This is a genomic window from Mammaliicoccus sp. Q-M61, assembly GCF_022386055.1.
GTDB classification, from domain to species: domain Bacteria; phylum Bacillota; class Bacilli; order Staphylococcales; family Staphylococcaceae; genus Mammaliicoccus; species Mammaliicoccus sciuri_A.
On the sequence record NZ_JAJNJL010000005.1, the window covers coordinates 1 to 115343 of the forward strand.

The window sequence follows — 115343 nt, forward strand, 5'->3', positions numbered from 1 at the left end:
TTTTCTGGTAAACTATTAACTTGAGCTTTATATTGTTTGGCACCTTCTTCAGTTAATGAAGACATAACAACTGTATAACCAGCAGCTTCTGGATCTTTACTATTATTATTTGGTCCTGTAGCTGAGTTAGCATAGTCTCCAGCACCTGTTTCAAACCAAACTTGTCCTGAAACTGAATTTTTTGCTTTTAAATCTACTGCTGGACTACTCAATGGACCTTGTTCATCATGGATCCATTCAGATTTGTCATTAGTCATGTAATCATTACCTGACTTAATTCCCATAAATATACCCGTACGTTGCATATTTGAACCAATTAATGGAAATTGACCTAAATTAGAATTAGTAATAGAGTCTACATATCTTCCAGGATAAAATCCGCCAGCTTGACGTATCATTGTCGCTGTAATACCATCATCAATTTCAAAATCTTCAATCCATAAGCGATATAGTTGCTTACTAGTCGCGTTATATTTATGCTCTTTTCCATTTGCGTCAGTCCAAGCCTCTCTTAAGTCAAATGCATATGCACCTGGACCTACTTGAGAACCATCTGAAGATCTTAATTTGTTAGATGTTGTAGCCATATATGTTGGTGATACAGCTCCATCTTTATCGATCCATTGTAAGTATACTTTCGTACCTTCAGGAACTGCTGTTAGTCCATTAGACATTGTTGAAGGCGTTCCTTTATCAACAATCCAAGCTCTTCCTGATAGAGTATTTGCAGCGTTAGTTGCGTCAGTTTGCGATTTGATATATCCATTCTTAATCGCATCTGCTTCGATTACTTTTGATTTATCTGTTACTGCTAATGTATTGATTAATTCATTTGAAGCAATATTTAAAGATTCTTCATCTTTTGGTGATGCCGCTCTTAATGCAGTTGCTAATGGTTTATTGTTTTTCTGCTTGTTTGCTAACGCTTTGATCAATTCATATTGTAATTCTTGTTCACTTAAATTTTTAGTATCTAAATTTAAATTACTGATTACTTCACGAGCTTGTTTATCAGAAACGTTGGCAGCTTTTTTATAATATGTAGCAGCTGTTTCTTCATCACGAACTTGTGAGATTGAATAATCGTCGTTTTTATTTGCAGTATTAGATTCTTCTGTTGATTTAGCTGATTGCGCTTTTTCTGTTGCTACTTTATTTGTAGTTTTTGGTGTTGACTCAGTTTCTGGTGCTTTCTCTTCTGTACTTACTTTTTCTGTTGTATCAGCTTCTGGTGCTTTCTCTTCTGTACTTACTTCTTCTGTTTTGTCAGTTTCTGGCGCTTTTTCTTCTGTACTTGCTTCTTCTGTTGACTCAGCTTCTGGTGCTTTCTCTTCTGTGCTTGCTTCTTCTGTTGTATCAGCTTCCGGTGCTTTCTCTTCTGTGCTTGCTTCTTCTGTTGTGTTAGCTTCCGGTGCTTTCTCTTCTGTACTTGCTTCTTCTGTTGTCTCAGCTTCTGGCGCTTTTTCTTCTGTGCTCGCTTCTTCTGTTGTCTCAGCTTCTGGTGCTGTTTCTTCTGTGCTCGCTTCTTCTGTTGAGGCAGATTCTTGAACAGAATCATCTATGTTTGCTTTATCCTTATTCACACCATCATCTTGTACAGTTGAATGACTCGCTTGTTCATCCGCTTTAGCTTCACTACCTATACCGAAAAGTAAAGCTGAACCAACTAAGATTGAAGCCGTACCAATCGTGAATTTTCTAATAGAATAATGATTTAATCTATTAGGTAAAAAATCTAATTTTTTAACTCTTTTTCTTTTCTTTTGTTCCATTTATATACCTCCAGAATTTTTTGGATATTCGATAAGTATTTCGAACATCAAGCACTTATCATGTAAAATTATACTAGCGCACTTTAAATTGTACAACATTTATTTTAAAAAGTTATTATTTACATTTATATTTTGTATAATACAACGTTTTAATTTTAAGAATATCTAAAATCTATTTTATTTTTAATATCGGTAATTATTTTTCCGACAAATTTCAAATACCAATTTACTGGCATAAAAAAGACCCTGTCATTATGTATGACAAGGTCTGATTGTATTATTTAAGTTCTTCACCGTTTGTATCGATGACATTTTTATACCAATAGAATGAGTTCTTCTTAGTACGTTTTAGCCCACATCTTAAATGTTTAATTTATTTATCTTCATTTCTACGGCGACCAAATAAGAATAATGAACCAATACCAGCGAATAAACTACCTATTAATGTTGTATTATTTAGAGTTTGCTCTCCTGTAACTGGTAAATCTTTTTCTTTATTTAACTTATTAGAATCATTTATAGCAGCAGCTTTAGCAACACCTGATCCACTACTAGTGCTTGAATCATTTGAACCCATACCCATATCTGAATCACTATCTGAATCTGAATTGCTGTCTGAGTTTGAGTCGATGTCTGAATTTGAACTCATATCAGAGTCTGAGTCGCTGTCAGAATTTGAATTCATATCAGAGTCTGAGTCGCTATCAGTGTTTGAATTGCTGTCTGAATTTGAATTCATGTCAGAGTCTGAGTTGCTATCTGAAGATGAGTTGCTATCTGAGTTTGAATCGCTGTCTGAATTTGAATTCATGTCAGAGTCTGAGTCACTATCTGAGTTTGAGTTGCTATCTATATCAGAATTGCTATCTGAATCAGAATTGCTATCTGAATTTGAATCATTATCAGAATTTGAATTCATATCAGAGTCTGAGTCGCTATCTGAGTTTGAATTGCTGTCTGAATTTGAACTCATATCAGAGTCTGAGTCGCTATCTGAGTTTGAATTGCTATCTGAATTTGAATTCGTGTCAGAGTCTGAGTTGCTATCTGAGTTTGAATTGCTATCTGAATTTGAATCGCTGTCTGAGTCTGAATTGCTGTCAGAGTTTGAGTCACTGTCTGAATTTGAGTTCATATCAGAGTCTGAGTCGCTATCTGAAGATGAGTCGCTATCTGAAGATGAGTTGCTATCTGAGTTTGAGTCACTATCTGAGCTTGAATCGCTATCTGAATTTGAGCTACTATCTGAGTCTGAGTTGCTATCTGTATCAGAGTCGCTATCTGAGTTTGAATCGCTGTCTGAATTTGAGTCACTATCTAAATCAGAGTTGCTGTCTGAGTTTGAATCATTATCTGAGTTTGAATCGCTGTCTGAATTTGAGTTCATGTCAGAGTCTGAGTTGCTATCTGTATCAGAATCACTATCAGAGCTTGAATCGCTGTCTGAATCTGAATTGCTAACTGAGTCTGAATTGCTATCTGAATTTGAATTCATGTCAGAGTCTGAGTCACTAACTGAGTCTGAGTTGCTATCTGAAGATGAGTTGCTATCTGAGTTTGAATTGTTAACTGAGTCTGAGTTGCTATCTGAGTTTGAGTCACTATCTGAATTTGAATTCATGTCAGAGTCTGAGTTGCTGTCTAAGTCTGAACTGCTATCTGAATCTGAATTCATATCAGAGTTTGAGTCGCTATCTGTGTTTGAATTGCTGTCAGAGTTTGAGTTCATATCAGAGTTTGAGTCACTATCTGAATTTGAATCGCTATCTGAATTTGAAATCATGTCAGAGTCTGAGTTGCTGTCAGTGTTTGAGTTGCTATCTGAGTTTGAGTTCATGTCTGAGTTGCTATCTGGGTTTGATTCACTATCTGATTCTGAATTGCTGTCTGAGTTTGAATCGCTATCTGAATTTGAATTCATATCAGAGTTTGAGTCACTGTCTGAATTTGAGTTCATATCAGAGTCTGAGTCACTATCTGAATTTGAATCGCTGTCAGAGTCTGAGTCGCTATCTGAGTTTGAATTGCTGTCAGAGCTTGAATTGCTGTCTGAATTTGAATCGCTATCTGAATTTGAATTCATATCAGAGTCTGAGTCGCTATCAGTGTTTGAATTGCTATCTGAATTTGAATCCCTGTCTGTATCAGAATCACTCTCTGAGTCTGAGTTGCTGTCAGTGTTTGAATCGCTATCTGAATCTGAATTTGAATTCATGTCAGAGTCTGAATCACTATCTGAGTTTGAATTACTGTCAGAGTCTGAGTCTGAATTGCTATCTGAATCAGAGTTGTTATCTGAGTTTGAATCGCTGTCTGTATCAGAGTTGCTATCTGAATCGATAATATCTTCGTCAGGTAATATAACCTCTGATACTACTCCAATATCCGCGTGATCTTCATTTACAGGAGCATAATAAGTAACAGCAGGATTTGCACGTAAGTTAAATATTTTTACATAATCAAATATTCCTGTTGATATATCTGGACCAATCGTATCCCAACTTCCAGTATTACGCGTTACCGCAATACCAGGTTGAGTATACAAGCCGTGTTCATCAAAATCTCCTGGTCTTATTAATTCTGGATGTTCTATAAACTGGTATGAAGATCCTTCACCATAGTTCTTTGAATTACCAATTGTATTCGGCCTATAATCATCCATAGATTGAGCACCATTCTCATAGCTTAAGAGAACAGCTGGTTCAAATTTTCCTCTCCACGCTAGCCTTGCATCTAAAGGTAAATATTTTGTTTTTTCAAATTGTTCTTTTGAAATATCAAATTCAACTTTGATACCAACTGGGCCAAAAACAATCGTATTAACACTAAATTGACGAACTAAATCATTAAATGTTGAACCACCTGTATAATAATACGTATCTTCACCATCTTCTTTTTCTATTTTTTTCTCAACAACTGAAAGAGGGATATTACCACTTTCTTTAAATTCTAAGTATTCTTCATACGTTGGAATATTATTATATCTCTCTTGATTCTCATCATATTCATCGAAGCTCATTATTCCTAATTCTAAATCAACATTATGAGGTTTATAACTTTCTTTCTCCCTTGTACCAATCAAAGTGAATTTTACATTTTCAGCAAATTTTGGAATTGTAATATTAAATGTACTAGCAGTTTGAATATGATCACTTGATTGAACTGGATTTAAGGAAACTATATAGTCATATATAACTCTCCCGTTTTTCTGTACTCTAGCAACACCTGGAGTTACATTGACTCCCCCTCCTCCAATTACCTTTATATTATCTGATAATACATAATTATCTGTCGCACTATAATTACTAATATAACTAACTGGTTCTGCTGCCACTCTTAATACTGGTTCTGCTACATCCTTACCTTCTGCTTCAGTTGACTCTGCTGTTTCACTCGTTTCTGGTTCTGTAGCCTCTGCTCTTTCTGGCTCTGTTGCTTCACTTGCTCCTGATTCCGTAACTTCTGCTCTTTCTGGCTCTGCTGCTTCACTTGCTTCTGGTTCTGTAACTTCTACTCTTTCTGGCTCTGCTACTTCACTTGCTCCTGATTCTGTAACTTCTGCTCTTTCTGGCTCTGCTACTTCACTTGTTTCTGAATTTTTCGGTTCCGTTACAACCTTATTTGTTTCTTCTGATAGAGACTCATTAACTTCACTGCTTATATCATTTCCATTTTCTGCTGCATAAACAGAATTGCTCACACCGAAGAATAAAAGTGTAGTTAATAAAGCTGATCCAGTTCCAAAAGATAATTTTCTAATTCCAAAAACTTGTTTCCTTTTTACATATTGCTTATTATTCATAAGTAAAACCCTTTCTTATTTTATACAAATTAACCTTCTAACTTTCCCGTGTTATACAATAGTGATTTTATTCTACCTCCTTATTTTCAAATTGTTTTTTCGAATGAATTCATAAATAAACAAATATACTAACTTACTAAAGTTATTGAAAAGTGAATATGCAATATATGTTCTATAGATGCACTTCTACTAATATATTTAATGCTTTTATAGACGTTGAATGTATAACATAGTAATAAAATAATCGTCTAAAAATTACTTTTCTAAAAAAATGTATATTTTTATAGGCTAAAAATATCTTATATACATAAAAATATCCTATTAACTTGTAAAATGATTATCAACAAATTGTTTATATTAAGTTTTTATTTACTTATGTTTTTATTCCTGTAAATTCTATATCATTAAATATTCATTATAATTATGATATAATCATTTAAAAATATTTTATCCTTACTGTTTTTATCTGATTTAAAAGAGGAGGGATTCTGAATGATTCCAAAATTCTATTATTTAGATAATCCTATGAAATACCCAAGTCGTGCTTATGATGGTTTAATCTTAGTAATATCTTTGAAGGGAAATGTAGAAATCTATATTGAGGGAAATAGTTATAATCGCAAAAATTTATATATTATAAATGAATCAGAATTGTATTATATTAATACTAATGATGTTTTGTTGTTATATTTACCTAGCTCAATTTTTAAAGAATATAATATAAATATATTTAACCAAAAGTATTCTTTATTAGAACGCGAAGAATTGATGTACGATTTATCAATTCTATTCAAAAGCTATCTAAGTAGAAATTTCCATAAAACTGAAACTACTAGACTAATTAAAAAAATTATAAATTCCATTACAAAATATAGAAGAAATATTAATTCTAATGCTAACGACACTTTTTCAAATATCACTAATTACATTACTAATCATTTAACTGATAAAATTACGCTTAAAGATTTATCTCAACAATTTTATATGTCTACAACTAGTGTTTCTACATTATTTAAGAGCAACACTAATTTAAATTATTATGAATACACTAGATCACTCAGACTTTCAAAATCTATGAAAGATATTGGAAACGGAAAAGTAAAAATCGAAAGCATTGCAAGAAAATGGGGGTATGCAAATACAACTGTTTACATAAAACATTTTAAAGAAGAATTTGGTATTACACCTAAAAAGTACAGACATATGCCTATTGAAAATAAGAAATTAAATATAGAAGGTATTAAAGAGGATTTAGCTACATTATCTAAAGTAAACTTTGATTTCCAAAAACATTTAAGTAATGTTGATATATTAATTAATGACAAAAATATTACTCAACCTGCATTTTCATTTTTTAATTTGATAGATATTGGGGAATACAATAATTTAGACCTAATTATCAATGAAGCAATCTTTACTTATAAAAATTTTAACAATTATCGACTTCCTTCATACATATATATAAGTGAAAATATAGAAAATTTTATTAACAATGATTTCCACAATATAGTATCAAGACTTAGAAAATTATTAAAAACGAAATTTTCTGTCGCTTTAAAAATTAATAGTTTAAAGTACTTTTATTTCATTTTGAAAGTGATAAAAGAATTACAAATATTAGAAGATGAACATTTGAGTACCTTCTCATTTAGCGATAGAAAAATTCTATTATTATTAGATTTAAAATATTTTTCTATTGATGATATTAAACATATTAAAAGAGATTCATACGGTAAAAGTATTCAAATTTCAATTGATATTACGGAATACTACATTAAAAATTTGGAGGTAGATTCAAGGTTGCTTCAATTGTCTCCAGATTATTTTACAATTGATTTTTTATTTTATGATGGTAAAAGAACAAAAAAACAAAATGATACTTACAATATTCTGAATAAGTCTTTACCAAAATATATTTCTAAAATTAATGCGAATAAAAATGTAATTATATTAAATTATGATAATTTATATAATGAACTCTCCATATATAATATAGGGTATTTTTTAGAAAACTCAATTTCAATTGTTAAATATATTGCTGGGGCAAGCATTCCTTTTTCAAAAGAAAAAAGTAGTATGAATCTAATATCTATTTTTGATGAAACAGAAAACAAAACACCATTTTTCTTTCTTGGTTTGATGTTATATAATTTTTCAAAAGCTAATTGTTATTATGGAGACGGATATTTAATAACTAAAAACATGTACGGTTACAATATACTTTTATACAATAGCGATGACTCAGACACTAACAATATAAGAGAATTCACTAAAAAATACTTTATTGATTTTGGTCATATTAACTCATCAAATATGATTATTACTAGCGAATTATTAAATACTAAATTTGGCAGTATAGATGGTATAATAAGTTCCAACCTCACAGAAAGAAATTGCCTTCCAAATACTTTAAAATATAAAATTAGTCAGTACAATGCTCCACTATTTAAAGTACGCAAACACAACTTTAAATTGGGACCATTTATAGCAAATGTTCCACCAAAATCGGTAATGATGATTACTATATATCATTAATATTTCTATTAGAGGAATTTACATAACCCCCTTTATTTAATGAAAAGGAATAATTTTTTAATACATTAACAAAAACAAAATAACATCTCATTTTTAACGATTAAATCATTAAAATGAGATGTTATTTTCTTTAGGTTAGGAATCATTCCTAATCTTACAAATTGTTTAATTAGTTGTATTATTTAAGTTCTTCACCGTTTGTATCGATGACATTTTTATACCAATAGAATGAGTTCTTCTTAGTACGTTTTAATGTTCCTTTTCCTGCATTATCACGATCTACGTGAATTAAACCATATCGTTTTTTCATTTCACCTGTTGTAAATGATACGATATCAATTATACCCCAAGGTGTGTATCCCATTAGTTCAACACCGTCTTCATCAACCGCTTCTATAGACGCTTGAATATGTTCTCTCAAGTAATCGATTCTTTCTTGGTCATCTATTGTACCGTCTTCTTTAAATTCATCTGTTGTACCGAAGCCATTTTCAACGATAAATAATGGTAACTGATAGCGATTGTACAACGCATTTAAAGTATATCTTAAACCAACTGGATCTATTGCCCAACCCCACTGACTGACTTTAATGTATGGATTCTCTACTGAATTTGGTAATCCACCATTCACAACATTACCATCAACACTTTGTTCTGCATCATGTTTAACGACTGTAGACATATAATAACTGAAACCGATATAATCTACCGTACCATTTTTTAAGATTTCATCGTCGCCTTCTTGCCACTTAATATCGTAACCTTTTTTCTCAAACATTTTTAATGCATAACCTGGGTAATATCCTCTTACTTGAACATCTGGGAAGAAATATCTCAAACGACTTGCAATTTCCGCTTCTAAAATATCTTTAGGGTTACATGAATATGGATAAATAGGTACGTGAGAAATCATGTTCCCAATAACAAAGTTTGGATTAATTTCTTTACCTTTTGATACAGCAAGTGCACTTGCGATTAATTCATTATGCGCAACTTGATATAGTACTTCTTCAGCATCATCTTCTTCTGTTAAAGTGACACCTGAATTCGTCCATAAGAAAATAGGATTACTTGTATCCATTTGGTTATTAATCTCGTTAAATGTCATCCAATATTTCACTTTATCTTTATAACGATTGAAGACAGTTTCAGCAAAACGCACGAAAAAGTCTACAACTTTACGATTTCTAAAACCACCATATTCTCTTGCTAAGTGTAATGGCATTTCAAAATGAGATAACGTTAATACCGGTTCAATGTTATATTTTAAAAGCTCATCAATAACATTATCATAGAACTTTAGACCTTCTTCATTAGGCTCAGTTTCATCACCATTTGGAAAAATACGTGTCCATGCGATAGATGTTCTTAAACATTTTAATCCCATTTCATTGAACAAACCAATATCTTCTTTATATCTATTATAAAAATCAATACCTTCATGGTTAGGATAGTATTTGTCAGCTTCAACCTTTTCAGTAATTTCACGTGCTTTACCATGCTCACCAGCAGTCATCACATCGTGAACACTTAACCCTTTACCACCTTGATCATATCCACCTTCAAATTGATTAGCAGCTAAAGCGCCACCCCATAAAAAGTCTTTGTTTAATTTAGCCATTTGATTACCTCCGCATATTTTGTATACACTTACATTATAATTATACCGATACAATTTGTAAAGATAGGTATATATTTAGTTGGTGTTATTAATTTAACTAGTGCTATAATATGAGTAATATCTATCATAAAGTGGGGATTAATATGCTTAAGTACGAGCTTATTGCTGAACGTATTGAGTCGCTTATCAATAATGGGCATTATGAAGCTGGGGATAAATTACCGAGTGTTGAAGTTTTAAGAAATGAATTTAACGTGAGCAAGAGTACGATTATCAACGCTCTCAAAAATCTAGAAAAAACAGGTTTAATCTATCAAGCTAGAGGCAGTGGTATCTATGTAAGAAATCCGAAAAGAGATGGATTTGTTAACTTATTTACTGCTGATGGATTTTCAGATGAATTTAAAGGACACGATGTAACGAGTAAAATCTTAAAAGTCTCGGAGATTCAACCTGAAGATGAAGTAAAACAACAATTAAAGTTAAAAGATAACGATACTGTATACCTTGTCGATCGTGTTAGATATCTTGATGGAGAAGTATTCTGTATTGAAACTTCTTATTTTAGTAAGAATGTTGTCTTATACATGAATGAAGAAATTGCCAATGGTTCAATCTTTCATTACATTGAAAATAACTTAAAAGTTAAAGTAGGATTCACTGATATATATTTCAATATTGGTAAACTAAATAAAGAAGATGCGACACACTTGGAATTAAATGAAGGTGATCCATCGTTAGAATATGAACAAATATTCTACACAAGTACAGGTATTCCTTTCGACTACTCTAAAATCATATTCCATTATGAAAATTCTAGATTCTATATACCTTCAATTAAATAATAGAACGGGACAGTCATCATGTACGATGGCTGTCCCGTTTTATTATGCCATTTCTGTTGGATTAATGGCTTGTATAAATTTAAATGTATTGTTTTCAAATTCAAATTCGAGTATGCAACAATTGGAGAATTTCACTTCTTTAACTTGTTCAAATGATAACCATAGTTGTAAAAACATATATAATGCACCGCCATGGCTTACTGCTAATATTGTATTGGCTTCGTCTGTATTCATAATTTCTGTTAAAGTTTCATTCATTCTACTTTGTAGTTCTTCACTAGACTCACCGCCATAATCAACAAAGAAGTCTCCATAAGAAGTTTCACCTGGCTTATGTGGAGGATTTAAAGTTTCACTTTCAGCTTCATAAAGTCCAAAGTTCCATTCTTTTAATCCTTTTAATCTTACATATGGTCTTTCTGGACATATAATTTCAAGTGTATCACTCGCACGTTCTTGTGTAGATGCGTATAACGACTCAAATGTTATATTCGATTCATCGAAATACTTTTTTGCCATACGCGCTTGTTCAATACCTAATTGTGTTAATGGTGAATCAGATGCACCTTGAATTTTTTTCTTCTCATTAAATAATGTTTGTCCATGTCTCATTAAGTATAATTTCTTACTCAAAATCCATCATCCCTCTTATCAAATTATCATTCATTACATTTATCCTACCATTATTAAAACTTAAGTGTAAAATAACATTTATTTTCATGAGCATTCCTATTGCTTTGCTAAAGAATTTAAGTATAATAATTATAGTTAGTTTAATTTTTATCACAGAGGAGAAATATTATTATGTCACAAGTATTATTTATTACAGCTCATCCACATGATGAAACTGTTTCTTTTTCAATGGCAACAGCTAAATCATTTATCGAAAGTTATAAAGCTTCAAACCCTAATGATGAAGTCGTTCATATCGATTTATACAATTCATACATTCCACAAATTGATGCAGATGTATTCGCTGGTTGGGGTAAATTACAATCAGGACAAGGCTTCGAAGAACTTTCAGAAGGTGAACAAGGTAAAGTACGTCGCTTAAACGAATTAAGTGATCAATTTGTTAATGCAGACAAATATGTATTCGTTACACCATTCTGGAACTTCTCATTCCCACCAGTTATGAAAGCATACTTAGATTCAGTATCAGTAGCTGGCAAAACATTCAAATATACATCTGAAGGTCCAGTTGGTTTATTACCAGATAAAAAAGCATTACACATTCAAGCACGTGGTGGATACTATAGTGAAGGACCAGCAGCTGACTTAGAAATGGGCCACCGTTACATCGGACAAATGATGAACTTCTACGGAATTACTGACTTTGACGGTTTAATTGTTGAAGGTCATAATGCTAACCCAGAAAAAGCAGAAGAAATCAAAGCAGACGCAATCGAGCGTGCAAAAGCATTAGGACAAACATTCTAATTTAATATTGTAATATTGAACCTGAGTCATCGTGCGATGACTCAGGTTTTCATTTATCGGCCTGATAACCTCATTTTCGGGTCGATATTTTTATTTATCGGCCTGATAACCTCGTTTTCGGGTCGATAAATTTTTTTATCGGCCTGGTAATCCTGTTTTCGGGTCGATAAATTTTTTTATCGGCCTGGTAATCCTGTTTTCGGGTCGATAATTTTATTTATCGGCCTGCAAATCCCGTTTTCGGGTCGATAAATTTTTTATCGGCCTGGTAATCTCGTTTTCGGGTCGATAATTTTATTTATCGGTCCGTATTTCTCGTTTCTGGACCGATAATTATTTTTATCGGTCCATATTTCTCATTTCTGGACCGGTAATTATTTTTATCGGTCCATATTTCTCGTTTCTGGACCGGTAATTATTTTTATCGGTCCGTATTTCTCGTTTCTGGACCGATAATTTTTCATATCGGTCCAGAAACTCACACATCCTCCCCAAATTTCCTTCTAATCCTAAAATATATTACATTTTATTCAAAAGTTTCGTTTATACTATATTTATTAAGGACTATTTTATGATTGGAGGCTTTTTCATAATGAAAGAGATTGTAATTTTAACGGTGAGTGATATTCATGGCTATATCTTCCCTACTGATTATCAAGAGGCTCATCAAGACTTACCTAAGGGGTTACTTAAAATTAATCAAATGATTCAAGATATCAAGCAAACTCATGAACATGTCATCGTAATGGACAATGGGGATTTTCTACAAGGTTCACCACTATGTTCATATTTGGCTTCGGAAGCTAAATCAAGTAAGCCTTTAACTGATCTATACAACCAGATTGATTTTGACTTCGGTGTTATTGGAAATCATGAATTTAACTACGGCTTACCTTACCTTTATGACGCGATTAAATCTTTAAACTACCCCGTGCTATCGGCAAATATTTTTAAAGAGCATCAACCTTTCACTGGTAATGATGTCATTTATTTAGAAAAAGATAAAACGACTTTCGGTATTATCGGCTTAACGACTCAATATATACCACATTGGGAGAAACCCGATACAATAGCTGAATTAAGTTTTCAATCTGCTGTTGAAACTGCGAAAGAACTGATACCAGAAGTGAGACGTAACGCGGACATTGTTGTCGTGTGCTATCACGGAGGATTTGAGCGTGATTTACATACTGGTGAAGAAACTGAATTACTGACTGGTGAAAATGAAGGTTATGATTTACTAACAGAATTAGAAGGTGTTGATGTATTGATAACCGGTCATCAGCATAGAGAAATTGCAGAAGTCATTAACCAAACAGCAGTCATTCAACCCGGTGGTAAAGGAGATTGTCTCGGTAAGATCACATTGAAAATTGATGAAGAAACAAACAAAGTGTTATCAGCAGATTCAGAATTACTATTTGTTAAAGACTATCAACCACAAATTTCAATTCCAGAAAATCTTACAAATTTAGAAAAAGAAATTAATGACTGGTTAGATACTGAAATCTCACAACAATCTCAAACGATGTATGTCGACGATCATTTTAAAGCAAGAATTGAGCCACACCTACTGATTAACTTTATTAATTATGCGCAAATGAAGCTTAGTGGAGCTGACATATCCGCTTCAGCCTTATTTGATAGTGGCGTTGGATTTGGACAAACTATTACGATGCGTGACGTTATAAATAATTACCCATTCCCTAATACTTTCTATGTATTAGATATTACCGGTAAAGATTTATTACTAGCCTTAGAAAGAACCGCTTCATACTTCGATATTGAACAAGGTGAACTTGTCGTGAATAAAGCTTTCATTGAACCTAAACCACAACATTATAACTATGATATGTACGCGGGTATTTCATATACATTCAATATTCAAAAACCTATTGGCAATCGTGTAGAAAATGTTTTATTTAAAGGCAAACCTATAGAATTAGACGCACATTATTCTATCGTTCTTAATAATTATAGAGCAGTTGGTGGCGGTGATTTTAACATGTATAGTGCTGATAAAATCATCAAAGATATTCAAGTTGAAGGTGCTGAAATGCTGATTGATTTCTTAGGACAACACAGTATAGAAGACGTGCCAGAAGTAATGAATTTTGAAGTTAAATATTAACTAAACCATAGAAATATGATGCATCAGACAAATCTTTAATATCCTTACAATCATTTAACAAAATTTTCTATTTTTATGTAAAAAAGCATAAGATTTTGTGGTAATATTTTTATGTAAATGGAGTCCATACAAATTATGGCATTAAATAGAAAATATATGCATATTCATATTGTAATTTTACATAATCGAAGGGTATAATTAAATTTGTATCGAGATTTTATTTATTTGTAGTGATAATACATATTTGGAGGTTTAATTAATGGACATGAAAAAAAGTTTTAGTTTTGTAACCATACTTTTGTTGGGGGCAATGATTTTACTAGCTGCATGTGGCAACGGGAAATCAAGTATTGATTCAAAATCGTCAAGTGATGGGGATAGCAAAGGGGACAGCTATAAACCTAAAGAACTTACTATTCAATTCGTTCCATCTCAAAATGCTGACACATTAGAAGCAAAAGCAAAACCGTTAGAAAAATTATTATCAAAAGAATTAGATATTCCAGTAAAAGTTTCAGTTTCTACAAATTACAACACAATCGTTGAAGCAATGAAATCTAAAAAAGTAGACGTTGGTTTCTTACCACCTACTGCTTACACATTAGCACACGATCAAAAAGCTGCTGATGTATTACTACAAGCACAACGTTATGGCGTTAACAAAGACGGATCTAATAATGACAAACTCGTTAAAAGTTATAAATCACAATTTGTTGTTAAAAAAGATTCTGGCATTAAATCTTTAAAAGACATGAAAGGTAAAAAAATTGCCTTACAAGATGTTACATCAACTGCAGGATACACTTATCCAGTAGCTGAATTATTAAAAGAAGGCATCAATCCAATTAACGACATGAAAATTACAAATGTTAAAGGACATGACCAAGCTATTATTGCATTATTAAATGGTGATGTTGATGTAGCTGTAACATTCCAAGATGCTCGTAACATTGTTAAGAAAGACCAACCAAACGTCTTCAAAGATACTGAAATCGTAGAATTAACTGAAGATATTCCAAACGATACAATTTCAGTAAGAAGCGATATGGATGACAAATTTAGAGATAAACTTAAAAAAGCTTTTAAAGATATCGCAAAAACTAAAGAAGGCCACAAAATTGTAAGTGAAGTTTATAGTCATGAAGGCTATGTTGATAGCAAAGACTCTGAATTCGATATCGTACGTGAATACGGTAAAAAAGTAAACGATAACGAAAAATAATGATGAGATTTAATATAAAAGCTCAGCTCCTATTATGAGCAGAGCTTTTATTTTTTAAGGGGGATACATATGAGTCAAATAGAATTTAAAAAAGTGAGCAAAATATATAAAAATGGTCACCAAGGCCTGAAAGATATCAATTTAAATATTGAAAAAGGCGACTTTGCAGTAATTGTAGGTTTATCAGGTGCTGGTAAATCTACCCTACTACGTTCAATCAATCGTTTACATGATATTACTGAAGGCGATATTTTAATTGATGGTAAATCCATCTCTAAAGCATCAGGTAAAGAATTATTGATGATGCGTCGCAATATAGGTATGATTTTCCAACATTTCAATTTAGTCAAACGATCATCTGTTATTAGAAACGTGTTGAGTGGTAGAGTCGGATACCACCCTACTTGGAAAATGGTACTCGGTTTATTTCCGAAAGAAGATAAGATAAAAGCACTAGAATCATTAGATAGAGTAAATATACTAGAAAAAGCATATAACCGTTCTGATGAATTATCTGGTGGTCAACAACAACGTATTTCTATTGCACGTGCTTTATGTCAAGAATCGTCTATCATCCTTGCAGACGAACCTGTCGCGTCATTAGACCCACTTACAACGAAACAAGTTATGGATGACTTAAAGCGTATTAATGAAGAATTAGGTATCACGATTATCATCAACCTGCATTTCGTAGATTTAGCAAAAGAATACGGTACTAGAATTATCGGGCTACGTGCTGGTGAATTAGTTTATGATGGACCTGCATCAGAAGCAACGGATGAAACATTTGCCGAAATTTATGGACGCCATATTAAAAATGACGAGAAGTTAGGGGTGCAGTAAATGGACTCTAACCAAGAACGCTTTGAACCTTACTTACGTCGTAAGACTTCTTTAAAAGTTGTTTTATCAATCATTATCGTCGCTATATTAGTCGTTTGGAGTTTCATGTTTACGAACTTTAGTATTGGTGATTTAATGTACGGTATTCCACAAATGGTCGAACTGTTCAAAAGTATGGTTCCACCAGATTTAAGTTATATTTCTAGTATCACTAAACCAATGTTAGATACTATTCGAATGGCAGTTGTAGGAACATTTATAGGTGGTCTCCTTTCAATTCCTATTTCAATCCTGTGTGCACGAAATGTTATTCGTTCAAGTTGGATTACTTATCCTTGTAGATTTATCTTAAATATTGTTAGAACAATCCCTGACTTATTACTTGCAGCAGTATTCGTTGCAATTTTTGGTATTGGTCAAATTCCAGGGGTACTCGCAATCATCATTTTATCTATTAGTATCATATGTAAATTGATGTATGAATCATTAGAAAGTATTGATGATGGTCCTTTAGAAGCTATGACTGCAGTTGGTGCAAATAAATTAAAATGGATTACATATGCGATAATCCCACAAGCTATTGCGCCATATATGTCTTATGTATTATACGCATTCGAAATTAACATAAGAGCAGCAGCAGTATTAGGTTTAGTTGGTGCTGGTGGTATTGGTCTGTATTATGATCAAACATTAGGTCTTTTCCAATATCCTAAGACATTAACAATCATACTTGTAACACTTGTTATTGTTGTAATCATTGACTTAGTAAGTACGAAAGTGAGGGAAAAATTAATATGACACAAACTCATTATCAGTTAAAGCCAGAAAGACAACGCAAATCCATTATTTCTCGATGGATTACAAGTATCATTCTTGTCGTATTATTAATTTGGGCTTTTGTAGGATTACCCGCTTTCGAAATCAAATCACAGTCAGGAACAATTATGAAATCTATTGTAGATGGATTATTTCATCCTGATTGGAATTATGTATATATTCCTGAAGGTGAAGACCTTCTAAGAGGTTTATTAGAAACATTTGCAATTGCTGTTATTAGTACATTTTTATCAGCCATTTTATTTATACCACTTGCATTTATTGCTGCTAAAAACATGGTTAAATTTAAACCTGTTTCTAGTATTAGTAAATTTATGTTGAGTGTTATAAGAGTGTTTCCTGAAATTGTTATGGCTATTATCTTCATTAAAGCTGTAGGTCCAGGTTCATTTTCAGGTGTACTTGCACTAGGTATTCATTCTATAGGTATGATGGGTAAATTGTTCGCTGAAGATCTAGAGAATCTAGATTTAAGCCCAACAGAATCACTCGTAGCAAGTGGCGCCAATTCGATTAAGACACTTATGTTTGCAGTAGTACCACAAATACTACCTTCATACATATCATTAGTATTATATCGATTTGAGTTAAACTTAAGATCCGCTTCAATACTCGGTTTAATCGGAGCTGGCGGTATCGGAACACCATTAATATTTGCTTTGCAAACTCGAACTTGGGATCGTGTAGGCATAATATTAATAGGTTTAGTCATAATGGTAGCAGTAGTTGATTTTATATCAGGTAGTATTAGAAAGAAACTCGTTTAATAAAGATGAAGCGACCACGGAAATTACGATTTCCGGGTCGCTATTTTATTTTATCGGCCTGCAAATACCGTTTCCGGGTCGCTATTTTTATTTATCGGCCTGGTAATCTCATTTTCGGGTCGCTATTTTTATTTATCGGTCCGTATTTCTCGTTTCTGGACCGGTAATATTTTTTATCGGTCCATATTTCTCGTTTCTGGACCGCTAATTTATTTTATCGGTCCATATTTCCCGTTTCTGGACCGCTAATTTATTTTATCGGTCCATATTTCTCGTTTCTGGACCGGTAATTATTTTTATCGGTCCATATTTCTCATTTCTGGACCGGTATTTATTTTTATCGGCCTGAAAATCCTATTTTCGGGTCGCTATTTTATTTTATCGGCCTGGAAATCCCAATCCTACCTTCTCACTTTCTGCCCACACCCACACTCCTACATCCACCCATCCCAAATATCATTATCTTTGTGACTTTTACATGGAAAGTATACAATTATATTTAAAGAATGATTCATTATTTATAAGGGGATGAACAAATGGATACTTCATTTAATACAACAAAAGAATTTGCCGAAGCTTTGGATAAAGCGGATGTGTTACATCATGTTCGTGATCGATTTTATATACAACCTAACGAAATTTACATGGATGGGAATTCTTTAGGTCTTGCTTCTAAAGATGCTGAGGCATCATTGCTCAATGCGTTAGAAGATTGGAAAAAAGAAGGTATCAAAATTTGGAATATTGAAGACAGCAAATACTATCATTATTCTAAGCACATTGCTTCAAACATGGCGCCATTAATTGGTGCGAGTCCTGAAGAAGTTGTAGTAGTTGGTAGCACGACATCCAATATACATCAAGCTATCAGTACTTTTTACGAACCGACTAAAGATAAATACAAAATATTAGTTGATGACTTAAACTTCCCTACTGACCGTTATGCAGTAGATAGTCAAGTGCGTCTAAAAGGATTAGATCCAAACGATGCAGTTAAAGTTGTTAAAAGTTCAGATGGTGTATTCATTGATGAAGATGCCATTATTGAAGCAATGACAGATGATGTTGCACTTATTCTATTACCTACCGTACTCTACCGAAGTGCCCAAGTATTAGACATGGCAAAAATAACAATGGCTGCGAAGGAACGTCAAATCTTCATTGGATGGGACTTATGTCATGCAATCGGCGCGATTGAAATTGACTTAACCCAAATTGATGCAGACTTTGCTGTATGGTGTACATATAAATATTTATCAGGTGGACCTGGTTCAACTGCTGGCTTATATATCAATAAGAAACACTTTAATCGCAGTCCTGGTACGGCCGGTTGGTTTGGGAATAAAGACGAAACACAATTCCAACTTAATCATACATTTGAACATCAACGAGATGCTTCAGGGTGGCAAGTTGGAACACCAAATATTCTATCTATGGCACCATTAGAAGGTGTACTTAATATTTTTAACGAAGTTGGTATGCATGCTATTAGAACGAAATCACTTCATATTACGTCATACTTAATGTATTTAATTGATGAAAAGTTAACTGACTATGGTTATTCAGTTGGGAACTTACGTGATGATTTTAAACGAGGTGGACATGTTTGTTTAGTGCATGATGAAGCATATAGAATCAGTTTAGCGTTGAAAGATAAAGGTGTGATTCCAGATTTTAGAGAACCGAATGTGATTCGATTAGCACCTATTGCTTTATATACATCATATGAAGAAGTCTATAAAGTCGTTGAGATTTTAGAAGAAATTGCACAAGATCATTTATACGAACAATATAGTACGAAACGTGGCCTGGTCGTATAATAAATTGCGTACTTAAGGAGTAGCTATATGTCCAAGAAACACGGAGAAATCATTCGATTTATACTTGTAGGTGGCATCAATACAGTTAATTATTACTGGATATATTTATTATTATTAAAAGTGTTCGACATTCAATATTTAGTGAGTCATATATCGAGTTTCATAATAAGCTTTATCATTTCATTTTATTTGAATTGTTATTTTGTTTATCGCGTTCAGCCTACCATCAAAAAATTCATTCAATTTCCTATTACACAAGTTGTAAATATGGGGCTACAAACATTATTATTATTTGTGTTTGTACAGTTACTTCATGTAAACGAAACTTTTGCACCATTTATCGGATTAATTTTTACAATTCCAATAACATTTATATTATCTAGATGGATTTTAGTAGATAAATAAAACGAAAAGCGCTTGTAACATAAACATGTTACAGGCGCTTTTCATTTTTTCTATAATAAGAACATAACAAAGAATGGAACGACTGCTACGACTACGATACCAACAAGAACGAGTGAAATACTGGCCATTGATTCTTCTACTTCACCTAATTCTTTTGCTGCTGCGACACCGAGTGTGTGTCCACTTGTACCTAAAGCTAATCCTCTCGCAATCGGATTTGTAATATTAAAGAGTTTCAATAATTTATTACCTAATGCCATAATAATAACGGCGTTTAAAATCACGGCTAACGATGTAAGTTCTTTAATACCTGAAATACCTTCTGAAACTGGCAATGCAATTGCAGTTGTTGCTGCTTGTGGTAACATTGATGCGATAATATCATCACCAAATTGGAATGCTTTCGCTACAATATAAATAATAACAAGTGCTGCTACTGTTCCAATCGCAATACCACCCATGATATGATGCCAATGTTTTTTAAGTACTTCACGTTTTTTGTATAAAGGAATTGCGAAACAAATTGTTGCTGGTTCTAGGAAGAAATTAATAATATCTCCACCTATTTTGTAATTTTCATATGGTATGCCTGTCGCTTTTAAAAATACAATGCCACCAACCATACTGAAAAATAATGGCGCAAACAAGAAGAATCCATTTGTTTTTTTAAATAAATAAGTACCGACTAAGAATAATATTACAGATAATCCGATACCGAAATATGGTGTATTAAGGCCTAAATGTTCCATCATGCATAATCACCTGCCACGCGTTTATTGTTAATTTCTTTCGTACGTTTAGCTGATTTTTCACTTGGTTTAATAATCATTTGTGAAAAGATACCCGTACAAACAAGTAATAAAATTGTAGAAATAATAATTAGTAATATGATAAGTATTGGACTCGTACTTAAGATGCCTAATGAGTTGATTACTGAAATACCCGCTGGAACGAATAAGAATCCGATATTATTCGTCAATGCTGTACCAACCGCTTCTACTTGTTCTAACTTGATAATACCTGTCGTTAAAGCGATAAACATTAGCACTAATCCAATAACAGATGCTGGCATTGGTATAGGCATAAAGCTTTCTATGACATGTGAAATTAATAATACAATTGATATTGTTAATACTTGATGAAAGAAGTTATTGACTTTTTTCATTTTGACAACCTCCCGAAGTAATCTCTTAAGGTTATCTTAATATGAAAATCAATTTTTAAAGCGTTTTCAATGCGAAATGCAATAATTGACCTCTAAGTTACAAAATTTATGCTCTGAAAATTATACTAACCCTATTTCTGATTTAAACGACTTCATATATGATCGACTAACTTGTAATTTGATATTCCCCGTCAACATCACTTGATACGTCGAATTAAACCAATGTTCAACCGATTGTATATGCCATTTATTAATAATACTTGCGCGATGAATACGAATAAATTTAGCGTGACTGAGCTTTTTCTCGTAGAAACTGAGTGGCTCGTTTGTCGTATATTCATTGTCAGTCGTATTAATCGTCGTAATACCTTGGTTGACTGATATCGCAATAATATCATCTACATTCAATACATAAATACGATCATCAATTTCAATAGGCAAGACTTCATCGTGATTGACAGGTTTCGGTTCAACTGATTGTTGTGTTTCGATATTCGTAATTTTATTAATCGCTTGTTCAATTCTTGCTTTCTCAAAAGGCTTCAAAATATAGTCTGTTGCTTCTAATTCAAATGCTTGTACAGCATATGTGTCATGAGCAGTCGCAAAGATAATATGCGGAACATGTTTCATTTTGTTGATTTTCTTCGCTAAATCTAAGCCACTTTCTTCCATCAAATTAATATCTAAAAATATAACATCAAATTCGTGTGACAATAGTTGTTCCAAAGTCTCTTCAACATTCTCTGCTTCTTCAATTTGACTAAATGAACCAATTTGATTCAATAAATATTTCAGTTCATTACGTGCTAATGGTTCATCATCAACAATTAACGCATGCATTACATTTCCTCCTCTCGATATTTGTGTGGAATAATCGTACATACTTTCGTTCCTTTATCACTTGAATCGAATTGTAATTCTGCATGATTTCCAAATAATCCTGTTAATCTTCTATTTAAGTTCTCTAGCGCACTTCCTGTTCCAGACTGAGAGGCAACAGTTGTCTTACCTAAAATAGCAATTTTATCTTCATGTATACCTTGCCCGTTATCTCTTACACATAGTTGAATCGATTGATGATTACGACTCACTTTTACCCAAATGCGATTGTCATCTTTTCTACTTGTAAAGGCATGTTTAATTGCATTCTCTACTAATATTTGTATAACAAAAGGTGGCACAAGTGCAGAATAATGTTCTTCGGGTATATCAAATTCAATTTTAAAATGATCGGGATATCTTGCTTGCTCTAAAGCAATATAAGCGCGTACTTGTTCTAATTCTTTTTCAATTGTAATCGTATTGTTTCTCGCACCTTGTAGATTCGAACGGAAGAAATGACTCAATTGTAATAATAATTGACGTGCTTTCTCATGATCTATTCGAACTAATGCTGAAATTGTATTAATCGAATTAAAGAAGAAATGCGGATTAACTTGAGCTTGTAACGACTTAATTTCAGCATCTTGTAATAATTTTCGTTGTGTTTCAACAGCACCAAGTTCTAACTGACTGGAGAATATTTTAGCTAAACCTTCAGCTAGTTGTTTCTCTACAAATGTTAAATCATGATGATCTGTAAAATACAACTTCAAAGTCCCTACAATATCATCATGTACATATAACGGAATAACGATCGCCGCTTCAAGAGGACAGTTCGGATGTTGACACCCTATATCTTTACTAGAATAGACTTCTTTTTGTTGACCTGTTTCAATAACTGCTTTAGATAAATCAGTAATGATGGTCTTATCCGGTGTATGATGATCACTAGCTACACCAACATGCGCCAATATATGCGTCTTATTTGTAATAGCAACGGCAGAAACTTTCATAAGATCTTTGATAACTTTTGCTGATTGATGTGCAGATGATTCTGTTAATCCTTCTTTAAAATAAGGCAATGTCTGATTGACAAGCTTTAATACATCATGCGTTTGGATCGCTCTCATTTGTTCTTCTTGTTTAACTGTCGAAATAATAATAGACATAAATATCGCAGTACCTAATCCATTAATGATAATCATTGGCAATGCTATAAGTTGAACAAGTTCCCATGCATCTGCTTTTTGAGATGAGAATATCAATATACAAATCATTTGAATAACTTCCGTAGATGCACCTACTAATGCACTTTGTTTCACGGATAAATAACTTTTTGACTTCATTGCTTGTGCACCAAAGTAACCTGCGACAAGTCCAATGACGATTGATGATATTAAATATGTATATGCATCTGCACCGCCAATATAAACTCTAAATATACCTGATAGTACACCTACGAACAGACCTACAAATGGTCCACCTATCAACCCTGAAACGCCTATTGTTAACACACGTGTATTCGCAAGTGACACTTCTGGTCCGAGATGTAAATAAATCATACTCGATACAATTTCACCATTATGAATCGCGACACCTGTAAAATTAGATAGCAATGCAAATGATGAAAATACAATAATTAATCGCCATTTTACATACCATTTTTCACGTTCACCCATCATATTTTTAAAATACGTGGTATTCATTAATATGTAGGCAACGAGTATAATTAAACCAACACGTTCTAATAATAAGACAAATAAATTTAACATATAAACACCTATCGTTTCTTTACTTTTCTATACGTTCATACCAACAAATATTTTACCATATGATTGTTAGAAATCTCGGAATAATGTTTAAATGATATAATAAGGAGAACCATGCAGAAAGGGGATAATATCATGAATTTACAAACTGCATCACCAGAGAAAATTAGAGCAAGTATAAGACAAGGCGCATTAACACGACCAACTAGTGGGATGGCTAAAGGGTATGTCCAAGCAAATGTCGTCATCTTGCCTTCTAAATATGCCTATGATTTTTTGAAATTTTGCTTTAAAAATCCGAAGACATGTCCATTACTTGATGTATCCGAAGTAGGATCGCCGTCATTTAGTAAATATGGAAAAGAAGCGGATATTAGAACAGATGTTGGATTGTACAGACTTTATAAAGATGGCAAATTCGTACAAGAATACGAGGATATTAAAGCGTTGTATACAAAAGATATGGTCAGCTTCTTGATTGGATGTAGCTTTACATTTGAACATGCTTTGCTTGAAGCGGGCATTCCAGTACGTCATATAGAAGAAAATCATAACGTGCCGATGTACATCACAAATATACCAGCTGAACCAAGTGGTACTTTTAAAGGAAACATTACAGTGAGCATGCGACCTATGACAATGTCAGAAGCAATTAAAGCTACTGAAATTACAACACATTTCAAAGAAGTACACGGTACACCAATACATATTGGAAATCCAAGTGAAATCGGTATTGGAAACATTGACCAACCTGATTTCGGTGAAGCTGTAACAATTAAAGACGGAGAAGTTCCTGTATTCTGGGGATGCGGTGTAACACCACAGTCTGTCGCATTAGATGCCAAACCAGATATCATGATTACGCACGCACCCGGACATATGTTTATAACAGATGTTAAAGATAGCGAAATGAGCTAGAATTAAAAGAGCTTTGAAAGCAGAAAGCTGAGGCAACGTTAATTGCCTCAGCTTCATTTTTGTTTCTGGACCGGTAAATTTATTTTATCGGTCCATATTTTTCATTTCTGGACCGGTAAATTTATTTTATCGGTCCATATTTTTCATTTCTGGACCGGTAATTTTATTTATCGGTCCATATTTTCTATTTCTGGACCGGTAATTTTATTTATCGGTCCATATTTTCTATTTCTGGACCGGTAATATTTTTTATCGGTCCATATTTTTCATTTCTGGACTGGTATTTATTTTTATCGTTCCAGAAATCTCGTTTCCGGGTCGCTATTTTTATTTATCGGCCTGAAAATCTCATTTCCGGGTCGCTATTTTATTTTATCGGCCTGAAAACCTCATTTTCGGGTCGCTATTTTATTTTATCGGCCTGAAAATCCCTACACTCCTATTCCCAACTTATAATTCTGTACGCAATTCCCACAATTCTGGAAAGAAGTTCTGGTCAATAACCCGTTTTAAATAATTCACACCTGAACTTCCACCTGTTCCTGTTTTAAATCCTATTATTCTTTGTACGGTCTTCATATGTCTAAATCGCCACTGACTGTATCTATCTTCTACATCTGTTAATTTCTCTAGAAGTTCATACAATTCAAAGTATGCGTCTGATTGTAAATATATTGCTTTAAACGCTTCTTTGACTGAATCATTCCGCATATAATTTTGTGTAACTTCCCTATTTAACACTTCGGAGTCTATGTTAAATCCTGCTCTATGTACTGCTTTAATTGTTTCATCATAAATACTTGGTCGTTCAAGTTGTGTTTTCAACTGCTGATATATATTTGGGTCTTTTTCATAGATTTTTAAAGCGTGTGTTGTTTTATATCCTAAGCTATATTCAATCATTCTATTTTGAAAAGATTGAAATCCTGAAGAATTCCCTAAGTCATCTCTAAATTTCAAGTAATCACTTGGAGTCATGGTTGATAATACTTCCCATACTTGAATGAGTTGTTTTTGTATATTACCTACACGAGCTAATTTTTTAAATGCTTGTTTATATTGATCAGATTTAATATCATCACTTGCAGAATTTAATTCATGAATAATTAAGTTCATCCACAGTTCTGATACTTGATGGACAATAATGAATAATTTCTCATCGTGCGCATCTGTTAATGTATGTTGTGCTGATAATACTTTATCTAAACCTAAATATTCACTATACGTCATGTCCTTCGAAAAATCTGTCTTCACACTTTCCCCTTTAAGTGATTCATCTTGAAATTCGCTCACAACTACTCCCCCTTTTTAGAAATGACCGCTCTTATTGGCGAACCGTCTGCACCTACTATATTTAAAGGTAATCCAATGAAGTTATAATAACCTTCTGATACATTTTCTAATAATAGATTTTCAATATTAATGATGTCGTATTGATTAAATGCATGATGATTGTCTAAAGTTTTAGAGTCGATATCATCTACTGATGGCACATCTATTCCGAATACTTTAATCCCTATTGAAGATAAATATTGAATGGCATCTTCCGTTAAGACAGGTACTGACTCTGGAAACACTTCAGAATGTGCTTCTGATTTAGTCTTTATCATTATAATAGTCCCTTTAATCTCATATTTCTTGAGTATTTCCTGGGTGATTAAAGTTTCATCCATAATTTCAATCAATGTTGCATCGCCAATTAAACGATTGACGTCAATTTCATGAATCTTGATACCTTCTTCATCAAAGTGATATGGCGCATCCATATGTGTGCCTATATGTGTGCTTGTTGAAATACTACCAATATTTACAGAACCCGTTTCTTCTTTAGTCGCTGAAAGTTTAAAATGAAATGGCTCATCACCTGGCCAGTGTGCAATATTGTTCGTCAATTGTTGTGTAATATCAATCCACATAATCATGCTCCTTTATTAATGTAATCGCTACCATATTACCTTTTAATTCAACTTTTGTACATTAATTTGTAATAATGAAAAAAGTAAAAGCCGAGACATATACATGTCCCAGCCTTTTTTAAAATTATACAATTAAATTGACGATTAATATTAATATCAAACCTAATACAGAAAGTACAGATTCTAGAAGTGTCCATGTTAAGAACGTTTCTTTAATTGTTAAACCAAAGTATTCTTTGAACATCCAGAATCCTGCATCGTTCACATGTGAGCAGAATATACTACCTGCACCAATCGCAAGTACGACAAGTGAAATATTCACATCTGAAGCTTGTAATAATGGTAATACAATACCTACTGAAGATATTGCTGCTACTGTCGTTGAACCAAGTGCAACTCTTAATAAAGCAGCAGCTAACCATGCTAGAAAAATTGGTGACATTTCTGTACCGTGGAATATTTCTGAAATTGTGTCACCAACGCCACCATCAATGAGGATTTGTTTAAATGTACCGCCCCCACCAATAATTAAAAGTAACATTGCTATTGGTCCAATAGCTTCTTCAAATGATTTCATAATCGTTGTCATATTCTTAGATTGTTTAATACCCATTGAATATATCGCAAATAATACAGCTAATAACATTGCTGTAACAGATGAACCAAGTAAGTACACGATAGATTCAAACCAGTTTGTTGGTTCTTGATCATGACCAGTTATAAGTTGGACTACTGTAGCAAATAACATTAAAATAACTGGGAATAATGCTGTTAATAAACTAATACCAAAGTTCGGTAATTTTTCATTACTAAAATCATTCATTTTACCTATACTTGCTGTGTTCCCTTTCTTTTCAAATGCTACAGGTGCAATAGCATATGCAAATTTAGGGAAGATACCACCTACTACAATTGCTAAAGGTACACCAATGATAAGACCATACATCAATACTTCACCAATATTGGCATTAACCGCTTCTGATATTGCTACTGGACCTGGATGTGGTGGTAAGAATCCGTGTGTAACAGCAATTGAAGTTGCCATTGGAATACCAACTTGTAAATTAGAAATTTTCATTCTTTTAGCCAACGTAAACACTAAAGGAATTAATAACACAAATGCAACTTCTAAAAATAAAGATATCCCGATAATAAATGATGCAATAATCATTGCCCAAGTTACATATTTTTTACCAAACGTATTAATCAGTGTATCTGCAATTCTTGTTGCACCACCACCGTCAGATAATAACTTACCTAAAATCGAACCTAATCCAAAAATAATCGCAATATGACCGAGTGTATCGCCCATACCTTTTTCAATGGTTTCCACAATTTTATCAAGTGGCATACCTAGAATAATACCCGTTAACATTGAAGTGATAATTAAAGCAACAAACGTATTTAATTTAAAGTACATAATAAGCGCTAATAAAATTAATACACCAATTACAACACTAACCAGTGGCCAGTACTCTCCCAACATTTAAATCCCTCTCTCTTTATATATTTAACGATTTAATTCATATACACTGCTTAAAGTTTCTTCATCTCCGACATTTCCTGGGAATATAACATAAGGTATATTTTGATATTTCGCTTCAGGACCTGTTAGCCATACTGGAACCCCTTGCGTAATTTGACCGATGACTTTTGCTTTTTCAATTTTTAATCCTTTTGTCGCAACATCGCTTGAAGTTATACCACCTTTAGCGATAATAAACTTCGGTTGTACATCTAAATTTGAAACGATTGATACTAAACTATTTGAAATAGCAGTAGAAATACTTAAATTATGTTGCAAGTTCTCAGTTCTAATAACATCTCTTGACGTATAAATGACAACATCTTCTCCGTTATCAATATATCGCTCAACGAGTTGTGTAATGTCATCAACATAAGCTTGTAAATTGGATGACGCTATTTGCGTAACGTCAAATTCTATTTCACTAATAAATGAATGGTCTAATAAATATTTCAGTTGGTCTGATGACTTTTTAACATGTGAACCAACAACAATAATGCCACCATTATCATTTTCTTTATAAGAATTTAAATTGATAATTTCTCCAGGTGTTTCACAAATTGCTTTAACAAAAGATGCCGCTGTTCTAAAGATAAAGCGTTTATCATGTTGTGCTAAAAATTCAGTCAGACAAGCTACAAAGAAATCCATATCCTCATCATTTACAGCATCTACTACGACTTGATCAAAGTCATTTAAATTTGAAAATACATCAAAAATCGTTTCTTTATCTCTTTGTCGTAAATATTCTAATGTGATGTGATAAACTTCGTCAGATTGAACTTCGCCATTACTTTTTTCGCTTATAAAGTCATTCATATGTTTAGACTTAAATCCAAATGTTGTATCTTGTGCAAATTCACTTTCAGATACTGGGATATATTGCTCGCCTTCTTTCAGGTAATGAATGCCTTCATATGTATATCTATTGCCTTCAAAGAAAGCTGGAATATAGAATACAGCATCAAAAGCTTGGTCACTAGATTCACTTAACACTTTAGGTTCTAAATAGAAATGACCTCTTAATGTAGAATCACCTCTACTAATAATTAAATAAGGAATATCCAATTTATTAGCTACTTTTTGTATGTTAGCGCTTACTTCTCCGTGTAAAGAAATCGTCTCTTCTTCATTTAACGCTCTAGAATTCGTCAAAATGTAAAACATATTATGGGATTGAAGAAAACCATCTTCAATCCATTCCTCAGTCCACTTCGTATATACAGGTAAATCTTTAACTGTTTGAGTGCCTGTAGGGTCATCATCTAGTACAATAATTTTATATTTTAAATCTGGTAAATGTTTGTTTATATCATCATGTTTAAATTCATTTATTAAATCTTTTGTTAACATCACTATCACCTACATATTATTTATTTTTTCGAAGTATTGAATGATACCTGAATGGTCATTTAAACCATTACCTTGCGCAACTTCTGATTTATAAATTTCTTTAATTTGATTAACAACTGGTAATGTTAAACCTGCTGTATCTGCTGTTGATGATACATTTTTCAAATCTTTTAAATTAATGTTTAAAGTGCCACCTGGTTTATAATCTTGTTCAATCATTTTAGGGAATTTGGCTTCCATAACTGCTGAACCTGCTAAACCATTTTTGATTGCTTCATGCATTTCTGTCAAATCAATATCAAATTTCTTAGCGAGTACAACCGCTTCTGACAATGCTGCAATATTTGTATTCACGATAATTTGATTCGCCAATTTAACAACACTACCAGAACCAACATGACCAACTCTTACAACAGATCCAGCAATTGGACGAAGCACTTCTTTAATATCTTCTAATAAATCTTCATCACAACCAACCATTACAGCTAATTCTCCTGTAATCGCAAGTGGTTCTCCTCCACTAACTGGTGCATCTACATACTGAATATCTTTTTCTTCAAGTACTTTACTAATTTCTAAAGATTCATTAGGTGTTAAAGAACTCATATCAATTACCATTTTGACATTAATTTCACTTTGGTTTAATACTGCCGTTTCACCACTGTATAAAACTGATTTAACAATAGCACCATTAGGCAACATCGTAATCATCACTTCAGCATCTCTAGCCATTTCTTCAATAGATACAACTTTCGCACCTAATGCCTCTACCTCTTTTTCAGCTTCTTTATTTAAATCATTCACTAATACTTCTTTATTAGCTTTGATTAAGTTTTTCACCATTGGCTTACCCATAATACCTAATCCAACAAATCCAATTTTCATTTTTATGCTCCTTTTCTGTAAACGTTTACAGGTATTGTATACCAAAATTTAATAAATGTATACATTTTATTTCAAATTTTTTTATAGTAAGATGAAGTTAACGAGGTGAAAACGATGGCAAATAAGGAATTATCCATATATCAAAAAATAAGAAATGACATTATAAATGGTGACTTAACGCAAAATGAAAAAATAACAGAAAGCAAACTTGCACAAAGATATAATGTTAGTAGAACACCGATAAGAGAAGCTATAAAACAACTAGAATTAGAATACTTCATAAGAGACGGTTATATTTATGTACCAACAGTAGAAGAATATCGAAATATCTTTGAGATGCGTATTTTAATAGAAACACACGCAATTAAAAAAGCGAGTATCGTATTCACACAAGACGATATCGAAGAATTAAAAAGTTACGCAACAATCGGAGACGACAAAACAGAAGAAGAAATTATACAAATCAACGATCAATTCCATCAAAAAATCATGAGCGCCACAAAAAATAGTTTTATAATAGATACGTATAGTAAATTAAAAAGTTATATATACCTATTCAGTAAAACAGTTATCAATAAAAAGCGCCCAGGTCTTATAGAAGAACATCAAAAAATAGCAGAAATGCTAGAAAAAAGACAAACCGAAGCGGCAATAGAACTCATGAAAGAACACTTATTAAACGACTTAGAATTCAGTCTATACTATTTGAAATCATAGGAAGATGTAGTGTGGGGAAGGGTAAAAGTTGGTCTAACGATCTTGTTTTCCATTCTTGAGCGTTAGAGCGACATTTTTTCATTTTTTGCGCTAGTTCTCATGCGCTAACGATCTTGTTTCGATTTCTTGAGCGTTAGAATTTCTAACGATCTTGTTTTCCACTCTTGAGCGTTAGAGCGACATTTTTTCTGTTTTTGCGCTGGCTTACGTGCGCTAACGATCTTGTTTCGGTTTCTTGATCGTTAGAATTTCTAACGATCTTGTTTTGCAGTCTTGAGCGTTAGAGCGACATTTTTTCATTTTTTGCGCTGGTTCTCATGCGCTAACGATCTTGTTTCGGTTTCTTGAGCGTTAGAATTTCTAACGATCTTGTTTTCCACTCTTGAGCGTTAGCCGGCCCAAAATCAGATACAAAACCGTTACAAAAACTATATATAATATGAAAAGCGACGCCTTTTTCGGGCGTCGCTTTATTTTTATCATGATAACTTCTCTTTTACGTAATCATAATTTCCTTCATATTTTGTGAGTTGTTTATCTTGTAGTAAATACGTTATATCAAATAGTTTATTTAAGAAATATCGATCATGTGATACGGCTATTACGGTACCTTCGTATTCTAACAGTGCTTCTTCTATTGTTTCTTTTGAATCTATATCTAAATGGTTTGTTGGTTCATCAAGTATGAGCACATTAAAGTCTTGGTTAACGATTTGAGCCCATCTTAATCTCATTTTTTCTCCACCACTTAAACTTTCCACTTTGTTAAATACATCTTCTCCATAGAACATAAATTGTGCAAGTATGTGTCTTGCTTGTCCTTCTGTCACATGCACGACATCTCTAAATGTTTCAATGACTGTTTGATTTTCTATATTTTCAAACGTATGTTGAGATAAGTAACCTATTCTTAAGTTTGAAGCGCAATGAACTTCTCCATCGTCTGGTTCTACTTGATGCATCATCATTTTTAATAATGTACTTTTCCCAGTACCGTTGTTACCGATAATGGATACGTGTTCTTTTCTTCTGATGAGTAAATCTATATCTTCGAATAATATATCTTCATACATTTTAGAAACGTTTTTGAATTCAATTACATCATTTGAGACACGCTGTCCTTCTGTTAAGTTTACATTCATTTTTTTATTTTCTAGTACTGGTTTATCTAATCTTTTAATTCTATTTAATGCTTTTTCCATACTTTTCGCACGTTTATACATTGCAGCATTTGGTGGTTTTGCTTGGCTCGCCCACAATCTTAACTGTTTAATGGAGTCTTCCATTTTTTTAATTTTCTTCTGTTGTGTTTGATATGCTTCAAATTCACGTATAATGCGTGCTTCTTTTTCTTTAACAAAATAACTATAATTACCGTGATAAATGTGCAGATGCCCTTGATCGATTTCTAATATTTGATTGACTGTTTCATCTAAGAAGTATCGATCATGCGATACGATCATAACTGCACCATTATATTGTTTAATAAAATCTGCTAGCCAATCAATTGATGAAATGTCTAGATGGTTCGTTGGCTCATCTAATAATAGTAGTTTAGGCTGTTGCAATAATATTTGTGCAAGTCCTACTTTAGTACGTTCTCCTCCAGAGAGTTTCCCCCATGTTTGATTTAATAATTGATTGATTTTCAAACCATGACTGACTCTTCTTATAAGTGCATCTCTTTCATACCCACCTATTTCTTCAAATGTTTCTTGCAATGCGCCATATTGTTTTAATAAACGTTCTAAATCATCTGCATTATTTGCCATTTCATCTTCTAAAAATTTCATTTTTTGAGAGACGTAATTGATTTCTTTAAATACTTCTGATAAACATTCATAAATTTCTTTATCTGCTTCATACTGTGGTAACTGGTTTAAATATCCAATTGAAATGTTCTTTTGCCAGCTTATTTGCCCCTCTGTCGGCACTTCAATACCAGCCATCAATTTCAATAATGTACTCTTACCTTCACCATTTCTTCCAACGAGTCCTACGCAATCTCCTTCATTCAAGTCATATTTAATATCTTCAAAGATGAGATCACCTGTGTAAGACTTCGATAGTTTAGACATATTAATAATATTCATTTTGCTTCCTCCAAAATCGGTCTATAAGGAAGCTGGTGTTAGACATTCCTTATAGCTATATTTTTCTTCAAAAAAGACATACTCCGCCAATTTTGGAAGAACATCCGCAAATTTGTTGCGTACGATTACGAAAAATCTGCAACTATGAGCTAAAAGAAACATCTAAAACACCTCCGTTCATTTAAGTTAGTTTCATTATATAGTTGTAAAAATAATAATTCAATGTCTTTATGCTATTTTAAATTCTCACCAATATTAACGGTTGTGACGTAATTATCATCTATTGTAAATATGATAAGATTGCCACCTACTAGGAATCTATATTCATCTCCGTTACTAGTTTCTTCTATAGTATAATCATTTCCGTAAGCTTTAAGAATTTGTGCTTTTGAAATGTGATGCTTTTTCACTGGGAATTTAGCACTTGCAGCATATTCTTCTTCATATTTTCCACCGAAATAGAATGTTTGATCATATGAAGTTCTATGCGTATAAATATTTCCTTCATAAGATTGTGGTTGAACAATTCTATAATTATTCATTGTAACGTTCTTATACACTAAAGCATTGATGAAAGCTGAATCTAAAATAAAACTACCGTCATGACCGGTGTATCCTTTATAAGTGTAGTAAGGTGTTGTTGCTGCTTCAACTTCATGACTGTCTTGACCAGGAAAATCTACAATGCCAAAAATTGTTCCTAAAGAAATTCCTGTTGCAATTGTTAATTTAGTTATTTTATTCATTATCATCACTCCCTTTTAGTATAATTGTACACCTTAATGTTACAACAATATTACAATGATATCAAAAATATTACACAAGAGGATTGTAGGTATATCACTAGTAATATTACTGATAATTCAGTCTATTATCGTCATAATTACGCTGAAACTTACGCGCACTAACTATAGAAGCATTATAAGAAACATTAAATTCTTGCTATGAACTTTTCATAATCAAAATATGATTGATTCATTTTACACATCTAAAATTTTACATTTTTATTCTATGATCTTATTTCTTAGTAATGAAATCGACTTTAAAATTTTATATATCTACTTTCAAAACCGTCATGAAAGGATTCTATTTCATTATATAAAATCCGACTATTTTATCATCCAATTGTATACAATCGGTAAACTTAGGTGTAATATTACAAAATATAACGAACGTAATTCATTATTACATTATTTCTTCTACATTGTAATCTTTTGTTATTTGACTGTAATTTACAAAGCCTCTATATATGTTATTGTTGTCTTGTCCCAAATTTAAGGGAAGAATTTTTAACTAACAAAGAAATTATCATCTTAAAAAAGATACTATAAATAAAAAATTTATTCGGAGGGTTTTAAAATTATGAAAAAAGCATTTTTAACTTCATCATTAGCAGTAGCAATCGGAGCAACAGGTGTTGCATCTACACAAGTAGCAGACGCAGCTGAACAGGACGTAAATAAAGAGCAATTAGCTCAATTAGCTCAATCTAATGCACCAGAACTTAATGAACATGCGATTCAAGAAGGCGCATATAACATTAACTTCACATTAGATGGTTTCGAGTATAACTTCCAATCAGATGGTCATAACTTTACTTGGGAATACCATGCAACTAATGTAGCTGACTCTGAAAGCACTCAAGCTCCTGTAGCTGAGCAACAACAACCAGTAGCTGAACAAAACGTAGCTGAACAAACTCCAGCTCCAGCAGCAAACAACACAGCTAATGAACAAGCAACTCAAGAAGCACCTCAACAAGTAGAAGCACCAAAACAAGAAACACAACAAACTACTACACAAACAACTCAAACATCTACAACTTCATCTTCAGCTTCTGAAGGTTCAAGTGTAAATGTTAATGATCACTTAAAACTTATTGCTCAACGTGAATCTGGCGGAGACTTAAAAGCTGTTAACCCAACTTCAGGTGCAGCAGGTAAATACCAATTCTTACAAAGCACTTGGGATTCAGTAGCACCATCTGAATGGGTAGGTAAATCTCCTACAGAAGCTCCAGAATCAGTACAAGATGCAGCAGCTGTTAAATTATACAACACTGCAGGCCCTTCACAATGGGTAACTGCATAATATATAAGCAGTATTAAAATTTTATTCAACACATTAATTCAACGCCCCCGGCAATAGCCAGGGGCGTTTTTTTGTATATATTTTATTTATTAAACATATTATTTACGATTTGTGCAACTTCTGGAAACTCAGTATAACCGTCTGAATCACAGAAATGCCCTTCATGTTCAACAATAACCTCTTCAGATTGAAGCTTTTCTGCTAATCGTTCACTTAAATTTCTCGGGACTAAACGGTCATTAGATGCTATGACACTCACAATGTTTGGCACTTGTTTAATAATCTTTTCAAAATCTACTTGTGTTTGATCCATGTATGTATCAATTTTATTCAAGTTAGGAATCTTTTCATAAAAACCTGCCACAAGAACAAGTCCTTTAACATTCCATTCTCCTTCAAATCTAGATAGATAATCTAATACAGTCACAACACCTAAACTATGTGCAACAATTACATTATTACCACTCGTTATATCTACTTCATCTAATAAAGTCTTATTCCAATCTTCTAACACAGGATTTGATGAATTAGGAAAGTCCAATATTTTACTATCTATATCGTCAACTTGTTCTGTTAACCATTTAAACCAATGCTTTTTACTGTTTGCAGTATAGCCATGTGCTATATATAAATGTTTATCCATATTGATCACCTATTCTATTTATTGTAAGAGCGCATTAATGATACCTATTATAATACCTCCGAATGGAAATACGAGCCACCAAAATCTTGATAAGAACTCCCAACCATTCATCGGACGATTATAATTATTTTGATTATGGTTAGGTTCATTTCGATAAGTCTCAATAATCGTGTTTTTTAAATTTTTATCCCCTTTGATTAGCTCATCTAAAGATACATCAAAGATATCGCTCATTTGCACGAGTATATCTATACCTGGATATACTTTACCGAGTTCCCATTTAGAAACACTTTGTCTTGTGACATGTAATTTGTTAGCAAGTTCTTCTTGAGACCATCCATTAATTTCTCTCTCTTCTTTAATTCTAGCTCCAATATTCATATCAACCAACTCCTTATGTTTACTATATAACGACTACTTTAAAATATCCCGATACTATACTTTGCACCCCTAGCAACTTGAAGTTGCAAACGCATGATACTAACCATTAACACCATTATATACTTTTTTTACAATACGTCAGTTATTTTAAGAGGTTACTCTGCCTTCTGTCTTATTTTCAAAAAATGCTATTAATCGTACATTCCGTAATTATAATTGTACTTTGTTATACTATATATATCATATCAATAAAGGAGCGAACAACATGACAATCCCGATAATTATTGACACAGACCCTGGAATTGATGATATTATAGCGATTTCTGCAGCACTACATAGTAAAGAATTAGATGTAAAATTAATCACAACTATTGGTGGTAATGTAGGCATTGAACGCACAACTCAAAATGCATTAGATATTGTAAGTTACTTTCATTCAAATACGCCAGTTGCTAAAGGTGTAGACAAACCACTCATCAATACACTTGAAACAGCAGAACATGTACATGGTCAAAATGGTATAGGAAATGCTCAAATCAATACCAATTTACATAATGATATTTTAGAAGAACATGCTGTTATCGTAATGAGAGATACTATCTTGAATTCTGAAGAACCTATTACACTCGTACCAATTGGACCACTAACAAATATAGGGCTGTTATTCTCACTATTTCCTGAAACTAAAAAGAACATTAAACAAATTGTATTAATGGGTGGTGCGGCAGTTGGAGGAAACGCTACGCCCGTTGCAGAATTTAATATTTTTGTAGACCCACATGCAGCAAAAATTGTCTTCGATCAAGATGTCCCAATCGTAATGTGTGGACTTGATGTAACGAGAGAAACTATGATCAATAAAGATGATTTAAATATTATTCAAACACAAGGAGACTTTGGAAACATCATTATAGATATGTTATCTTCTTACAACGATGTTAATGCCGGCGAAGAACATGAACATATCATTCATGACTTATGTACAATTTTCTACTTATTATATCCAGAAATGTTTACAACAGAGCGTGCCGATGTATCTGTCATAACAGAAGGACAAGCAGCAGGATGTACATACACTGAATTTAATGAGGAAGGTAAAGTAGAAGTATGTATGCATGCACAAAATGAACAATTCCGAGAAAAATTTGTAGACTTTATTAAAGCAATACATCAAGATCAATAACCATACTTGTTTATATAAAAAGTGAGACTGGAATATTGCATTCCAGTCTCTTTCATATGGGAAATTTGAGGGAGATGAGCTCTATGTTGCTTGTTTAGGCGGTCTTGCAACATACGAGCGTTCTATGTTGCTTGTTTGGGCAGTCTTGCAACATACGAGCGTTCTATGTTGCTTGTTTAGGTAGTCTTGCAACATACGAGCGTTCTATGTTGCTTGTTTGGTCAGTCTAGCAACATACGAGGTTCCTATCTATCTTGTTTGGTCAATCTTGCAACATACAGGCATTCTATGTTGCTTGTTTGGTCAATCTAGCAATATACGGGCGTTCTATGTTGCTTGTTTGGACAGTCTTGATAAATACGAGGCGCCTATTTATCTTGTTTGGCCAGTCTTGATAAATACGAAGCTTCTATTTATCTTGTTTGCTCAGTCTTGATAAATACAACGCTCCTATTTATCTTGTTTGCTCAGTCTTGATAAATACAACGCCTCTATTTATCTTGTTTTGTCAATTTTGATAAATACAATGCCCTGAATATTGCTAGTCGCTCCTCACTTGCAATATTCAGTCCTCCAACATTGCTTGTCGCACCTCACTTGCAATATTCAGTCCTCCAACATTGCTAGTCGCACCTCACTTGCAATATTCAGCCTCTCAACATTGCTTGTCACGCCCCACTTGCAATATTCAGCCTCCCAACATTGCTAGTCACACCTCACTTGCAATGTTCAGTCCTCCAACATTGCTAGTCGCACTCCACTTGCAATGTTCAGTCCTCCATCTACATGTTTCTGAAAATATGAAAAAGCGTTTGAGACATAATTCCTAACTCAAATTAAATAACACCTCATTTACTGATTTAATCAGTAAAAATGAAGTGTTACTTTTTTATAATCTACGTTTTTGTTCGTGCATGTTTGCCTAAGGTATGGCTCGATCTTGTAGTCTCTGGCTCATACGATTCCCTCAGACATCAGCACTTTACAAAATCGATATACATTTCCACTTTATACAAAAAATAGAACACTCTCGTATAGTGTACTTGAGTATCTCAAAAACTACATTAACGAGGTGCTTATCTAACTTAAGTAGATAATGTATATCAAACTGTAACCAAAAATTTATGAAGAATAATGTGTGGAATACTTCAAGTATAAGAAAAAATGGTAGCTCTAATAGCTACCAAAAAGATTTAAAAGAGAAATATAGTGGGAATTCAAATTTACAAATGAATTTCCACTATATTTTACTTTCTAAAATATTTAAGTCTCAATACGAAAGAATTCATAAATGGTGATTGCTAGATGTATATATATATAGGTAGTCGTTTTTCAAAAACAACAACTTGATTAATTCCCTTATTCTTTATAAACATTTTTGCAGATTCGAAATTATAAAAAATATCTTTAGCTCTATGTGCATCTGAACCTAGAGTAAACATATGACCCCCTAAACTTAAATACCTATCTACTACATAATCATATAAATCTAAATTATTGTATTTATACATACTTTTTGTATTAAGTTCTAAAGCAATGTTATTTTCGATACACACTAAAAGAATTTTATTAATAATAACATCATACTTTTTTATATTTTCTAAAGTTATATCATGTATTCTTAAGCCATAATCAAAATGAGCTAAAATATTAAAATCAGACATATCTATAACAGCTTGATATAAATGATTAAAGTAATCACAAATTATATCATTACTACTTTTTTTTATATTTTCATCCATATAATCATAATAATTATTATGATGACAACTTAATATAATAGAATCGTATTCCTTATTATAAAGGTATTCTCGAATCTTGTTTTTGTCTCCTAAAGAATAACCAACTTCAATCCCCAATAAAATATCTACTTCTTCACTAATTTCTAAACTATCTTTGATTTCTAATAATTTATTATAATTAGGAATATCATCATTAAAATTCGTCATTGGATTATTTAAATCAAAGTGATCTGTATAAATTACTTTTTTACTATATTTCAAATAATTTTCTGGTAATTCCTCACAATCATATGAAAGATAAGAATGTACATGTTGATCATATAAAATAATCTTCCACCAGCCTTTTAACTATTTACAAAGTCTGATTCACGTTTCCATAAATCGGTTTATTTTATAATAGTTTTCATTCTCTTTTAAAGTCAATTTTATTAACTCGACCAAATCAATCAGAGAGATTTCAGACATAAGTTTACGCATTCTATATTTCTTTTTTACATTCTAATAAATCTATCACTATCTCTCAAACCAAAATAATTTTCTGTTTACAACTAAGGTCGTAAAACATTATTTTTCAGTGTTCTATATTATATAGTAGTTATTTAAATCTTCTTCAAATTATAAGATACATCAAATCTTGTATAACAGCTATATTCAATAATGCAGAGAACATTTCTGTCCTAGACGCTTTATATTAAAGGCTTAATATTCACCTTTATCTTCTTTATGATAACCTCTTAAGAAGTATATGATTGCCATTACGGATAAGAATACAATACCGATAATAACAGAAACGCGTGTTTCTGAATTGAACAACATACCGATTAATACTAAGATAAAGAATCCTAATGTTAAATAGTTAGAGTATGGTGCAAACGGCATCTTGAATGGATGATCTTTAATTTCATCTGAATGATTTCTTCTAAATTGAATATGACTAAATAAAATCATAAACCAAGGAACCATACCTGGTAGTATTGATGCACTGTATACATACACAAAGATATTTTCAGAACCATCAATCACTAATGGTAATACAATATTTAAAATAACACCTACAAAAATACCAATTGAAATTGCTAATACTGCAAAGAATGGTACCCCTGTTTTCATAACTTTTGTGAAAATACGAGGCATTTGTCCTTTTTGAGCTAATGTATAAACCATACGGCTTGAACTGAATATACCTGAGTTACAACCTGACATTGCTGCTGTTATAACAACAAAGTTAATTAATCCTGCCGCAATTGTAATACCTACTTTTGCGAATGTTGCAACAAATGGACTACCTACGTTACCTAATTGATCCCATGGATAAACTGTTACAATAACGAATATTGCACCTATGTAAAAGATTAAAATACGCCAAATTACACCATTAACGGCTTTTTTAATATTTTTCTGTGGATCTTTCGTTTCACCAGCTGTAATCCCTATTAATTCAACCCCTTGATAAGAACCTACAACCATTGATAATGCAAAGAAGAAACCTACGATACCTTTAGGGAAGAATCCACCATGTTCTGTTAAGTTTCCTAAACCTATAGCATTCCCGCCATTTCCAAGTCCAAAGAAGATTAGACCGAAACCAGCTATAATCATTAAAATAATTGTTACTACTTTAATCATTGCAAACCAGAATTCAAATTCACCGAAAGCTTTAACTGACGTTAAATTTGCTGCAGCTAAAGTTACTACTACTATTACCCCTGGTATCCATGTTGGTAAATCTGGCCACCAGTATTGCATATATTGACCAACAGCGATTACTTCACTCATACCTACTACTATCCACTGGAATATGTTACTCCAAGCTGTTACATAACCAGCTACTGGATGTAAATAATCACTCGCATAGTTGGCGAATGATCCTGTAGTTGGATACAAATAAACTAATTCTCCCATTGCTCTCATTACTAAATACAAGAAAAGGCCTGCTACTAAATAAGCGAATATTGCAGATGGTCCCGACCATTTAATAGTGCTTGAAGCACCCATAAACAAACCAACACCTATTGTTCCACCAAGTGCAATCATCTGTACTTGACGTGAACTCAGACCCCTTTTTAAATGATTGTCTTCCATTCTTTCGTGTCACTCCTCATTACAAACTTTTCAGTTAAGATTTATCTATTTAATTTTATTCAAACTTCATGGGACAATTATACTATAAATAATCAGAAAATAAAGCACTACTAGAAAGCGTTTTCCTTTTTTTATAAAATTATATGTATTTTGTTCATAATATTGTAATTTATTTATAATTAATGAATAGAAATAAAGAAAACGAGACATTAATTTAATGTCTCGCTCCCAAAGTTTGTTCTATTGTAATATTTCTACCAGCACGTGATCCTATAATCATAATGATAATTGACGTAACAAGCAGTATACCAAATGACGTATTCCAACTATTTGTAGCATCGTGCAGTATACCGAATAGTAATGGACCAATCGCAGCAAATAAATACCCTACTGACTGTGACATACCTGATAATTTGGCTGCCGTTAAACCATTTTCTGTTCTTAGTCCAAAGAATGTATTAACAAGACCAAATGCTAAACCACTGGCAATACCAATCAATATAATACCTAAAAATGCCCAGTTAGGTTGTAACATTAACGTTAGTATACCTAATACAAAGAGTAACCCTGTCACAAAAGTAATCAGAACTTGGTTCTTCATTTTTTCAGCAAATATAGGTGTGACAAAAGTTAATGGAATAATGGCTAATTGAAGAATCGATAAATAAATCCCCGCTTCATTAATCGGTGTACCATGACTTAATAAAAATTCAGGTAACCAATTTATCAATGAATAAAATATCATTGATTGACCGCCCATTAATAGCGTAATTTGCCATGACAATGGTGATTTCCAAACATTTATATTTGTCGTAGTTTGAGCACTATTAACCGTTTCATGTTTGTTTAACTGGAATGACCATATAATAATACCTATAAACGTTACAATACCTATTAAACTGATTGCAATGTTGTAGTTAAAATGTTTAACAAGTGGTGCTGTCACATATGATGAAGCACTTCCGAATATATTCATCACAACTGTGTAATAACCTGTCATGATACCTATACGTAACGGGAAGTTCATTTTAATGATACCAGGTGTTAACACATTTCCAAACGCAATCCCTACACCTATTAATACCGTACCGATATATAACCAAGAGACGCCCGTAATCGCCCTTAAAGCAATACCTATAAATATTAAATTAAGTGCCCCAAAAACTGTACGTTCTAATCCAAATTTATGACTAATTTTAGCAGCGAATAGTGAAATTACTGCAAATGAAAGCAATGGAATAATTGTGATTAAACTGACAGATGTATTGGATAAATTTAAAGTTTCTTTAATTGAAGGTAATGCAATCCCTACTGAAGTTATAGGTGCTCTTAAACTTGCTCCAATTAGTAAGATACCAATAAATAATATTAAAGTTCGTTTTTTACTTCTATTTATATGATCCATCTTTTTATTATCTCCCTAAAGTGAATTTCTGTTATACTGTTCTTAACGTTCGTTATAAAGAACACATTATATTGTACAATGCGTTCGTTATAAAGTAAATAGGAGTGTTTATATTTATGAAAGATATCCATACAATTGTTGCGCATAATTTGTCACAGTACCGAACTTCGCAACAATTAAGCCTAAGCACAGTATCTAAATTGACAGGCGTTAGCAAAACAATGCTTAATCAAATTGAGAATGGACAATCTAATCCTACCATTACAACTTTATGGAAAATAGCAAATGGCTTACATTTACCTATATCCGATTTAATTTCTAACAAAGAAGATAACATTAATTGTGTGTCTAAATCAGACATTACACCTATATATAACGATAATCAATCCGTCACGATATACCCATATTTCCCATTTAATATTGATAAAAATTTTGAAATGTTTAATATGATTTTACAAAGTGGAGCTGAAATGATATCAGAAGGCCATCACAATGGATCTGAAGAGTACATTATCGTTCATAGCGGTACACTTGAAGTCGATATCAATGGCGTTAAACACATAGTTCGTAAAGATGATGCTATACGTTTTGAATCTGACGTAACACATACTTATCGTAATATAGGTGAAGATAATGTTCATTTAACAGCAACTATACAATATCAACACAATAAATAAAGGATTGGGATAAATTTTTATCCCAATCCTTTTACTTATCATTTAATATGTCATCCATTGTTCTCTGAACACTACCTGCATACATTGAACCAAACTTCACTAAGTGCACCATCAATAAGTAAAGTTCATAAAATTTAATTCTTTCATTTGCACCTTTACTTAATGGTAATGCTTCATCATAAGCTTTATAGAAGGCTTCCGTGAAACCACCAAAGACTCTTGTTGCTCCTAAATCAAATTCACGATCTCCATATAATGGAGAAGGGTCGAATAATGCTGGTTCCCCGTTTGCTAAGAACATATAATTACCTGCCCACAAGTCTCCATGTAGTAATGACGGTTTACTTTTATGTTCTGTTAAGGCTTCAATAATGACTGTACGTACTTGTTCAAATTGTTGAAGTTCGTCCTTAGACCAAAGTCCTCTTCTTACAATTTCGTCTCTTAATTGGTCTAAACGTTGCTCGACAAATATATTAATCCATGTATCTTTCCAACCATTTTCGAACGTAATATCACTACCATGATAAGGTAAATGAAATCCAAATTTACCATCTTGTTGATAATGACTATGCAATTTCGCTACCAGTTTGCCGAGTTCACTTTGACTACCTCGACGACCTTCTTCAAGATAACTTAGTATTAAATACGCATCTCCATTAATTTGACCGTAACCTTTAACAACAGGCGCTGTAACACCCGCTTCTTCAAATGCTTCTAAACCAGCAATTTCGGCAGCGTAAAAATCTTCGCTTCTATTATGTTGAACAAGTAGAAAATCCGTTCCACTCTGTCTTTCAATTCTATATGCTTCATTCACATCTCCACCACTTACTGGTATGAGCTCTTTAATATCATCTATAGGTAATTGCGATTGCCAATCTTTATTCATGACGATCCCTCCTATGTGTTATTGTATTAAAAATTATTCAAAGTTCAAAACAACAGCTATTTATTATTGTGTAACCTACTCAAAGGTTAATGACTCAAACTTATAAATCATCTGCAAAATCAACTCGCCATCTTTCGTAAGATGATAATAGATGTTTGGGGGCATAATCTCTTCAGTTCTAACATTGATAAGATTATTTTGCTTCAACAATTCTAGAGATGCTTTAATAATATGACTATCCACTTTCTCAAACGCTGAAAGTATTGCTTTTTCTTCTCTTTCACAATCACTCATATAATTTAATAGTTGAATACCGTAATTTTTAATAAGGTGATTCATATTTTGTTCAATCTTCATTTCATTAATTGAAGTCACTTAAATAACCCCATTTCATATTAAGTAAATTGATACATCCATATGTTAGCTTTTTAAATTATTTTTATATGATTTCACAATTTGCTCTTTTGCATCTTTATCTGCTTCGAAATACCAAATACCATCACTCTCTACTTGATTCACACCATCGATAGATATCTTCTCAAAATGTTCTGTTGCACTTTTATAGTCAGTGATTAGTTTTCTTGTGTCATTTAAATTAAAGCTTGTTGTAATGTTATCTTGAGCGACATTCATCAACTCATTGAAATTATTGACATTCAAATTATTTTTAAGCTTTTTACTTGTTGCTTCTATTACAATACGTTGTCTTTCTTGTCTTCCTTCATCATCTCCAGCACCCGCTTCTTTACGACTGCGTACAAAGTCTAATGCTTCTTGACCATTTAATTTCACTTTCTCTCCAGTTTTAAATTTTGTACCGTTAAAAGTAAATGATTTATTACTTTTAACATTTACACCGTCTAAGGCATCGATTGTCTTTTTAAAGCCATCCATATCTACTGTTATATACCCATCTATCGGTATATTGAATTCATTTTTTAATGTTTGTACGGCTGTTTTTGATCCACCGTATGCATATGCATGTGCAACTTTATCGTGATTACTATAGCCAGGAATATTTACTGCCATATCACGTGGAACACTAACGAGTTTAGTTGTTTTAGTTTTAGGATTAATTGAAGCTAACATAATTGAATCCGTTCTTTCACCTATATTTTCTGATTCTCTTTCTTTGTTAGAATCTACACCAAAAATCGCGATAGAAATTGGCTTATTGTTTTTAATTTTTTCTTTCACATGTTTTGTATCTTGTTTATTGATGGGTTGATAAACTTTGTTATTTATATTAATCGTCTTTACTGTTACAAATATACCAGCAATTAAGACGATGGCTGCAATAATTATTGTTACTTTACCTTTTCTTGTTAGCTTCATAGTCACACTCCTAGTTTTTATTTATAATTACCATGATAGCACTTTTAAGTAAATTACTAAATGATATTTAGGTAGTCCTAAAGTCCTATTGTTTAAAATTATTTTTATATTTACAATAGAAAAAAAGTCTAAATATTCACGTTCAAAGGAGCTTTACGCACAATGAAGAAAGATTCCAAGCTCATTATTTGTTATGCTATTTTATTAATTTTAATCGTGTCATTGATTTTTACAAATTATATCAATCCTATTGATCAGTATGTCTATCAATTTATACAGACCCAAGCATTAGCATTTAGATTACATAATTATCTATCCATTATTTCATTTTTATTTTCACCTTTACATAGTGGTATATTAATATGCGTATTATTAATTGGATTATACTTTTATAATAGAAGAAATTTGCTACAGTATTTAATATTCTCTTTCTCATCACTATTTATCGGAACAGCGTTAAAGTATATTATTCAACGACCAAGACCTTCTGATTTAATTGATGGATACAGCTTTCCAAGCATGCATACACTAACATTATTTGTAGCCATTTTTCTCATACTAGCGTTATACAATCATGTAACGGTTAAATGGATTACTGCTATATTAATTTTATCTATGATGTGTTCAAGAATTTATTTAAGTGCACACTTCTTTTCTGATACTGTCGCAAGTTTAATTATTGTTCATTTAGTTTATTTAAACGTTACTAAATTTATGCATAGGTACTCGCGCTCGTAAATTTCACCTCCTTTATTTTATGCTATGATAAAAATAAAGGAGGATTTTTTATGAGATATAATACTTTTAATCAACCAATTGGTGATGAAGTCGAATCATTTAAAGAACCGAATATGCCTAATGTTGAATTACTTGAAGGTAAGTACAGTAAACTTGAACATTTAAACGAAAGTCATATCGATCAGTTATTCCCTTTATTATGTTCATCAGAAAATGATGCAAACTGGACGTATTTACCTCATGAACCGATTCACGATAAAGCTTCATTTACGCAATTAATCGAAGAAAGAATCATTTCTAAAGATCCTTATTTCTTTGCGATTGTCGACAAAGAAACACATCAAGCATTAGGTATAATGTCACTTTTAAGAATTAATCCTAAAGCTTCAACGATAGAAGTTGGCCACATTCATTATTCTTCACTACTTAAAAGAACGCGCATTGCTACTGAAGTACAATATTTACTTGCTCGATACGTTTTTGAAACTTTAAAATATAGACGTTATGAATGGAAATGTGATAGTTTGAACGCACCTTCGAAACACGCTGCCGAAAGACTTGGTTTCAAATATGAAGGGACATTTCGACAAGCACTCGTATATAAAGGAAGAAGTCGCGATACAGATTGGTTCTCTATCATTGATAAAGAATGGCCATCTATCAAAAAACATTATGAAGAATGGCTAGATGAAAGTAATTTTAACCATGATGGTACACAAATCAATAAACTCTCAATAAACTAAATGTTTATATTTATAACGATGGGTATAATAAGTAAAAAGGATTGAGGAGATGAAGAAATGAATAATCAAAGAATTGTTCCGCATTTATGGTTCGATAACGAAGCGCAAGAAGCCGTCGATTATTATATGCAAACTTTTCCAGAATCAGAAATCATTTCAGATGTAACATTTACAGATACACCATCCGGAGATGCAAAACAGCTCACTTTTAATGTTTTTGGTTATAAATTTATGGCAATCAATGCTGGTCCTTATTTCACAAAAAATCCTTCCATATCATTTACAGTACTTTTCAAACAATCTGAAGCAGCATTACTCGACAAAGTTTGGACTGCACTTGCACATAACGGGAAAATTATGATGGAACTTGGTGCTTATGACTTTAGTGAAAAATACGGCTGGTTGGAAGATCAGTTTGGTGTTTCATGGCAACTCCTCATCACAGACCAACCATTTGATGATCGTATTAGACCATCATTTATGTTCATTAATGATAATGTTGGTAGAGCTGAAGAAGCAATTAACTACTACACAAGTGTATTTAAAAACAGTGGTGATATTAGTAAATTTTATTACCCAGAAGGCATGGAGCCAGACAAGCCAGATACACTCGCTCATGCAGAATTCAAATTAGAAGACCAATATTTTGTCGCACTTGATAGTGCCCATAAGCATGAATTCAACTTAAATGAAGGTATTTCATTAATGCTATTTTTAGAAGACCAACAAGAAATTGATTATTATTGGGATAAATTATCTGCTGTACCAGAAGCAGAACAATGCGGATGGGTCAAAGATCAATTCGGTGTCTCATGGCAAATTGTCCCTAAAATCATGGATCAAATGGCTGAAGAAGGCACACCAGAACAAATCAGTAACGTTACAAAAGCATTCCTTAAGATGAAAAAATTCGATGTAGAAACTTTAATAAAAGCCTATGAAGGCAAATTATAGTATTAAAAAAGACAGAAGCGTTGTGCATGCTTCTGTCTTTTTAATTTATTTAACCGGTACTGGCCATGTTTCTAAATGTTCAGCCATATCCCAGAACATATATTCATAGTAACTCGTTTTAACAATAATGTCTTCTAAGCGTTGTAATTCCACTTCAGTCTTACCTTCTGTAACTTGATCCATCAACTGAATACAATCTTCTTTGTATTGACTAAATTCATCCGAAGCATACATATTGATCCATTCTCCGTATAAAGGATGGTCCGATGCTCCTTTAATTTTTGCTAATTTTAACCCTATATAATTATAACTCCAAGTACATGTCAAAATAGCCGCAATAACATTCTCTATACCACCTTGTTGTGCCATATTCAACATATAACTCGTATAGCCAACAGTCGTTTGAGCTGGTTCTGTTTCTTCTAATTCCACTTCTGATATACCAAATTGCTTAGCATAACCTCTATGTAATGACATTTCAGTATTTAATGTACCATTCGCTAAATCAGCATAAGTCGCCATCATTTTTAAATCAGTTGATTTAGCTGCACCAATTGAGAATAGTCTCGCATATTCTATTAAATATATATAATCTTGCTTCAACCAATGTTTAAATTTTTCTTGATCTAACGTACCATCACCTAATCCTATAATAAAAGGATGTTCCATATAAGATTGCCAAATCGGTTCAACTCTATTGAATACTCTATCTGTAAATTTCATTTATAAATCCTCCTTATAATTAAAAAAACGCTATTTTCATTAAGAAAATAGCGTCATGAGTACCTTAAAATCAATACGCCACTTTCCTACGCCAGTATAAGCTGGATCAGGTTCAAGGAATTTTAAAGGTAATACTTTAATCTCAGCCTTTATAAAGGCACTTCCAGTGGTTTAAAATTATTTAATTTCTATACTCTTTCAACATATCTGTTTTATCCTAGGATTGCAAATAAAATTACATACAACTTTTATTACAAGATTCTAAATAAGCTTTAGCCTGTTTATTCACTTCTTTAAAATCTATACCTTGCTTCATAGCTGCAAACACACAACCACAATAGCATTGTCTAAAAATATCATACTCATTACACATTTTAATCGATCTTTCATACCCCTTGTTCTTCTTAAAGTCACTCGGTAAATAATAAACATGATATAAATCTTGAACATCCATACCAAGTTCGTTAATCAATTGTGCATTTTTCTTAGGTGACAACGTTAACGCACTCGCAAAATAATCATATCCAAGATCAGCAGCCGCTTCTGCCACGAGTTCTAAACGCATTTCGAAACAAGCCGTACATCTTAGCCCACCTTCATTTTCATCAGCTAAATCTTTACTTTTAACCATTTTCATAAATTTATGTGGTTCATAGGCTGCTTCAATATATTTAACATTAGAATTTGTACGCTCATTAAACTGTTCAACAAACGTTTCTTGAACTTTCGCCCTACGTTCATATTCACTTTTCGGATGAATATTTGGATTCGCAAAATAAATCGCAACATCCGCATATTGTGTTAATAACTCTAACGTATAAGTACTACAAGGCGCACAACAACTATGAATTAAAATAGAAGGTCTTGTTTCAGAACGTTCCCATTCAGAAATCATTTTACGCATAACCTTATCATAGTTAATCTTTTGATTTTTCATCTTAGCAATAATACCATCAGCTGAAATCACCATATCCCTAACCATTCCTTTATACAAAAATTGTCATTTTTACAATATTTTATAACATTCAAAAGGTGATAGCAATATGATGATTAGAGATAGTATAGGGATTTTAATAAATGACTTTTGCAATATTATCTTCACTTTGAGATTGGCCAGTTTTTAATAAAAATTGTGGCTAGGATAAACTATGTTACCCCAGCCACAATCAAATTTAAGCACTTGTTATTCTTTTTTACGATTTTTTCTTCTATTAAATAACATAATAGATCCTAATCCTGCGAATAATGTTGCGAATAAAGTACCATTATTATTGTTATTTTCTCCAGTATCAGGTAACTTACCATCGTTATTTTCATCATCCGATATTTCTGTTTCTGTATCAGCGTTCGCTACAAAATTTGTAGTAGTGTCATGATTACTTGAACTAATATTTATCAGGTCTTGATTATATTCATTGCTAACGTTACCTAAACCAAAGTCCTTATTTAAGTCATTCACTTCTGCTGTTTTGTTATCAGCATCTATTACAGAATCACTATCAACCGTTTCTGAATTTGTGCTTTCATCAGTAGCATTATTTCCTTCTAGATCTTCCTCTACATCCGAATAATTATTTCCGTTTGCATTTGTATCTTCACTTGGAACTGAATCTCCAACAGCATCTGGGTTATTATCACTTTCCGAATCAGTACCTTTTTCATCTTCAGTGTCTTCACCCTTATTGTTGTCTTTATCAGAACCAGTATTAGAACCATCTTCTGATTCTCCTCCTGATTCTTCAACTGTATCATTATTTTCTTCAGCAGGATCTGTTTCTCCTTCGTCTACATCCGAATCTTCTTCTGTATCTTCTGAGTTGTCGTCTCCGTCAGCATCTTCGTCAGTATTTGGATTTTCTTCTGAGTCTTCTTCCTCGTCTACATCTGAATCAGTATCATCGTTCTCATCCGAATCTTCGTCTGGTTCTTCTGGGTTGTCGTCTCCGTCAGAATCTTCTTCAGTATTTGGATTTTCTTCTGAGCCTTCATCCTCTCCTACATCTGAATCAGAGTCTTCTGTATTATCTTCGTCTTCGGATCCAGCATCGGAATTGTCCTCAGAATCTTCATTTTCACCAGTTCTGTCGTCTCCGTCAGTATCTTCTTCAGTATTTGGATCTTCTTCTGAGTCTTCTTCCTCACCTACATCTGAATCATCATTTTCTTCAGCATCTGGATCTTCTTCTGAGTCTTCTTCCTCGCTTACATCTGAATCAGAGTCTTCTGTATTATCTTCGTCTTCTAATCCAGCATCAGAATTGTCCTCAGAATCTTCATTTTCACCAGTACTGTCGTCTCCGTCAGTATCTTCGTCAGTATTTGGATTTTCTTCTGAGTCTTCATCCTCACCTACATCTGAATCAGTATCTTCGTTCTCATCCGAATCTTCTTCTGGTTCTTCTGTGTTGTTGTTGTTGTTGTCTTCTTCACTATTTGGTTCCTCTTCTGAGTCTTCATCATTGTCTTCGTCTGGTTCAGTTTCTTCTCCTGATTCTGAATCATCATTTTCTTCAGCATCTGGATTTTCTTCTGAGTCTTCTTCCTCGCTTACATCTGAATCAGAGTCTTCTGTATTATCTTCGTCTTCTGATCCAGCATCAGAATTGTCCTCAGAATCTTCATTTCCACCAGTACTGTCGTCTCCGTCAGTATCTTCTTCTGAGTCTTCTTCCTCTCCTACATCTGAGTCAGTGTCTTCTGTATTATCTTCATCTTCGGATCCAGTGTCTGAATTGTCATCTGTATCTTCACCAGGTTCTTCTGAGTTTTCATCTTCTGTATCTGGTTCTTCTGAGTCATCATTTGGTTCTTCTTCTGGGTCTTCATCCTCGCCTACATCTGAATCAGGGTCTTCTGTATTACCTTCGTCTTCGGATCCAGTGTCGGAATCTTCATCGTTATCCTCACCTGGTTCTTCTCCTGTGTTGTCATCTGAATCTTGGTCTTCGTCACCAACATCTGAATTGTCATCCTCAGGATCCGTTTCTTCTGAGTCATCATTTGGTTCTTCTTCTGGGTCTGGTTCATCACCAGTGCTGTCATCGTCATTCTCGTCTTCTGCTTCTGGGTCAACTTCAATAATTATAGAATCTTCATTACCATTTTTTGTTAATAAATCAAGATTTATTATTCCTGTTCCAACATCAGATTTAAAGTTATACTCGTGACTACCTGGTTGGTCAGAACCTGGTAAAATACCATCATCTGTTAATTCATTTAAATCTAACGTTAAAATATACGCCATATTAGTACCAATACTAAGAGAAACTAAACTTGATATCTTGCCGTATATCACACCAGTATTAGGATCAATATTTAAATCATTCCCCGTAATTGATTTATTATCCAACAACTTTAAATTCAAAACATCACGTGCTTCATAATCAATTCGTACTGCGTTTCTAAAATTAGGATTTGACATTAAATCTTTAAACTGAGGAGGCAACTGGAAAGTAGGGTAAGTACTTCCAATTCCCAGATTTACTAACGATCTACCTTCCATTTTTAATTGCAATTTACCATCGCTATGTGTAGCGTCAAGCTTCTTATTACTAAGAACTTCTACGTCAATTAAAGCATTGATGCTAATGTTCTCTTCTTTCGAATTTAAAGATTCTGGTTGTACGTTATCCGTTATATCTTCCGAATATGGTACATCTTCACTAATTTTTTCATCCACTTTAATATTTGTTTCTGAAGCGTTATTTGTTGTATCTACTTCATTATTTGATCCTTCTGTATTATCAAGTTCTGTTTTTTCTAGACTGTCTTCTACACTACCTTGTGTATCTTCAGATTCTTTAGCAACTTCTGATGAGCTGTTTCCATCTGTATCTATAGCATCTTCAACTTTCTCACTAGTATCTGAAGATTGATTAATATCTACTACATTTGGTTCATCTGTTGAAGAAACTTCTTGTTCACTCTGTTGTTCTGTTTGTACTTCTGTTGCTTTTTCTGTATTTTGTTCTATTAAGTCACTATCTTTAACTGGATGCTCTTGAGACGATTGGTCATCATATGTAGCTTCCTCTTGTTCATTTGTTACTTTTTCATTATTTTCAACAATAGAAGCACCTTCTGAAACACTAGTATCTTCTTTATGCTCTTGTTCTAGAGTTGATTCTTCACCTAAAGATTCATTTGAGTTATTTCCCGTATTATCAGTTGTTTCATTAACTTTTGTATCTTGACCAGTTGATTTTATTGGTGCTTGTACTTGTTCAGTATTTAAGTCATTATCTTTTATGACTTCTTTTTTCTCTGAAGTTCCATCATCTTCTGATGAATTATTTGTAACCTTAATTGATGTTTCATAATTATTTTCACTTGCTTCTACTGTATTTATTCCCGAATACAGCGTTAAACCTATTAAAACTGATCCTGCTCCAACTGTAAATTTGCGTATTGAGTATCTTCTCTTTTCTCTCATGTCTTACTCCTCCCAAATTAATTAAATACACTTTTATAATACTACATAATTTTAATTTTGCGCTATTTTTCTGTTACTAAAATCTAATAATATACAATCGATTTATATTTATATAAGATTTTATTAATGTTATAAAATTACATTTAAGGCAATGTTAGAATATATTTATCCATTTAATAGTATTTATTTGTTTCGTAATATACACCGTTTTATATAGCTATAAAGAATTGTTTTATTATACAAATTATTAGTGAGACATATTTTGTACGAGTGCATACTAGATTAATAAATGGAAAAGTAATAATCACACTATTTCGAAAACTTTATTTAAATAATAAAATTTACGCAAAAAAAAGAAACAGATTTACTGTTTCTTTACTCACGTATTGTTCCTAAACCGATATTCATTTCAAATATAAATTCTATAAGACTATTCCTATACGGAATAAATAAACCTTCTTTAATCATGTCTAATAATTCATCTTTTGTAACCCATTTTACTTCTTGTACTTCTTCTGTTGGAAAGCTTAGTTTTTCTATATTTACTTCCTCGTGAATAACAAAGAAATCATCAAATGCATCATAGTAATTGATTGTGAAATGTGGTCTTTGATTAGACAAGTCTAATTGAATACCTAGTTCTTCATATGTTTCTCGTTCCGCTGCATCTCTATTTGTATCGCCTTGAACAGCACTACCTCCTGCTGAGAAGTCCCACTTACCTGGCCATCCTTGTTTGTCATCTCTTCTTTTTTGTATTAGTAATTGTCCCTGTTTATTAATAATACAGACATGAATCACAAGATGATATCGATTAGCAGGTACTACATTTCCTCTTGTCATCGTTTCATTTAATAACTGCCTATTTTCATCGTATAAATCCCAAGTCTCCATTCTCACCACTCCGTAATCATAGTAATTTTATTTTATCATATTGAAATTAACACCTTGTTATAGCTATTCATAAGTTATGTGTATTATTACATCTATCCATTTAGGTGTATGGTGTAAGGAAAGGGGATGATATTTTGAATAATATATTTCATGATGAGCATAATAAGTATATGTATAGTGGACGAAAGGTTGATTATAATTGGGTAACTTTGATAAGAAGCATCATCAAACAATCTAATATTGATAAGGATAATGCACTAGACATCGGGTGTGGCGGCGGCATTTACACAAATCAATTAAGTGAAATTGGATTCAAGCATGTCTTAGGTATAGACCAATCTGAAGTAATGATCGCATCAGCTAATGAACAAGATTACAATAACCATATACAATTTGAAGTTGGAGATATATTCAATAATCATTTAGCCAACCAGTCACAGAATTTTATCCTTTCAAGAGCACTCATTCATCATATTCAAGATTTACAAAAAGCTTTTTTAGAAACAAAGCGTATTCTAAAAGATAACAGCGTATTTGTCATTCAAGATCGAACTATTGAAGATTTAGCGATACCCGCTTCTTCAACCAATCTGCGCGGATATTTATATAAGCATTTCCCAAGACTTCGGGATTTTGATTCAAAGAGAAGACATTCAGAAGCAGGTGTTACAAATGCATTATATGAAGTTGGATTTAATAGTGTTGAAACTTTAAAAATTAATGAAATTAGACAAACATATGCAACGATAGAATCCTTACAGCATGATTATTTATCAAGAAAAGGTCGTAGTATTCTATTTGAATTATCAGACCAAGAATTAAAAACATTTGTAGCACAATTTCCTAAATATGTAGGAGACGATTCTCCGATAATAGAAAAAGATCAGTGGACACTTTGGGTAGCATATCATTAAAAAAAGCATGGGAGGATACCCCATGCTTTTACTTCATATTCACCTAAATATGTTTTCTTTTTTCTTACCTCTCGCTAACTCATCTATTAATTTGTCTAAGTATCTAATTTCTTGCATAAGTGGTTCTTCGATTTCTTCAACTCTTATGCCACATATGATGCCTTTGATCAGTTTACGATTTGGATTCATATTTGGTGCTTCTTCAAAAAATGTTCTAAAATTAGTTTTGTTCTCTAACTGCTGATCTAATGATTCTTGACTATAACCTGTTAACCAAATGATGATTTCATCTACGTCTGCTTTTGTTTTACCTTTTTTCTCAGCTTTTGTGACGTAATGTGGATAAACATTTGATACTGGCATGTCGTATATTTTTTCATTCTTCATTATGCATCCCTCATTTTTATCTTTACTTTATTATAAAGGGTAACAGCATTTATTGACTAATTTTATTCGTTATTCATCATCTTCGTCTAAGTCTTGTAGTAAATCATTTACTTTTACAATACTTTTTTGTGTTTCATTAATGATGTCCGCTTCTTGATTCAACATTTCTCCATTTAGATATGCAATAACCATAGGCAAATTCATTCCGGCATATAAATCAAACTGCTTTCCATTCATTAAAGTTTTAGAAATGACATTGGCTGGTGTACCGCCTAGTAAATCTGTAAATACAGTTACTTCTTCATCATTGATTGCTGCTAGAAATTTCTTTTCAAAGTCTTCTTGTCCTTCATCTGGTAAAAGTGCAACAGTTTCAATATTATCTTGTGGTCCTAATATCATTTCGACACTTTCTTTTAAACCTTCACACATTGAACCATGACTTGCTAAAATTAATTTTCCCATCGTGAAAACTCCTATTAATTAAATTTTTGCTAATACACCTAATGCAGATAATATAACCGTTACAATGATAACGATAAAGATTGCACGTGTTGAATTCATATGTTTTTTACCTAATAACCAATAAATACCTAGTACAATTGCTAATGGTAATAATTTTGGTAAGATCATATCGACATTATTTTGAATATTAACCGTTAAATCACCAATTTTTGGTTCCCAAGCAAATTGAACTTTAACCATCGTGGCGACGAGTGCTCCGACCATAAATACCCCGAGCAATGTAGCGGCATTTGTTAATGATTCAAGCTTATGTTGCATCGTTGTTACTAAAGATATACCCTCTTTATATGCAAATTCTAATTGTTTCCATCTGAAGACCATAACGGCAATTTGTGCTGCTAACCATATAAAAGCACCAAAAGGATTTCCGTTAATCGCCATATTGGCAGCTAACGCCCCAAATATAGTTGGAATTAATGAACCGAAAATAGAGTCACCTACAGCGGCGAATGGTCCCATTAAACCTACTTTCATACCACTTACAGATTCTTTAGATTTAATTTGTTCTTGTTCTTCCATCGCGATATCAATACCCGTTACAATTGTGTTGAAAAAGTTACTCGTATTGAAGAATTGAGCATGTGTATGCATCATTTCTTTTAATTCTGGTGTATCGTCACCATAAATTTTGCGTAATTGTGGAAGCATAATAAATAAATAGCCAGATCCTTGCATACGTTCATAGTTCCATCCGGCTTGGAACCCTAATAAACTTCTTCTATTAATCTGTCTAAAATCTTTTTTCGTTAATTTATACTGACCTTCTGTTGTGACATTTTGTTCTTTAGGATCAACATTTTGATTATAGTTCGTCATCTTCAATCTCCCCTTCATCATCATTTTGAGAATTAGAAGTATTCATTTCTCCAGGTTGTACTGGTTTTGCTAAAGAAGTACGTTTGTATTCCATTGCAGCAAATGAAAATCCGATTAACGCAATGGCTAACATAGGTAGAGGATTGAATACCGCATCAAATTTCTTATCAAGTCCTGATACAGCTGTACCTAAACCACTCATACCATCAAATACTGTAGCTAATAACGCTGTTAATACAAATCCTAAAATGAAATACATATAATGTTTCTTAATAGGTAAGTATCTCAATAAGATTGCAAAACCGACTGCTGGTAATACAGCTCCTGCAGTTGTTAATCCATCTCCAAGCCACTTTAAGTCAGCGTTCAAGTAATTCACAACTGTTTTAACGACAGAACCACCAAATGCTAATGCTAAGAATACTGGAATCATTCTTGATAATGCCCATGGAATAATACCTGCAATATAATAACGTTCAATTCCTTTATAATCCATTTGTTCGATTTTAGCGTCTATACGATGTGCAAAGAATGTATTTGTAAATCGAGCTAGAATATCTGTTTGAATCATCAAACTCGCAACAGGTACGGCTAATGTAGCAATTGCTTGCGTCGGTTGCATACCTAATGCAACTGAGAAAGCTACCGCTAAAATTGTACCTGAGTTCGCATCAATTCTAGATGCACCTCCGAATGTACCAACCCCTAAAATTGTTAACTGCATACTACCACCGATAATTAAACCAGTTGTTACATCTCCCATTATTAACCCTGCAATTAAACCTGCGAATACGGGTTGGCTTATTGAAGAATAAAGATGAAGCTCATCCCATATTTGATAACCCGCATATAATGTTAAAAGCAGAACTTGCCACCATAATATTTCCATAATTAAAAACCCCTTTTTGTTTAAATATTATTTAATCAATGACATGAAATCTTCACTATTATCATTTGGAACCATTTGCGAAATAATTCGAATACCTTTGTTGTTAAGTTCTTTAAATGTTTCTATATCTTTATCCGTAACATTAATCGAACGTTTAATTGATCTTGTTTCATTTGTTTGAGACATATTACCAACATTTAACTCATCAATTTTTACACCATAGTTTACAAGTTCTAAAAATTGTTCAGGTCCTTTGGCAATCACCATTAATCTTTGAGAGTCATATTTACCGTTTAGTATGTTTTCCGCTGCCTTTTTAACAGGTAATACACTTAATTTAACACCAGCTGGCGTTGCTAATTTAAGCCCACTTTTATCTACTGTACTTTCTGCGACAACATCATCAATAACCATAAGTCTTGTAATATCTAGCTTTGTCGTCCACAAATTTGCTACTTGCCCGTGAATCAGCCTACCATCAATTCTATTCGCTATAATTGTCATTTAAATCTCTCCCTTTTTTTGAATAAATTTAGGTTCTTTCACCAAATTAATTTCTTGGTTATACGTCCCCTCAGTATCAAAAATAATTATTTCGTTTTCCCCTTCATGAAGCAGTGCTTTTGATATATATAAGGATGCTGTTGGTCCAACATTCCAATATCTACCTATGTTCACGCCATTCACTAATACTACACCTTTTGAGAAAGCGCTTACATCAATATGCGTATTGTTTGCTTCATTTAACGTAAACACATACCTGTAAAATGCAGGTGTCCCTTCAATCCATTCCTTTTCAAAATGCGCCTTGTTTAGTTGCTCTAATTGAATATGGAATTGTTCATAGTCTTGAACAAAGTGCAAATCTTGCATTAAACCTTGTCCTAAACCTTTTCTTTGTGTACTCGCAAGCAATTTATATCCATAATTGACACGCCCCATATTTTCAACGAGTATATCGATTTGAGGTTCTTCTGAGTGTAACTCAACTTCAAAAGCATCGCCGATTTCTTGTTGATAAGCCGTATAAACATGTTCACCATCGATATACATTTTTACTCTATCTCGTGCATCAACAATTCTAAATTTTTCAACTGCTGAATCTTTGTGTATTTTCGTACGATAAAGCATGTAACCAAGACCATCACCCGCTTCTTCCATCGTCTCTGGATATTTAGAAGTCGTCTTGTACGATATTTCATCTAGAACATTAAACAAACTGACTTTATCTTGTAATTGAATGTGATCCAATTCAATAAAATCTTTTATTAAAGGTTCTGATTGCTCGATATGTGGTATTTCTTCTTTAAGCATTTTCTGCAAATCATAATACTTTTGAGTCGGATTGCCCATTTCATTAAGTGGTGCATCATAGTCATAAGAAGTAATTTGAGGTAAGTCTACCGTACCTCTAGCTGAGCAACCGTTCCAGAATCCATAATTCGTACCACCATGGAACATGTATAAATTGATATGTCCTTGTTGAACGCAAGTTCTTACTTCGGCAACTAAATCATCACTTTCTCGTTTAATAATGTCATCGCCCCATCTATTAAACCAACCATCCCAAAATTCCATACACATGAGTGGCCATTTTTTCTGAAATTCATCATGGAATGATTTTAAATTTTGAAAGTTTAAATCCGTCTTAGATCCAAAGTTTGCGGTTGGTAAAATATTATCTTCAGCCATACTGCCCGCTCTCAACGTTTGTGCCCATCCACCATCAGAAGTAAATAGCGGCACTGTTGTACCATGTTTAATCATTAAATCTTTAATCATATTTAAATATGATTTATCTTCACCGAATGAGCCATATTCATTTTCAATCTGCATCATGATAATCGGTCCATTATGATCAATTTGTAACGGCTTTAAAATTTTAAATAATTGTGTATAATATCGGTCTACTTTATCGATAAATCGTTGGTCTGACGAACGAATTCTCATTTCTTTGTAATTGAGCAACCATGAAGGTAAACCACCAAATTCCCATTCAGCACATATAAATGGAGATGGCCTTATAATCACATACAGACCTAATTCTTCAGCCAATTGAATAAAGTGTTGAATATCTTTTTCGCCACCAAATTCAAAATGTTCTTCCCGAGGTTCGTGATAATTCCACGGAATATAGGTTTCAACTGTATTAAAACCGAGTGCTTTCAAATTGTATAACGAATGATACCAGTCTTCTTTAGGTACTCTAAAATAATGAATGGCACCAGACAATATTTGAATAGGTTTATCGTCTAATAAGAAATCAGTGTTAATTTCAAATTTATGCATCTTTACACCACCTGTTTTTTGTTTATCTTATTGGAGTTGCTGTTTTCTGTATGATGTCATTGAGCGTTTTTAAATTATGAATGCCTTCACTGTTCAACCATTCTTTAGCAGCTTCTTGACCTTGTTCTTTAAGTACAACAGTTCCACCTTGCCATGTTGCACGTCCGCACAATACACCATTGAAATGCGCACCACTTTCATGTGCAAAGACAAGTGTATCTTTAAATTGTTGTGAAGTTAAGCCCCCACTTAAATATATGTAAGGTATTGAAGTTGCGTTGTCTTGCTCTTTAAAATATGATGCCGCTTCATCTTTACTAAAGACATAGTCTTCTGCAAAACCTTCGACATAGTTCATATTAACGGGTGTTTCAACTTTAAGGACGTCGACGTTATACTTTTCATCGCTAAAAGCTTTCATCGCCTCTATCACTTTATGTGGTCTAACTTTAGCATACGATCGACCTTTTTCATCACCTATTTGATCATCATAAGTTAAGATTTCTAATAGGAATGGAATATTCTCTTCGACCGTTTCTTGTCCAACTTGTTGCACTAAATCTTTCTTTACATCATTAATATCATCCGGCTCATCGACGTCATAATAGATGAGTAATTTAATACCGTCAGCACCCATCTCTTTTAATTGTTTAACAGATAAACCTTCAACTAATCTTGGTAATCTACCGACTACTGATTTATCGTATCCAGTTTGTTCATAAGCTAAAATTAATCCAGCATCTTTAGCCTTAGCTTGTATGCCATCTTTACCGTATTCAGGGTCTAATAGAATACTAGAACCACTTGGTGAAAGTGTTTCAGATACAAGCTTTTTAAATAATGCCACATTATCATCCGTTCCTTGTTCACCTAGTAATCTTTTGAGTGCACCTCTTTGGTCAACAGCAATTGCAGCGAATATCCCTTTGTCATCGACGAGTTTATTAATATCTTTATTTGTCATCCTAATTTCTCCACTCCCACTTTTTTGATTAAATCATCCACATCTTGTTGAATGATTTTTCCCGTTGCAGCTTGCATCGCATTTGAAGTACCACATGCTAATGCTGTTTGAATTGTCGTTACAGGATCTAAATCATGCTCCACACTATAAGCGATACCTGCTACAGTAGCATCTCCTGAACCTACAGGATTAACCGCATTTATATTTGGTAAAGATGCTTTGTAAATTGTCTCTTTCAATTTAATAATCGCACCTTCAGAACCAAGCGTTACAAATACATCCACATCTTTAAACAACTGATTTGTTTTTAGAATCTTGAAAATATCTTGGTGACTTAACCCCTTTTGATTAACTAAGTCTTCAAATTCTGATTGATTAGGTTTTATCGCATGAATATGAGCACTCTGTCCTAAAATTGCTTTTAACGATTGACCATCTATATCGACTATGTTGTAACTATTCGTTAATGTATTTAAAATTTTAATCATATATGCAGTCTTTGACTGATTCATTAACTTTGGTGTGCTTCCGCTGATAGTTACAACTTTGTATTGATGGGCAATATCCGCCAATTGTTTAAGATACAACGCTTGAGATGCTTTAGATACTTCAGGTCCACCTTCAAGAATTTCCGTTTGATGTTCACCATCGTTAATGGCGATACACTGTCTTGTATTACCTTCTATATCTATGAATTGAAGTTGAATATTTCTTTGTTCGAGTTGTGTTTGAATCCATTGTCCATTCGTTCCACCTAAATAACCTGTAGCTGTCACGTCTGCACCTAAATCATCTAGAACTTTAGTCACATTTATCCCTTTACCGCCAGCATTTTTAATCATTTGCGTTGGTCTATGCACCGCCCCAATTTCAAGACTTTCAACTTGATAGCTGATATCGATAGATGGATTTAATGTATTGGTCAAAATCATTCTTCTCACCCTTTAGCTATATGAATATATTGTTACCCCTTTAACAACACGATTGATAAAGCCATCTGGACTCGGATTATCAGGATTCAAGCCAAGTTCGACAGATTTTTTACTTGCTAATAATTGACCAAACATTAAATAAATCAGACCTATTTCAAAGTCGTTATAATCCTCAATATTCGGTATTTGTGTACTTTCATCTGAAGATTGACCATCTAAGATAAGCAACTGATACTTATCTTTAACTTTGTTCACTTCATTTAATAAGTCACTTTCATAGTCACGTTTATACGTTTCATTACTTCTAAGCAATATAAAAATAGACCCTTTCTTTAGTCCAGCTTTAGGACCATGTCTAAACCCTAATGTCGTTTCTCTAGCAATCTCAACATGACCGCCTGTTAGTTCATTTAATTTCAAGCTAACTTCTTTAGTAAGTTCACCTAACAAACCAGTTCCTACGTAGAATACTTTTTCAAATGATTTTTGTAATGTTTGATCTGCTAGTTCTTCCAAATATTCAAATAGCGAGTCTGCAGTATCATAAAAACCATTCGTAATCGATCCATTAAATAATAAATAACCTGCGACAAGCATTGAAGAAAAGCTTGATGTCATTGCTAATGATTTATCATTTGTTTGTTTAGGTAGAATCACTTTAAAAACATGTTTTAAACTTTCTTCAGTTGCTAAATAACCACTTTTATTATTTGTGATAAATAAATGATGTACGTTATCTGATAATTGTTCGACTAAATCAATCGTTGCTTTCGTTTCAGGACTATTACCAGATCTAGCAAATGATACAATTAAATACGTCGTTTCTGAATCTATATACGCTTCAGGACTCGTCACAAAGTGTGTCGTTGGCACAGATTCAAAATCCCACTTAGGCATATGTTTCGTATCAATTGCTGTTCTTAAAATATCTCCGACATATGCTGATGACCCTGCTCCCGTAAATAGTACCTTTAACTTCCCAGTTGCGTTTTCCTCTATATCTTTAATGAATTTGTCAAAATCTGATTTAATATCTTTAATAATCTCTTCTGTTAATTGCCACATTTCAGGTTGTTGTTTTATCTCTGAATATGTGTCCGTTGTGTTTAACAATACTTTCCCCTCCAATATTGGTAATGTTGTCATAACCAGTTTGTATATATAAAGACTATATTAAGTCTACTGTGTACTTATAGTCTTTACCGCTTGCAACACTCTCTGTGTACTCAATAATCTCATTATTTACAAAACTATATCTTTCTATAAACATACAAGGATCATTAACGTGCTTTTCTAAATGTTGAGCTTGTTCTTTAGTTATATTTTTTGCTGTTAATGTTTCATAAGCATGATTGATTTGAATATGATAATGCGTATTTAATGTTTCATATAATGAAACTTCATTAAAATCAAATCGATCTAACCCTTCGCAATTCTTTAAAGGTAAGTAACTAGTCTCAAACACTAACGGTTTATCATTGGCTAATCTTAACCTTTTAAGTTCATACACTTCTTGAAATGATTTGAGCTGCATTTTTTCTTGAATATAGATACTTGGCTGTATTCTTTGAATACTTAACACCTTAGTACTTGCTTTGTCACCGCTTTTTTCCACTTCATCTTTGAAACTATAAAGATTATTCATCTTTTGATTGTATTGATTACCTAATACAAAAGACCCTTTACCATGTTCTCTTTGAATTAAGCTTTCCGCTTCTAAGTTATCTAGCGCTTCTCTAATTGTAATTCTGCTAACATCATATTCATCGCAAAGCTTTCGTTCTGACGGTAACTTGTCGCCTTCTTTGTATTCACCAGAAATAATCTTATCTTTAATCTTTGTGTAAACTTGATAATATAAATGTGTATTTTTTAACATCTCAATCATTCCTATTCCAACTGGTTATAACCAGTTTTAATTATAAATCATTCTCTTTAAAATGTAAACGCTTTATAAAATTGTATATTTGCACTACACTAACTTTTTAGGTTGAAATGGTCTTATGCTCATAAATATTGCGACAAGAGCAAGTATCAATAATGAAGAGGCAAATATCAATGCGCCATTATAGTTATTAGAACTTCCGATAAGAATACCTGCAAAGTAAGGTGCCACAACTTGTCCGAGACTATAGATAAATGTTAGTAAAGCGACTAAATTTCTTCCTGAGACAGCACTCATAAGCTGACCACGCGACATAAATAAAGTCGTTAAGCCTAAGAATGTCCCACCAAACAGACATGAACTTATGACTAAACTTATAATATTATGCGAAAACACTGGTAAAATCACGCCAATAATTTGAAGAATGAATGCTAAATATATCGCTTTAATAAATCCAATTTTATTGCCTAAAATAGACCATAATACACATGAAGGTATTGCTGCCATACCCACAAACATCCAACTAAGGGCTGCATATTCTTTTAAATCAGGAATTGATTCAACAATCGCAACTAAGAACGTTCCTGTGACAATATATCCTGCACCTTCTAACAAATAAGCAATTGAGAAACATACCATAAACCATTTTGTATATAATGTGCTATTTTGATCATTTATATGTATTGTCTTTTGTTTTAAGTTAACAGATTCTTTAATTTCTTTCATAAAGAATATAACAATAAAGCCTAGTACCAATGAAGCGATACCTAAGATAATCCATGTTGATGCCCAAGTATTATAATCCGTATAAATTTGAATAAATATACTACTTGTAAAGATACCAATCCCTACACCACTATATAAAAATCCAGATAAATGAGATTTCCCGCCTTTATTTAAAGACTCGAGCACAACATTTGAAGCTAACACAAATACAGTACCACTTGTAATGCCAGCAATGAATCTTAAAATATTCCATACAAGAAAACCTTGTGTAACACCCATCAATAGAACAGAGATAATATTGATTAATAAATAAATTTTCAAATCTACCACTTTACTTTTAATAATTAAAAAGGTCGGAATCATCGCACCAATTAAATATCCTAAGTAATTGACCGTAGCCAGTAAACCAGCATTTTCGTTTGTTAAATGAGTCGCCTTTTGCATAAAAGGTAAAATAGGCGTGTACGAAAATCGCCCAATTGCCATGACAATAAATAGTGATAACATTCCTAGTAGTAATTGTTTATATGCTTTATTTGCTGACAATTTATGCACCTCATTTTCTATATTTAAACATTATTATCCTCCTCATATCATTAATATACAAGATGAATTTATAGTAGAAATATATGGAGAATGAGTGTGATGAGGGTGCTGCGGGTTCTTATAAACACTTCTGCCTAAACTTGTTCGTAACGGGGCTCTTGCGAACACTTTCGCCCAAACTTGTTCATAACGGGGGTGTTAGTTACAAAACTCGGCCGAAGTGTTACTATGGACCTCCTTAGTTACAAAAATCGGCCGAAGTGTTACTATGGACGGCGTTAGTTACAATAGTCAGCCGAAGTGTTACTATGGGCAGCCTTAATTACAAAACTCAGTCGATATGTTACTATGGACCGCCTTAGTTACAAAACTACTAAGAATTGTAATTACTGGTATCCTTATTTGCACTTCTTACCAAACTTGCTAAAAACAGCACTAGTATTTGCACTTCTCACCAAAACTGCTAATAACAGCACTAGTATTTGCACTTCTCACCAAAACTGCTAATAACGACCTCAGTATTTGCACCTTCAGCCAAACTTGCTAATAACGACCTCAGTATTTGCACTTCTTACCAAACTTGCTCATAAAAAAACGGGACATGCTCAATGTCCCGTTTCAAATCATTACTTTTACGCGTGTGTTCTCTTAAATCTTAATGTATATTCTTTAAAAGTAATGAAGCATTTATTTTTCTCGTCATATAATTTATATTTCAGTGATTCTAAACTCTCTTTAATTGTTATGGTTGTTGCGTGATGTAATGGTGGTGTCTTTTCGTGTGCTTGTTCTAATTGATAGTTTGGAATTCTTGGACTTAAATGATGAACGTGATGGTAGCCAATGTTCCCTGTCATCCATTGGAATACTTTTGGTAATTTATAATATGAACTGCCTTCTATAGCGGCTTTTACATAATCCCACTCTGATGATTCTTCGAAATATGAATCTTCAAATGTATGTTGAATATAAAATAACCAAATACCTAACATACCTGCAATAAACAACATTGGTAGAAATACAAGTACAAATGGAACGGCACCTACAATAAAGAAAATACCTACATAAAGAACTAGCAAGATTATATTATGCAACCAAGTGTTACGTTTTTCTTTAGCTTTCGCATCTTTAGCATTCATTCTATTTGAAATAAACATAAGGAATATTGGTCCTAAAATAAACATCACAAACGGATGTCTATACATTCTATATTTAAATTGAGTGAATTTTGAAGCTTCATGATATTCTTCAATTGTCATGACCCAAATATCACCAATACCACGTTTTTCTAAATTCCCGCTACTCGTATGATGTATAATATGCTCTCTTCTCCACTTTTCATATGGGAAGAATGTTAATAGCCCAGTTATATTTCCTAACAAATCATTGTTCTTTTTCTTACTCAAAAATGATCCGTGGCAACAATCGTGAAAAATGATAAATGTTCTAATAATAAAACCAGATGCCAATACACCACATAGGATCGATAATGACCAATGTAATTGATAACTTACCAAGCCAACAACAATAAGCGCAATTAATGGGATGATTGTGTTTATAATTTGAATTGTACTCTTCTTTAAATTGTTATTTTCAAATGGTTTAACCATTTTTCGAAGTAACTTTTTCTTTTCTTTTTCGATGATTTACACTTCCTTTTTATTCAATAAATATAAAAAAAAAAGAAGCACTTGAATGAATCAAGTACTTCCATCTCTATTAATCATGATATAGCATATTTACAAGCTTTACAAACAAAAAATAAACCCAATAAAACGATTACTATACTACTAAAATTTATTTTATTATAATAACAAATTATAACTTGGTCATAACAGTTGGTAACAATGACTTTTACTAAAAATTTATTTCTACTTTTTTGAAAGAAATATTATTTTGATGGTCATAATCCAATTGATAAATGTCAGGCATCTTCATACCTCATTCTCTCCGTAAACAAAAGAGAAACCAAATTGTTATTCAATTTGATTTGTCTCATGTTTAAGATATATCTTTTTTTATTCTTTACGATTCCTTACCACATAATATTTTTAACTGTTTCATCGTTTAATGCTTTTACGATTTCAGCTACTAATTTTACTGCGTTTAAGTAGTCTTCTTTATGAAGGATTGATACGTTTGAATGCATATAACGTAATGGAACGCCGATTGAGATTGTTGGTGTACCTTCGTTTGCTACGTGAATACTACCTGCATCTGTTCCGCCACCTGTTATGTTATCCCATTGCACATCAATGCCTTTTTCTTTTGCTACGTTTTTGATAAATTTTCTAAATCCAACGTGACCGATATTCGTACCGTCCATTAACAATACAAGTGGTCCGTTACCTAATTTCGTTTCGTGATCTTGCCCTTTCATTCCTGGTGTATCATAAGCAATACCTACGTCCACTGCGATAGATAAATCTGGCTTAATTTTGTTTGCAGCAACTTTCGCACCACGTAAACCAACTTCTTCTTGTACAGTTGCACCTGAAACTAAGTTTATACCAAGCTCATCATCTTTAAGTTCATTTAATACATCAACACTTAACGCACAACCGAATCTGTTGTCGAATGCTTTTGCTGTTAAGTAGTTTCCATCACCTAAAGTTTCAAACTCAGAATAAGGCGTCACCATATTGCCGATTTCAATACCTAAGCCTTCAACCGCTTCTTTATTATCAACACCTATATCAATAAACATGTCTTTAACGTCGACAGGTTTTTTACGTTCTTCTGGACTTAACACATGTGGAGGTTTAGAACCAATAATACCTCTAATTTCTTTACCTTCATCTGTAGTAATCGTTACTTTTTGTGAAAGCATCACTTGGTTCCACCATCCACCAATTGTTGTGAATTTAATGTAACCATCTTCATCGATACGTGTAACCATAAATCCAATTTCATCTAAGTGACCCGCTATTAAAATTGTTTTAGAACCATTTTTAGCGTTCTTTTTCCCGAAAATACCACCTAGATTATCTTCAATAATTTCATCACTTACAGGTTCTAAGTATTCTTTCATTTTAGCTTTAACATTATACTCAAATCCCGAAATACCATTAATATCTGTAAGTGTTTTTAATAATTTTACTGAATCTGCCACAAAAAAATCCCCCTTAAAATTAATTAACACTTTTACTATATCATTCTATTTAAAAAATGTATCAAACAAAGGTTTAATTTAATTGATTTTTCAGTATTTTAAACAAATTATTTGAATGATCAATGACAATATCAAAATTTTCAAGAAGAGGATGCATGAATAATTCATATTGAATACGTCTTTCATCTTGAGATGCCTTTAAAAATTCTATATCTATTCCTCTTACATGTACATCACGATCAAATCTTCTTTTCAGCTCAGTTTCATTATCCGTATAAATGTAGATGGATAAATCAACCCATTTGGAATCTATAAATGTGGTAGTCATACCTTCTAAGATTGTTGCTTTCTTTGTCGCATCTAAACGTTCAGATTGTTGCCATGGTGTTTCAATCGTCATGATATCTATACCATTACGTAAAGCACGTATATCGCGTTCCAGAATATCAACATTATGCGCTTCAGGCATACAAGCCGTTACTTTCGCTTCATGCTCTATACCGTTATACATATATTTCGCCTTCGTATGTTTTCTTAAATTCGAGTTTACTATATAAGTATCTGTACTGATCAAGTTATAGTCTTTAGGGTCTAGACATTGTATTAATTCCTGACAAAATGTACTTTTTCCTGAACCACCATGTCCACTAATTCTAATCATGATTTGATGGTTAGAGCGCTTTATAAATTCAACGACTTCTTCAATCACAGCATTCATATTCTTATTACCTTCACTCATCATTTAGCCCTTTGCCATCCAATATATGATCGATATATTTTTCTACTCGACTAACGCGTGTTGCTAGGCGCTTTGCTTGGCTAATATAGTAAATATATTGGCGTTGTCTTCCTGGCGTCAAATTATAGAAAGCTTCTTTTAAGTTACTATTTTGATCAAGTTGTTCTTGTAGTTCAACTGGCATTTCATATTCTTCTGTTTTCTTTAATTCTACTTTAGCGCCTGACTTTTCAAGCTCGATTGCTTCTTCAACATAAGATTTAATAATATCTCGTTGCTCTTTAATTTGATCTACATTGGTAAATCTCAATTGTCTAGCGGCTTGAACATTTTTCGTTTGTTGAATCAATATTTTTTCAGGATCTTTAAGTAATGAACCTTTATGAAATAAAAGTGCACAATATTCTTTAAATCCGTGTATCAATACAACATTCTTACCTTTTAATGTATAACATGGGTGCATCCATTTATAACCTTCTTCTAAATCACATTCACGTATAATTTCTCTTAATCGTTCAAATTCATCTTTCCACTTTTTTTCACGTTGCATAAAAGCTTCAACTTTAGGATTTTTCTCCATTTTTTCACTCCTCAATATTATTTCCTGAATGATTTTAATTTATTATATACTAAATGATTAAAAAAGAGCAGATATCCTTAAATATAAGAAATTTCTGCTCTTCTTTGTGCCAAATGTATTAATTTTTGTCTATTTTTATCATACTTTTATTCGTATCATGATAGATTTCATCATTCATTTCTTGCATTTTGCGTTCTACATTTGTTATTTCTATTGAACATTCTTTTAACTTTTCTTCATATTGTTCAGTAGATACATGAGAATTCTTATATCTTAATTTATGTTCCAAGCTTGCCCACATATCCATTCCAATTGTACGAATTTGAATTTCAACAGGTATCATTTGAACACTTTCCGCCAAAAATACAGGAATAGATACAACTAAATGTAAACTTTTATATCCATTCATTTTAGGATTTTCTATATAGTCTTTTCTTTTTAATAATTTTACGTCTGTTTGTCTAAGTAATAATTTTTCAATTGTATAGACATCTTCTAGATAATTACAAATCACTCTTATTCCCGCGATATCTTGAATATTCTCTTTTGCTGAATTCGCATTTAAAGGAAATCCTTTGCGTCTTAATTTCTTAATAAGACTTGGAAATTCTTTAACACGCTTTTCCATATGGTGAATTGGATTATGTTTATAAGCAACTTGGAATTCATCGTCCAATATTTTCAACTTTGTCCCGATTTCTTCTAAAGCTGCAGCATATTGATGTTGTAGTTCTACAAAATTAAACAACTCTTCTAGCGCTTGTTCAGAAGACTGCGCGTATTCAATTTCACCTAAATTATTCGTAAATTCCTTCTTTAATTCTGCTAAATTGATTGTTGGTTTTCTTTCTATATACATAGATATGCTCCCTTATATTTTTAAATAAAAAATATATATCACTTCATCTAATTATATCATTTAAAAGTTTGCGATTAAAGAAAGTCGATATACGTTTGATTGTTCTTAAACGAATGCAAGATAAAGAAAAACGCGCAAGACTCGTAAGCCTTGCACGCTTATAAATACAAATATATTTCTCAATACTACTTTAATTCTGGCCAGTATTCTTTATTTGCTTCAATAAGGTCATCTAGTATATCTTTAGCTACTGATGCACTCGGAACTGTGCGAGATAACGTTAGTGCTTGCCATAGTTTTTGATAAGATTGTTCTTCATAAGCTTCAACTGTTAATTTCTCAACACCTACTTGTTGTTCCATTAAACTTTTTTGGAATCTTGGGATTTCACCAACTGATAATGGTTCTGGACCTTCGCTACCAACTAAACATGGAATTTCAACCATCGCTGTTGGTTCAAAGTTTGAAATGGCACCTTTATTCTCAACAATCATTAACATTCTTTCTTTCGTATTAAACGCAATCGCTCTTGCTAAGTCTACAATATAAGATGCATGTTCATCTATTGTTAATTCCGTTCCTTTAGCTGTGCCTTGATCAATAATTTTTTGACATTCGCCGAACACAAATTTTTCTCGTCCTGCCATTACTTCATTTGCTCTTGTATAGTCTTTGTTTGAATGTTCCACAACGTAATCAGGGAAGAAGTAATATTTTAAATATGTGTTAGGTAACGTATCTTTATCAAGTGCTTGTACATCACGCGCTTTCTTGAACGTATCATTCCAACTTGCTTCTTGTTCAATATCACTGCCCGTATCTGTCGAATACCCAAATTGTTCAACGTGTTTAATGATACTTGGCATTAAATCATTACCTGACTTATCTCTTATATCTGTCCACCAACCGAAGTGATTTAAACCATAATATTTAACGACCATTTCTTTTCTAGATTTCAGCCCAATATTTGTTGCCATCAGTTCTTCAATTCCAATTGGCATATCACAAATATTTAAAATTTTAGAGTGAGGTCTTAATTTTCGAGTTGCTTCAGCTACAATTGCTGCTGGATTTGAATAATTTAACATCCAAGCATCTGGTGAATATTGTTCCATATAATCTACAATTTCTAGTACGCCTGTAATAGAACGCATACCATAAGATATCCCACCAGGTCCGCACGTTTCTTGTCCAACTACACCGTGTTTCAATGGAATCTTCTCATCTTGTTCTCTCATCGCATATTTACCAACACGTATGTGTGCCATAACGAAATCTACATTTTCAAAAGCTGTTTTAGGATCCGTACTCGCCTGTAACTTAACACCAGGCGCTCTTTCACTAAGAAGTATTTCACAAGCATCCGCAATGGTTTGTTGTCTATCACCATCATTGTCGTATAGTTTAATCGTATCAATCGGAAAATCTTCTAAATGGTCCAGTAACATTAATATAATACCTGGCGTAAATGTACTTCCGCCACCTGCTATTGTGATGTTAAATTTCTTCATTATTTATGACCTCCATATATTTATATCATCGTTTCAAATGAATCTCTTACTTGAGGTACACTAAGTCCCACAATTACTTGAACATTTGTACCACTTTTCGCTACACCATGTGCCATTTGATTATGTGTGAAATAGTCATTATCTTTTACTAAACTTGGATCTTTAACCGTTACCCTTAATCGTGTCGCACAATTTGTAACGTCTTTAATATTGTCTTTGCCACCTAATCCTTCTAAGAAATAAATAGCTTTCGTATCGTATTCTGATGCATTGTCATCCATTTGTGTATCAGCACTTGCTTTCTTAGATTTATAATCTTCTTTCGTATAAAGCTTAGCTTCTCCATCATCAGGCACACGTCCAGGTAATGGTACATTAAATTTCTCAATAATAAACTTAAATACAAAGAAGTAAATGACAACAAAGATGATACCAATGATAAATTGTGCAACGTAAGTCATACCGTGATTAGAGAATAATGGAATCCAGTTAATAGCCGCGATTTCTATCGCACCACCACCTTGAATACCCACTACACCAAATAGGTACATAATTGTAACCATTGTCGCACCTAATAATGCATGAATTAAGAATAAGTATGGTGCTATAAATAAGAACGTAAACTCTAATGGTTCTGTAATTCCTGCGAAAATTGCTGTTAATCCAGCTGGTAATACTAATGCTAATACTTTTTTCTTGTTCTCTTTCGGTGTTGAAGCGTACATCGCTAACGCAATACCTAAACAACCAAATATTTTAATGTTACCTTGTAACAAGAATCCATATGGATAAAGTTCTTTAAGAGATTTAGCAGAATTTGAGAATTCTGTTAAGTGTTGAATCCAATAAGGTTTCAATCCACCGTTGACCGCTGCAGGTCCATATTCAAATGGTGTGTATATGAAATGATGTAACCCTGTAGGAATCAATATTCTTTCTAAGAAGTGGAATAGCCAAACCCCTACAAATCCTGATTTCAACATGACACCTTGTAATGAACCGATACCTGCTTGTACTGTTGGCCATACCGCACATACGATAAAAGCGATTGGGATCATAACAAAGAATCCAATGATAACAACGTATGGTAGACCTTGGAAAATACCAACCATTTCAGGTAATTTCTTATCATAGAAACGATTATGTATCCAAATGACAATTGCTGATATGAAAATTGCACCAATGATACTTGTGTCTAATGTTGGAATACCAGCTATTTCTTTTACACCCGTTAAATTTTCAACACCCTTTGATAAATCTACACCGAACGTCTTTGGCCAAAGGGTTAAAATTGCATTAATAAAATTGTTAAATACTAAATAAATCATTAAAGCTGCTAGTGTTGCTCTACCTTGAGCTTTTTTAGCAAGTGAGATTGGAAGTCCAATCACAAACGCTAGCTCCATATGGTTGAATATTGTCCAACCACCCGCTTCAATTAAACTCCAAATTTTAAACCACATTGTGCCATCTTCAGCTATTGAACCCATAATATTTGGATTTTTAAATAATGTTGCAAATCCTACAACAATACCAAAAAATGCAAATAGTAATACCGGAACAATCATGGCACTACCAAATCGTTTAATTGCATTCATATTTTAACCCCTTTTCCTCATCAATTTATCTCAACAATATAGGAAGCGCTTACATTTGCCAATAGGTTTGACGTAAATAGAAATCACATAGTAAACTTAGATTATATTTTCATAACATGAAAATTTTTTCACTTCGAATGGAGGATTATAATGATTTTGGATAAACTGATTAATGAACATTATCAACAACTTAATGACAACGATATACATATCATACAAATGATTAATCAAAATATTCACTTGATTCATCGATTAAAAATACAAGAAATCGCCGATATATCACACACTTCAATTTCTTCTATTCACCGACTCGCTCGCAAACTTGGCTTTGATGGTTATAGTGATTTTAAAGCTTACATTAAATTAAATAGACAAACATCTAAACCATCGACAGATATCATTGAAAGTTTAGAGCAAGATTTACAACAAACTATGAAACATTTAAAAATGATCGACTTTGATTATATAAGCGAACAAATCAATCAAGCGCCTTATATCTACATATATGGTACAGGTGTCGCACAATTAAACGTTGCACGTGATGCTCAACGACACTTTCTTTCTATCAATAAAAGAGTAATGGTTATTAACGACGAGAATGAACTTAAAATCGCTATGAATCAAATGAATAAAGATGATTTAATTTTCATCATTTCATTATCAGGCGAAACATCACACTTAAGAGAGAACGTCGAAATTATGCATACACGAAATATTAGTTATATTTCTATTACAACATTAAAGGATAACTATTTAGCTCAGAATGCGAGCTACAATATATATGTTAATAGTTCACCGATAGAATTATTTAATCAAACTTCTTATTCCAGCTTCTTACCGTATCACATTGCTTTTGAAGTCATCGTACGTAAATTCAGTGAATGGAAACTTGCTCATTAGGGTATAATTATCATATAAACGATGAAAAGTTCTATAGGAGGTTACATCATGAATAAAGTATTCATAACTGGAGAAATTCCAACAGAAGGATTAGAAATGCTACAAGAACATTTTGAAGTAGAAGTCTTTGAAGGGGATCAATTAATTACGAAAGATACTTTACTTCAAAAAGTAACAGACGTAGATGCAATTATTAGTCCACTATCTACAAATATCGATAAAGAAATTATTGATCAAGCACCAAACTTAAAAATCATCGCAAATTATGGTGCTGGTTTCAATAACATTGACGTTAAATATGCGAGAGAAAAAGGAATAGATGTTACAAATACACCAAAAGCCTCAACAAATGCTACAGCAGATTTAACGATTGGCATTTTACTTGCCGTATCTAGAAGAATTGCTGAAGGCGATCAACTTTGTAGAACAACTGGATTCAACGGTTGGGCACCATTATTCTTTAGAGGTAGGGAAGTCTCCGGTAAGACTATCGGCATAGTTGGACTTGGTGAAATAGGTTCTGCTGTTGCTAGACGTGCCAAAGGTTTTGACATGAACATCCTTTATACTGGACCACATAGAAAGCCAGAACAAGAAGCTTCATTAGGGGCTACTTACGTCAGTCTTGATGAGATGTTAGAACAAGCAGATTTCATTACAATTAATGCTGCCTACTCTGATGATTTACATCATTTATTCAATAAAGATACTTTTGAAAAAATGAAAGATACAGCATATATTATTAACGCATCTCGCGGACCTATCGTTGATGAACAAGCTTTAGTTGAAGCTCTACAATCTAAAACAATCGAAGGTGCTGCATTAGATGTATTTGAATTTGAACCAGAAATTACAGATGCACTTAAAACAATGGACAATGTCGTGATAACACCGCACATCGGAAATGCTACATTTGAAGCACGTGATGAAATGGCAAGAATCGTCGCAAATAATACGATTAAGAAACTACAAGGTGGTACACCAGACTACATTGTGAATAAATAATAAAAAGATCCTCGCACTCATATTAAGAGTCCGAGGATTTTCTTTTATTTAACAAGTTTTCTTTATCGATGATCGTTCTTAATTTATAAATACTTTCTTTTATATCATGTTCATCAATATATGAATAAGAAAATCTTAAACTATGCTTTTCTTTTTCTGAATATATCTCCCCTGGATGAATGAGTAACCCTTCCTCTATGGCCAGTTGGAATAACCTTTTTAAATCAATACTTTCATTAAATTTGAACCATATATAGAAAGACCCTTCTACTTTAGACCATCTACCAATATCTGAGAAAGATTCTGTTAAAGCATCTTCCATCATATCTTTGCGTCTTTTTAAATTACATTTAATGTCTTCAATATGTGTCTCATGGTAATGTGCTAACCATTTAGTAGCTATAAATTGAGAAATCGAACTTGCACCATAGTCATTTTGCATTTTTAAATCTGCTAAATGATTAATGACCCGTTCGTTACCAATTAACCACCCTATTCTGAGGCCGGGACTAACTGTTTTAGATAGACTTCCTAAGTACAGCACATTATGACTTGTATCAAGCTCTTTCATAGATTTAGGAATCGGACCTTCAAACCATAGCTCACTATAAATATCATCTTCCACAACAGGTATACCCTTTGCTTTACACTGTTCAAGGATTTGTTCCTTTTCTTTCAATGTATATGTGTGTGATGTAGGATTGTGCAATGTAGGATTACAATAAAATATACTATTACTGTAATCTTCATCTTCTTTAAAAATCGCCTGAATATTATTTCTTATATAATCAATTGATAATGGAATCATTTTGGAATGGATTTTGTGCCACGTTCTAATTGAATTGATATAAGATGGTGTTTCAACGATAATTTTTGATTTGGGGATTAATAATCCATCAGCTATCAACTTCAAACCTTGTAATGCACCAGAAGTGATACAAATTTCTTCTACACTACACTCAATACCTCTTTTTTTAACTAGTTCTTTAACTTGTTGTCTCAACTGAATATTCCCTTTAGGTGCTTCGTAATTTGAAGTCAATTGACGACTTAAATCTTTAGAAATGATTTCATGAAATGCATCATTAGGTATTAATTCTGGCGAAAGTTCACCCGTCCCTAATCTCACCATGTCAGGTATAAATTCGCATCGATTAATTTCTCTAATATAATATTGATTGTTCTGGTTAATACTATTACCTATATAATCTTGCCAATTCAAATTATTACTCACATACTCATTCCATTTATTTTTCGAAACATATATCCCTTTTCTTTCCTTACTTTCAAGCACGCCATAACTTTTCAAAATATCAATCAAATGTACAATTGTTGATCTATTTACACCATACTTTTGTGTTAAAGCTCTTTGCGAAGGTATTTTCATACCAACTTCTAATTGACCATTATTAATATCTCTTAACATATCATCTATAATTTTTTGGTAGATAGGTTTTTCCATAAATGTAACTCCAATCTGGTTGGGCATAAATTTAATTCTGGATGATTTCATTGTAGCTTATTTCTTTTATACTATACAAAAAGGAGGTTCAATCAAATGTTTCAAGCAGTCATCCACGGTCTTTTATTAGCACTCGGTTTAATTTTACCATTAGGTGCTCAAAATATATTTGTTTTTAATCAAGGCGCAAATCATAAAAGCTTAAATAAAGCTTTACCCGTTGTTATTACAGCTGGTCTATGTGACACATTACTCATATTACTTGCAGTGTTTGGCGTATCACTCATCTTAAATCATTATCCATCACTGCAATTAATCATATATATCGTTGGATTAATTTTTCTATTGTATATGGCTTGGACGTTATGGAACGAAAAATCATCAAGCAATGGTTCAGACTTAGCAATATCAGCTAAAAAACAAATCAGCTTTGCACTATCTGTATCATTGCTCAATCCACATGCCATTATGGATACAGTCGGTGTTATCGGTACAAGTGCATCACTATATTCAGGGTATGAAAAAGTCGGATTTACAGTAGCAACAATCTTTATCTCTTGGTTCTGGTTCTTCGGACTTGCTATAGCAGGTAAACAAGTCGGCATGTTTGATAAATCAGGTAAATTTATCATCATTTTAAATAGAGTATCAAGCATCATCATCTTATTCGTCGCAGCACTCATTATTAAAAATATAATCAATATGTAGAATGAGGTAAAAATGTTTTGGTTGGGATTTAAGGTGGGGGTTGTGGGGCTCATTTTCGCGTATTTTTAAAATTTATTGACCGCTAACGATCTTGTTTCGTTTTCTTGAACGTTAGAATTTCTAACGATCTTGTTTGCGAGTCTTGAGCGTTAGCGCCCCGTTTTCACGCATTTTTTAAAATTTATTGACCGCTAACGATCTTGTTTCACTTTCTTGAGCGTTAGAATTTCTAACGATCTTGTTTGCGAGTCTTGAGCGTTAGCGCCCCGTTTTTGCGCATTTTTTAAAATTTATTGACCGCTAAAGATCTTGTTTCACTTTCTTGAGCGTTAGAATTTCTAACGATCTTGTTTTCGACTCTTGATCATTAGCGCCTCGTTTCCTCGCATTTTTTAAAATTTATTGACCGCTAAAGATCTTGTTTTACTTTCTTGAGCGTTAGAATTTCTAACGATCTTGTTTACGATTCTTGAGCGTTAGATTAGTTTAAACAAAATAAATGCTGGCACTAATTTATTAATCAGTGTCAGCATTTATTAAAAAAGTAGAATTTCATCATTATGTTTAACTTTTTATAAAGTTCCATTCAAAAATTGTGCTTCTCCTTTGAAGAAACTCCAATCTTCATCTGTATTCTCGACTATACTAAACATAACGTCTTCTTTTCTTATATTTAATTTGTCATGCAACTCATTTACAACTTCTCTATAGAACTGTACTTTTTGTTGTTGGGTTCTTGGTCTTGTAATAATCGTGAAAATTATAACACCCTCTGTTCGCTCTACACCTAATCCAGTATCTAATATTTCCATCTCATAATCTTCATGTTGCGTAACTATTTGATATCTATCACCTATTGGCGCATCAAATGCAGTTAACATTGTTTCATATGCTATATCTAATATTTGTTTGATTTCACTCTTTTTTCTTCCTTTTATTATATCTATTTTCATTAAAGGCATATTATCCACCACTTATCGTCTAATTATACTTTGCCATTAGATTGGCATTTATAAATAATTGATTCAACTGTTCGTTCGATTGCTTTTTTACTTGGATTCAAGATTTGCTGTGGATTAAACAAACTCTTATCATTAGTTAATACTTCTCTAAGTTCATTACTCCACGCAATATTTATTTCTGTATTAAAGTTAATTTTTGCGTGACCTAATTTTATCGCTTTCACTAAATCTTCGTCTGATATACCTGATGCACCATGTAATACTAAAGGTATATCAATTGTTTCTTGAATTTCTTTCATTTCTTTAAATCCTAAATTAGGTTCACCTTTATATTTACCATGTACTGACCCGAGTGCTGGTGCCAATGTATCTATATGTGCTTTTTGTGCTAAGTTTATACAATCTTCTAACTTCGCATATTGTACATTTCCTATGACACCGTCTTCGTTTCCACCAATTGCTCCAACTTCACCTTCTACAATCACGTTATTTTTATGTGCATATTCTACTACTTGTTTGGTAAGTTCTATATTTTCTTCAATTGGTAATTTAGACCCATCAAACATAACAGAATCATAACCAGCATCTACTGCTTTCTTACACCCTTCAACAGTTAAACCGTGATCTAGATGTATAATTACTGGTACTGTTATATTCATTGACTCTATTTTATTTCTGATTGTTTTACAGATAAAATCATACCCACCTAAAAAGTCTATAATTTTATCTGTCGTTCCTAAAATAATGGGGGAACGTGTTTTCTCAGCAACTTTTAAAATACATTCAATCCATATTAATCCGTTAACATTAATTTGTGGAATAGCATAATGTTCTGTCTTTGCTTTGTGTATAAATGTATTCATTCTATAACGTTCCACCTTCCTTTTTTAAAGTGTCTTTGATTGTTTATTTAATAGCGACTTAGGTTCATTTGATAGTAACGACTCTTTACATTTCACAGCAATTTCTTGAGCTTTATAGCCATCTTCTATTGAACAAATTACTTCAGTGTCATTTAAGATAGCTTCAATAAATCCATCCATTTCTACTTTATAAGCGTCACTATAACGTTCTAAGAAGAAGTATGGCGGATTGTCTTTAGATATTCCTTCAGCTCTATGATAATTTAATGTCGTTGTTTGTTCATTACCTACATCAATTGCACCTTTATCACCCAATACTTCAACTCGTTGATCATATCCATATACACTTCTTCTACAGTTTTCAATCATGGCCATTGAGCCATTTTCGAATTCAAGTGTTACAAGTGCTGTATCGATATCATCATATTGAGCAATTTCAGGATTTACAAGTGCACCACCAGTTGCATACACTTCTGTTATTTCAGATTGCATTAAATATCTTGCCATATCAAAGTCATGAATCATCATATCCATGAAAAGCCCACCTGAGCGTTTAATATATTCTACTGGTGGTGGCTCTGGGTCTCTTGAAGTAATCCTTAATGTTTGAATATTACCAAGTTCACCTTTATTTAAAATATCTCTTAACTCTTTGAAGTTTTTATCAAAACGTCTATTAAAGCCCATTTGCAGTTTCACATTTGATTGTTTTACCGCTTCTAATGCAATTTTTGCTTCATCAATAGACAAACTAATCGGTTTCTCGCAGAAGATGTGCTTTCCTTTTGCACTAGCTTCTTTAATGATATCTACATGCGTATCGGTAGGTGAACATATTACTACTGCATCTACCTCAGGATCATTAATAATATCCATATGATCCTTAGTTTTATTTTCTATTCCTGCTTTTTTGATCCAATCTTCCATCTTGTCGCAATATAAGTCTGAAATCCACTTAATATTTACATCTTTATGTGTTCTTAAATAATTTATATGTAATTGGCCAATTCTACCTGCTCCAATTACTCCGAATGTTAGTGTCATATTTTTCTTCCTCCTATGCTAATCCGAGTGGTGAGAATAATACGTATGTGCCAATAACTACAAATATGATAATACCACCTACTAAATATCTATGTTTCCATGGTGTGATATCTACTTTTGCGTAATTTACACTGAAATCAAACTCATCAGATGGTTTCCATTTATTGAATAACATCACTATAAGTAAATCTACAAAGAATAGTACACTTAATACATATAAGAAATGTATTTCTGTAATCAAAACTTTTGAAAGCGCATACAATACAATGTGTAAAATAAACATCACTTTAGCGCCAAGCTGTGATGTACGTTTTACAAAAAATCCTACCAATACAAGTACTAAAAGTGGCATGTTATAAATACCATTAAACTCTTGTACAACTGCATATAAACCTTGTGGGAACAGAGAAATCATTGGTGCAATTATTACAACAATTACACCTACTAATACTGTAACCAATCTACCAATTCTTGATACTTGTTTATTACTAGCTTCTTTGTTGATAATTGATTTATAAAAGTCTAAAGAGAACAAAGTTGCTGTACTATTTAAAGATCCAACAAACGAACTTAGAATAGCACCAAAAATAACTGCTCCAAATAGACCATATGCCCATTCTGGTAATACTTCATTAACTAGCATTGGATAAGCATTATCAGGATTTGTAACTTTGTCTCCTAACATATTGAATGCTAATACACCTGGAAATACTAAGAATAAAGCACCAAAAATTTTAAATGTACCTACATACATAGCACCCTTTTGTGCTTCTTTTAAACTTTTACCAGCAAGTGCTTTTTGAACAATCATTTGGTTAGTACACCAGAAGAATAAATTGTTGAAGAACATACCAAAGAACAACGTTGGCCATGGTACTATCTTAGAATCAATCGCACCCAGTGAATTGAGTTTTTCCGGCGTGTTCTGAACCACTTTATCAAACCCGTGTAAGAAGTTTCCATCTCCAAAAATAATGAGACCTAAAGTTGGTATAGCAAGTCCACCTATAATTAAACCGACACCGTAGATAGAATCACTATGTGCACTTAAAGATAATCCACCTATGAATAAGTATATAATTCCTACTATACCTATTACTGTTGATATTAAAATAACTGCAGTCATATCGCTTATATTTAGCATTTCACTTACATTGAAAATTTTATTAAACACTAGTGCACCAGAATATAAGACAACTGGTAAGAATGAAACAACATAAGTAAATATGAATAATAAAGATACGAGTCGTTTCGTGAAAGTATCAAATCTCATTTCAATAAAATCTGATATTGTATCTACACCATACCTAAAATATCTAGGTAAAAAGACAAGTGCTAATATTACAATGGCTACTGATGATGTTACTTCCCATGCCATAACTTCCATACCTGCAACGAAACTTTGACCATTTTGACCAACTATTTGTTCTGTAGATAAATTAGTCATAATAATTGTAGAAGCAATTGTAAAACCTGTTAAACTTCTACCACCCATAAAGAATCCATCTGAATCTTGAGTATTAATCTTTCTACTTCGTAAGTAAGCATATACACCGACACATATAACAACTAAAACAAATGAAATTGCTGCAAACATACTCATGATAATTCTCTCCCTTTAGGAGCCCTTAACTCCTATACCATTTTGTTTAAAATTTTATTGATATTGTGCTATATATTCTTTTGCTTTTTTTGCATATATAAATGGATTTGCAATCGCTGGATCTTGTTCAGCTTCAACTACAATCCACCCACTGTAATCAGATTTATAAATTAAATCTAAGATAGGTTTAAAATCTATTACACCATCTCCAGGTACTGTGAACATACCTTTTTTTACACCATCCAAGAAGCAACTACTTTCTTTATCTACAGCTTCTTTAACATCTTGTCGAACATCTTTAAAATGAATATGTTTTATCCTATCTTCATATCTTTCAAATATGTCTATCGGATCTTCGCCAGAAAGGACAAGGTGTCCTGTATCAAATAAGAGAGAAACATTATCTTTGTTTGTTCTTTCCATTAATTCATCTATTTCTTTTGTCGTTTGTACACCTGTACCCATGTGATGGTGGTATACGATTTCCATATCTTTTTCATGTGCTAATTGTCCTAGCTTCTCTAATCCGTCTATTAATAATTGCCATTCTTGTTCGGTGAATATAGGTTTTTCTTTAAATAATGCTTTCGTTAAATCTCCTTGAATACTATTGCCTTGTTCTGACACAACAATAACGTTAGCGCCTAATGCATGTAAAAAATCTCTATGTTTTATAAATGCTTCTTCTGTTACTTCATATGGTTCGGAAGTTAAATATAAGCTTAACCATGCACTTGCGACTGATAGTCCTCTTGGTTCCAAATATGATTTCAAAACTTCAGGATCTTTCGGGTACTTGTTACCAATTTCTGTACCTTCATACCCAGAGAGTGCCATTTCACTTATACATTGCTCAAATGAATTTTCACGCCCTAGTTCTGGCATATCATCATTTGTCCAAGCTATCGGTGCACAAGCGTATCGAATATTTTTAGTCATTTACTTCACCTCACAACTTAATGATTGTTTTCTTTTCATAAGATTCTTGCATTGCAATTGCAACCTCTGTACTTTTCAATCCATCAATACCTGTTATTGATGAAGGAACATTGTTATTGATAGATTCTATAAATGCATTAATTTCATTAATAAATGCTAGTTTGAATCGTTCAGGAAAATGACCTGAAGTCGGTCTAACGACGCCGTTTTTGTCATAAAGTGTAACTAAGTTTTTCTCAGGTGCATTTCCGATTCTTATCATGCCTTCAGTTCCTATGATTTCTGTTTCAACATGGTATCCATGTTGTGCATTTCTTCCTGCTAATAAGTATGCGATTGTACCGTCATCTAATTCTGCCAGACATGCACCTGTTTCCAATTCTTCACATTCTGTTAATTCAGGTGCTGCTATGTTATTACCTAGTGAATAAACAGTTTTAAATTCTGAACCTGTGAACCAGCGTACTAGATCAATATCATGAATCGACATATCTAAAAATATGCCACCACTCGCACTGTTCTTCGCAAATTGAATAAAGCTATCTAACCCTGCACTAGGATCAATTCCATAACATCTCATTGCTGTAATTTTACCTAGTTCACCATTCTGAACAACGTCTTTAGCAAATTGGTAAGAATCATCAAATCTACGCATAAAACCTAACTGAAACACTTTGTCTGAGTGACTATTTATTTTTTCAACAACTTGTTTGATATTATCTAACTCAAGTCCAATAGGTTTTTCTGAAAAGACATGCAAACCTTTATCTAATGCTTGTGAAATTTGAACTGCATGAAATCCACTTGGTGAAACAATTACAACTGCATCTAGCTCATCGTTTTCTATCATTTCTGAATAGGATGTATAGCAATTTTTTACACCTAATTCATCTTTGGCGTATGCTAATTCTTGCTCAACAACACTTGCAACAGCGAATAATTCTGCGCCTTTCACATGATTAACAATGTTTTCTGCATGCACTTTTCCTAATCTACCTAAACCAACTTGACCAATTTTTATTTTTGTCATGTTATGAATCTCCTTATTAATATTGTTTTGCTTTTTTCATAGCTTGAACCTTTTCTTGATATGATGTATTTATATTTGATTTTTCACTATGTTCGGATACACCAACATTCCAGAATGATTCATATCCGTCAGTCATTGTTTTAGGTAAAGTCTTAATTTCTATTAATGTAGATTTTGTTTCTTTTTTAGCATCTTTAATTGCATCTTCTAAAGCTTGAAGACTGTTAACCTTGTATGAAACAGCACCATATCCTTCTGCAATTTTCTTATAATCTACATTCATGACTTTGCCGTTATAATCATTAAATTCAGTACAAAAACTTTCACTACCATTACCCATTTGTAAATTGTTGATACAACCAAATCCACTGTTATCGAATAATACAATGTTAATTTTATAGTTATATTGCAATGCAGTTAGTAATTCAGTGTGCAGCATCAAGAAACTTCCATCACCAACTAATGCATATACTTCTTTTTGGGGATTTGCTATTTTTGCACCAAGTGCAGCTGCAATTTCATACCCCATCGTAGAATAACCATATTCCATATTGTAAGTATTAAATATATCGGTCTCCCACAATCTTTCTAAGTCTCCTGGTAAAGATCCAGCAGCGGCAACGATTATTGCATCATTATCGATTGTTTCATTAACTTTAATAACCGCATTTGTTTGTGGTAATTCCGTTTCTAAGGCTTCAATGTATTGATTAAGTTTTTCTTTACTAAAATGACCTGATATTTCAGCTTCAAAATCATTTTTATTAATATCTACATGAGATAATCTTTCTCTTTCTTCTGACCATTTATTTTTTAAATCATTTACTTCATCTAATGTATTAAATTGACATTTACTTAATGCTTTATCCAATAAACTAATTGATATTTTTGCGTCTCCAACTACTTGTATCGCATCTAATTTATAAGCATCAACTCTATTAACATTAATGTTTATAAATTTTGCATTATCAAAGTTAGCTACTGTCTTTGAGCTAGTTGTAAAGTCTGAATACCTTGTTCCAATACCAATAATGACATCAGCTTCTTTTGCATATAGATTGGCTGCTAAATTTCCTGTAACGCCAAGACCACCAAGATTCAATGGATGAGAGGCTTCTATTGTTGATTTACCTGCTTGAGTTTCTGCAATAGGAATATTCGTTTTTTCTATAAATGCTTTTATAGCATCTTGAGCTTCTGAATACTTAGCACCACCACCAACAATTAATAGTGGTTTTTTAGCTGTCTTCAATAGTTCAACTGCTACATCTATTGATCTATTAGAAGGTTGAAGTCTATCAACATAATGTACGCGCTTTTCAAAAAATGTTTTTGGGAAATCGTATGACTCTCCCTGAACATCTTGGCTCAATGCTAATGTCACAGGACCCGCTGTTTGAGGGTTTGTCATGACCTCAAATGCACGAATTAAGGCAGACATGATTTGCTCAGGTCTCGTTATGCGATCAAAATATCTCGAAATTGGTTTTAACGCATCATTTGTAGTAATACCAATACTTTGAGGGTTTTCAATCTGTTGTAATACTGGATCTGGTTGACGAGTTGCAAATGTATCTCCTGGTAAAAATAATACTGGTATATGATTTGCTGCGGCTGTACCTGCTGCCGTTACAAGGTTAGCAGCACCTGGACCGACAGATGTTGTCACTGCAAATACTTTTTTTCGTAAACTTTGTTTACTAAAACCAATTGCTGTATGTGCCATACCTTGTTCATTTTTGCCTTGGATTATTTTTAATTCTTTTTGATAATTTGATAGTCCTTCTCCTAAACCAAGGACATTACCGTGGCCAAAAATATTCATGACACCTTCAACAAATCTTGTCTCTTTTCCATCAATCGAAATATATTGTTTCGTCAAAAATCTAACAATTGCTTCTCCAGTTGTTAACTTCACTGTATTAACCATGTTTAATACCACCTTAAGATTGTTCTTTAATTAAATTTTCTATTTTATCAACTGTAGGCATCGCTTCAGATGAACTATGACTACTTACAACAATCGCTGCTGAAGCTGCACCATATTTCAATGCTTCTTCAACTGACTTACCTTTAACCAATGCATAAATAAATGCGGCTGCGTATGAATCGCCAGCTCCAAATGTTTTAACGACATTCGCTTTAAATGCTTTACCTTCATAAGTATTGCCTTCTTTATCAAACGCATTTGAACCTTGTACACCATGTTTAATGACAACTAAATGTGGATTAGCTTTAAATAATAGTTCACTAATTTCTTTGTCTGATAATGCTTTATATCTTTCGACCATATCAAATTCATCACGTGTTCCAATTACGACATCAGCTTGTTCAGCGACTAACTCATAGTAAATAGAAGTTTCTTCTTCGTCTTTCCAACTATAAGGTCTATAATCCAACTCAAAAATTACTTGTACATTATGTTTTTTCGCTAGTAACAGCGCTTTTAATACTGCTTCTCTTGATGGAGATTTAGCTAACGCAGTTCCTGAAATAAGCAAATATTCCGAATTTTTAACGTATGATTCATCTACATGTTCAGGTGCTAAATATAGATCTGCTACTTCTTCTCTATACATTAATATGCTAGACTCACTCGGACTTTTAATTTCTGTAAACGTTAAGCCAATTTTATGTCCATCTTCATCTACATGTATTTGAGAAGTATCAACGCCTACTTCTTCAAAGTAATTCGTAATAAATCTTCCATGTTGATCATCTGATACATTAGCAATCATACCCACATCTAATCCTAACTTTGCCGTACCAATCATGATATTAGCTGGTGAGCCACCAACATATTTGCGAAATGATTCTGTTTCTTCCATTGGTCTATTAATTTCTATTGAGTTTAAATCTATTGCTGCACGACCTATTGCTATAATTTGTTTTTTATTAGACATTCACGTACACCCCTTATTCTCTATCAATAATCCATTCATGATCTGGTTGATTATAAAATTTCCAAACTTTTTTAGGTCCTGCCATAACATTTAAGTAATAACCATCGTAACCATCAGGTACAGCTACTGGATGATAACCTTTAGGCACAACAACAACATCACTATTCTCTACTGTCATCGTTTCATCTAATGAAAGGTCGTCTGTAAACACACGTTGAAAGACGAAACCTTTACTTGGATTCATTTCATGATAGTAAGTTTCTTCAAGTAATGATTCATTTGGTAAGTTATCAACGTCATGTTTATGTGGTGGATAGCTCGACCAATTACCTTGATCTGTATACACTTCAACGACAAGTAATTTTTCGCTCGCTGTATGTGTATCAGGTAAAATATTATGAACATGTCGTTTATTTGAATATTTACCTCTATCTTCTACTGAGTTCTCAGATGCTGGGATTAATTGTGTTGCTCTTTCTTCATCTGCTGGTGAATAACAAAGTACAACTCTTGAATCTTTATTCGCTTTAATTGTCACTTCATGATTTTTAGAAATATAGATACTGTCTGTTGGTATTTTTTCAAATACTGAATCTCTTGTTCCTAAATCTTCATAAGAACTTTCTCCATCTGACACATCAATATTGCCAGTTAAAGCGACAATACATAGTTCAAAATCACCTGTTGATTCTGTGTAAGTACCTTGTGATTTTATGTCTAAAACTTTAAAACCAATATAAGCTAAATCAATATCTTCAGGTTTCAAATCATGTATCACTTGTACATCATCACTTAATGGATGATGTACAGGTTTATTTAATAATCGAGCCATCTCTATTTTTCACTCCTTAAAATTGTGGATTACCATGTCTTGCAGTTACGACCTTACGATGTGTGTAGAAATCAATACTATCTTTACCGTTTGCATGTAATGAACCATAGAATGATGATTTCCATCCTGAGAATGGGAAGATTGCCATTGGTGCTGGTACACCTAAATTAATACCTAACATACCTGCATCAATATACTCTCTGAAGTATCTAATAGATGATGCACTGTCTGTAAATAAACATGCACCGTTCGCAAATTCAGATTGATTCGCTAATTGAATGCCTTCTTTTAGATCTTTTACTTTAACAAGTGATAGCACCGGTGCGAATATTTCATCTTGCCATAATTTCATATCAGTTGTAACATCTTCAAAAATAGTCGGTTTTACGAAGAAACCATCTTTGTTGTTGTCTTCTCTACCATCTAATACGAGTTTGGCACCTTCTTCGACACCTTGATCAACGTAATTTAATGTACGTTCAACATTTTCTTCTCTAATAACTGGACCTAAGAAAACATTATCTTCTAAGCCATTTCCGATAACGATATCTTTAGAAGCTTGTACAAGTTTTTCTTTAAATTCGTCATAAACACCTTCTTGAACAGCTACTACAGCTGCTGCCATACAACGTTCACCTGCTGATCCAAATGCTGCACCAATTACATCTTTAACTGCGCCATCAATGTTCGCATCATTTAAAATGATTGTATGGTTTTTAGCACCTGTTAAACATTGCGCACGTTTTAAGTTTTCAGTTGCTTTTTTATAAACATATTCACCTACTGGTTTAGAACCAACGAATGATACAGCTTTAATATGTTCATTTTCACAAATGCCATTCACAACATCATGTGCACCATGTACAACATTGAATACACCTTTTGGAAAACCTGCTTCTTCAATTAACTCTGCAAGTTTATTAACAAGTAATGGTGTCTTTTCAGAAGGTTTAATCACAAACGTATTACCTAACGAAATAGCCATCGGGAACATCCAACATGGCACCATCATTGGGAAGTTGAATGGTGTGATACCACCTACAACACCTACTGGATATCTATAGCTTGTTCCTTCTATATTTGTAGCGATACTTGAAAGTGAGTCACCCATCATTAAAGAAGGAGCACCTGCAGCGAATTCAACATTCTCAATACCTCTTTGTACTTCACCTAAAGCTTCTGTCGTATTCTTACCATTTTCTTTTGTAATAATTTCAGCTAATACTTCTCTATTGTCTGTTAGTAATTGTTGAAGTTTGAATAAAAGTCGAGCACGTTTAGGTACAGCAACTTCTTTCCATTCTTGAAACGCTTCATGTGCAATTTTTGCCGCTTCATCTAATTCTTCTCTAGTTGAAACAGGTACTTTAGCAATCACTTCTTTAGTAGCTGGATTGTATACATCTATTGTTTCCTTACTTTTCGACGCTTGCCATTGTCCATTAATGTAATTCTTTAAGATTTCTACCATTTACATATCCTCCAGTTATAAATATTAAAGTAACCGCTTTCATCACCTTTTTAAAAAAATGAGTATATATTGATTAACTATTGGTTACTTGTTGAGATAATATTATAATAACGAGTAGAATATGTCAAATTTTGAGTAACTTATATTTTTTATAGTTGTTATATAAGCAAATTTTGGGTATATTGTAAGAAATGGGGGAATCGTATATGAAATCTAAACGAATTTATGAAATAGAATCTTTCATAAAAAAAAACAAAACAGCTTCAATTGATGAATTGAAGGACACATTTAATGTATCTGTTAATACAATAAGGCGTGACATCAACCTTTTAGTAGATATGAATGTAGTTAAAAAAGTTTATGGTGGTATTGAAGTTATCGAGGATGAATATAAAGCGGTTGATTATCAAAAAAGAAATGTTGAGAATTATCAATCAAAAAAACATATCGGTCAATTAGCTGCTGCACATATCGAAACTAACGACATTATTTATATTGATACAGGAACAACAACAATACATGTATTAGATTATGTCGACAAAAAATTATCATTTACAATTATTACGAACAGTCTTGATATCATGAATAAAGCTTCACAATTTGAAAATGTAACTTTATTTATCATTGGCGAAAAATACAAACCACGTACACGATCATTCATAGGAATAGATACTAATATTTTATTGAATAAATTTAATATTAATAAATGCTTTATGGCAGCTACTGGTGTTAATATTCCAAATGGTCTATCTAATTCAGAGATGGAAGAAAATTTAATCAAACAACTTATTACAAAAAAAGCACGAGAAACTTATGTTTTAGCGGATAATAGTAAGATAGGACATTCAACATTACTAACATACTGCAATTTAAGTGACGTAGACAAAATAATTACTAATAAAGTACTCCCTCAAGAAATACAACAGTTCTGCGATGAAAATGATATTAAGGTACTATATTAGTTAATAAATATAACACGCGTGGATTTTGTGGGGCACTAACGATCTTGTTTTCAACTCTTGAGCGTTAGCGCCTCGTTTTTGCGCATTTTTTAAAATTTATTGACCGCTAACTATCTTGTTTTCAACTCTTGATCGTTAGCGCCTCGTTTTCGCGCATTTTTTTAAATTTATTACCCGCTAACGATCTTGTTTCACTTTCTTGAGCGTTAGAATTTCTAACGATCTTGTTTGCGACTCTTGAGCGTTAGCGCCTCGTTTTTGCGCATTTTTTAAAATTTATTGACCGCTAACTATCTTGTTTCACTTTCTTGAGCGTTAGAATTTCTAACGATCTTGTTTTCGACTCTTGATCGTTAGCGCCCCGTGTTCACGCACAAAAAAAGACGTGATACACTAATTTCTATCGGTATCACGTCTTTATTTATCTTATATTAAGATGTTAAGGCTATTTCATTATAGAATTCGTCTATATTTATGGATTGCCCGTGGTTCAGTCTTGATTCTTCTGCTGCGAATGCCATTAAGTGACTGATTAAGGATTTACTTGCTATGGATTTAGATACATTTTGATCTGAGCTATTAATTGCATCTATAAAATCTCTTATAATACCTTCATCTCCGCCTCCATGTCCACTGCTCACTTCTGGGAATTTAATGACTTTTTCTTCTCTTGTTAAAAAGTCAAAAATACTTATTTCATTTGTTTCCATATTCCCTCTTATTTCCCCTTTTGTTCCCATTATTTGTACTATTCTTGTTTGTTCTCTTGTAAATGCGCTCATACTAAATGTTGCTGTTGCGCCATTTTCAAATTCCATATTCACAACTTGGTGATCGACAACGTCATTATCTGATTGGAAGACGCATTTTCCATAATCCGTATGATTTAATCTTTCAATGATCGCTTCGTTAGAATTTTCTTCTGTAAATTTCATCGCCCATCCTCTACCGATACCTAAATAATACCTTCCAGCGTGAAATGGACATTCATTTTCTGCTGGACATCCGTCTAAACATCTTAATGGTGCGCCTTCTGGTTTGTTAGCTTCATTAAAGTACATCAATGAACCAAAGGAATTGATCCTTTTACAATCTTGATCCATGATATAACTGATAATATCCATATCATGGCAAGATTTAGCTAATATCATTGGACTTGACTGTTCTTTACTTTTCCAATTTCCCCTTACAAAACTATGCGACATATGCATATATTCTACATTTTCATTGAGTTGGATAGATGCAATCTGACCAATATCTCCATTTTGAACGATAGATTTTATTCTGCTCCAGAATGGTGTATATCTTAATACGTGACAAATCGTTAATGTTCTATCCATTTCTTTCGCTTTTTCTACCATTTTAATGCACTCTTCAGGACTAGGAGACATCGGCTTTTCAAGCAACACGTGATATCCTAAATCTAATGCTTTCATCGTTGGTTCAAAATGGGCTTTATCTTGAGTACATATAATTGCTATATCAGCTTCTGGCTTTAAGTCCAATAATGCTTTCCATGATTCTTGTACGTATCGTTCATCAAGATTATGGTGACTGCTTACACGTTCTCTTCTTTCTTTAACAGGTTCTGCTACCCCAATTAATTTAATTTTATGGGGTAAAGATTTTATCAAATTCGCGTAAACTCTTCCCCCACGGTCACCTGCACCTAACAAAATCGCTTTTTTTATACCCATTGAATCGTCCCCCTTTATCATTCAATAGTTTCATATTACTACTATAAAAGTAAAAAATCACACATTTATCATTATTTTTTTGTTCATATTTGTTCAAAATTGTTATTATTATAAATAAAAAAACAGTAGGCATTCAAATTATAAAAATGAATGTCTACTGTCTAAGTATTGATATATTCAATTACTGACCTTGATTTTGTTGCATTTGCATCAATTCATCTGCTGTAAATTGTACATCAGTTCCAATAATAATTTGGATATTTTTATCACTAATTACTTTGTTTCCTAATGCGCCAGATTGTTTGATTTTATCTTGATCAACAACACTTGTATCTTTTAATGTTAGACGTAATCTTGTTGCACAGTGATCGATAACTTCTATATTATCATTACCACCAATTGCTTCATATATAAGCTTTGTCTTATTAGATACTTTCACACCACTATTGTTTGTTGAAGTACCCGCTTCATCTTCTTCAAGACTAGGATCTTGCTTTGCCGCTTCTTCCATTAAGCCATCTCTACCTGGTGTCTTAAGATTAAATGTACGAATCGCAAAATCAAATACAACGAAGTATACGACACCCATAATCAAACCAAGGACAAGTAACATTAATGGCTTATTCGCAATTGGAATACTTAAACTTAATAAATAATCTATTAATCCTGCACTAAATGTAAATCCTGCAGTCCAATGGAATGTTGCTGCTATAAATAATGAAATACCTGTTAATAACGCATGAATTCCAAATAACATCGGTGCTGCTACTAAGAATGAGAATTCTAATGGTTCTGTGATACCAGTTACGAATGAAGCGATCGCTGCTGTAACCATTAAAGAACCTACTACTTTTCTATTACGCTTTTCAGCATTTTTCCAAATCGCTAATGCTGCAGCTGGTAATCCAAACATCATAATTGGGAATAAGCCTGCTTGATAACGACCTGTTATACCCGCTTCACCCTTACTAGACCAGAAGTTTGCAATATCATTAATACCCGCAATATCAAACCAGAATACTTGGTTTAATGCGTGATGCAATCCAAATGGTAATAATAAACGGTTAAAGAATCCGTATAACCCTGCCCCAAGAGGTCCAAGTTTAGAAATCATTTCCCCAAATGACACTAATCCATTATATACTGGTGGCCAAATAAACATAAGCGCGATAGAAATCACTAACATTGCCGCCGCTGATAATATCGGCACAAGACGTTTACCACTAAAGAAAGCAAACGCTGTTGGTAATTTCGTATCTTTAAATCTATTGTAAATTGCAGCTGTAACTAGACCACAAATAATCCCGATAAATACATTACTAATACCCGTAAATGCGATATCAACTTTATCCTCAGCAATATGCAATACTTTCGCCATTGCTTCTGGCTTTAGTACTTGTGTAACCACTAAAAATGATACAAGTCCACTAAGTGCAGCTGCTCCATTTTTATCTTTAGACATACCGAATGCTAACCCTACCGCAAATAGTATTGGTAAATTATTAATAACGGCTAAACCACCATTTGCTAAAAAGTTCGCAACGCTATTTCCTTCCCCGTTAATTGCACCTGAATCAATAAAAGATGCGATACCTAAAAGTAACCCAGCTACCGGTAAAATGGAAATAGGTAGCATTAGAGACTGTGCAAATTTTTGCATATAAGCCTTCATATTTTTCTCCCCTTATATATTTGTTGGAAACGTAATCTCTATTACATATTTACCACAAAAAACATTTGATGTATATAACGAATTAATATTTCAAAAACTTAAAATAATCAATTAATTATTTTTAACAAAAAATAATAAGCATTTCGTTAATATTTATATCAACATACTTTCTAAAAAATTAAGAGCCTGCAACAATTTCAATGTTTCAGACTCTTATACGCTTATTTATTCACTTTTTTAACAACTGATGACTTCAATCCGATTTGTCCAAAGCCAGGTATTTTACAATCAATGTCATGACCATCTTCTGGGTCTACTAATTTGATACCTTTAACTTTAGTACCTTGTTTAATAGAATTAGATGATCCTTTTACTTTTAAATCTTTAATGACCGTTACAGTATCTCCATCATTTAATTCAACACCATTTACATCTTTAATAACTGTGATTTCTTCATTTGATGCATCTTCGTCGTTTATAGACCATTCATGATTACACATTGGACAAATATAAAATTGTCCGTCCTCGTAAGTATATTCTGAATCACATTTAGGGCAATTTGGTAATGTTGCTTCCATCTTTCAACCTCCGAAAGTTTATAATAACCTCTATAATTTATCACATTTTCATAAATACTGGTATTGGATTTTTCATAAATTTAAGGTTTCATGATGATATATGACGTAATCTCTTTCACTTTAGCGTCTTTTTTATGATTTTCAAATTTATACATTTCAGCAAAATAAATTTCTTCACCAGAATTCAATATAATTGTGCCATGTGTAGAACCTTCTTTACCGTGCGTAAGCATTGATTTAATTTCAAGGCTAGATACTTTTTGCAAGTGTTCATTTATTTCTTCTAAAAATGCTTTTCTACCTATTAGTTCAAAAGAACCAGGTACATTCCATACTAAATCATCTGTTAGCCATTCAGTGAGATACTTTTCGTCACCAACTATTGAAGCAATCACAATATCTCGTATAATTCTTCTTTTTGGTGCATTATCACATTTTAAATCTCCCAGTACAGTGAATTTCACATTTTTTAATTCCTTATCTAATTGACTAAATGATAACCCTTGATCTGATAATGCTTCTTTCAAAATGCCTATTGCTTTTGGTCCCATACCATGAAGTTTCGCTAAATTATGTTCATCTAATTGAGCAACCTGTTCTAACGTCGTAACATTGATCGTATTCAAAGCATTTGTTGCTGGTTTCCCTATTTTCGGCAAATTTGTCATCCGAACACAGCTCCCTTTATGAAATGTCTTTTCGTTTAAACCCTATAAATCCAATCATGATGAGCACTATAGATATTATGATTAATATACTTATACCCGAATAATTCATATCTTCAACAGGTATTTGAGGAATATGATGAAATGGCGTTATATCTTTTAACCAGTCTTTAATATTTAACAATTGTCCTAAGTAAACCACGAAAAATGTATAAGTTAAATATAAATAAACGATAAAGTGTCCTTTATTAAACCATCCTAAAAGTACAACACCGAGTGCTACGAAAGATATAATCGCTGGTATATGCACAATCCCTGCCTTTATAATTGTCCAAAAACTAAATGGATCATCTAACACAGATGCTTGGGCAATATACAAACCGAATGCAGCTATAAAAATCATAAGAATAGCATTAAATAATGAAACAACTAAATAACTACTCAACAATTTAATTCTTGAAATAGGTCGAGACATTATAAGTTCTATTCGATGAGTATCTATTTCGTTTTTTATTTTGTATAAACTTAATAGTGCAGGTATTGTTGATACGATAGCCATTATAATCATTAAAGTAGGTAAGAATGCTTCTATATAATGATCACCTTTACCAGCTACCATTTGCTGCAACATTTCATTATCTTTGATAAAATCGTCTAACTCACCAAATATTGATCCATACGAAGCGCCAAATACAAACATCCCTATTGCCCAGGAAATAAGCCCTACTTTATACAATTTAAGCTGTAAACCGAGTGGAGATAGCCATATTTTATGTGCTGTTCTTTTACCTGGTTTAGAAGGCAGTAAGCCAGACTCTATATCTCTTCTGAAATAAAGTATCATCGCTATCATTAAGAATATAATAGCCGTTATCAAAGTTATGACGATTGGCCACCAATTATTTTCAGAATAAGCAAACGTTCTTGTAATCCATCCTAGAGGTGAAACCATAGAAATATCTTCATTTATGACATCACCAACCGCTCTCACTAAATAACTTAAGAGCAATACTGTAATACTATAGCCTGTAACACTACTACTTGTTTCAGTTAACTGTGCGAATATAGCTGTCATCATACCAAATAGAATACCAATTGCCCCTAATGAAACTGCATAAACAATTGAACCTTGCCAATCCACACTATCAATATTCATTAAAGGTAATATCACCATAATCAAAATGGTTATCATGATATTCACAATTATCATCTCAATAAGTGCACTTACGAGAGGTGATACTTTTCCAACTGGCAATGCTCGAATCATTTCAATTCGACCTGCAGATTCATCTCCTCTTGTACTTTTTGAAACAAGTAAAATACTCATTATTGCAACGAGAATACCTGTAAATAGTAACATCTCATGTGTAAATAACACGCCAACTGATACGTGTTCAAATTGTCCTGGTCCTAACATTGCTTTCATTGCAGGATTTTTAGAAGTTTCAACAATTGGTTGCATATCTGATTGGTGTGGATACATACTTTTAAATGTTGGTGGTATGATAACTGTTAAAACGACAATACCTAATATCCAAAACACCATTTTCCATTTATGAGTCTTGAGGTAAAATAACGTCAATTGTCCAACACCGCTAAAGAGATTATTCATATTACTCACCTCTTTCAATATTCACACCATAATGTCTCATAAATAAATCTTCTAATGTAGGTGGCATACTTTCTAATTTCAGCAACTCAAATCGACTTAAATATTTAATAATATTAGAAACTTTCTCTGAATCCACTTGAAAATGATACATCTCTCCTTCTTTAGATATATCATGTACACCATCTTGCTCTTCTAAATCTGTTAAAGCTCCTTTAGACTGAACGACGAAATGCATTCTCGTTAAATGTCTCAAATCATCCAACGTTCCCATTTCTACGATTTCACCTTTTCTAATAATGCCGACTCTGTCACATAATTTTTCTACTTCACTTAATATATGACTCGATAATAGAACACTTTTGCCCTCTTTTTTCTTTTCTAATACACATGCTTGGAATACTTGTTCCATTAAAGGATCCAATCCAGATGTCGGTTCATCTAATATAAGCAGTTGTGCATCAGTAGTAAATGCAGCGATAAGTGCAACTTTCTGTCTATTACCTTTAGAATATGACCCACATTTTTTAGTAGGGTCTAAATCAAATTTTTTAATCAGTTCATCTCTTTTTTCATCATTTCGAGCACCACTTAATTTCAGAAATAAATCTATCACTTCTCCACCTGTTAAGTTTGGCCACAAATTCACATCACCTGGAACATAGGCTACTTGTTTATGAATTTGAACTGCATCTTTCCAAGCATCTTTATCAAATGCCTCAATAGTACCAGAATCAGGTTTAAGCATGCCTAAAATTGCTTTAATGGTCGTAGATTTCCCAGAACCATTTGGACCGATAAATCCAAATATTTCTCCTTCTTCAACAGTGAAATTTACACCGTTTAAAGCTTTAAATTTACCAAACGTCTTCGAAACATCATTTACTTTTAACAATGTCATATTAATCACGATCCTTATAGAAGATTTTACGCATTTCCTTAATATATAAATCAAATTCATCATAAAAGCTTTGATAATCATTCTGCTCAATCATTTGATGCGTTATTCGTGTCTTCATAGATTCTGCTAAACCATCAATCGAGTACTTTATAATATTGATAGACATTTCAACATTTAAATTATCTTTAAAAAGATCCTTATCTAAATCTTCAAATAGTGCATTTTGAACTTTACTTTGTAATTGTTTAATATGTTGGTCTTGTTCTTCAGATATATAATGATGTTCAGATTCCTCCAGAACAATTTTCGTTAAAAACTTCGACATATGAGGATGAATCGTCATTAAATTAGATTTTATTTTTGCTTGTTTAACTAACCTATTAAAAATATCTTTCTCAGAAGTATCAATCTGTTTAAAATAATATTCCTCAATGAAATCTAATGAATAATCCACAAGAAATTTAAATAGTCCTTTTTTATTTTTAAAGTAATAAAAAAGCATCCCTTTACCAATACCAGCATTTTCAACAATACGATTCGTAGAACTTTGTTGATAGCCATAATTAGAGAACTCCATCAGCCCTGAATTGATTATTTTTTGACGCTTTTCTTCATCTAAATTATAGAATGCATCATTCATCATATACACCTTCCAAAACATATTAGACCAGTTCGGTCGACTACATCATAACGCTATCGACCACATTGGTCAACTATTATTACTAAATAAAAAAGCCGCCAATTCGCAAAATACGAATTGGTGGCTTTTTTAGTACTTACAGCACTATGTACTGACCCCTTTGTTTGCATACACAGATAAAAAATAAATCCAATTTAAATTAAAGACCTAAAGCTGTAATCAAATCTACGATTGGTTGTAAGATACTTGTTAATATAAGAAATCTCCTCCTTTGTTTAAGTTATTCTTATTCTATATCAAATAATTATAAGTACAAAAAATGAGTAAACTTACATTACTCATCGTGTTATATATCCTCACCTTTGTCTTACATTTAAAAACATTTATTTATATTAATATGCAAAATACAAATAATCGTAGTATAATGCTTTTTATATTGTTTTTTAAATCTTATTGTTTACATATGTTTTATTGCATCTAAGGAGAGCGAATAGAAAATGGAAAATCATGAGTTAAAAAGAAGTATGTCTAACCGGCATATTCAGTTAATTGCTATTGGTGGCGCGATTGGTACCGGTCTTTTTCTTGGGGCTGGTAAGAGTATTTCATTAGCGGGTCCATCTATTTTATTAGTTTATATTATTATTGGTTTTTTCTTATTTATTATGATGAGAGCTTTAGGGGAATTATTACTTTCAAATAGTAACTATAATTCTTTCATTGATATTGCTGAACATTATTTAGGTCCTTTATTCGGATTTTTAACTGGATGGACGTATTGGTTTTGTTGGGTTGCAACGGGTATAGCGGATATTACGGCGGTTGCTAAGTATATTCAGTTTTGGTATCCGGATGTTCCTGCATATGTTTCTGCAATTGCGACTGTTGTTATTCTCTTAGGTTTAAATCTTATGACTGTTAAATTATTTGGTGAGGTCGAATTTTGGTTCGCACTTATTAAAATTATCGCCATTATATTATTAATTGTTATTGGTTTATGGATGATATTTAATGGCTTTAAATCTAGCACGGGTATTCAATCTGGATTTCATAATTTATATAGTCACGGCGGTTTCTTCCCAAATGGTACTATGGGCTTCTTACTGGCATTCCAAATGGCGGTATTTAGCTTTGTAGGAATTGAACTTGTAGGTGTAACAGCTCGTGAAACGAAAGATCCTGAAAAGAATTTACCTAAAGCGGTTAATTCTATCGGTATTCGTATTTTAATTTTCTATGTATTAAGTTTATTAATCATTATGAGTATTACACCATGGAATAAAATTGATCCTGCTGAAAGTCCTTTTGTTAATTTATTTGTATTAGCTGGTATTCCAGCTGCTGCGGGTATTGTTAACTTTGTCGTGTTAACTTCAGCTGCAAGTGCTGCAAACAGTGGATTATTCAGTAATAGTCGTATGGTTTATGGTTTAGGTCAAACAGGCCATGCTCCTGAAGGATTAAGCAAGACAAATAAACGTGGTGTCCCTTATCCAGCATTAATATTCTCAGGCGTTGTATTATTCTTCGCTGCGATATTAAATTATTTTATACCGGATGATGTATTTACACTCGTTACGACATTGGCAACGATATTCTTTATTTTTATTTGGTCTATCATTTTAATTTGTTATATCAAATTTAGAAAAGAAGACAAATCTTTACACGAAAAATCTAAATTCAAAAACCCATTCGGTGTGATTGGATCATATCTTGCATTAATATTCTTTGTATTTGTATTAGTTATTTTGTTCTTTGCAAATGATACACGTACAGCATTAATGTACTCACCTTTATGGATTATACTATTGCTTGTTGTTTATTATTTGAATCAACGCAAGCAATCTACTTCAAATAAATAATTCTTATAAACAGTAAACATCGTCATATGACATGTTTACTGTTTTTTTATTGAACAAATGTTATATACCATCGAATAATATTTAAATTCTTGTTATATATTGAATGCAATTAATAGTGTAATATTTATCTATATATTCTAAATTTTTAGAAAATACTATTAACTTCTTGATTTAGATATGCTAAAGTTTGACTATTAACTTTAAAAAGGAGGGAATGCTAATGGTTAGTGAACCGCTTATTTCAGCAACAATACTATTCGCATTAATCGTTCTCGGGGAAATTATATCTTATCTTACAAAGGCTCGTGTACCAATGCTCTTAACAGCAATGGTCAGTTACTTGCTTTTATCTTGGGCAGGCGTCTTACCTGAAAAGATATTAGATAATGCCATTTTACCTTCGCTAGGCGCGCTTATTATTGCACCAGTTATCATGCATATGGGTACAATGATGCCGCTTCATATACTTAAATCACAATGGAAAGCAGTTGTTATATCAATATTAGGTATATTGGGTTCTACAACCTTAATATTAGTCTTCGTTACGCTCCTATTTGATTTCCGTACTGCCGCTTCAGGTGTTGGACCTATTGCTGGAGGTATCGTCGCGCTGCTCATCACAGTCGAAAAGCTTCAAGATTTAGGATTGGCCAATCTCATTGTTTTACCAGCTATCGTGCAAGCACTTCAAGGTGTTATCGGTATGCCATTAAGTTCTATCCTTATGAAGCGCTATTCAAAATATTACTTAGCAAATAGACATTCAGATAAAAATGTCGCTAATATTTCTAATAAAAATGAATCCAAGAAAGAAACGATATTTAATAAGAATCCGTTACTTCAAAACAATGTCATCAGACTCTTTATTATGTTCTTCTTAGCAAGTATTGCCTTCATGATTGGCGAAGTAACAGGCATTCATTTCACACTCATCAGTTTATTATTTGGTGTCATCGGCTTGAAAATTGGCTTGTTTGAACAAAAAGAACTGGAACGTAATCAATCATTCACAATTATGATGGTTATTATCATTTTAATCGTTATCGGTTCTATGGGCGGCATTAAACCACATGATTTATGGGAATACCTACCTGCTATTTTATCTATTCTTGTTATAGGTACAATTGGTATTTTAATTGGTGGATTTATCGGTGCTAAATTAATTGGATGGAAACCAACTAAAGCATTACCTGTTGCTTTAACAGCATTATATGGTTTTCCAGGTGATTTTATTTTATGTGAAGAAGTCAGTCGATCTGTTACTGACAATGAGGAAGACAGAGAAGATGTATTTAATGAGTTATTGAGCCCAATGATTATTGGTGGGTTTACGACAGTTACTGTTGCATCTGTTATTTTAACATCTATATTAATGAACTTTATTAAGTAATTGAGGAGGACTTAGATATGATTATAAAAAACATCAATTTAATAGACGGTACTGGAAAAGACATTCAACGAGGTGTTGATATAAAGGTTGAAAATAATGTCATTTCTGAAATTGGTACTCATTTAAATGGAGACAATATAATAGAAGGCAATGGTCAATATCTATTACCAGGTATGATCGATAGTCACGTACATGTTATGTTGGAAATGGAACCTTTAGAGAGAAGATTAGCTACACCTTTTTCATATAACTTCTTCAAAGCAATTGATCATTTAAAACGAACAGTTGATGCAGGTGTTACAACCGTTCGAGATGCTTTAGGCGCAGATTTAGGTTTAAAAGAAGCTGTGAATGATGGTTTAATACTCGGACCACGTTTACAAATAAGTGTTAACGCATTGACCATTACAGGTGGCCATGGAGACAGTTATACTAAATCTGGTATACAACTCCCTATTTTGCAAGATGGCTATCCTGGATTACCGAGTGGTATATGTGATGGTGTGAATGAAGTCCGTAAAAAAGCACGCGAAATGTTAAGAGCTGGTGCTGATGTATTAAAAGTACATGCAACGGGTGGTGTAACAAGTGCAACTGACCATCCAGATTATACGCAATTCTCATTAGAAGAATTAAAAGTCATTGTAGAAGAAGCGCAATTTAGAAATAATCGAAAAGTTATGGCACATGCTCAAGGTTTACAAGGTGTTAAACAATGTATAGAAGCAGGCATTCACTCAATTGAACATGGTATCTATTTGGATGATGAAGCTGTTCAATTAATGAAAGAAAAAGAAATGTACCTCGTACCCACATTACTGGCACCTCTTTCTGTTATAGAATTCGCTGAAGAACTAGGTATGAGTGAAAATTCTATTAAGAAATCTAAACAAGTCATGCAAGACCATATTGATAGCTTTAAAAAAGCACATCAAGCTGATGTGAAAATAGCAATGGGTACAGATGCAGGTGTATTCAAACATGGAACTAATTTAAGAGAATTAGAGCTTATGGTTGAACACGGCATGACAGAAATGGAAGCCATTGTTTCGTCTACTAAGACAGCTGCTGAATGTTTAGGTTATGACGAAGACTTAGGTACAATTGAAGTAGGCAAGAAAGCAGACTTTATTTTACTAGATCAAAATCCTTTAGAAGATATCAAAGTATTAAGAGATCCAAATAACATTAAAGTTGTTTCAATAGACGGTCAAATCGTCAAAGACATTAGATAATATCATAGTATTTAAAAATGTATTCTAGAAATAGATACATATGAAAACCCCCTAAAAGTTGTCACTTTTAGGGGGTTCATTTATTACATATTACCGATTGATAAATATTTAGTTTCTAAATAAGGTTCAATACCTTCGATACCGCCTTCACGACCATATCCACTTTCTTTAAATCCTCCAAATGGCGCATGTGCTGCTGATGGCGCACCATCATTCCAGCCTATAACACCGAAATCAAGCTTCTTATAAATATCAAATCCTGTACGATAGTCATTCGTGAAGAAATAAGCGGCTAAACCATATTCTGTATCATTGGCAACTTTAATAATGTCATCTAAGTCTTCGTATGCCATGACTGCAGCAATTGGTCCGAATGTTTCTTCGTGCATTACTTTCATTTCAAGATTAGCTTGTCTAATAACGACTGGCTTTAAGAAATTTCCACCTAATTTTAATTGTTCTAATGGTAATGACAATTCTCCACCATTTTGTACAGCATCTTTAATTTGGTCAATGACTTTATCTACAGCTTGTTGATTAATAAGAGGTCCCATTTCAACGCCTTCCTCTAAGCCATTTCCTACATTTAATGCATTTACTTTTTCAGTTAAACGTTCTGTATAAGCTTGTTCTATATCTTGATGTACATAAATTCTATTTGCGCTTATACAAGTTTGACCTGAATTTCTAAATTTAGTCGCGATTGTTTGATCAACTGCAAGTTCAATATCTGCATCTTTATGAACAATAACTGGTGCTAATCCACCTAATTCCATCGTGACATTTTTAACTGTATTTGCAGAATCTTTTATTAAATGTTTACCAACTGGTGTAGATCCAGTGAATGTTATCTTCTGTATAATTGGACTTTCAGTAAATATTCTACCTGCGTCTTTACCACTTAATACAACATATTGAATGGCATCTTCAGGGATACCCGCTTCATGTGCCAATTCAACCATTCTTATCGTCGTTAATGGTGTTTCTAAAGCTGGTTTACAAACAATTGTACAACCTGCTGCTAATGCTGGCGCCATTTTTCTCGCAATCATTGCTGCTGGGAAATTCCAAGGTGTAATTGCACCAACAACACCTACAGGGAACGGATCAGTGATAATTTTTTTACCTTTTTGATTAGCAGGTATTGTCTTACCATAAATACGTTTTGCTTCTTCTTGATACCATTGAATGTAACTATTCGCATAGGCAACTTCGCCTAATGCTTCTTTATAAGGTTTACCGTTCTCTAATGTAATTAATTCTGCTAATTCTTCTTTATGTTCATCAATTAATTGATACCATTTTAATAAAAGAGATGAACGTTCATGTGCGTCTTTTTCACGCCATGATTCATATGCAACTTGCGCTTTATCAATTTGTTGAATGGCTTCTTCTTCAGAAGTATAAGGAATCGACTTAACGACTTCATTCGTTGCTGGATTGTATACTTTTAGCTGTTTCAAATACTTCATCCCCTTTTGATTTTGTTAAATATAATACTGCTGCTATGCCGTACCATACGAATACGATAATCCATTCATGTGGCCAAATAAGTGATGACGGCATTCCTGGTAAATAAATTGCGATAAATGCAATACTTAAAATAACAGCAATCCAACCGACTACTTTACCACTTTTAATACGATATGGTCTTTCTAAGTTAGGTTCACTTTTTCTTAATTTCAAAAATGCACATGCAACTAAGAAGTAACCTAATACAACACCGATGCCACCAGCATCAACAATCCATACTAATGCAGGTCGACCTAATAAAGGTGCAACAAATGCTAATACACCAAGGAATATAATACCGTGTGTTGGTGTTTTGTATTTAGGGTGAATGTATGCAAACCACTTAGGAATCATATTATTTTTTGCCATCGCATATAAAATACGACTACCACCAATAATAAATGCATTCCAACTTGTGATAATACCAGCAATTCCACCTAATACGAGTAATATACCAAATCCACTTGATCCAAATAAATTCACCATTGCATCTGCCGTAGCTAATTCACTTGTATTTAATTGACTTGGTGTTAAACCAGTTGCAACACCAAACACAATTAATAAATAGAAGATAACCGATGCTATGATAGAGACAACTAAAATACCACCAATTTTTTTAGAAGGTGCTTTTACTTCTTCAGCTATTTGTGGAATAACATCGAACCCTACAAATAGGAATGGAATCATGATTAGTACAGACATTGTTCCACCTACACCACCATTAAATAATGGTTTAAGATGTGTAAAGTCACCATTGAAACCTGCACCAAAGAATAATAATAAACCGACACCTACAATAAATATTGTAAATACAGTCTGCATAACTGCAGCTGGTTTAACGCCAAAGTAGTTTAATGACGTTAATATAACACTACCTATAGAACCGATAAGTACCCAAGTTAAGTAAACATCCCATCCAGCTAAATTCCACAATAAGCCAGAATGTTCAAATGGTATGACATAGTCTATAACAGTTGGCAATGCGACTGCTTCAAATGTAATAACAGATACATAGCCAAATAACACTGACCAACCAGATATAAATGCTACACCTGGACTAAATGCTTTCTTAACGAAGACAAATCCGCCACCTGTTTCAGGAATTGCAGAGGCAAGCTCTGCATATGTTAATCCAATAAAAATTACTAATAATCCACCAATTACAAATGCGATAATACTACCTAGAAATCCTGCTTGTGAAATCCATTCTCCCGAAAGAACAACCCAGCCCCATCCAAGCATGGCGCCAATCGCGAGAAATAATACGTCTGCTATGTTCATTGATTTATTAAATTGAGAATTCATAATTATACCCCATTTTTATTAGTCAAATTTCTTAAAGACTAGATTCTAAGATTGATAATCCTTTGTTTAATTCTTGATCTGTAATGACTAATGGTGCTAAAAATCTAATCACATTTCCGTTAATACCAGCTGATAATAATAATAAACCATTTTCATTTGCTGCTTTAACAATTTGTGACGTTTTAACTTTATCAGGTGATTGCGTTTCTGGATCAACAATTTCCATTGCGACCATTGCGCCTAATCTACGAATATCTCCTATAAATGAATGTTCTAATTTAAATGCTTCTAATCTTGATTGAATCGTTGCACCAAGTTGTTCAGCTTTAGCATTTAAGTTTTCTTCTTCAATAATTTCAATTACTTTTAATGCTGCTTCACATGCAAGTGGATTTCCTGCATATGTACCACCAATTTCGCCTGGATTTGGGCTATCGATAATTTCACTACGTCCAACAACACCACTTAATGGGAATCCTGCTGCTAGAGATTTTGATACAGTCATTAAATCTGGAATAACATCAAAATGCTCAATTGCAAATGTCTTACCAGTACGTGCAAAGCCTGTTTGAATTTCATCTGCAATAAATACGATACCATGTTCTTCACAAATATCTTTTAATGCATGGATAAATTTCTTATCTGGAATGATAAATCCACCTTCACCTTGTACTGGCTCAATCACTACACATGCCACTTCTGAAGGATCCACTGTTGCGATAAAGAAATTCTTCAAATCTTTAATGACTGAATCTATGTATGCCTCATCACTTAATCCTTCAGGTTTATCTGCTAAATAAGGATATGGTGCTTGATATACTTCTGGTGCAAATGGGCCAAACCCAAATTTGTATGGTCTTACTTTGCTTGTCATAGACATTGTTAAATTTGTTCTACCATGGAAACCTCTAATAAATGATACAACTTGCTGTCTACCTGTATATTTTCTAGCGATTTTCACAGCATTTTCTACTGCTTCTGCACCAGAATTTAGCAATACTGTTTTCTTTTTATGGTCACCTGGTGTAATTTCTGCTAATTTCTCTGCTAATTTAATATAGCTTTCATACATAATCACATTGAAACCAGGTAAAATAAATCTTTCAAGCTCGTTTTTTAAATGTTCAGTTATTTTAGGATGTGAATGACCAACGTTTAATGTTCCGATTGCTCCTGCAAAGTCAATCCACTCTTTACCATCTTTATCTGTAACTGTTGCCCCTTTTGCAAAATCAGCAATATGTGTATTACCATTACTGACACCTCTTGCTACATATTCGTTACGTAAAGATTCTAATTGTTCTTGAGTCTTACCCATCAAAATCCCTCCTATTGTTTATTTAGTACATATTAAAAAAAGATTGGTATAATGAAAAGTACCAGTTTTTAATTTTTAATAGTACCAGAGGGGGCGAACGATATGACTCAAACTTACAAATATAGAGAAATTTATCTCAAATTAAAACAAGATATACTCTCTCAGAAATATAACAGTCACGAAAAATTACCATCCAAAAGACAACTTTCAATCGATCAAAATGTCAGTATTAACACCGTTAAGAATGCTTATGAACAACTTTTTGCTGAGGGTTATATTTACACAAAGGAAAGACAAGGTTACTTTGTTGAAGCATTAAATAAGTTAATCATTCAAGATCAACATATTACGCAACCTTTAAACAATAGCCCAACTCAAATTAAATCTTCATATCGTTATTCTTTATCACATATGACAACAGATATCTCACAATTTCCAATAGACTTATGGTCAAAATATGTGAAAGAAGCTTTTCACCTTTTCAAACATGAAATGTCAGAAATTCCTGTTTATAAAGGACCGCTTGAACTAAGAAAATCAATCGCTCAATTGATTTCATACAAAAGAGGTGTCGTCTGTTACCCTGAACAAATCATTGTCGGATCAGGTACAGCGAACTTACTCAGTAGCTTATTCAAAGCAATTTCAAACAATCAAAAAATTGCTATCGAAAATCCCGGCTATTCAAGGATGAGAAATCTATTTATCGGCATGGGACAGGATGTCGTTAATATTCCACTAGACAACAAAGGATTATCTGTTGAACATGTGAAACAGGCTAAGCCTGACTTTGTCGTGACAACACCTTCACATCAATTTCCAACAGGTACGATTATGCCAATTTCAAGAAGAATTGAATTACTCAACTGGGTAACTGAACATAATAAATATATTATAGAAGACGATTATGATAGTGAATATAAATATGGTACAGACAATATTCCTTCATTATATAGTTTGGATAAGAATGAACGTGTCATATATTTGGGTACATTCGCGAAAACATTAATGCCAAGTTTGAGAATAAGCTATATGGTCTTACCCTATCCACTTTTATATAAATTCGATGCGATAACAGATACATCCATTACAGATTTAAGCTTAATTAATGCTTACGCGCTACATTTATTTATTAAATCTGGAAACTATGAGAAGTATATTCGTAAAATGCATCATACTTATACTGAAAAGAGAGAGCTTTTTCTGAAAGTATTAAAAAAAGCATTTAAAGAAGATGTCTCAATATACGACATGGAGGCAGGACTGCATTTTCTAATTAATATTAAGACAGACTTAAGTTATCAAGAGATTGAACAAAAGGCGCATGACCACGATATAGAATTATATACGATTAGACGTTTCATGGCTGATGAACCTGAAAACACACCATTTAAGACACTCATTATCGGGTTTGCGAAAATAAATCGAGAAGATATCGAACCTGCTATTTTAAAATTAAAAGACATTATTTATGAGAGTCATCGATAAATAAAAAAAAATACTTTCATAACCAACGCTTCTAAACAAGTTTGGTCATGAAAGTATGATTGTCTTCTATTATATAAACTATTTCTTATAATTGATTTGATAACTTGTGACACTATTAAATGTGTCGCCTTTTCTTAAAATTGATGGTGCTGTTTCATTTAATAAATTAATATCATTAGGTAATGATTGCGTTTCTAATGTAAAGCCACTATGTACATTAATAGAGTCTTCATGATCATTCCAATCTACTTCGTTCAATGTAAATATGACAACTTCATTCTGATCAGTCGTCATTTCAAGTTCCAATTCATCATTCGACACTTTGAAAGTGCCATCTTCTAATGTCACTGGATGATCAATACCATTAAATTGATTGATTTGTTGAAATCCACTGTCGAATATATCTTTAAAAGTTATACTATCTTTCCCAATTTCTACATTAATATTCTCTGTATCAAGAGATTCCACAATTTGATTATCTTTAAGCGGATAGAATTGAACGTTATGATGAAGTTGATGATTTTCAATAGAAGCATTTGTTTCATTCAAATTAAAATACACATGATTCATCGGATTCAATAAAGTATCTTCAGTACTCGTTGCTTCATATATAATTGTCCATTTCAAATTTGTTAAATCATATTGATGTGTTACGGTCATGTTAATATCACCTGGGAAATGATCAACTGAATGTTTCAATTCTACATGATATACAATGCGAACAATATCATCTTCATTAACAATGTCATAATCACACACTTGAGTATATAAACCGTTAGAGCCACCATGTAAATTATGAACACCATCATTTTGTTCAAGCTGATAGGATTCACCATTTAATACAAACTGACCATTTTCAATTCTTCCACCATATCTTGCAACAGTCGCACCAAAGAAATAAGGATTTTGCTCATAATATTCTATTAAATCATCACTTTCAGTCGGACCAAGGATAACGGATCTATCATCAATTTTCCAATCGACAATCCGCATACCAAAATTCGTAAATTGAATCTTTGAACGCTCATCATAGATTGTAATCAAATCTATATTCTTCTCTTTATCTAAAGTCTCAATCTCAAATGACATTAGCCTCATCCTATTCTATAAAGTGTACATGCAGTTAGTTAAAGTTTAGCATATTGTTCCAATCAATTCTCATTTACATGATCAAACGAATCAGCGTAAAAGTCATATTTCATATTATTCGTTGGTAAAATTCTTAATTTAGCTTTCCCTACAATTTGTTCGTCGGTAATGAGTCCAACATCTTGGCGACTATCGTTACTATTCAAACGATTATCACCGAGGACTAAATATTTACCTTCTGGAATTACTTTTTCACCATCAGAATTTTTTGTATCTGAAACATCAAAGTTTTCCGTTAAATACTCCGTGAATTTATGCTTCTTATTAAAATCTAAATAAGGTTCTGCAACTTTTTCATGATTGATATATAATTGATCATTCTTATAACTGACAGTGTCACCAGGTACACCTATTAATCTCTTAATATAATCCTTTTCTTCATTCGCATGAAAAATAATCACATCACCTCTATCAATCGTACCAAGCGTTTTCGAAATTTTACTAACAATCAAATTGTCTTTATCATTAAACGTAGGATACATAGACTGTCCATGCACCTCATATCTACTAAATAAAAAAGTCGTAATAAGCCACGCCACAACAATAGCAATAACGATAGACGCAACCCATTCCATTAAATTCTTAACCACTGTAACCCTCCTCAAACTCATACTATTATTTACATGTTATTCAAACGATAGCATATATTCAAGCATTCTTCCCTTTATTGCTCATTTAATATTTAAATGATAATATTACATTATTATATTATACTGAAAAGAGGTATTCTCATGAAAGTATCTTGGATATTGTGGTGGATTTTAACTATCATTGAAGTTGGTGCATTTTTAACGTTCTCAATCTTTTTATGGTTTAGAGAAGTTGATGCCACTGGAGCTGTGCAAACAACAGAAATAAAATGGTTCTCTATCGGTATCATGGCAACACTTTTTATCATTCCATTCTTAACACAACTTGTTTGGTTAATCGTCAATCTCATCACTTCTAAAAAGTTAAAAGCTCAAAATCAAAATATGTAAATATAAATTAACGATACACTCCGTCACTTTCACTTAAATAAGAGATGAAGTCATAGAGTGTATCGTTTGTTTTTTATTAAAAGAGCTACCTCAATTCATGACCCTTTTTGCTACTTTATATGCAGCTATTATAAAGAGAAATATTGAAACTCCCCATAATACTGCAGATAAATTGGTTAAACTTCCTTCTAAATTAGTTGCGATAACTGGAAGTATACCTGCTATTAATATTAATAAAATAATTTGTTTCATAAAGATTCACCCTTTAGTATACTATTCTTTATTTTGGCCATCCTAAATAAATAGCAAAGATAATAAGAACCGCACCAACAACTATAGATCCTTTATAAATATTATGTTCTTTTCTACGTTTTATGCCAACTACTACAATCACTAAACCTAATATAAATGAAAGTAACATTATATATAAACCCATATGACATACCTCCTCATTTAGTATATTATTTTACCATAAAATGTCATAAATGGTATAATGTTATATAATCAGAAAAATAACGCTATGAAAAAAGTTTAAGGAGTGTTACGTATGAAAGTTAAAGAATTAATTAAGCAAAGCTACGATGACTTATTAGAGTTAGAATTAACAAGCTATAATATAGCAGTTGTACTAGTTGCGGTTGTTGTCTTAAGTGTCTTAATCACACCTTTATTTGGAATTCCTGTCGGACTTTTAGGTGGCGCGTATTACTTAAAAAATTATAAATAATATTTAAAGCCCGTTTTCTTGAAAACGGGCTTTATTGATCAATTCATTATATACTTGCTTGAATTAAACCTATTCCAATTACGACAACAAGATAAATCACAGTCCATATTACTGCTGTCTTTCCTTTAAATCTACTTGTTGCATATAATACAACTCCAAATAAATAAGCTGCTAATAATGTTGATAAATCAAATACATCGAGATAATCATTACTTTGGCTAAATACTGCCAAACTTGTAATAGAGTGTTTAACTGGATCTAAACCAACAATTGCTATAATAGCTAAAACAATGAAATTAAAGATTGTTGTAATTAATTTTACAAACGTTGCAGCTGCAAATAAACTTGAAGCTTTAACATCAGATTTCATAATTTTTGAGATGATAAGAAAAATTAGAAATGAAAAAGCAATGCCTATAATTGGTGCTAAAATACCACCTATGTATGCAAATACTGTAGTAAATGTAGACATTTGATCAATTTCAGTTTCACTTAATCCAGCTTCTTTTAAATCAGCTGTAAGATCCGTTGTTATTGATGTAATCCATATTGAAGCAACTGATAAAATAATGACCAAAATCATATTTAACAACCACTTAGGTCGCTCTCTATAGTTGTTTAAAGTTGGTGCAAATAATAAATTTGAATGTTTCATCACTATACTCCTTTGCTTTTTGTATAATTTAAGGTTAACATTCATAAAGCATTAATAAAATAGTTAATTATATAATTAATATTCTTAAATTTTATAATCGTTATTTAATTTTTGCATAGAATATGATATTCATGTACTTCTTAAAGAACTATGCAAATTAAATATTCATATGATCACTCAACAGAAATAGACAAAATATACCAAATTATGCTATTATGTAAATGAAAAAGGCAACGTGCTACAACACATTGCCTATGAGCCCGTTAAAAAGACGGTGGAAAATTTATTAGTTATTAAATAACTATCGCCTCCTCCAAAGTTAGCGATGGTTATTTTTTTGTGCTTTTTTAAGGATATTTTTAATTTTACGCTCTATCAATCATGTATGATTCCACTATTGTTTGTGAATTACATAAAAAAACATGAATAATTAATTACAAATTTAATATTCTTAAATCTCATAAGTATTATTTTTTATTGTTCCTAACTGTGATAACATTTCCCATGTGAGAATAAAAATATATAGGAGTGGAATAAATTGAAGCGTAAATTATTTTGGATAATCGGGATTATCGTTATCGTTTTGTTAGTTGTTGTTGCGCTTATTGTAAAACAAACGACAAATGACACAGATGATAAAAAAGACGGTTATGATACATATAAAGTTAAAAAGGAATCTCCTTTAAGTATTTCTGGTAAGGCTGCACCTACTAAAATTAAAACTTATAACAATAATGATCAGTTAGGTGAATTTGTGAGTACTGTTGTTGAAGATGGTCAATCTGTTAAACAAGGTGATCAATTGATTAACTATAATGTGAATGATCAAAAGCGCCAAGATTTACAAGATAAAGTAAATGCTGCACAAAACAAGGTGGATCAAGACTACCAAAATATTAATCAGCAACCGAACAATAATGATTTACAAAACACTTTATCTAAAGATTTAAATACATTAAGTGAAGCTAACAAGCAATTATCACAGTATGATCGTCAAGTAAATGAAAGTATGTATGCTTCATTTGATGGTAAAGTCGAAATGGAGAATGATAATGACGCTAACAGTGGTGAAGCGATTTTAAAATTAGTCGCAAGTGAACCTCAAATCAAAACTTCTGTATCAGAATTTGATATTACTAAAATTAAGGTTGGCGATGCAGTTAATGTAACGGTGAACAGTACTGGTGAACAAGGTAAAGGGAAAGTGACAAAGATTTCTGAATTACCTACAAGTTACGATGATAGTAACCAAAGTGAATCGATGAATACTGCTGATCCAGAAAGTGAAACAACGCAGACTTCTAATCCTGTTTCAAATAATCCAAGCATTGGAAAAGGTAATTCTAAATATCAAGTAACGATTGGTAAATTAGACATTTCTGTACGTAGTGGATTCTCAACTGAAGGAGAGATTCCTTTAGATACGATTAAATTACCTAAGTCTGTATTAACAAAAGGCAATCATGTATTTGTTGTCGATAAAAATCATAAAGTTCATAAACGACATATTAATATTAAACGACAAAATGGTGAAATATATGTTGAGAAAGGACTTAAATCTGGAGATAAACTGATCATTTCACCTAAGAAAACATTAAATAATGGTGAAAAGGTTGAGATAGCATCATGATTAATTTAGTAAATGTTAATCGACACTTTAAAAACGGAGAAGAAACAAATCATATATTGAAAGATATTAATATATCTATTGATACAGGTGAATTTATCGCGATTATGGGCCCTTCAGGTTCTGGGAAAAGTACATTGATTAATATTTTAGGTTTTATAGATAGAGGATACACAGGTGAATATCTGTTTGATAATGAGAATTATCAACAAGTTTCAGATAATAAACTTGCCTTTATTAGAAATAAAACAGTCGGATTTGTCTTTCAAAATTTTAAATTGATACAAAATAATACGATTATGGAGAATGTTAGTATCCCCCTATTATATTCAGGTATGTCTTCAAAAGAACGTAAACAACGTGTTGAATCTGTCTTAAAAGACGTTGGAATAGCAGATAAAAAACATCTTGTACCGAATAAGTTATCGGGTGGTCAACAACAACGTGTCGCCATCGCGCGCTCGATTGTCAATAAACCTAAATTCATTATTGCTGATGAACCAACAGGTGCGCTTGATTCTCAAACTTCTAAAGATATTATGGATTTATTTGTGCGACTTAATCGTGAACAAAATACAACGATGATTATTGTTACGCATGATCGTAAAGTAGCTGAACAAGCTGATCGCGTGATACACATATTAGATGGCCGTGTTCAGCGAGAAGAGGTGATAGAATGAAGAACTTACCGAATATCATATCAGTCTCTCTCAAATCTATCATGAAGAATAAACGCCGTAACATCTTTACGATGATTGGTATTATTATCGGTATAGCTGCAGTCATTACCATTATGTCTTTAGGTAATGGTTTTAAAAAGACAGCATCTGATGAATTTGCTGATACGGGTGCGAGTAAAGGACAAGCTATGATTAGCTTCATGCCTGAAAATATGGAAGGCTCTAAAGAAAATCCATTCGACAAACAAGATATTGATCTCGTCAAACAAATAGACGGTGTCACAGACGCTAAAATTAAAGAAGATGACAGTCAAAGTTATGGGGCAAAAATGACCAATTCACAAAAGCAATCTGACATCAATATCTTTAAAAAAGACTATGTCGACAATGCATCTGAAGGTAAAGGTTTCACACAATCAGATAATGAATTGAAAGAAAAAGTCGTCACAATCGATCAAACAATTGCTAAAAAAGCGTTCAAAGGTGACGCGATTGGTAAGACGTTATTTATAGATGACCAAGGATTTAAAATTGTAGGTATTGTCAATAATCCTATGTATGAAAATACAGTGAATATGCCAAGCGAAACTTTCAATCGATATATGGGTGACTTAAGCCAGGACCTTCCACAACTTGAATTAAAAGTAGATAACGATGATAACAAAAAAGAAATCGCGAATAAGGCAGCTAAGCTCTTAAACAAAAGAGGTTCAGGTATGAGCGAAGGTAGTTATCAGTATTCAGATATGGAAGAAATCATGAAAAGTATCACACAAGTATTCGATGCCATTACGTACTTTGTTGCAGCAGTAGCAGGTATTTCATTATTCATTGCGGGTATAGGTGTGATGAACGTTATGTATATTTCAGTCGCTGAACGTACAGAAGAAATTGCGATAAGACGTGCTTTTGGAGCTAAAGGTCGAGACATTGAAATACAATTCTTAATAGAAAGTATCGTGCTATGTCTGATCGGTGGCATTATCGGATTAATCATAGGTATTTTGATTTCTAAACTTGTAGAAGCTGTTACGCCTGATATGGTTCAAAGTGTTGTAAGTCTAGGTTCTATTCTACTTGCTGTCGGCGTTTCAACATTAATTGGTATTGTATTTGGCTGGATACCAGCAAGATCGGCATCTAAGAAAGAATTAATAGATATTATTAAATAGTTTAAATATAATTTAACCGCCACATGAGTTGTCGTCCAACTCATGTGGCGGTTTTATTCATTATACTTCTGTTAATGCATCATTAAAATCTGCTTTCATTTTGTGCCATGCTTCATCGATACGTTCATCTAAACCGAATAGACCGCTTCTTCCCAATATATAAATATCTGGATTGGCTTTTTGAATTTTACTAAATGTCTTCTTATTTGAAGAGCCATCCATTTCAATTAAATATTTGTATTGATGCTCGTCTCTTAACTTTCTCAATTCTACTATTTTATCTAATGTTTCATCGATAAATTTTTCTCCAGCAAATCCTGGGTCAACGGTCATAATTGTGATCTTATCTAAATATTGAATATAAGGTTTAATCACTTCAACGGGTGTTTCTGGATTTAATACGA

105 protein-coding genes and 1 riboswitch (1 of these 106 running past the window's edge) are annotated in these 115343 nt (G+C 32.7%); of the genes, 33 read left to right on the forward strand and 72 right to left on the reverse strand.

The annotated features are described in order from the left end of the window. The coding region (locus LQ677_RS08180; RefSeq protein WP_239748270.1) for a YSIRK-type signal peptide-containing protein at window positions 1–1772 on the reverse strand (1772 nt) is incomplete at its 3' end. Window positions 1773–2145: 373 nt separating this feature from the next. Beyond that, window positions 2146–5574 (reverse strand): LPXTG cell wall anchor domain-containing protein, encoded by a 3429-nt coding sequence (locus LQ677_RS08185; RefSeq protein ID WP_275583269.1) that lies wholly within the window; start codon window positions 5572–5574, stop codon window positions 2146–2148. 492 nt (window positions 5575–6066) lie between these two features. On the opposite strand from LQ677_RS08185, the gene LQ677_RS08190 reads away from it, so the two are divergent. Then, a complete protein-coding gene (locus LQ677_RS08190; protein ID WP_191836665.1) occupies window positions 6067–8109 on the forward strand; it encodes a helix-turn-helix transcriptional regulator in 2043 nt (680 codons plus the stop codon). A gap of 178 nt (window positions 8110–8287) precedes the next feature. On the opposite strand, the gene LQ677_RS08195 is transcribed toward LQ677_RS08190, so the two are convergent. Then, window positions 8288–9730, reverse strand: coding sequence for a 6-phospho-beta-glucosidase (locus LQ677_RS08195; protein ID WP_107576652.1), 1443 nt, complete (start codon window positions 9728–9730; stop codon window positions 8288–8290). 143 nt (window positions 9731–9873) lie between these two features. On the opposite strand from LQ677_RS08195, the gene LQ677_RS08200 reads away from it, so the two are divergent. Continuing rightward, window positions 9874–10575, forward strand: a complete 702-nt coding sequence (locus LQ677_RS08200) for a GntR family transcriptional regulator (RefSeq protein WP_239748271.1) — start codon at window positions 9874–9876, stop codon at window positions 10573–10575. Between the two features lie 42 nt (window positions 10576–10617). On the opposite strand, the gene LQ677_RS08205 is transcribed toward LQ677_RS08200, so the two are convergent. Further along, entirely contained in the window at window positions 10618–11208 is a 591-nt protein-coding gene (locus LQ677_RS08205) for a histidine phosphatase family protein (RefSeq protein WP_239748272.1), read from the reverse strand. Between the two features lie 171 nt (window positions 11209–11379). Here LQ677_RS08205 and LQ677_RS08210 point away from each other — a divergent pair, with 171 nt between their 5' ends. The 8 genes from LQ677_RS08210 to LQ677_RS08245 all read left to right on the forward strand — a co-directional run bounded on the left by LQ677_RS08210 (window position 11380) and on the right by LQ677_RS08245 (window position 20040). Beyond that, window positions 11380–12015: an FMN-dependent NADH-azoreductase gene (locus LQ677_RS08210; protein WP_239748273.1), complete on the forward strand. Its 636-nt coding sequence runs from the start codon at window positions 11380–11382 to the stop codon at window positions 12013–12015. 592 nt (window positions 12016–12607) lie between these two features. Further along, entirely contained in the window at window positions 12608–14146 is a 1539-nt protein-coding gene (locus tag LQ677_RS08215; RefSeq protein ID WP_239748274.1) for a bifunctional metallophosphatase/5'-nucleotidase, read from the forward strand. A 265-nt stretch (window positions 14147–14411) separates the two neighbouring features. Beyond that, a complete protein-coding gene (locus LQ677_RS08220; RefSeq protein ID WP_025906906.1) occupies window positions 14412–15368 on the forward strand; it encodes a phosphate/phosphite/phosphonate ABC transporter substrate-binding protein in 957 nt (318 codons plus the stop codon). 69 nt (window positions 15369–15437) lie between these two features. Further along, entirely contained in the window at window positions 15438–16211 is a 774-nt protein-coding gene (gene phnC / locus LQ677_RS08225; RefSeq protein WP_239748275.1) for a phosphonate ABC transporter ATP-binding protein, read from the forward strand. Then, window positions 16212–17009, forward strand: coding sequence for a phosphonate ABC transporter, permease protein PhnE (phnE, locus tag LQ677_RS08230; RefSeq protein ID WP_025906908.1), 798 nt, complete (start codon window positions 16212–16214; stop codon window positions 17007–17009). Continuing rightward, entirely contained in the window at window positions 17006–17815 is an 810-nt protein-coding gene (gene phnE / locus LQ677_RS08235) for a phosphonate ABC transporter, permease protein PhnE (protein WP_239748276.1), read from the forward strand. Before phnE (LQ677_RS08230) ends, phnE (LQ677_RS08235) begins: the two co-directional genes overlap by 4 nt. A 536-nt stretch (window positions 17816–18351) precedes the next feature. Next, the gene (gene kynU, locus LQ677_RS08240) at window positions 18352–19635 is read left to right on the forward strand and encodes a kynureninase (RefSeq protein ID WP_126477012.1); all 1284 of its coding nucleotides are present in this window, start codon (window positions 18352–18354) and stop codon (window positions 19633–19635) included. Between the two features lie 27 nt (window positions 19636–19662). Beyond that, window positions 19663–20040, forward strand: a complete 378-nt coding sequence (locus LQ677_RS08245) for a GtrA family protein (RefSeq protein ID WP_037590237.1) — start codon at window positions 19663–19665, stop codon at window positions 20038–20040. 50 nt (window positions 20041–20090) lie between these two features. On the opposite strand, the gene lrgB is transcribed toward LQ677_RS08245, so the two are convergent. The 4 genes from lrgB to LQ677_RS08265 form a co-directional block, all read right to left on the reverse strand. Beyond that, on the reverse strand, window positions 20091–20792 hold the full coding sequence (lrgB, locus tag LQ677_RS08250) for an antiholin-like protein LrgB (protein WP_025906914.1): 702 nt from the start codon (window positions 20790–20792) through the stop codon (window positions 20091–20093). After that, the gene (gene lrgA / locus LQ677_RS08255; protein WP_037590236.1) at window positions 20789–21205 is read right to left on the reverse strand and encodes an antiholin-like murein hydrolase modulator LrgA; all 417 of its coding nucleotides are present in this window, start codon (window positions 21203–21205) and stop codon (window positions 20789–20791) included. The genes lrgB and lrgA overlap by 4 nt, the downstream gene beginning before the upstream one ends. A gap of 120 nt (window positions 21206–21325) precedes the next feature. After that, window positions 21326–22048 (reverse strand): response regulator transcription factor LytR, encoded by a 723-nt coding sequence (locus LQ677_RS08260; RefSeq protein WP_239748277.1) that lies wholly within the window; start codon window positions 22046–22048, stop codon window positions 21326–21328. Further along, on the reverse strand, window positions 22048–23802 hold the full coding sequence (locus LQ677_RS08265; protein ID WP_196307987.1) for a sensor histidine kinase: 1755 nt from the start codon (window positions 23800–23802) through the stop codon (window positions 22048–22050). The genes LQ677_RS08260 and LQ677_RS08265 overlap by 1 nt, the downstream gene beginning before the upstream one ends. Before the next feature lie 132 nt (window positions 23803–23934). On the opposite strand from LQ677_RS08265, the gene LQ677_RS08270 reads away from it, so the two are divergent. Beyond that, window positions 23935–24717, forward strand: coding sequence for a putative hydro-lyase (locus tag LQ677_RS08270; protein ID WP_239748278.1), 783 nt, complete (start codon window positions 23935–23937; stop codon window positions 24715–24717). Between the two features lie 450 nt (window positions 24718–25167). Here LQ677_RS08270 and kynA read toward each other — a convergent pair whose 3' ends face one another. The 5 genes from kynA to LQ677_RS08295 all read right to left on the reverse strand — a co-directional run bounded on the left by kynA (window position 25168) and on the right by LQ677_RS08295 (window position 30396). Beyond that, a complete protein-coding gene (gene kynA, locus LQ677_RS08275; protein WP_025906919.1) occupies window positions 25168–26010 on the reverse strand; it encodes a tryptophan 2,3-dioxygenase in 843 nt (280 codons plus the stop codon). A gap of 2 nt (window positions 26011–26012) precedes the next feature. Further along, entirely contained in the window at window positions 26013–26633 is a 621-nt protein-coding gene (locus tag LQ677_RS08280; protein ID WP_191836679.1) for a cyclase family protein, read from the reverse strand. A gap of 124 nt (window positions 26634–26757) precedes the next feature. Then, window positions 26758–28119, reverse strand: coding sequence for a gluconate:H+ symporter (locus LQ677_RS08285; protein WP_159316196.1), 1362 nt, complete (start codon window positions 28117–28119; stop codon window positions 26758–26760). Between the two features lie 24 nt (window positions 28120–28143). Beyond that, entirely contained in the window at window positions 28144–29511 is a 1368-nt protein-coding gene (locus tag LQ677_RS08290) for a four-carbon acid sugar kinase family protein (protein WP_239748279.1), read from the reverse strand. Between the two features lie 9 nt (window positions 29512–29520). After that, a complete protein-coding gene (locus tag LQ677_RS08295) occupies window positions 29521–30396 on the reverse strand; it encodes an NAD(P)-binding domain-containing protein (protein ID WP_107576667.1) in 876 nt (291 codons plus the stop codon). Window positions 30397–30510: 114 nt separating this feature from the next. Here LQ677_RS08295 and LQ677_RS08300 point away from each other — a divergent pair, with 114 nt between their 5' ends. Next, the gene (locus tag LQ677_RS08300) at window positions 30511–31113 is read left to right on the forward strand and encodes a GntR family transcriptional regulator (protein WP_025906924.1); all 603 of its coding nucleotides are present in this window, start codon (window positions 30511–30513) and stop codon (window positions 31111–31113) included. A 479-nt stretch (window positions 31114–31592) separates the two neighbouring features. On the opposite strand, the gene abc-f is transcribed toward LQ677_RS08300, so the two are convergent. Beyond that, a complete protein-coding gene (abc-f, locus tag LQ677_RS08305; RefSeq protein ID WP_239748280.1) occupies window positions 31593–33206 on the reverse strand; it encodes a ribosomal protection-like ABC-F family protein in 1614 nt (537 codons plus the stop codon). Between the two features lie 233 nt (window positions 33207–33439). Continuing rightward, on the reverse strand, window positions 33440–33952 hold the full coding sequence (isaB, locus tag LQ677_RS08310) for an immunodominant staphylococcal antigen IsaB family protein (RefSeq protein WP_239748281.1): 513 nt from the start codon (window positions 33950–33952) through the stop codon (window positions 33440–33442). A gap of 616 nt (window positions 33953–34568) precedes the next feature. On the opposite strand from isaB, the gene LQ677_RS08315 reads away from it, so the two are divergent. Further along, window positions 34569–35297, forward strand: coding sequence for a transglycosylase family protein (locus tag LQ677_RS08315; RefSeq protein ID WP_239748282.1), 729 nt, complete (start codon window positions 34569–34571; stop codon window positions 35295–35297). An 82-nt stretch (window positions 35298–35379) separates the two neighbouring features. On the opposite strand, the gene LQ677_RS08320 is transcribed toward LQ677_RS08315, so the two are convergent. Both LQ677_RS08320 and LQ677_RS08325 read right to left on the reverse strand, forming a co-directional pair. Then, the gene (locus LQ677_RS08320) at window positions 35380–35940 is read right to left on the reverse strand and encodes an RBBP9/YdeN family alpha/beta hydrolase (RefSeq protein ID WP_239748283.1); all 561 of its coding nucleotides are present in this window, start codon (window positions 35938–35940) and stop codon (window positions 35380–35382) included. Between the two features lie 18 nt (window positions 35941–35958). Next, window positions 35959–36321 (reverse strand): helix-turn-helix domain-containing protein, encoded by a 363-nt coding sequence (locus tag LQ677_RS08325; RefSeq protein ID WP_239748284.1) that lies wholly within the window; start codon window positions 36319–36321, stop codon window positions 35959–35961. Between the two features lie 265 nt (window positions 36322–36586). Here LQ677_RS08325 and LQ677_RS08330 point away from each other — a divergent pair, with 265 nt between their 5' ends. Next, on the forward strand, window positions 36587–37504 hold the full coding sequence (locus LQ677_RS08330) for a nucleoside hydrolase (protein WP_239748285.1): 918 nt from the start codon (window positions 36587–36589) through the stop codon (window positions 37502–37504). Window positions 37505–38628: 1124 nt separating this feature from the next. After that, window positions 38629–38802: a hypothetical protein gene (locus tag LQ677_RS08335; protein WP_204173722.1), complete on the forward strand. Its 174-nt coding sequence runs from the start codon at window positions 38629–38631 to the stop codon at window positions 38800–38802. A gap of 3 nt (window positions 38803–38805) precedes the next feature. On the opposite strand, the gene LQ677_RS08340 is transcribed toward LQ677_RS08335, so the two are convergent. The 3 genes from LQ677_RS08340 to LQ677_RS08350 all read right to left on the reverse strand — a co-directional run bounded on the left by LQ677_RS08340 (window position 38806) and on the right by LQ677_RS08350 (window position 42733). Continuing rightward, window positions 38806–39576: a PHP domain-containing protein gene (locus tag LQ677_RS08340; RefSeq protein WP_308193321.1), complete on the reverse strand. Its 771-nt coding sequence runs from the start codon at window positions 39574–39576 to the stop codon at window positions 38806–38808. Window positions 39577–39945: 369 nt separating this feature from the next. Then, the gene (locus LQ677_RS08345; RefSeq protein ID WP_191836098.1) at window positions 39946–41328 is read right to left on the reverse strand and encodes an amino acid permease; all 1383 of its coding nucleotides are present in this window, start codon (window positions 41326–41328) and stop codon (window positions 39946–39948) included. A 214-nt stretch (window positions 41329–41542) separates the two neighbouring features. Then, window positions 41543–42733, reverse strand: a complete 1191-nt coding sequence (locus tag LQ677_RS08350) for a CynX/NimT family MFS transporter (RefSeq protein WP_239748286.1) — start codon at window positions 42731–42733, stop codon at window positions 41543–41545. A gap of 116 nt (window positions 42734–42849) precedes the next feature. Here LQ677_RS08350 and LQ677_RS08355 point away from each other — a divergent pair, with 116 nt between their 5' ends. After that, window positions 42850–43410 (forward strand): helix-turn-helix domain-containing protein, encoded by a 561-nt coding sequence (locus tag LQ677_RS08355; RefSeq protein WP_037590546.1) that lies wholly within the window; start codon window positions 42850–42852, stop codon window positions 43408–43410. Window positions 43411–43441: 31 nt separating this feature from the next. Here the strand turns inward: LQ677_RS08355 and LQ677_RS08360 are convergent, their stop codons facing one another. The 3 genes from LQ677_RS08360 to LQ677_RS08370 all read right to left on the reverse strand — a co-directional run bounded on the left by LQ677_RS08360 (window position 43442) and on the right by LQ677_RS08370 (window position 45637). Beyond that, window positions 43442–44302 carry a fructosamine kinase family protein gene (locus LQ677_RS08360; RefSeq protein WP_239748287.1) on the reverse strand — a complete coding sequence of 287 codons (861 nt, stop codon included), beginning with the start codon at window positions 44300–44302 and terminating at the stop codon, window positions 43442–43444. Between the two features lie 75 nt (window positions 44303–44377). Next, a complete protein-coding gene (locus LQ677_RS08365; RefSeq protein WP_239748288.1) occupies window positions 44378–44677 on the reverse strand; it encodes a winged helix-turn-helix transcriptional regulator in 300 nt (99 codons plus the stop codon). A gap of 45 nt (window positions 44678–44722) precedes the next feature. Further along, complete coding sequence (locus LQ677_RS08370; protein ID WP_239748289.1) at window positions 44723–45637, reverse strand: LCP family protein; 915 nt, start codon at window positions 45635–45637, stop codon at window positions 44723–44725. A gap of 162 nt (window positions 45638–45799) precedes the next feature. Here LQ677_RS08370 and LQ677_RS08375 point away from each other — a divergent pair, with 162 nt between their 5' ends. The 3 genes from LQ677_RS08375 to LQ677_RS08385 are packed head-to-tail and all read left to right on the forward strand — an operon-like array spanning window position 45800 to window position 48072. After that, window positions 45800–46375 carry a phosphatase PAP2 family protein gene (locus tag LQ677_RS08375; protein WP_239748290.1) on the forward strand — a complete coding sequence of 192 codons (576 nt, stop codon included), beginning with the start codon at window positions 45800–45802 and terminating at the stop codon, window positions 46373–46375. A 50-nt stretch (window positions 46376–46425) separates the two neighbouring features. Further along, window positions 46426–47118 (forward strand): GNAT family N-acetyltransferase, encoded by a 693-nt coding sequence (locus LQ677_RS08380; RefSeq protein ID WP_239748291.1) that lies wholly within the window; start codon window positions 46426–46428, stop codon window positions 47116–47118. A 57-nt stretch (window positions 47119–47175) separates the two neighbouring features. Continuing rightward, a complete protein-coding gene (locus LQ677_RS08385) occupies window positions 47176–48072 on the forward strand; it encodes a VOC family protein (protein WP_239748292.1) in 897 nt (298 codons plus the stop codon). A gap of 45 nt (window positions 48073–48117) precedes the next feature. Here LQ677_RS08385 and tenA read toward each other — a convergent pair whose 3' ends face one another. The 4 genes from tenA to LQ677_RS08405 all read right to left on the reverse strand — a co-directional run bounded on the left by tenA (window position 48118) and on the right by LQ677_RS08405 (window position 54121). Next, window positions 48118–48795, reverse strand: a complete 678-nt coding sequence (gene tenA, locus LQ677_RS08390; protein ID WP_239748293.1) for a thiaminase II — start codon at window positions 48793–48795, stop codon at window positions 48118–48120. Between the two features lie 66 nt (window positions 48796–48861). Then, a riboswitch (TPP riboswitch) is annotated at window positions 48862–48970 on the reverse strand. 60 nt (window positions 48971–49030) lie between these two features. After that, complete coding sequence (locus tag LQ677_RS08395; RefSeq protein ID WP_107618107.1) at window positions 49031–49762, reverse strand: epoxyqueuosine reductase QueH; 732 nt, start codon at window positions 49760–49762, stop codon at window positions 49031–49033. Window positions 49763–49978: 216 nt separating this feature from the next. Next, window positions 49979–53227: a YSIRK-type signal peptide-containing protein gene (locus LQ677_RS08400; protein WP_239748294.1), complete on the reverse strand. Its 3249-nt coding sequence runs from the start codon at window positions 53225–53227 to the stop codon at window positions 49979–49981. A gap of 375 nt (window positions 53228–53602) precedes the next feature. Further along, complete coding sequence (locus tag LQ677_RS08405) at window positions 53603–54121, reverse strand: NUDIX hydrolase (protein ID WP_239748295.1); 519 nt, start codon at window positions 54119–54121, stop codon at window positions 53603–53605. A gap of 134 nt (window positions 54122–54255) precedes the next feature. Here LQ677_RS08405 and LQ677_RS08410 point away from each other — a divergent pair, with 134 nt between their 5' ends. Beyond that, window positions 54256–55035: a class I SAM-dependent methyltransferase gene (locus LQ677_RS08410; protein ID WP_239748296.1), complete on the forward strand. Its 780-nt coding sequence runs from the start codon at window positions 54256–54258 to the stop codon at window positions 55033–55035. Between the two features lie 39 nt (window positions 55036–55074). Here the strand turns inward: LQ677_RS08410 and LQ677_RS08415 are convergent, their stop codons facing one another. From LQ677_RS08415 to LQ677_RS08500, 18 genes are all read right to left on the reverse strand, one after another. Continuing rightward, the gene (locus LQ677_RS08415) at window positions 55075–55422 is read right to left on the reverse strand and encodes a DUF2200 domain-containing protein (RefSeq protein ID WP_204188370.1); all 348 of its coding nucleotides are present in this window, start codon (window positions 55420–55422) and stop codon (window positions 55075–55077) included. Window positions 55423–55491: 69 nt separating this feature from the next. Then, window positions 55492–55887: a PTS sugar transporter subunit IIA gene (locus LQ677_RS08420; RefSeq protein WP_239748297.1), complete on the reverse strand. Its 396-nt coding sequence runs from the start codon at window positions 55885–55887 to the stop codon at window positions 55492–55494. An 18-nt stretch (window positions 55888–55905) separates the two neighbouring features. Then, window positions 55906–56763 (reverse strand): PTS system mannose/fructose/sorbose family transporter subunit IID, encoded by an 858-nt coding sequence (locus LQ677_RS08425; RefSeq protein ID WP_037590374.1) that lies wholly within the window; start codon window positions 56761–56763, stop codon window positions 55906–55908. After that, window positions 56750–57652 (reverse strand): PTS mannose/fructose/sorbose/N-acetylgalactosamine transporter subunit IIC, encoded by a 903-nt coding sequence (locus tag LQ677_RS08430; RefSeq protein WP_025906947.1) that lies wholly within the window; start codon window positions 57650–57652, stop codon window positions 56750–56752. Before LQ677_RS08430 ends, LQ677_RS08425 begins: the two co-directional genes overlap by 14 nt. 27 nt (window positions 57653–57679) lie before the next feature. Continuing rightward, window positions 57680–58156: a PTS sugar transporter subunit IIB gene (locus tag LQ677_RS08435; protein ID WP_239748298.1), complete on the reverse strand. Its 477-nt coding sequence runs from the start codon at window positions 58154–58156 to the stop codon at window positions 57680–57682. Further along, on the reverse strand, window positions 58157–59941 hold the full coding sequence (locus LQ677_RS08440; RefSeq protein ID WP_239748299.1) for a glycoside hydrolase family 35 protein: 1785 nt from the start codon (window positions 59939–59941) through the stop codon (window positions 58157–58159). Between the two features lie 22 nt (window positions 59942–59963). Beyond that, window positions 59964–60905, reverse strand: a complete 942-nt coding sequence (locus tag LQ677_RS08445) for a tagatose 1,6-diphosphate aldolase (RefSeq protein ID WP_204252702.1) — start codon at window positions 60903–60905, stop codon at window positions 59964–59966. Further along, complete coding sequence (locus LQ677_RS08450; RefSeq protein WP_191836109.1) at window positions 60902–61837, reverse strand: 1-phosphofructokinase family hexose kinase; 936 nt, start codon at window positions 61835–61837, stop codon at window positions 60902–60904. The genes LQ677_RS08445 and LQ677_RS08450 overlap by 4 nt, the downstream gene beginning before the upstream one ends. Window positions 61838–61849: 12 nt before the next feature. Continuing rightward, a complete protein-coding gene (locus tag LQ677_RS08455) occupies window positions 61850–62950 on the reverse strand; it encodes an SIS domain-containing protein (RefSeq protein WP_239740133.1) in 1101 nt (366 codons plus the stop codon). Window positions 62951–63005: 55 nt separating this feature from the next. Further along, window positions 63006–63716 (reverse strand): GntR family transcriptional regulator, encoded by a 711-nt coding sequence (locus LQ677_RS08460; RefSeq protein WP_196308191.1) that lies wholly within the window; start codon window positions 63714–63716, stop codon window positions 63006–63008. A gap of 93 nt (window positions 63717–63809) precedes the next feature. Continuing rightward, window positions 63810–64955, reverse strand: coding sequence for a YbfB/YjiJ family MFS transporter (locus LQ677_RS08465; RefSeq protein ID WP_374199838.1), 1146 nt, complete (start codon window positions 64953–64955; stop codon window positions 63810–63812). A gap of 671 nt (window positions 64956–65626) precedes the next feature. Beyond that, window positions 65627–66604 (reverse strand): Delta(5) desaturase DesA, encoded by a 978-nt coding sequence (gene desA, locus LQ677_RS08470; RefSeq protein WP_275583270.1) that lies wholly within the window; start codon window positions 66602–66604, stop codon window positions 65627–65629. 425 nt (window positions 66605–67029) lie between these two features. Continuing rightward, a complete protein-coding gene (locus LQ677_RS08475) occupies window positions 67030–68106 on the reverse strand; it encodes a M42 family metallopeptidase (protein ID WP_239748301.1) in 1077 nt (358 codons plus the stop codon). A 73-nt stretch (window positions 68107–68179) separates the two neighbouring features. Continuing rightward, window positions 68180–68845, reverse strand: coding sequence for a uridine kinase family protein (locus LQ677_RS08480; protein WP_239748302.1), 666 nt, complete (start codon window positions 68843–68845; stop codon window positions 68180–68182). Beyond that, complete coding sequence (locus LQ677_RS08485; RefSeq protein ID WP_239748303.1) at window positions 68838–69425, reverse strand: YdeI/OmpD-associated family protein; 588 nt, start codon at window positions 69423–69425, stop codon at window positions 68838–68840. The genes LQ677_RS08480 and LQ677_RS08485 overlap by 8 nt, the downstream gene beginning before the upstream one ends. Window positions 69426–69543: 118 nt before the next feature. Next, a complete protein-coding gene (locus LQ677_RS08490) occupies window positions 69544–70284 on the reverse strand; it encodes a GTP pyrophosphokinase (RefSeq protein WP_037590362.1) in 741 nt (246 codons plus the stop codon). A gap of 185 nt (window positions 70285–70469) precedes the next feature. Beyond that, the gene (locus LQ677_RS08495; RefSeq protein WP_239748304.1) at window positions 70470–71795 is read right to left on the reverse strand and encodes a 6-phospho-alpha-glucosidase; all 1326 of its coding nucleotides are present in this window, start codon (window positions 71793–71795) and stop codon (window positions 70470–70472) included. A gap of 20 nt (window positions 71796–71815) precedes the next feature. Continuing rightward, complete coding sequence (locus tag LQ677_RS08500) at window positions 71816–73393, reverse strand: alpha-glucoside-specific PTS transporter subunit IIBC (RefSeq protein ID WP_037590360.1); 1578 nt, start codon at window positions 73391–73393, stop codon at window positions 71816–71818. Between the two features lie 150 nt (window positions 73394–73543). Here LQ677_RS08500 and LQ677_RS08505 point away from each other — a divergent pair, with 150 nt between their 5' ends. Beyond that, window positions 73544–74293, forward strand: a complete 750-nt coding sequence (locus tag LQ677_RS08505) for a MurR/RpiR family transcriptional regulator (protein ID WP_037590359.1) — start codon at window positions 73544–73546, stop codon at window positions 74291–74293. A 48-nt stretch (window positions 74294–74341) separates the two neighbouring features. Further along, window positions 74342–75298, forward strand: a complete 957-nt coding sequence (locus LQ677_RS08510) for a 2-hydroxyacid dehydrogenase family protein (RefSeq protein WP_191836113.1) — start codon at window positions 74342–74344, stop codon at window positions 75296–75298. A gap of 22 nt (window positions 75299–75320) precedes the next feature. Here the strand turns inward: LQ677_RS08510 and LQ677_RS08515 are convergent, their stop codons facing one another. After that, on the reverse strand, window positions 75321–76760 hold the full coding sequence (locus LQ677_RS08515) for an aminotransferase-like domain-containing protein (RefSeq protein WP_239748305.1): 1440 nt from the start codon (window positions 76758–76760) through the stop codon (window positions 75321–75323). Window positions 76761–76856: 96 nt separating this feature from the next. Between LQ677_RS08515 and LQ677_RS08520 the strand changes: the two genes are divergently transcribed. After that, window positions 76857–77468 carry a LysE/ArgO family amino acid transporter gene (locus tag LQ677_RS08520; protein ID WP_107576715.1) on the forward strand — a complete coding sequence of 204 codons (612 nt, stop codon included), beginning with the start codon at window positions 76857–76859 and terminating at the stop codon, window positions 77466–77468. A 572-nt stretch (window positions 77469–78040) separates the two neighbouring features. Here LQ677_RS08520 and LQ677_RS08525 read toward each other — a convergent pair. Genes LQ677_RS08525 through LQ677_RS08570 form a run of 10 tightly spaced genes read right to left on the reverse strand, consistent with a single transcriptional unit; the run spans window position 78041 to window position 89115 of the window. Next, a complete protein-coding gene (locus LQ677_RS08525) occupies window positions 78041–78430 on the reverse strand; it encodes a tautomerase family protein (RefSeq protein ID WP_191836115.1) in 390 nt (129 codons plus the stop codon). 23 nt (window positions 78431–78453) lie between these two features. After that, window positions 78454–79293 carry a class II fructose-1,6-bisphosphate aldolase gene (gene fba / locus LQ677_RS08530; protein WP_037590354.1) on the reverse strand — a complete coding sequence of 280 codons (840 nt, stop codon included), beginning with the start codon at window positions 79291–79293 and terminating at the stop codon, window positions 78454–78456. 24 nt (window positions 79294–79317) lie between these two features. Further along, on the reverse strand, window positions 79318–80337 hold the full coding sequence (iolG, locus tag LQ677_RS08535; protein ID WP_239748306.1) for an inositol 2-dehydrogenase: 1020 nt from the start codon (window positions 80335–80337) through the stop codon (window positions 79318–79320). Window positions 80338–80350: 13 nt separating this feature from the next. Then, on the reverse strand, window positions 80351–81940 hold the full coding sequence (locus LQ677_RS08540) for a solute:sodium symporter family transporter (protein WP_037590352.1): 1590 nt from the start codon (window positions 81938–81940) through the stop codon (window positions 80351–80353). A gap of 54 nt (window positions 81941–81994) precedes the next feature. Then, entirely contained in the window at window positions 81995–82879 is an 885-nt protein-coding gene (gene iolE / locus LQ677_RS08545) for a myo-inosose-2 dehydratase (RefSeq protein WP_037590351.1), read from the reverse strand. A 10-nt stretch (window positions 82880–82889) separates the two neighbouring features. Further along, window positions 82890–83909, reverse strand: coding sequence for a Gfo/Idh/MocA family protein (locus tag LQ677_RS08550; protein ID WP_037590350.1), 1020 nt, complete (start codon window positions 83907–83909; stop codon window positions 82890–82892). A gap of 16 nt (window positions 83910–83925) precedes the next feature. Then, window positions 83926–85839: a 3D-(3,5/4)-trihydroxycyclohexane-1,2-dione acylhydrolase (decyclizing) gene (gene iolD / locus LQ677_RS08555; protein WP_159316166.1), complete on the reverse strand. Its 1914-nt coding sequence runs from the start codon at window positions 85837–85839 to the stop codon at window positions 83926–83928. Between the two features lie 13 nt (window positions 85840–85852). After that, window positions 85853–86812, reverse strand: a complete 960-nt coding sequence (gene iolC, locus LQ677_RS08560) for a 5-dehydro-2-deoxygluconokinase (protein WP_084755318.1) — start codon at window positions 86810–86812, stop codon at window positions 85853–85855. Between the two features lie 13 nt (window positions 86813–86825). Beyond that, entirely contained in the window at window positions 86826–87644 is an 819-nt protein-coding gene (gene iolB, locus LQ677_RS08565; RefSeq protein ID WP_037590347.1) for a 5-deoxy-glucuronate isomerase, read from the reverse strand. A gap of 16 nt (window positions 87645–87660) precedes the next feature. Further along, complete coding sequence (locus LQ677_RS08570; protein ID WP_037590346.1) at window positions 87661–89115, reverse strand: CoA-acylating methylmalonate-semialdehyde dehydrogenase; 1455 nt, start codon at window positions 89113–89115, stop codon at window positions 87661–87663. A 206-nt stretch (window positions 89116–89321) separates the two neighbouring features. Between LQ677_RS08570 and LQ677_RS08575 the strand changes: the two genes are divergently transcribed. Continuing rightward, a complete protein-coding gene (locus tag LQ677_RS08575) occupies window positions 89322–90077 on the forward strand; it encodes a DeoR/GlpR family DNA-binding transcription regulator (protein ID WP_185805808.1) in 756 nt (251 codons plus the stop codon). Window positions 90078–90508: 431 nt separating this feature from the next. Here LQ677_RS08575 and LQ677_RS08580 read toward each other — a convergent pair whose 3' ends face one another. The 7 genes from LQ677_RS08580 to LQ677_RS08610 form a co-directional block, all read right to left on the reverse strand. Further along, entirely contained in the window at window positions 90509–91774 is a 1266-nt protein-coding gene (locus tag LQ677_RS08580) for a Gfo/Idh/MocA family oxidoreductase (RefSeq protein WP_126477342.1), read from the reverse strand. 181 nt (window positions 91775–91955) lie between these two features. Beyond that, window positions 91956–93446 carry an N-acetylglucosamine-specific PTS transporter subunit IIBC gene (gene nagE, locus LQ677_RS08585; protein ID WP_191836117.1) on the reverse strand — a complete coding sequence of 497 codons (1491 nt, stop codon included), beginning with the start codon at window positions 93444–93446 and terminating at the stop codon, window positions 91956–91958. Window positions 93447–93667: 221 nt separating this feature from the next. After that, entirely contained in the window at window positions 93668–94024 is a 357-nt protein-coding gene (locus LQ677_RS08590; protein ID WP_126477344.1) for a zinc ribbon domain-containing protein YjdM, read from the reverse strand. 80 nt (window positions 94025–94104) lie between these two features. Then, window positions 94105–94692, reverse strand: a complete 588-nt coding sequence (locus tag LQ677_RS08595) for a helix-hairpin-helix domain-containing protein (protein ID WP_191836118.1) — start codon at window positions 94690–94692, stop codon at window positions 94105–94107. Between the two features lie 16 nt (window positions 94693–94708). Further along, entirely contained in the window at window positions 94709–96301 is a 1593-nt protein-coding gene (locus LQ677_RS08600) for an ABC transporter permease (protein ID WP_191836119.1), read from the reverse strand. A gap of 1 nt (window position 96302) precedes the next feature. Further along, the gene (locus tag LQ677_RS08605; protein WP_191836120.1) at window positions 96303–97199 is read right to left on the reverse strand and encodes an ABC transporter ATP-binding protein; all 897 of its coding nucleotides are present in this window, start codon (window positions 97197–97199) and stop codon (window positions 96303–96305) included. A 1-nt stretch (window position 97200) separates the two neighbouring features. Then, a complete protein-coding gene (locus LQ677_RS08610; RefSeq protein WP_126477348.1) occupies window positions 97201–97842 on the reverse strand; it encodes a TetR/AcrR family transcriptional regulator in 642 nt (213 codons plus the stop codon). A 494-nt stretch (window positions 97843–98336) separates the two neighbouring features. Here LQ677_RS08610 and LQ677_RS08615 point away from each other — a divergent pair, with 494 nt between their 5' ends. The 3 genes from LQ677_RS08615 (at window position 98337) to LQ677_RS08625 (ending at window position 102326) form a co-directional block, all read left to right on the forward strand. Beyond that, entirely contained in the window at window positions 98337–99701 is a 1365-nt protein-coding gene (locus LQ677_RS08615; protein WP_191836122.1) for an amino acid permease, read from the forward strand. Window positions 99702–99921: 220 nt separating this feature from the next. Further along, window positions 99922–101091, forward strand: coding sequence for a hypothetical protein (locus LQ677_RS08620; protein WP_037590096.1), 1170 nt, complete (start codon window positions 99922–99924; stop codon window positions 101089–101091). Between the two features lie 17 nt (window positions 101092–101108). Beyond that, complete coding sequence (locus LQ677_RS08625; RefSeq protein WP_191836123.1) at window positions 101109–102326, forward strand: metal-dependent hydrolase family protein; 1218 nt, start codon at window positions 101109–101111, stop codon at window positions 102324–102326. Window positions 102327–102409: 83 nt separating this feature from the next. Here the strand turns inward: LQ677_RS08625 and LQ677_RS08630 are convergent, their stop codons facing one another. The 3 genes from LQ677_RS08630 to gabT are packed head-to-tail and all read right to left on the reverse strand — an operon-like array spanning window position 102410 to window position 106461. Next, on the reverse strand, window positions 102410–103789 hold the full coding sequence (locus tag LQ677_RS08630; RefSeq protein ID WP_239748307.1) for an NAD-dependent succinate-semialdehyde dehydrogenase: 1380 nt from the start codon (window positions 103787–103789) through the stop codon (window positions 102410–102412). After that, entirely contained in the window at window positions 103752–105143 is a 1392-nt protein-coding gene (locus tag LQ677_RS08635) for an APC family permease (protein ID WP_119498862.1), read from the reverse strand. Before LQ677_RS08635 ends, LQ677_RS08630 begins: the two co-directional genes overlap by 38 nt. Window positions 105144–105174: 31 nt before the next feature. Continuing rightward, entirely contained in the window at window positions 105175–106461 is a 1287-nt protein-coding gene (gabT, locus tag LQ677_RS08640) for a 4-aminobutyrate--2-oxoglutarate transaminase (protein WP_037590092.1), read from the reverse strand. A 102-nt stretch (window positions 106462–106563) separates the two neighbouring features. Between gabT and gabR the strand changes: the two genes are divergently transcribed. Next, entirely contained in the window at window positions 106564–107949 is a 1386-nt protein-coding gene (gene gabR, locus LQ677_RS08645) for a MocR-like transcriptional regulator GabR (RefSeq protein WP_191836125.1), read from the forward strand. Between the two features lie 78 nt (window positions 107950–108027). Here gabR and LQ677_RS08650 read toward each other — a convergent pair whose 3' ends face one another. Further along, window positions 108028–109038, reverse strand: coding sequence for an aldose epimerase family protein (locus LQ677_RS08650; protein WP_191836126.1), 1011 nt, complete (start codon window positions 109036–109038; stop codon window positions 108028–108030). Between the two features lie 62 nt (window positions 109039–109100). Next, the gene (gene lepB, locus LQ677_RS08655; RefSeq protein ID WP_191836127.1) at window positions 109101–109688 is read right to left on the reverse strand and encodes a signal peptidase I; all 588 of its coding nucleotides are present in this window, start codon (window positions 109686–109688) and stop codon (window positions 109101–109103) included. 141 nt (window positions 109689–109829) lie between these two features. On the opposite strand from lepB, the gene LQ677_RS08660 reads away from it, so the two are divergent. Continuing rightward, window positions 109830–110078, forward strand: coding sequence for a DUF3923 family protein (locus LQ677_RS08660; RefSeq protein WP_037590089.1), 249 nt, complete (start codon window positions 109830–109832; stop codon window positions 110076–110078). A gap of 90 nt (window positions 110079–110168) precedes the next feature. On the opposite strand, the gene LQ677_RS08665 is transcribed toward LQ677_RS08660, so the two are convergent. Both LQ677_RS08665 and LQ677_RS08670 read right to left on the reverse strand, forming a co-directional pair. Then, window positions 110169–110330 carry a hypothetical protein gene (locus LQ677_RS08665; RefSeq protein WP_158491171.1) on the reverse strand — a complete coding sequence of 54 codons (162 nt, stop codon included), beginning with the start codon at window positions 110328–110330 and terminating at the stop codon, window positions 110169–110171. 28 nt (window positions 110331–110358) lie between these two features. Then, complete coding sequence (locus tag LQ677_RS08670; protein ID WP_204188348.1) at window positions 110359–110514, reverse strand: hypothetical protein; 156 nt, start codon at window positions 110512–110514, stop codon at window positions 110359–110361. Between the two features lie 111 nt (window positions 110515–110625). Here LQ677_RS08670 and LQ677_RS08675 point away from each other — a divergent pair, with 111 nt between their 5' ends. Continuing rightward, window positions 110626–110805, forward strand: coding sequence for a VraH family peptide resistance protein (locus LQ677_RS08675; RefSeq protein ID WP_037590087.1), 180 nt, complete (start codon window positions 110626–110628; stop codon window positions 110803–110805). 46 nt (window positions 110806–110851) lie between these two features. Here LQ677_RS08675 and LQ677_RS08680 read toward each other — a convergent pair whose 3' ends face one another. Further along, entirely contained in the window at window positions 110852–111460 is a 609-nt protein-coding gene (locus LQ677_RS08680; protein ID WP_232194069.1) for a YIP1 family protein, read from the reverse strand. Between the two features lie 538 nt (window positions 111461–111998). Between LQ677_RS08680 and LQ677_RS08685 the strand changes: the two genes are divergently transcribed. Genes LQ677_RS08685 through LQ677_RS08695 form a run of 3 tightly spaced genes read left to right on the forward strand, consistent with a single transcriptional unit; the run spans window position 111999 to window position 114939 of the window. Then, window positions 111999–113090, forward strand: a complete 1092-nt coding sequence (locus tag LQ677_RS08685) for an efflux RND transporter periplasmic adaptor subunit (protein WP_191836129.1) — start codon at window positions 111999–112001, stop codon at window positions 113088–113090. Next, window positions 113087–113767: an ABC transporter ATP-binding protein gene (locus LQ677_RS08690; RefSeq protein ID WP_037590084.1), complete on the forward strand. Its 681-nt coding sequence runs from the start codon at window positions 113087–113089 to the stop codon at window positions 113765–113767. The genes LQ677_RS08685 and LQ677_RS08690 overlap by 4 nt, the downstream gene beginning before the upstream one ends. Next, window positions 113764–114939 (forward strand): ABC transporter permease, encoded by a 1176-nt coding sequence (locus LQ677_RS08695; RefSeq protein WP_037590083.1) that lies wholly within the window; start codon window positions 113764–113766, stop codon window positions 114937–114939. Before LQ677_RS08690 ends, LQ677_RS08695 begins: the two co-directional genes overlap by 4 nt. A gap of 60 nt (window positions 114940–114999) precedes the next feature. On the opposite strand, the gene alsE is transcribed toward LQ677_RS08695, so the two are convergent. Continuing rightward, window positions 115000–115343: the 3' portion of a D-allulose 6-phosphate 3-epimerase gene (alsE, locus tag LQ677_RS08700; protein ID WP_159316148.1), read on the reverse strand. The gene runs 340 nt beyond the window's last position; 344 of the gene's 684 nt are visible here — the last part of the coding sequence; the start codon falls outside the window, past its right edge; its stop codon occupies window positions 115000–115002.

Excerpts from the sequence above, each read along its gene's own strand:
- LQ677_RS08540 (WP_037590352.1), bottom strand. The coding sequence starts at position 81,940 with ATGAGTATGTTTGCAGCAATTTCATTTGTTTTAGTTGTTATATGTGTC.
- LQ677_RS08495 (WP_239748304.1), bottom strand. The coding sequence starts at position 71,795 with ATGAAGAAATTTAACATCACAATAGCAGGTGGCGGAAGTACATTTACG.
- LQ677_RS08575 (WP_185805808.1), top strand. The coding sequence starts at position 89,322 with ATGAAATCTAAACGAATTTATGAAATAGAATCTTTCATAAAAAAAAAC.
- phnC (WP_239748275.1), top strand. The coding sequence starts at position 15,438 with ATGAGTCAAATAGAATTTAAAAAAGTGAGCAAAATATATAAAAATGGT.
- LQ677_RS08670 (WP_204188348.1), bottom strand. The coding sequence starts at position 110,514 with ATGGGTTTATATATAATGTTACTTTCATTTATATTAGGTTTAGTGATT.
- LQ677_RS08405 (WP_239748295.1), bottom strand. The coding sequence starts at position 54,121 with ATGGAGACTTGGGATTTATACGATGAAAATAGGCAGTTATTAAATGAA.
- LQ677_RS08480 (WP_239748302.1), bottom strand. The coding sequence starts at position 68,845 with ATGAGTGAAGGTAATAAGAATATGAATGCTGTGATTGAAGAAGTCGTT.
- LQ677_RS08350 (WP_239748286.1), bottom strand. The coding sequence starts at position 42,733 with ATGGATCATATAAATAGAAGTAAAAAACGAACTTTAATATTATTTATT.
- LQ677_RS08425 (WP_037590374.1), bottom strand. The coding sequence starts at position 56,763 with ATGACGAACTATAATCAAAATGTTGATCCTAAAGAACAAAATGTCACA.
- gabT (WP_037590092.1), bottom strand. The coding sequence starts at position 106,461 with ATGGGTAAGACTCAAGAACAATTAGAATCTTTACGTAACGAATATGTA.
- lrgA (WP_037590236.1), bottom strand. The coding sequence starts at position 21,205 with ATGAAAAAAGTCAATAACTTCTTTCATCAAGTATTAACAATATCAATT.
- LQ677_RS08600 (WP_191836119.1), bottom strand. The coding sequence starts at position 96,301 with ATGAATAATCTCTTTAGCGGTGTTGGACAATTGACGTTATTTTACCTC.
- LQ677_RS08280 (WP_191836679.1), bottom strand. The coding sequence starts at position 26,633 with ATGTGGATTGATATTACACAACAATTGACGAACAATATTGCACACTGG.
- LQ677_RS08195 (WP_107576652.1), bottom strand. The coding sequence starts at position 9,730 with ATGGCTAAATTAAACAAAGACTTTTTATGGGGTGGCGCTTTAGCTGCT.
- LQ677_RS08445 (WP_204252702.1), bottom strand. The coding sequence starts at position 60,905 with ATGACAAATAAAGATATTAATAAACTCGTCGATGACAAAGGGATATTC.
- LQ677_RS08450 (WP_191836109.1), bottom strand. The coding sequence starts at position 61,837 with ATGATTTTGACCAATACATTAAATCCATCTATCGATATCAGCTATCAA.
- LQ677_RS08460 (WP_196308191.1), bottom strand. The coding sequence starts at position 63,716 with ATGTTAAAAAATACACATTTATATTATCAAGTTTACACAAAGATTAAA.
- LQ677_RS08315 (WP_239748282.1), top strand. The coding sequence starts at position 34,569 with ATGAAAAAAGCATTTTTAACTTCATCATTAGCAGTAGCAATCGGAGCA.
- LQ677_RS08265 (WP_196307987.1), bottom strand. The coding sequence starts at position 23,802 with ATGTTAAATTTATTTGTCTTATTATTAGAACGTGTTGGTTTAATTATA.
- LQ677_RS08185 (WP_275583269.1), bottom strand. The coding sequence starts at position 5,574 with ATGAATAATAAGCAATATGTAAAAAGGAAACAAGTTTTTGGAATTAGA.
- LQ677_RS08420 (WP_239748297.1), bottom strand. The coding sequence starts at position 55,887 with ATGGGAAAATTAATTTTAGCAAGTCATGGTTCAATGTGTGAAGGTTTA.
- LQ677_RS08500 (WP_037590360.1), bottom strand. The coding sequence starts at position 73,393 with ATGAATGCAATTAAACGATTTGGTAGTGCCATGATTGTTCCGGTATTA.
- LQ677_RS08515 (WP_239748305.1), bottom strand. The coding sequence starts at position 76,760 with ATGGAAAAACCTATCTACCAAAAAATTATAGATGATATGTTAAGAGAT.
- LQ677_RS08270 (WP_239748278.1), top strand. The coding sequence starts at position 23,935 with ATGAATTTACAAACTGCATCACCAGAGAAAATTAGAGCAAGTATAAGA.
- LQ677_RS08650 (WP_191836126.1), bottom strand. The coding sequence starts at position 109,038 with ATGTCATTTGAGATTGAGACTTTAGATAAAGAGAAGAATATAGATTTG.
- LQ677_RS08505 (WP_037590359.1), top strand. The coding sequence starts at position 73,544 with ATGATTTTGGATAAACTGATTAATGAACATTATCAACAACTTAATGAC.
- LQ677_RS08520 (WP_107576715.1), top strand. The coding sequence starts at position 76,857 with ATGTTTCAAGCAGTCATCCACGGTCTTTTATTAGCACTCGGTTTAATT.
- LQ677_RS08200 (WP_239748271.1), top strand. The coding sequence starts at position 9,874 with ATGCTTAAGTACGAGCTTATTGCTGAACGTATTGAGTCGCTTATCAAT.
- LQ677_RS08590 (WP_126477344.1), bottom strand. The coding sequence starts at position 94,024 with ATGGAAGCAACATTACCAAATTGCCCTAAATGTGATTCAGAATATACT.
- LQ677_RS08605 (WP_191836120.1), bottom strand. The coding sequence starts at position 97,199 with ATGACATTGTTAAAAGTAAATGATGTTTCGAAGACGTTTGGTAAATTT.
- LQ677_RS08665 (WP_158491171.1), bottom strand. The coding sequence starts at position 110,330 with ATGAAACAAATTATTTTATTAATATTAATAGCAGGTATACTTCCAGTT.
- LQ677_RS08465 (WP_374199838.1), bottom strand. The coding sequence starts at position 64,955 with ATGTTATCACTATTTATTGTCATGGCAATTGGGCGATTTTCGTACACG.
- LQ677_RS08430 (WP_025906947.1), bottom strand. The coding sequence starts at position 57,652 with ATGGAAATATTATGGTGGCAAGTTCTGCTTTTAACATTATATGCGGGT.
- LQ677_RS08380 (WP_239748291.1), top strand. The coding sequence starts at position 46,426 with ATGAGATATAATACTTTTAATCAACCAATTGGTGATGAAGTCGAATCA.
- isaB (WP_239748281.1), bottom strand. The coding sequence starts at position 33,952 with ATGAATAAAATAACTAAATTAACAATTGCAACAGGAATTTCTTTAGGA.
- LQ677_RS08510 (WP_191836113.1), top strand. The coding sequence starts at position 74,342 with ATGAATAAAGTATTCATAACTGGAGAAATTCCAACAGAAGGATTAGAA.
- gabR (WP_191836125.1), top strand. The coding sequence starts at position 106,564 with ATGACTCAAACTTACAAATATAGAGAAATTTATCTCAAATTAAAACAA.
- phnE (WP_025906908.1), top strand. The coding sequence starts at position 16,212 with ATGGACTCTAACCAAGAACGCTTTGAACCTTACTTACGTCGTAAGACT.
- LQ677_RS08375 (WP_239748290.1), top strand. The coding sequence starts at position 45,800 with ATGAAGAAAGATTCCAAGCTCATTATTTGTTATGCTATTTTATTAATT.
- tenA (WP_239748293.1), bottom strand. The coding sequence starts at position 48,795 with ATGAAATTTACAGATAGAGTATTCAATAGAGTTGAACCGATTTGGCAA.
- LQ677_RS08415 (WP_204188370.1), bottom strand. The coding sequence starts at position 55,422 with ATGAAGAATGAAAAAATATACGACATGCCAGTATCAAATGTTTATCCA.
- LQ677_RS08635 (WP_119498862.1), bottom strand. The coding sequence starts at position 105,143 with ATGAATTCTCAATTTAATAAATCAATGAACATAGCAGACGTATTATTT.
- LQ677_RS08320 (WP_239748283.1), bottom strand. The coding sequence starts at position 35,940 with ATGGATAAACATTTATATATAGCACATGGCTATACTGCAAACAGTAAA.
- LQ677_RS08615 (WP_191836122.1), top strand. The coding sequence starts at position 98,337 with ATGGAAAATCATGAGTTAAAAAGAAGTATGTCTAACCGGCATATTCAG.
- LQ677_RS08490 (WP_037590362.1), bottom strand. The coding sequence starts at position 70,284 with ATGTATATAGAAAGAAAACCAACAATCAATTTAGCAGAATTAAAGAAG.
- LQ677_RS08660 (WP_037590089.1), top strand. The coding sequence starts at position 109,830 with ATGAAAGTATCTTGGATATTGTGGTGGATTTTAACTATCATTGAAGTT.
- LQ677_RS08625 (WP_191836123.1), top strand. The coding sequence starts at position 101,109 with ATGATTATAAAAAACATCAATTTAATAGACGGTACTGGAAAAGACATT.
- LQ677_RS08400 (WP_239748294.1), bottom strand. The coding sequence starts at position 53,227 with ATGAGAGAAAAGAGAAGATACTCAATACGCAAATTTACAGTTGGAGCA.
- LQ677_RS08290 (WP_239748279.1), bottom strand. The coding sequence starts at position 29,511 with ATGTTAACAAAAGATTTAATAAATGAATTTAAACATGATGATATAAAC.
- LQ677_RS08330 (WP_239748285.1), top strand. The coding sequence starts at position 36,587 with ATGACAATCCCGATAATTATTGACACAGACCCTGGAATTGATGATATT.
- LQ677_RS08355 (WP_037590546.1), top strand. The coding sequence starts at position 42,850 with ATGAAAGATATCCATACAATTGTTGCGCATAATTTGTCACAGTACCGA.
- phnE (WP_239748276.1), top strand. The coding sequence starts at position 17,006 with ATGACACAAACTCATTATCAGTTAAAGCCAGAAAGACAACGCAAATCC.
- iolE (WP_037590351.1), bottom strand. The coding sequence starts at position 82,879 with ATGACTAAAAATATTCGATACGCTTGTGCACCGATAGCTTGGACAAAT.
- LQ677_RS08690 (WP_037590084.1), top strand. The coding sequence starts at position 113,087 with ATGATTAATTTAGTAAATGTTAATCGACACTTTAAAAACGGAGAAGAA.
- LQ677_RS08695 (WP_037590083.1), top strand. The coding sequence starts at position 113,764 with ATGAAGAACTTACCGAATATCATATCAGTCTCTCTCAAATCTATCATG.
- kynU (WP_126477012.1), top strand. The coding sequence starts at position 18,352 with ATGGATACTTCATTTAATACAACAAAAGAATTTGCCGAAGCTTTGGAT.
- iolD (WP_159316166.1), bottom strand. The coding sequence starts at position 85,839 with ATGGTTAATACAGTGAAGTTAACAACTGGAGAAGCAATTGTTAGATTT.
- LQ677_RS08675 (WP_037590087.1), top strand. The coding sequence starts at position 110,626 with ATGAAAGTTAAAGAATTAATTAAGCAAAGCTACGATGACTTATTAGAG.
- nagE (WP_191836117.1), bottom strand. The coding sequence starts at position 93,446 with ATGAAGGCTTATATGCAAAAATTTGCACAGTCTCTAATGCTACCTATT.
- LQ677_RS08245 (WP_037590237.1), top strand. The coding sequence starts at position 19,663 with ATGTCCAAGAAACACGGAGAAATCATTCGATTTATACTTGTAGGTGGC.
- iolG (WP_239748306.1), bottom strand. The coding sequence starts at position 80,337 with ATGACACTAACATTCGGAGTAATTGGAGCAGGTAGAATTGGCCAATTA.
- LQ677_RS08595 (WP_191836118.1), bottom strand. The coding sequence starts at position 94,692 with ATGACAAATTTGCCGAAAATAGGGAAACCAGCAACAAATGCTTTGAAT.
- LQ677_RS08570 (WP_037590346.1), bottom strand. The coding sequence starts at position 89,115 with ATGGTAGAAATCTTAAAGAATTACATTAATGGACAATGGCAAGCGTCG.
- LQ677_RS08300 (WP_025906924.1), top strand. The coding sequence starts at position 30,511 with ATGGCAAATAAGGAATTATCCATATATCAAAAAATAAGAAATGACATT.
- LQ677_RS08550 (WP_037590350.1), bottom strand. The coding sequence starts at position 83,909 with ATGACAAAAATAAAAATTGGTCAAGTTGGTTTAGGTAGATTAGGAAAA.
- LQ677_RS08295 (WP_107576667.1), bottom strand. The coding sequence starts at position 30,396 with ATGAAAATTGGATTTGTTGGATTAGGTATTATGGGTAAGCCAATGGTG.
- LQ677_RS08525 (WP_191836115.1), bottom strand. The coding sequence starts at position 78,430 with ATGCCTTTAATGAAAATAGATATAATAAAAGGAAGAAAAAAGAGTGAA.
- LQ677_RS08440 (WP_239748299.1), bottom strand. The coding sequence starts at position 59,941 with ATGCATAAATTTGAAATTAACACTGATTTCTTATTAGACGATAAACCT.
- LQ677_RS08360 (WP_239748287.1), bottom strand. The coding sequence starts at position 44,302 with ATGAATAAAGATTGGCAATCGCAATTACCTATAGATGATATTAAAGAG.
- LQ677_RS08435 (WP_239748298.1), bottom strand. The coding sequence starts at position 58,156 with ATGACAATTATAGCGAATAGAATTGATGGTAGGCTGATTCACGGGCAA.
- desA (WP_275583270.1), bottom strand. The coding sequence starts at position 66,604 with ATGGTTAAACCATTTGAAAATAACAATTTAAAGAAGAGTACAATTCAA.
- LQ677_RS08580 (WP_126477342.1), bottom strand. The coding sequence starts at position 91,774 with ATGGGTATAAAAAAAGCGATTTTGTTAGGTGCAGGTGACCGTGGGGGA.
- lrgB (WP_025906914.1), bottom strand. The coding sequence starts at position 20,792 with ATGATGGAACATTTAGGCCTTAATACACCATATTTCGGTATCGGATTA.
- LQ677_RS08285 (WP_159316196.1), bottom strand. The coding sequence starts at position 28,119 with ATGTTGGGAGAGTACTGGCCACTGGTTAGTGTTGTAATTGGTGTATTA.
- abc-f (WP_239748280.1), bottom strand. The coding sequence starts at position 33,206 with ATGAATATTATTAATATGTCTAAACTATCGAAGTCTTACACAGGTGAT.
- LQ677_RS08610 (WP_126477348.1), bottom strand. The coding sequence starts at position 97,842 with ATGATGAATGATGCATTCTATAATTTAGATGAAGAAAAGCGTCAAAAA.
- LQ677_RS08215 (WP_239748274.1), top strand. The coding sequence starts at position 12,608 with ATGAAAGAGATTGTAATTTTAACGGTGAGTGATATTCATGGCTATATC.
- LQ677_RS08620 (WP_037590096.1), top strand. The coding sequence starts at position 99,922 with ATGGTTAGTGAACCGCTTATTTCAGCAACAATACTATTCGCATTAATC.
- LQ677_RS08345 (WP_191836098.1), bottom strand. The coding sequence starts at position 41,328 with ATGGAAGACAATCATTTAAAAAGGGGTCTGAGTTCACGTCAAGTACAG.
- LQ677_RS08220 (WP_025906906.1), top strand. The coding sequence starts at position 14,412 with ATGAAAAAAAGTTTTAGTTTTGTAACCATACTTTTGTTGGGGGCAATG.
- LQ677_RS08210 (WP_239748273.1), top strand. The coding sequence starts at position 11,380 with ATGTCACAAGTATTATTTATTACAGCTCATCCACATGATGAAACTGTT.
- LQ677_RS08680 (WP_232194069.1), bottom strand. The coding sequence starts at position 111,460 with ATGAAACATTCAAATTTATTATTTGCACCAACTTTAAACAACTATAGA.
- fba (WP_037590354.1), bottom strand. The coding sequence starts at position 79,293 with ATGAATACATTTATACACAAAGCAAAGACAGAACATTATGCTATTCCA.
- LQ677_RS08190 (WP_191836665.1), top strand. The coding sequence starts at position 6,067 with ATGATTCCAAAATTCTATTATTTAGATAATCCTATGAAATACCCAAGT.
- LQ677_RS08485 (WP_239748303.1), bottom strand. The coding sequence starts at position 69,425 with ATGGAGAAAAATCCTAAAGTTGAAGCTTTTATGCAACGTGAAAAAAAG.
- iolB (WP_037590347.1), bottom strand. The coding sequence starts at position 87,644 with ATGGCTCGATTATTAAATAAACCTGTACATCATCCATTAAGTGATGAT.
- LQ677_RS08335 (WP_204173722.1), top strand. The coding sequence starts at position 38,629 with ATGAAGAATAATGTGTGGAATACTTCAAGTATAAGAAAAAATGGTAGC.
- LQ677_RS08385 (WP_239748292.1), top strand. The coding sequence starts at position 47,176 with ATGAATAATCAAAGAATTGTTCCGCATTTATGGTTCGATAACGAAGCG.
- iolC (WP_084755318.1), bottom strand. The coding sequence starts at position 86,812 with ATGTCTAATAAAAAACAAATTATAGCAATAGGTCGTGCAGCAATAGAT.
- LQ677_RS08370 (WP_239748289.1), bottom strand. The coding sequence starts at position 45,637 with ATGAAGCTAACAAGAAAAGGTAAAGTAACAATAATTATTGCAGCCATC.
- LQ677_RS08260 (WP_239748277.1), bottom strand. The coding sequence starts at position 22,048 with ATGCATGCGTTAATTGTTGATGATGAACCATTAGCACGTAATGAACTG.
- LQ677_RS08325 (WP_239748284.1), bottom strand. The coding sequence starts at position 36,321 with ATGAATATTGGAGCTAGAATTAAAGAAGAGAGAGAAATTAATGGATGG.